This window comes from Rhodococcus sp. D-46, assembly GCF_011290655.1.
In the GTDB taxonomy this organism is placed as follows: domain Bacteria; phylum Actinomycetota; class Actinomycetes; order Mycobacteriales; family Mycobacteriaceae; genus Rhodococcus_F; species Rhodococcus_F qingshengii.
In genome coordinates this window covers 57672-173014 of record NZ_JAANTF010000004.1, presented here as the reverse complement: position 1 = coordinate 173014, position 115343 = coordinate 57672, and the positions used below count along the sequence as shown (strand labels likewise).

Below are 115343 nucleotides of genomic sequence, written 5' to 3'. Positions count from 1 at the left end.
AAATGGTCCACAGATAGTGCTCACCGGCCCAGTAGACGCGGAACTGGGTCGCCACGATGATGACGTGCATCTGGACGAGGACGGCCGCGATCAGCCAGCGGCCGGGAGCGAGCTTCGCCCACGCGAGGTACATGATCTGGCCGAGGAAGACGGCCGGCAGCGTCGCGGCGATCTTGGACAGCATCGGCACGGTGTACGGCAGCGGCGCGTAGACGTTGTAGAGCAGCACCAGCGAGCACAGCGCACCACCGGCGAGCGGCATGACGATCGGTCGCAGCCGCAGTATCGGGCGAGCCGCTACACATGCGAGATAAAAGAGGAATTGAACGGTGAGTGTCCAGGTCACTCCCAGAACTGCTACCTCGGGCTTGAGAAAGAATCCGCCGAGAAAAAAGCTCATCAACGCTTCGGTATCGGAAATACCTTCCTGACCGCTGAACATTCCGTTGATTCCGAGGCGGACCAGAAGAATGGCAATCGCGGTCGCCACCCAGAATGCGGGCAGCAGTCGACTGAATCGGTTGGTCAAGAACTTTCCGGGGCCGTCGCGAATCGCGGATCGCGTCACCAGAGCACCGGTAAGCATCATGAATACTGCGACGCCGACAAAAGAGAGGTGCTGGTTGAGTTCGGCAGGCTCGATCAAAACGCCGTAGACGACGTCGATCACCCACCAACCCGAGCCGAGATCGTCGATGACGTAGAAAGAGATGTGGGAGTAGATCACGGCGGCAACCGCCAGGGCTCGCAGCAGGTCAGCGCCCGGAAGATTCACCCGAGGCGCGGCCGCCTCTGGTGATTCCGGGAGGAAAACTGGTGCGGGCATCGCGCAAGTTTAAGGTTCCGTTCACCTTTACGACGAATTTGCGCATATTAGCTTACCCTTAGGTCGGGGCAAGTTCGGTTTCCCAAACTTTATTCTTTGGTGATTACTACCTGAGCCGGACTGTTGCGGACGGTGTACGAATGTTATTGGGTGGAAACCCGAAGAATGATTTGCACATACGCGAGTGACGTCACGCCGTGACCGGTGATCGACGCACTCTAAAGCACCAGGGCTCACCAGCCCGCAAAGAAGGGACCCTCGTGTCTGTTTACACGCTGCCGGAACTCCCCTACGACTACGCAGCCCTCGAGCCGCACATCTCGGGCAAGATCATGGAGCTGCATCACGACAAGCACCACGCGGCTTACGTTGCCGGTGCCAACGCTGCACTCGAGAAGCTGGCCGAGGCTCGTGAGAACGACACCATCGCAGCGCAGGCCAACCTGCTCGAGAAGAACCTGGCGTTCCACCTCGGTGGCCACACCAACCACACCGTTTTCTGGAACAACCTCAGCGCTGACGGTGGCGACAAGCCCGAAGGTGAACTCGCCGCAGCGATCGACGACAACTTCGGTTCGTTCGATCTCTTCCGCGCTCACTTCTCCGCGAACGCCAACGCCATCCAGGGCTCCGGCTGGTCCATCCTCGCGTGGGACTCGATCGGACAGCGTCTGATCATCGTCCAGCTCTACGATCAGCAGGGCAACATCTCCATCGGCCTCACGCCGCTGCTGCTCCTCGACATGTGGGAGCACGCTTTCTACCTCGACTACCAGAACGTCAAGGGCGACTACGTCAAGGCATTCTGGAACATCGTCAACTGGAACGACGTTTCGGCTCGCTTCGACCGTGCACGTACCCAGACCGCAGGTCTGATCGTCTAGTCACGCTCTTCTTTCGAACGGCGGCGCCTCACCAGGGGCGCCGCCGTTCGTGTCAGCAGAGCACCACCGAGCAGGACCGTCGTGGCTCCGAAGACCAATGCCAGTGTGCGAGTTCCGGAGTCACCGCTGCTCGCGGTGGTCTGATTCACGGCCACCGGATCCGACAGCACCGAGGTCAGCTGAACCTGCTGCGGGGTGGTCATCGCGGGAATACCGGATTTTGCGCCGTCGAGGCCCGTGACCAGTGACTTGGCGATTCCTTGCAGCGTCGTGAATCCCTGGGTGATCTGATCGGTCACGTCACCGAGCATCTGCGGCGCCTGATCAGCGATGGGAATGAGGCCGTCGTTCAATTGTCCGGCAGCACTGCTCAGTTGATCGCTCGCGCCTTGCAGCTGCCCGACAGCGGTGCGGACTAGATCACCGAGCTCCGTATCGGGCCCGACCGAGCCACCCAACAGCGCCGGAACGGTGCCCAATTGCGCATTCAGCGCACCGAGATCCGAACTCACACCGGCCAGTTGCGCTGTCACGTCAGGCGGGATAGGAAGGCCGTTCAGCGCAGTCTGCAGCGTGTCGATTCGTGTCTTCAGTTCCGCGGTCGAGGACGACGCCTCCCCAAGCGTCAGGCCCAGTGAGTCCGCGCGCGTGGCCAGCTCTTCCGTCGACCCCGACGCCTGATCGACAACACCGGACACCTGATCCGCGACGCTCATCAGCTCCAACGCCCCGGACCGTGCGGTCTCGAGGTACGGCAGCAGAGTGCCTGCGCCTGCTTTCACCTGATCGATGGACTTTCCGGCCTCGTTGGTTCCGGCGACCAGAATCTGCGCGGTGGTGAGGTTTTGATCGATCGAGCGTCTGGCGGCCGACGTCTGAGCCAGCAGGCCCTTGATGCCGTCCGCGCCGACCTGCGCCGACACGGCCCGAGTCAACTCGGCCGCCTTCTCCGAATCCGAGCCCTTCACCTCGAGGTCGACGCTCGCCTGCCGTGGATCCATGCCGAACATCGACGCGACGGTTTCGCTGAAGTCCTCCGGCACGGTCAACGTCGCGAAGTAGTTCCCGCCGGGGTTGTCGACCACTTGGAAGTCGAAGTCTTCGTTCTTGCCCAACGTGTCCACCAGCGTGTCGCCGGCCCGAAGTTCCTTGCCGTCGAGCGTGGTTCCCGCGTCGGCGTTCACGATCGCGACGGTGTTCGAGGTGTCGGCACCGCCCGCGAAGATCACGAACCCGATCCCCGCCACCGCAGCCGCGACGATCGCGGCCACACCACCGACTGCCAGCCGTCGACCGAGTCGTGACGGCCGGCGATGGGAGTTTTCTGTGGTGTTCTCGGCGCTCATGGGCGAGACGATAAAGCAACAACTTGTAGAAACACTGAGAGCCCTAGCCTGCGGGCGTGGCCGGCTTCTCAGACTCCTCTGGTTCCTCCTTCGGCATGTCCCGAGGGCCACTGATCAGGATGTCGGCCCAGCGCGTGGCTGGGTCGATATCGAGCAGGACGGCCTTCACCAACAACGAGAGCGGGATCGCCAACAGCGCTCCGAGCGCCCCGAGAACCCACGACCAGAAGACAAGTGAGAGGAACGTCATCGTCACCGACAGTCCGACGGCGTCGCCGACGAACTTGGGTTGGATGATGGACTGGATCACGAAGTTGATGACGGAGTAGACGACGATCACCCACAGCATCAGCCACGGCCCGCCCTGCAACAGTCCCAGGAGCGCCGGTGGAATCACGCCGATGACGAACCCGATGTTGGGGATGTAGTTGGTGATGAAGGACAGCAACGCCCACAGGACGGGCAGCTGAATGCCCATGAGCCACAGCGCGCCACCGTCGAGTACCGCCACGATGAGACCGAAGACCGTCGAGACCACCAGGTATTTGCGAGTTCCGGCGGCAAAGGTGGAGAGCGCGTAGGAGATTTCGGGACGTTGCTCGGACAACACATGCAACCGCGAGCGGATGCTCATGCCGTCGAAGGCCATGAACAGCAACAACGCGAGAATGAACACCAGATCCGACAGGATGCCGAGCTGGCCCTCCAGCCCGCTTTCGAGTACGCCCACAACCTTCGTGAGATCGACACTGCTGAGCGTGCTTTGGATCTGTTCGGTGCTCACTCCGAAGTCGGCCAACTTGTCGCGGCCCTCGTTGAGGAGGTTGGTCATCTCCTCGGAGTACTGCGGCAGGATCGTCGCCAACTGGGCCGTCGACACGACCAACGACGCCGCCAACCCGAGCAGGATCAAGTACACGGTGACCAGTGAGCCGAGCATCCCGACCCACTTGGGCCACCCTCGGCGCTGTGACCAATCCTGAATGGGCTGAACGGCAATCGTCAGCACCAGGGCCAGGAATACCGGTCCGAGGATGCCGCCGAACACCTTCATTCCGCCGACGGCGACCACGGTGGCGGCAATACCGAGCAGGACGATCAAACCGCGCGGGATCGACCAGTTCTCGCTACCGGACAGCGTGGGGATCGGAGTGGGAGCCTCGACGGCCGGCTTTCCCTTCTTAGAGAACACCGGCTTCCTTTGCCCGGCTCCTGATCTGGAATGCTCCCACGATCATGAAGAGGCCGAACAGGATTGCGTACCAACCCAACAACCAGATGAGGCTGATGATGCCTTCGCCGGGCGCGATGAGAAGAATGATGCCGAAGATGACAGCAAGCACCGATGCGGCGAGCAACCATCCCCAACTGGATCCGGGCAGCGCCTTCATCTTGAAGGCGCCGACAATTCCGAAGATTCCGAACATGATGGCGTAGAAGGCAATTATGTACAGCAGCACCAGCGCAGTGATGCCCGGCCAGACCAGCGCGACGATGCCGGCTCCGACCGAGACGACGCCCGTGAACACCCACCAACCCCACGAGCTCAGATGCTCGCGGTCCCGGATGGCGCGAACTATCGTGATCAAACCGTCGGCGATGGAGTAGATACCGAACAGGAAAACCAAGGCCACCACGGTAATTCCCGGCCACACGAGCGCGATGATTCCGAAGATCACGCCGAAGATTCCGCGGATCAGGATCATCCACCAGATCTCTTTGCCGTACTGCACGAACGGATTCTGCGTGACCATCAGTAGCCTCCGAAACAAGCGGGTGTCTCTGACCGATTCAACAGCTCTTCAAACAGGGCAGTACCGACAGATCGTATGACTCTTGTGACCTTTCCGCCCATCGAAACGCGCGGCTGATACCGAGTTGTGCTCTTCGGGTACGAAGCGAGGGGACTTTCAGCCTGCTTCTCGAATACTTGCTTCTCGAATACCGGGCGCAGTCCACGATCCCGACAGCACTGCCGCCTTCGGCCAGTACAGGCGCAGAAAGACGTTGAAGTCGCCGGACGGAGCCGGCAGCCAGTTCCGCTCCTTCTCACCACCAGGGGATTCGTGCTGGAGATAGATGTCGAGGGAACCGTCGTCGGCAAACACCAGATCGCTTCGATCGCCAATCGCGTATCGGTCGATCGGGTTGTCCACGAAGAACTGCCGCTCGTTCATCATCGTGAGCGACCAGAAGCCCTCGACCGGTGGCAGCTCGTCCTTCTCGAAGTGCAGGACGTACTTCTTCGCCCCGGTCAGCGGCTTCCCGTCGACGTCCGTCGTGGCATGCGGGTACACGGCATCAGCGTCGAGATTGGCCCCGAAACCGAGCCAGACGATCAGAGCCCGCTGAGCGTAATGGGTTCCGTAGTGCCCCAAGCCGCGGTGCATCGTCCAGCCGTTCTTCGGACTGCCCTCGGCCTCTTCGGCGATCTCGCTCAGCACGTCCATACCGGTTCGCGCAGCTCTATCGAGGGCATCACGTACCTCCTGCGGACGCGACTTCCAGGGCAAGGAGGAGCCGATTCCTATGTCGGACAGTTGTTTCATCATCTCGGTGTCCTCCGGACGCGGAGGATTGTCGTCGAGAAGTGCGTCGAGTCTGGTGAAGAATGCCTCGCCGTCCATGGCGGCCACCTGGTCCACCGGCGGCGTCCGCGTGTCGACGGCAGGGTTCACCGGCATTTCACCGGGCGTGTAGTCCTGCGGGTCACCCGTCCACTCCGACAGAGGAGTGAGTCGCGTCCGGTCCTGCAGGCTGTGCACTTCTGCCAGGTCCGTTCCCCCCGACGTCGCGTAGCGGGCGACTATCCAGTTCATCGCCGTCGGAGACCGCAGCAGCGTCAAACCCTTGGGCACGTTGCCTTTCCAATTCGGCCCGGCCACCAGGTACGGTCCCCCGGTCCGCCCGACTGTCCGAGATCCCGGAACCGTGAACACGTCGCTCCACGCGTCGAGGATGGGGACCAGCCAGTACCGGGTGCCGAAGTCCGGCAGTGAGAGCACCTGCGGTTCCGTCGACACGTCCAGCCACCCCGACGAGTAGAGAGTGTCCGCGTTGGGCGAGACGACATCGGTGAAGGTCGCATCGGGCGTCGTACGCGCGTAGGCGAACTGGTTGAGCGGGGCTTTCATCGCCACCGGCGAAGGCACCGCCGTCATGACGTCCCGCGATACCGCAGCAATCAACAGGGGATATCCGAAGATCCACGCCTGCGTTGCCAGGTCTTCCAGCCGAGAACGGTTCTTCGACAGAGTCATGCCTGCGCATACCACCGCCCTCACCAGCGCAAACCTGGCTGGCACTCTCCCTCTCTTGTGTGCCAGTACCGAATGGGTGCATATTTCGATTACCCAACGAGGTGTGCCGGACCGACGCATGCGCGTCTGCCCGAGATTTGCCCCAGCACCGAGGGAGGAACAGAAATGAACAGAAACGAAGCAATAGGCATTTCTCCGTTCCAAGCCGCTGGGTCTTTGCAGGGGTTCGTCATTTCCGGTCGTTGGCCGGACACCACCCAGGAGTGGGCGCAGCTTCTCGCATTGGCTGTCCGCGTGGCCTCGATGCCAGGTTTGTTGCCGACCACGACGGTCTTCGGGGTCCGTGAAGACGTTCCCGAAGATCCGCAGCCGGGCACCGTCGGTCTGGTGGTCGCCGAAGGTCCGGTACTCGGCGATTTCGCCTTGACACCCGGCCGTTTCTCCGACCATCAGCCACCGGCGCTGATCATGCTGCACCCACCGTCGGAAACCACGCCCAGCCTGCCGGAATGCGAGGGCAGCGCGTCGGGGTGCGTACTGCTGCCAGGCCTTCCCTATCTGGGTTTGGAGCATCGTGCGGCGTGGGTCGAGGCTGAGCCGGACGGCACAGTCGTCTCCATGATCAGTCGTGTCGGCATCGATCCGATCAGCGATCCCGACACCGCTGTTTTGGCCATGCTCCTCGCCTCGTGACGGCCCCGGTAAGCGATAAGTTCGGACTCCCAAACTTGCTGTGCGCTTTGCCAATTCGTTTCAGGCGCGCTAACGTGGGCAGCAACGAAGGGGAGTAGCCCCCAATCGCCCGTGTCGACATACTGGTTCGACGCGCTCCGCCTGGTGCGGATCGCGAAGCACCCGGCCTGGCGAACCGAAGGTCCTGTGGCCTCGGTGGGCGAGACCTTCGGCCGGACAAGCGCACCCACTGCGCCTGCCCAGGCCGGAGGCTCGCATTTTTCCTCCGACCTACACCGACCGGAGGAGTAAATCTTGCTTGCCGCAATACTTTTGAGTTTCGGCGTCATTTTTGTCGCAGAACTCGGTGACAAGTCCCAACTGATGGCAATGACGTTTGCCTTGCGCTATCGCTGGTGGGTCGTCCTCGGCGGAATCACCGTCGCCACCACCCTTGTTCACCTCGTCTCGGTCGCCGTCGGCCACTACCTGGGCGTCGCCCTCCCCACCGCGGCGATTTCCATCGTCGGCGGTATCGCTTTCCTGATCTTCGGCCTCTGGACCTTGCGCGGTGACGATCTCACCGACGACGAGCAGAACAAGGCCGGTCGCGTCACGCGATCCGCCTTCATCGCCGTCGCCTCGGCCTTCTTCCTGGCAGAACTCGGCGACAAGACCATGCTCGCCACCATCACCCTTGCGACTGACAACGACTGGATCGGCGTCTGGATCGGGTCGACGGTAGGCATGGTGGCGGCCGACGCTCTCGCCATCATCGTCGGCTCGGTGCTGGGCAAGCACCTTCCGGACGGATTCATCAAGATCGGCGCCGCGGTGCTGTTCTTCGTCTTCGGTGTCTGGCTGCTGCTCGAGGGCATCTTCCCCGACTCGTCGGCCGGCATCATCGGCGGTGGCGTTGTCCTGGCAGTGTCCGTACTGGGTGCGCTGGCACGGATGATCTGGAAGCGCTCCCGTGCGACCGACTCCGATACACACCTCGTCGACGACAATCGGACGCCGATCGACTGACGCTCAACGAATAACGTCGCCGGCGCCCCAAATTGCGACCGGGACATGACCTTCCGCCACTCCGCTCGGTCCGAGTAGCTGCCCGAACCGCTTCATCGGGTACAGCGAGACACGTCGATCGAGGATCCGCACACTACCGATTCGGCGGAGTCGATCCTCGACGACAAGACTCTGCGCGAGGCTGCTCAGCCACACGCTGATCAACATGTTCGCTGTTCCGGTAGTCGCCACCAACAATCTGATCTCCGGCCAACTCGACACAAGATTGCCGAGTTCGTCGGTGGAACCGTCCACAGCGACATCGAAGATCACTTCGAACGGTGAACCGACAGCCTGTTGCGAGACATCGCAGCGGAAAATCAACTGTCGCGATGCAGTCAGCTGGGCCAAGCGCCGTCGAATCGCAGTCTCGTTCGTTCCACAAATCGCGGCGAGACGCGCATAGCTGGCACGTCCGTCACGGCCGAGCGCCTCCAACAGGGCACCGTCGGACTCGCGGAACTCTGTCGGATCTGCCGGCACCGCAGCGCCCTTTGTCGATGCCGTTGCCAGCTGAGCCCGACCCGCTTGCCCCAGAGCGCCCGGCTCCCAGCTGAACCCGTCCCGGTACACCTTCACCCCGACCCGGCTTCTGATCGACAGAATTCCAGGATCGGCGGCAAGGTGCTCACACACCAGGGCGTCCAGACTCTTGTGGTCGGCGGCCACGACTCCGACGAAATACTCGTACTCGCCTTCCGTCCTGGCCAACAGATAGGCACAGGAGAGTTGACGTAACAGCTCCCCCACGTCGGCAACGGAATCCTGTGTGGTCCTGATCAGGAGATAGCCGAATATGTGGGTTCGACCGATTGCGACCGCGTTGACCCACGAATGACCGTTCGAGACGAGGCGACGCCACCGGCGGGCGATCGTCGTCGAATCCCTGTCGAGCACTGACGACAACTGCGTCCACGACGCGCGGGGGTTGAGCTGAAGTGCATTGATGATCTCCAGATCAGATTCCGCGATCACGAATGTGTCGGATTCCGGCTTCATTGGGCCAGTATTGCCGGATTACTGCATTCTGGTCGGTGATCCCTGCCTGTTTGCCAAAGATGTGTGAATCACTTCACAGGTTCACCACTTGGAGGCCCAGTGCTTCGCTCCACCAAAGTCACGGTCGCGTTGCTGTTCGTCGCGTACGCGATCGACTACATAGATCGGCTGGCGATCAACCTCGCTCTCCCCTTGCTCGGTGAGGAGTTCGATCTCGACTACTCCCAGCGTGGATTGATCATCTCCACGTTCTTCATTGCATACACGCTGGCCCAACTGCCTGGTGGACTGCTCGCCGATCGATACGGCGCAGTCCGGATGGCTCTGATCGGGTTGGTGGCGTGGAGTGTCTTCACCGGCCTCACTGCCCTTGCCTGGTCGTTCGGGACGCTTCTGATTGTTCGCTTTCTCTTCGGTCTCGCGCAGGGCGTGTTTCCGGCCGCTGCAGTAAAGCTCGTTGCCGAGCGGAGCGTCCCGGAGCAACGTGCCACTGCCACAGGATGGATGAACAGTTCCAACGCCGTCGGTACGCTTCTCGCCATCGTTGTTGCGGCAGCTCTTCTCCCGTTGATCGGCTGGCGTGGGATGTTTCTGGCCGTCGCGGCGCTCGGTGTACTCTCGCTCGTCAGCATCAAGTTGTGGCTCCCGCCGGCACTTCCGGCGGAGAACGACCACGGTCCGGATTCCTCCTGGGACAACATGCGCACCGTACTTCGCTCCCGCGCGATGTGGCTCTTCGCCTTGATGTTCTTCGGATACGACTTCGTGATCTGGGGGATGTCGTCGTGGGTGCCGTCGTACCTCCATGACGAACGTGGAATCGCCCTCTCGAGTGCAAGCCTCCTTCTCATCCCGGCTACCGTGGTGGCCGCCGTGACCACCGTCTTCGGCGGGCGAATCTCCGATCGGCTGGCTGGCAACAGTCGTGTCGTCGTGGTGCCGTCCATGCTCGCGTGCATCGTGATGCTCGTTTCGATTCCTTTCGTCTCCAACACGGCCTTGTTCGTCGTTCTCGTCACCCTCGGATCTGCCGCTGCCTCTTTCGCTTTCATGCCGTGTTTTGCACTGCCCCTGCGGGCTCTGCCTTCTTCGGTGGTCGGGGCCGCGTCGTCGATGATCATTTTCGGCGGCATGGTCGCCGGAATAGTCGCACCGCTTGTATTCGGATTCATCGTGGACCATCTCTCCTGGTCAGCGGCGTTCGTATCGCTCGCACTCGGGCCCGTCGTGGCGATCGTCGCGGTCATGGCAGCACCACAAACCCGGGAAAAGATGCTGAACCTGGTGCAACTGAAAACCGCCAACTGAAAGAAGATCAACCATGAATCAACTGCTTTCGAATCTCGAGTTCGGAGACCCGTCGCGGTTGCGAACCGTCGAGCCGCACTGGTTCGAGCTCTACCGGGACCTACACGCACACCCCGAGTTGTCCGGCGACGAAACTCGCACCGCCGCAATTGTTGCCGAGGAAGTTCGGCGAATCGGTGGCTGGGACGTCACGGTCGGAGTCGGCGGTACGGGTGTCGTCGGTGTTCTCGAAGGGAGCAGCGGTCCGGTGATCCTGCTACGCGCCGACATGGACGCGTTGCCGGTGGCAGAAGACACCGGGCTGTCCTACGCCTCCAGAACTGATGGAGTCATGCATGCGTGTGGCCACGATGTCCACGTAACCGCGCTACTTGCCACGTGCGCAGCACTTTCCGCGGATCCGACATCGATCACCGGGACTGTTGTCGCGGTCTTCCAGCCTGCTGAGGAGACCGGCTCCGGCGCTCGTGCGATGGTCGACGACGGAATCTTCGACCGCTTCCCGCGACCGGACCTCTGCCTGGGACAGCACGTAGGCCCGACTCCGGCGGGGATGTTGGTCAGCAAACCCGACATCTTGATGGCAGCATCCGACACGATACGAGTGGTCTTTCACGGCCGTGGCGGACACGCGTCCTCACCGTACGCATGCATCGACCCTTTGTTGATGGCAGCGTCTTTCGCGCTGCGCATTCAAAGTCTGGTGGCTCATGAAGCGGCAACCCCGACAGCACCGGTGCTCACGGTGGGAGCCTTGCACGCCGGCACAGCTGCGAACATCATTGCCGACGACGCCGAACTGCTACTCAGCCTGCGAACTTTCAGTGCATCGTCGCGAGATCACATGCTCGAATCGGTGGGCCGGATCGCTCGCGCAGAAGCTGACGGGGCAGGCGCCACCGACGCGCCGGACGTTCATGCGTACAACAGCTTTCCAGCCACGGTCAACACTCCGGACGCCACGTCCACGGTGATGTCCGACCTGCGACAGGCCGGCTTGGGAATGCATACTCTGTCACAACCACTTTCGGGTAGCGAGGACTTCGGCATCTTCGGCACTGCCGCCCAATGCCCCTCCGTATTCTGGCATTTCGGCGGAACGGCACTTCAAAGTTTCGACGGAACCGCCCTTGCCGCGCTCGCCGAGGGACGGATACCACCCGGCACGCCGTCGAATCATTCGCCGCGCTTCGCCCCAGATCCCGCCGCGGCCCTACCCGAAGGTGTCACAGCCATGACCGCGGCCGCGCTGGGAGCCCTTGCGCGGAGCGCGTGATTCCCACACATACTGTCCCAGGGAGATAACGTCATGTCAGACGAACTGCACTACCTCAGCGCCACCGAAGCCATTGCTCACTTTCGCGCGCGGGAATTGTCTCCGGTCGAACTGCTACAGGCAATCATCGACCGAACTCAGAAGTTCGAACCTCACATCAATGCCTTCACCGAAGAGATGTTCGACGAGGCACTCGCAGGCGCCCGGGATGCCGAGAGCCGGTATCGCGGCCAAGGACCCGACCCGCGGCCACTGGAGGGAATTCCGGTAGCTGCCAAGGAAAAACACGCTATTGCCGGAAAGTCGCTGACCGAAGGCTCTCTGGCAGGGCGCGGCAACATCGCCCGCGAGAACGCACCGGTGATCGACCGAGTTCTGGCAGCAGGCGGCCTGATTCACGCACGCACGACGACACCGGAATTCTGCGTCGCGGCGTTCACACACTCTCCTTTGTGGGGCGTGACCCGTAATCCCTGGAACCTCGATTACAGCCCCGGAGGTTCATCCGGCGGAGCCGGCGCCGCACTGGCCGCCGGAACTACTACTCTGGCAACAGCATCCGACATCGGCGGGTCGACAAGAGGCCCGGCAGGCTTTACCGGCACCGTCGGTCTCAAGGCCTCGTACGGGCGTATCGCCGGGGTCGCCCCGCTGTCCATGGATTCTTACCGTGGCGACGGTCCCATGGCCCGAACTGTTGACGACGCAATTCTTTTGGCCAACGTTCTGATCGGGCCGGATCCGCGTGACCATTTTTCGCTGAAGCCGGCGATCACGCTGCCACACGAGTACCCGTCGGTCGAGGGAATGCGAATTGCCCTGTGCCTGCGGCTCGGTGACTTCCCCATCGAACCTGACATCGAGGCGAACACCCGGGCTCTCGCACAGTCGTTGGTCGATGCCGGCGCGATCGTCGAGGAGATCGAGTTGCCGTGGACTCGTGATTCGATGGCAGCAGCGGTGAAAGTCCATTTCGGAACGATCATGGGTGCATCCGTCGCGGAAGTTGCTCGCGTCCACGGTGATCTTCTTGCCGACTACACGCTCGACAACGTCGCGATCACGTCGAAGGGCGCTGCGGAAATGTCATTTCTGGACGGCCTTCGCAAGGAAACCCAAATGCAACGAGAGCTCGCCGAGGCGATGGCTCCCTTCGATGCGCTGATCTGCCCGACTTCGGGCACCATCGCCTTCCCGGCAGGCGAGTCTTTGCTCGACGGCCTCACTGTGGCGGGTCAGCACGTGAATAACACCGCCGAAGCACTTCTCACATTGCCGTTCAACGTCGCCAATCGGTGCCCCGTATTGGCGGTGCCGAGTGGACACGCACACAACGGCGTTCCCACGGGCGTCCAGATCGTCGGCCATACGTACGACGAACCGACCGTGTTCCGGATCGGCAAAGCACTGGAGAAGATCCGCCCGTGGGCATACACCGACCAGCATCAACCGAAGCTGAATGTGGTGACGCCGGCGTCCTCTTGATTGCTGAGGAGATCAGAGCTTGGCTCTGATCTCCTCAGCGATCGGCTGGAACTGCTCGAGGAATGTCAGGGCCCAACCGAAGGACGCGACGCCCTCGTAGTCGAACGAGTACACCTGATCATTCTTGACGGCGCGCAGACGCTGGAAGATGGTGTCGTTCGCCAACTTCTCGTTGATGGGGCCCTTGCCACTGTTGGTGATGATGACGTCGGCCTCGTCGAGTAGCTCCAACTGCTCCTTCGGGAACCACTCGTTGCTGCCGGCGGGAATTGCGAGCGAACGGTCGTTGAACTGGAACCCGGCCTCGCTGATGACCGTCGTCTGATACTTGGTCGGCGAGTACAGCGAGAAACCACTCTCCTCGAAGTACGTGGTGTAGACGACCTTCACCTTGCTCAGCACATCAGCGTTGTCGCTGCGGAACTTGGCGATCCGCGCCTCGTACCGATCTGCCAACTCTTGAACCTTCGCGCTCTGGTTCAGCGCGTCCGCGACTCCGAAGGCGCGCTCCTTCCATGCGTACTGCCCGTCTTCGGCAAAAACCGCGGTCGGTGCGATCGACCGGATCTGCTCGTAAAGATCCGGGTTGTTCTCCGACAGCAGGTTGGTCATCACGATCAGGTCGGGAGACAAAGCCGCTATCGCCTCGGCGTTGGGCTCGTACCAGCGTCCCACCTTCGGGAGAGACCGCAGAGCGGACGCATAGGGTTCCGGGACGCCGTCGGCGTTCTCGTAGTCGACCGGCAATCCGACCGGTGTGAACCCGGCGTCGAACATCGCGGGGCCCGTGTAGTAATCGGCGCTGACCACCCGTTGCGGGTTGGTGGGCACTTCCACCTGCCCCAGAGCCGTGTTGATGGTGCGCATCGAACCCTCGGCCGATTCACCGGAGCTGGTTCCACAGGCCGTGAGCAATCCGATCCCCGCCAAGGCACCGGCTCCGAGGAAACCGCGTCGGGTAAGTGCTGCGGTGATGCGAGCGAATTCGGCATCGGTGTCAGCGCTGGGCAATAGAAATGATGTCATGAAAGTGCCTCCAAAGCGCCGGTTTCGAGTTCGTTGAGCCAATTGATTGCAGTGCCGTAGTCGGTGACCTGAGTGCTGATTCCGAATACCCGGCCCGAAGCTGCTGCCGGAATGCGGCTCCACAGCGGGCTGGCGAAGACGGATTTCATTCCTGCAGAATCAGTTCCGTTCGGCTGCTTCGGGTAGATGACGACGGTGACGTCCCGCAGCATTTCGAGTTGTTCGAGCGGGAAGGCTTCGAAGCCGGTGGCTGGGCGCAGGTCCGGGATGAATTCGCCGCGGGTCACGTTCAGGTCGGCGAGCATCGCGCCGGTCACTCCGGTTGGATACAAGATGGAGAAGTGCCCTTCCGAACCACCGATAGCAACCTGGGCCCACCGATTCTCGCCAAGCTGCGCGGCGTATTCGGTGCGGATTCGCTCTTGCATCGCCTGATACTTCTCACGATTCGACGTCAGTGCCGAACCCTTGTTGACCGCGTCTGCGACACCCTCGGCGACAGCGCGCCAATCCGATCGGTTCGTGCCCGAATACACCGCTGTCGGAGCAATTTTCGAGAGCTCGCGGAACATGTCCTCGTCGATCTCGTACGCATCGCCGACAATGAGATCAGGCGCGGCAGCCACGACGGCTTCGCGGTTGACCTCGAGGAAAACCCCCACCGTGGACAAGCCGTCGATGAACTTCTGCTGTGTTGGGGTGAACTGGTCGATGTACGCGCTGTAGTCGAGCGTCGCGACGGGTCGGGCGCCGACGGCTTGCAACTGCCACGGGGTGTTGTAGGAGACGGCGACGATGCGCTGCGGATCAACGGGAACATCCACGGGTCCGTAATGCGTCTGCACCGTCCGAGTTTCGCCTTCCGCACCGCCACCGCCGTCCTCACTGCTGCATCCGGCAAGGGCGAGCATGGACAGTGCGGCGGCACTTCCGCCCAGAAAGCCGCGTCGGGTCAAGGCCGCGGTGATGCGAGCGAACTCTGCGTCGGTGTCTAGCGTCGGTAACAGGAGAGGTGTCATGGGCTTCCTGACGGTATTCCGAATTAGGGTCGCCTAAAATTACTCTCACCTGCGCCGTTACGGTGAAGCTTGTTGGCCAAGGGGTATCTCTTTCACGCCAGTGCGCAACTGGTAATACCACTTGACCTCTCACCAGCAAGCGCTTAAGGTCGGTACATGTTCCAACCCGTTGCACGTACCTCGGCCTCCGGCGCAGTCTTCGATCAGATATCGGTGAAAGTGCTGGCCGGAGAGCTGGCTGCGGGTGAGGCACTACCCAGCGAGCGCAAGCTCGCCGAGGCATTCGGCGTCTCGCGGCCCGCAGTCCGCGAGGCAATTCAGAAGCTCGCCCAGGCCGGACTCGTCGAGGTCCGCCAGGGCGAGTCCACGTCGGTGCGCGATTTTCGACGCCAGGCCGGACCCGAACTTCTCCCCCAGCTGCTGGTGCGCGACGGCGTCCCCGACCTGAGCGTGGTGCGCAGCGTGCTGGAAACTCGCGAGTTGATGGGACCGCAGATCGCTGTGCTGGCCGCCCGTCGCATCTCCGCGGAATCCGCCCGAGAACTCGACACGGCCGTTGATCAACTAGGCGCCACCGAAGATCCAGTGGAGTTGCAAGACCGCGCTCTGGCGTTCTGGGACGTCGTCGTCGACAGCGCAGATTCCATTGCCTTCCGTTTAATCTTCAACAGCCTTCGGGCTGCATACGAGCCGGCTATGACTGCACTTGCATCCGTCATGGTCGCCGAAGTCGGCCAGACCGACCTGTATCGAAAACTGGCCTCCGCCATCACTTCACACGACGAGCCAACTGCCGAGGCGTCAGCCGCACAGCTCCTTCACACCGGCACGACGGCAATCGGCGACGCTCTCACCTTCCTGGAAGGACTGAAACCATGAGCAAGCCTCTTACTCTCGCCGATGCGGCACGGACGTTCCGCAAGTCACCGACGCCGTGGATGATCGGCACCATGCTGCTGGCCGCCGCGGCGGCGCGCATCGCAGTGGGCAACTGGCAGATCACCGACGCCCTCGTTCCGCTCGTGATGCTTGCCGCATTCCCCTTCGTGGAGTGGATCATTCACGTCTTCGTTCTCCATTGGAAGCCGCGAAACATTGCCGGCGTCACACTCGATTCACGGCTGGCGCGCAGCCATCGGGAACACCACTTTGCGCCGCGAACCGTCTCACTCATCTTCATCCCGTGGCAGACGCTCCTGATCGTGATTCCCGTTCTGACAGCCGTCGCCCTCCTGGCATTTCCCCGCGTCGAACTCGGTCTGACGTTCCTGACCTGCATTTCCCTGCTCGGCCTCGGTTACGAGTGGACACATTTCCTCATCCACAGTGACTACAAGCCGAAAACTGCTCTCTACCGGTCGGTTTGGCGCAATCACCGCAACCACCACTTCAAGAACGAGCACTACTGGTTCACCGTCACCACCGCGGGAACTGCCGATCGCGTACTGGGCACGTACCCCGATCCCAAATCCGTCGAGACCTCCCCGACAGCCAAGAACCTGCACGGCGCAGCGTCCAAGCTGTGAAGGAAGACCGGTTCCTGGCCCCCAGCTGGCAATGAACTTGAACTTGACTGTGTATCAGCAATTTTCGTTGAAACTCGTCAGAACCGTGCTTAGTGTCGATGGAGTCAGAAGTTCGAAAAACGCTGTAACCGAAGGACACAACACATGTTCAACGATGTATTCAACAACGTGATCCACCCGATGGTCACGAACTTCCAGCAGTTGGGCCCCCAGCAGTTCATTCCGCAGCAGTTCATCCCCCAGGGAGTGTTCCAGCAGGCGCCGCAGGCGGCCGAGCAGGCAGTGACGATCTTCGGTAGCTGATACCGCAATCCACAGATAGCGCCACTCAGGGGTCGTCCGTCCAATATGCTGGACGGACGACCTGAGTGCCTCCGCCTGACAAGGATCCCCATGACCGCGAACACCCCCATCCACGCTTTCACCGACGACGCCCTGGGCGACCTCGACGCCACCGGCGTCGCCGCCCGGATCGAATCGGGTGAGGTGACCGCACGGGAAGTCATGGAGGCATCGATCGCCCGCGCCGAGGCAGTGCAGGGGCAATTGAACGGTCTGGCCTGCACTGATTTCGATCGTGCCCTCGCCAGGAGCAACCGGCCCGCCAAGGGCGTCTTTGCCGGTGTCCCCACCGCGATCAAGGACAACACCGACAGCGCCGGCCTTCCCACCCAGCAGGGCAGTACCGCCTTCACCGCGATCCCCGCCAAAGCCGACAGCGATTTCGCGAAGCAGTTCCTCTCCACCGGGGCCATTTCGATCGGCAAGACCCGACTGCCCGAGTTCGGATTCAGTGCGTCCACCGAATACATGACGGAAGAACCCGTGCACAACCCGTGGAATCCGGCGTACTCGTCGGGCGCTTCCTCGGGAGGCGCAGCCGCGCTTGTTGCTGCCGGCGTACTCCCGATCGCGCACGCCAACGACGGCGGTGGATCGATTCGCATTCCCGCCGCTGCCTGCGGACTCGTCGGACTCAAACCCACTCGCGGACGCACCATCGCCGATCCGGCCGACAAGTCGATGCCGATCCGGTTGATCGCCCAGGGCGCCGTTACTCGCACTGTTCGCGACACTGCACGATGGATGTCTGCGGCTGAGAACTACTACCGCAATCCGCGACTCGCACCGGTTCGCTTGATCGAAGGACCCAGCTCAACCCGCCTGCGCGTCGGCGTGATCGCCGATTCCGTCACCGTCACCAAGACGGACGACGAGACGCGCAAGTCCGTCGAAGCTACGGCCGAACTCCTTGCAAGCCTTGGCCATCATGTCGAGGACGCAGCACTGCCCGTCGGCCCCGAATTCATCGACGACTTCAGCATTTACTGGGGCTTTCTGTCGTTTGCCATCTCCACCGGTGGCAAACAAATGCTCGGACCCGACTTCGACAAGTCCGGCACCGACAATCTCACCAAGGGCCTCTACACGCTGTACCGGAAGAACCTGGTGAAGACGCCGCGCGTGCTCTACCGTCTGCGACGGCTCCAGCAGCAATACAGCGCCATGTTCTTGAAGTACGACGTCGTGCTCTCGCCGGCCCTGGGGCACACCACCCCCGAGCTGGGATACCTCTCTCCCGCTCAGCCTTTCGAGGAACTCTTCGACAAGCTGATCGCGTACACATCGTTCACGCCACTGAACAACATCTCCGGAGGTCCCGCGATTTCGCTACCGATGCATCAGACCAGCAACGGTTTGCCGTTGGCTGCGCATTTCTCCGCCGATCTCGGCGACGAGCGCACGCTCCTCGAATTGGCCTTCGAACTGGAAGAGGCTCAGCCCTGGAGAAGAATCCAGGACTGAGCCTCGCCGGTAAATACCCTCAGTCTCGCGGCAATCCGAGCATGCGCTCACCGATCACGTTGAGTTGCACCTCGGTTGTGCCACCGTAGATCGTGGTGGCACGGCCCGAAATGAGTTGCTCCATCGCCTTGTCGCTTGGCTGACCTGGGATGCTGACCGCTCCGGCAGCACCCAGTTCGGCGACGACGAACTCGGCGATCGACTGGCTGATCTTCATCGCCAACAGCTTGCCGACGCTCGACGTCGTACTCACGTCGATTCCCGAAAGTTGCTTGAGCACAACGCGGGAACCGATGAGATCGATCGCCTGACTCTCCGCAACCAGCTCGCCGACACGGTAGCGTCCGATCGGGCTCAGGTCTGCCGACTTCGCGAACTTCAGCAGATCGGAGTCCGAGGCGTACGCCTCCATCTTCTGGCTGAGCGCGACGCGCTCGCCGGCCAGCGTCGTCCGGGCGACGTTCCACCCGTCGTTGACCTCACCGACCACGTTCTCGTCGGGGATGAACACGTCGTCGAGGAACACCTCGTTGAACAACGCCGAGCCCGTCATCTCACGCAGCGGGCGGACGGTGATGCCCGGTGTCGACATATCGAGCACGAAGTAGGTGATGCCCTGATGCTTCGGCTTGGTGGCGTCCGTGCGGGCGATCAGCATTGCCCAGTCGGAGAACTGCGCAACCGTGGTCCAGATCTTCTGACCGGTGATCTTCCAACCGCCGTCGACCTTTTCGGCCTTCGTGGACAATGACGCAAGGTCGGAACCAGCACCGGGCTCGCTGAAGAGCTGGCACCACACCAGCTCACCCTGCAGGGTAGGCACGGCCAGCTCTTGCTTCTGCTTGTCCGAACCATGTGCCACGACGGCCTGCACTGCCCACGTTCCCATCAGAAGCTGCGGCATCGAGATACCGGCAGCCTTGATTTCCTGGGAGATGACGATCTGCTCGAGCGGAGCGGCGCCGCGCCCGTACGGCTTCGGCAGGTGAGGCTGAACCCAGCCGCCGTCGCCGAGCGCGATCAGCTGGTCGTCCTCGTCGAGCTCGACCAACTTGGCAAGCTCGGCCGCGATGCCGCCGCGGATCTCCTCTGCCTCCGGCGGCAGTTCGAGAACCGAAGCCCGGCTGACACCGTCAAGTGCCTGCTGCGCAACACGGTTGGCACGATCCTCGCGGGTACCGAGAATGCCGCGGATCGAGAGCGCGCGCCGGTAGTACAGGTGGGCGTCGTGCTCCCACGTGAAGCCGATGCCGCCGTGGACCTGCACACAATCCTGCGCTACCTGCACTGCGGCGTCCGGCACGATGACTGCTGCGATATCGGCGGCAAAATCTGCCGTGTCGTCGCCCTTGTCCAATGCGCTTGCCGCATCCCACACAACGGCGCGTGCCTGCTCGAGCGCAATGCCCATCTGCGCACACTTGTGCTTGACGCCCTGGAACTGGCCGATGGGTCGCCCGAACTGCACGCGTGTCTTGGCGTACTCCGACGCAGTGGAAACGCACCAGGACATGACGCCGACGTCTTCGGCGCCGAGAACGACTGCGGCAATGGACCGTACCCGCGCCTCGGTGAGACCGTCGAGTATCCGTTCGGCGCTGATCTGAGCATTGTCAGCTTCGATCCGCGCACTACCGCGCAGCACGTCGATGCTGTCCTGAACGGTGATCGCGACTGCGCTGCTCTCGAGCACCGCGTAGCGAACGCCCTCGGGCAACTGGATCGGAACCAGCAGTACGTCGGCGTGCTCACCACCGAGCACACCGTCGAGTGCGCCCGTGATCTTGTACCCACCGTCCGACGACTCGGCCGCCAACGGTGCACCCAAGGCGACTGCTGCCGTACGACTTCCGTCGATCAGACCGGGCAGGAACTCGGGTCCCGCCTTGGAATCGGCGACACCGAGAACGGCACTTGCCAATACCGTCGGAACGAACGGGCCGGGAGAGACTGTGCGGCCCAATGCTTCCAGTGCCACCGCCAAGGTCAGCAGGCCGGCGCCGTGACCACCTTGCTCTTCCGGAACCGCGAGCCCGAGAAGGTCCTGCCCGACGAGTGCCGTCCAGAACTGGGGGAACTTGTCCTCGGTCCGCGACTCCACGGCCGCGCGCACCTGCTCGGTGGTGATGGTGCGCTCGGCGAAGGAGCGCACCGAATCTGCAAGCGCGGTGTGCTCCTCACTCAGCCCGAGACCGAGTTCGTATGCGTTGCGTGCCATACGCTTACAGTCGTTCTGCGAGGTCGGCGGTGGTCCAGGGACCCTCGCTCTCGATGGTGTTCACACCGTGCCAGCCGGCGAGTTCCGTGATGGCCCCACCCTGAACGGCATACACCTTGCCGGTGAGCTTGCAGTCCGCCGCCGCGAGATAAGCCACGAGCGGCGAGATGTTTGACGGCGCAAACGCATCGAACTCACCCTCGGGGACCTCGGCCGCGAAGAGCGCACCCATACCGGGTGTCGCCAGCGTCAGTCGAGTACGCGCGATCGGCGCAATTGCGTTGACGCGCACGCCGTATCGATCGAGCTCGTCAGCGGCCACCAAAGTCAGAGCTGCGATGCCCGCCTTGGCGGCACCGTAGTTGCCCTGGCCCGCATTGGGCATGAAAGTACCCGAAGCCGAAGCAGTGTTGATGACCGAAGCGTTGACGGTCTCGCCTGCCTTGCTCTGGTCCTTCCAGTATGCGGCAGCGTGGTGCAGTGTCGCGGCGTGCCCTTTGAGGTGCACGGCAATGACTGCGTCCCACTGGCTCTCGTCCATACCCGCGATGAAGGCGTCACGAAGAATGCCGGCGTTGTTGACCAGGACGTCGAGTCGGCCGAACTCACTGACGGCCTGCTTGACGAGGCCCTCGGCACCGTCCCAGGTGGCGATGTTGTCGGTGTTGGCAACGGCCTTGCCGCCTGCGGCAACGATCTCGTCGACTACCTGCTGCGCGGGGCCGGCATCTGCACCGGAACCGTCGTTTGCGCCGCCGAGGTCGTTGACCACGACGCTCGCACCCTCACGAGCGAAGAGCAGCGCATGCTCACGGCCGATGCCGCGTCCTGCTCCGGTGATGATCGCTACGCGACCGTCGAGACTTCCCATCAGTTCAGATTCCCATCAGTTCAGTTGTCGGACATGAAGACTCATTTGTCGGCGATGACCGCGAGGCCGTCCTTGATCACGAGGTCGCCGACCGCACTGGTTTCGTACGAGTACGACGTGGCTCCGTCTGCCGAACTCGACTTGTAGAACACCGTCTCGATGTCCTGGGTCGGGAGTACGGGTTTCGCGAATCGCACTGCGAGACGACGCAACCGCTCGGTCTCGCCGCCTGCCAGTTCGGTCAGGGCTCCCCACGACGTGAACGCCATCGTGCACAGTCCGTGGTTGATGATTCCGGGGAGCCCGGACATCCTAGCGATCTCCTCGTCAAGGTGGATCGGCATCGGATCGCCGGAAGCCGGTGAGTACCGGAACGTCTGGTCCTCGTCGATATGCTGGTTCACCACCGCTGCGGGTCTACCAGCGCGAAGAGCGTCGTCGAATCGGTGTTCGGGAGCCTTCTCGCCCAGTCCGGGGCCCGCGTCGACCTTGCGGAAGAACGCTGTCATCCATTGCTCGTTGACCAATTCACCCTTGTCGGTTTTGGTTTCGACGTAGATGACGACGGTGGACCCGTTGTCCCGGCCCTCGAATCCGATGGGCTTGGCGCGAGCGACCAGATGGTCGCCAGGGTAGATCGGACGGTGGAACAGGAAGTCCTGCTCACCGTGAACGAGCTTCATCAGCAGTTCGACCGGCGCCACCGACAGCGCAGCGGGTGCCATCGACATGAAGACGGGTACCACCGCGAAGACCGGCGGAGCGATCTCGCCTTTCAGGTGTCGCTCGATGGGGTCGTTGGTGGCAGCGGCATATTCGGCGATGCGCTCGGCTGTCACCTCGAAGTGCTCCGGATCGGTCCATACGTCCAGCCCGGACGTATCGAATTCGACCGCGTTGGTCTTCGGTGTCGTCATCGAGCCGTTACCCGACCAGCTCGGCGAACTTGGCCAGCGAGGCCTCGAGATCAGCCTTGGCGTTCTTGGCAACTGCCTTGCCGATCGGCCCGACGATCATGGTGCCCTTGAAGCTGGCGTCGACGGTTGCCTTCGAGCCCGCACCGTCGGCCTCGACCGAGAGGATGAATTCGACGGTGACGCCGGCCATTCCGGTTCCGGCGATCTTGACCATCTTCGGAACCTCGACCTCTTCGACGGTCCACTCGATCTTGTTGGCCATACCCATCACCGAGACGACCTCGGTGAACTTGGCGCCCAAAGCCACCTCGGTGGGGAGTTCACTCTTCCAGCCCTGGTGAATGGTGAGCCACTCTTCCCAGCGAGACAGATCGGAGAGCGCATCCCAGGTCTTCTCGGGGGATGCGGGCAGTACGGCGGAGACGGAAACGGAAGCCATGATGAAACTCCTAGTGGGTAGCTAGCGGGTTGAGGGTGTGATTCAGCGTGCGTAGGGCTTGTATGCGGTCACGACAACTGCACCGCCGAGTCCGATGTTGTGCTGGAGGGCGACCTTCGCGCCGTCGACCTGACGCTTGTCCGCGGTTCCGCGGAGCTGCCAGGTGAGTTCGGCGCACTGCGCGAGGCCTGTTGCTCCGAGGGGGTGGCCCTTCGAGATGAGGCCGCCGGACGGGTTGACCACCCAGCGTCCGCCGTAGGTGGTGTCGTCGGCGTCGACGAGCTTGCCGCCGTCACCTTCGGCGCACAGTCCAAGTGCCTCGTAGGTCAGCAACTCGTTAGTGGAGAAGCAGTCGTGGAGTTCGATGACGTCGACGTCGTCGGCGGTGATCCCGGCCTGGGCGTATACCTTCTCGGCGGCCTTGCGGGTCATGTCTGCGCCGACGAGGCTGATGGCGCTCTTGTCCTCGAAAGTGCTGTTCATGTCGGTGACCATGGCCTGCCCGACGATCTCGATCGCCTGAGCAGCGAGGCCGTGCTTCTCGACGAATGCTTCGCTGGCGATGATCGCCGCGCCGGATCCGTCCGAGGTAGGCGAGCACTGGAGCTTGGTGAGCGGCCCGTGGATCTGGCGTGCTTCGAGGATCTGCTCGAGGGTGTACTCGTCCTGGAACTGGGCATACGGGTTGTTCAGCGAGTGCTTGTGGTTCTTGACGGCGATCTTCGCGAACTGCTCGGCAGTGGTTCCGAAGCGTTCCATGTGCTCGACGCCGGCCGCGCCGAACATGTACGGAGCGGGCGGCATCGCGAACTCCTGCAGTTCGGCGAGAGCGAGGAGGTGGCGCATGAGTGGCTGTTCACGGTCGTCGTAGGTGGATCCGAGGGACCCGGACTGCATCTTCTCGAAGCCCAGCGCCAGTGCGCAGTCGGCCTGGCCACTCTTGACTGCCTGCGTGGCGAGGTAGAGCGCGGTCGATCCCGTCGAACAGTTGTTGTTCACGTTGACGATGGGGATACCTGTCAGACCGAGCTCGTAGACAGCGCGCTGACCTGCGGTGGACTCGCCGTAGACGTAGCCGACGTATGCCTGCTCGACCTCGGTGTAGTCGATACCCGCGTCTTCGAGCGCCTTGGTACCCGACTCGCGTGCCATGTCGGGGTAGTCCCACTCGCGGGCTCCCGGCTTCTCGAACTTCGTCATGCCGACGCCGACGACAAAAACCCTGTTACTCATTGCCACTCCTGAAGAGAACGGTATCTGTGTGTGACACGCTGTCCCACCAAAGTATGTGAGACATCTTGTCCAGTCAATGGCGGGGTGAGTATCGTTCGATTTATGACAAAAACAGCCGAGTCGGCGCAGCCCGACGGGCGCAGCACTCGCTGGAACGATCACAAGGAGCAGCGCAAAGCGCGGATCCTCGACGCAGCACTCGATGCAGTCAACGAAGGTGGCGCCGACGTCGGCGTCCAGCAGATCGCCGAGCGCGCCGACGTCCCCCGTTCCGTTGTCTACCGGATCTTCAAGGATCGAGCCGACCTCGACGAGCAGCTGCGAGTCCGCATCCTCGAGATGATGATGACCGACCTGACCCCCACCCTCACGCCACAAGGCACCGTCGGCGAGGCCATCTCACGGGCCGTCGAGACCTACCTCCAGTGGATTGTGAAATATCCACGACTGCACCACTTTTTAGGCAAGGGCTCGCCGAGTACGCGGGCCACCGGTTCGAAAGTGGTGACCGGAACCAAGACGGCGATCGCCGTCCAATTGGGAAATTTGTTGGGCACGATCCTCACCAGCCGTGGCAAACCGCCGAAGATGGCTGAGCCCTTGGCTTTCGGCGTCATCGGATTGGTCGACGTCAGCGTCAACCGTTGGCTCAGCCAGCCGGGTTCCGATGTGACCAGTGCGGAATTGGCCGAATTCCTCGAACGCTCCATCTGGCAAGTCCTCGACGGCAATCTCCGGAGCATCGGTGTCGACATAACGCTGTCGACGCCGATCGCCGACCTGTGACAGTCACCGAACTACCCTGGACACTCGACGGACGTGGACTTCAACTGGTCCAGGTTCCATCACTCGCCCTCCACGCACTGGGTGAAGACAACGCTAATCTTGCAATGGAACTCGCACCCGACCTCCTGACCCCGTATCTCCTCGGCGAAGAATGCCAGGGCTTGTGGCGCTACCGGAGCAAGCAGATAGCCGGGAACCCACTCGACAGCGCGTGGATCACCCGCATCGCCGTCGATGCCCGCACCTCGACGCCGGTGGGGTTGGCCGGATTCCATGGTCGCCCCGATGCGCGCGGGATGATGGAGGTCGGATATCGCATCGACCCGGCGTTCCGGCGCCAGGGATACGCACGGGCCGCCCTCGAGATACTTCTCGACGTCGCGAGTCGCGAATCCGAAGTACACATCGTTCGCGCGACCATCAGCCCGGACAATGCCGCATCTCGAAACCTGATCAGCCAGTACAATTTTTGCGAAGTCGGTGAGCAGTGGGACGAAGAAGACGGTCTGGAGACCATCTTCGAAGTCAGTGCCTCTCGATCGGCTTCGGCCGCCAACGGTTGATCACACCGAATACCGACAAGGCAAGAATGTCTGGAGTCAACCGCACAACGACGTCACGCACCGCCGCTAACGATCGATTGTCCGGCATCACGACGGTCGACATCTGCCGCGAAATCCATTGAACAGTTCGAACTCTATGACGTCGAGCCTTTGTGTAGCCGGCGAGATCGTCCGCATAGGAAGCAAGAGTAACGGCGTCCTCGATCGCCAAAGCCGCACCTAGCCCGAGGTGAGGGCGCATGGCATGAGCGGCGTCGCCAATCAACGCAACTTTGCCGCGTGTCAACAACTTCGGGGTCCGAATCTCGAGCAGTTCGTTCTCGATGATGCGGGCCGGGTCAGCGTTCGCGACGAGCTGCGACACAGGTTCGGGCCAGTCCGCAAAATGCGCAAGACTCTCGCCGCGTTGCGCACCCGCGAAAGCGTAGGTGCGGTTGCCCGCCAACGGGAGAATCCCGAACTCCCCTCGAATCCCCCATACCTGTCCGACAAAATCCGGCGGTGGACCATCGACGATCCAGCGCCAAGCGGACACGCCAGTCCGTTCCACGGTTCCCTCGCCGGCCCAGATCTGCTGTCGCACAGCACTGTGCACACCGTCCGCAGCAACGACAAGGTCGTATCGAGCGGTATCACCATCGGTGACGATCTCGCCGCGGCCATGATCTCCGCAGCCCACACCCGTCACCCTGGTTCCGGTGCGTAGGCACTCAGCGGGGATTGCGCGAACCAACACGTCGATCAGATCGGCGCGGTGGATTGTCACCAGATCGCGACCGCCGGCGAGGTCACCAATTTTGCGCGTCACCAGATTTTGCCCGCGCAGATTCCTGATCGCGCCCGAGCTGTACGGAAGGGAATTCGCCCTGACCTGTTCGCCTACACCGATTTCGTCCAACGCTGCCAGAGCGTTGGGAAACAACACGACGGCGGCGCCTACCTCCGTGAACTCGGACGAACGCTCGTACACGGTGACATCCCAGCCTGCTTTGCGGAGCGCGATGGCAGCCGTCAGCCCGCCAATTCCCCCGCCGACGATTCCCGCGCACTGTCCTTCCGGCACAGGTCAGATCCTCTCCGGAACCGTGACAGCCGTCAACCCGCTGGTTTTATCGGTCCAGTGAATGGCACGGTCCTCCAGCATCACCGGCGTCCACAACCTGTATGTCTTCACCTGATGGTGATGACGACACAGGCATTGGAGGTTGCTCGCAATGGTCCACCCACCGCGTCTCGGATCGGAAGGATCGAACTCGGTGATGTGGTCGAGTTGGCACCTGTTCGCGGGCACCGAACAACCAGGGAACCGGCAGTGACCGTCGACGGCCCGCACCAATGCGGCCAGAGCCGCTCCCGGAGCATAGGTCAGCGCGCCGGGAGGCGGATCGGGTTGGGTGCCATGCCCATCCGATCTTCGAACGATGTCCGGGGATCGCGCGACCAACCGTTGCATCGCCCGAATCCGATCCCCGCAGCCGTTCGGATCGCGACTTGGGCGATCACGTCGGGTGACAAGCGGCAGGACAGTCGGAGCATGCTGCCGACGCGGTCGGTTCCCCGCGGCCTGGGCGCGGAAATCGACGAACAAGGCCTGCCAGGTGGAATCAGCGGCGAGCTCGCGAGCAAAATCAGGATCGATCGGCCCGTATCCGTCGATGCTCGCGGGATCTGACATCAATCCGAGGAGCGTCGCCAGATCACACACGATGTGCAACAACGGCTTCCGACGTGAGGGCGCAGTCAATCGAGCTACTGGGGATACTGCCTCGCACGTTTCGCTGCCACACTGGCACGTCAGCCCCTGTTCGCCGTGCAGCAGAGCGACCAGTGCGTCGGCCCTACGGGTCGAGACATTTCGTGGATCGTGGTTGCAGACGCTTCCGGCGGCCTCGTTGATCAGGCCAAGCGCTTCGACGGCCTCGGTCGCGCTGAGTGTTGCCTGCAACTGGGCGAGTCCGTGACGGTCTGCACGCGTGCGAACATCGCGGTGTTCCAGCATCTTCCGGCGACGTTCGGCGGCAGCATCCGGATCGTAGGCAAAGAGCTGGCGCTCGATGTCGCGCTCGAGTTGCCCGGGCGGAAGACGGTGCGCGGAGGCAAGTACCCGGCGCTCGAGTGCTGCGATCGTATCGGGGTCCGCCCCGGTGAGCCCGTCGACAATCTTGCGCACGCGCGCATAGTCCAGCTCGCCGGCAGCGAAGGCGGCCTTTGTGAACGGAAGGAACTCCCGCAGGGCATCACCGATCTCGATGTGGACTTCGGCAGTACGACGCGAGCACGTGAGCATGACCGCGATCTCGTTGCATGCGATCCGCCACGCCTTGTCGACATCACCGGACACGTCGAGTTCGGCGTTGAATCTCGACTCCGACAACATGGATGCACCGAGCACCTTTTGCGCGGCAAGCATGTTCTCGCTCTGCGCCGTCGCAAAGAGCATGTCCGGCAACACGAGTGGGTCGACGACAGGACAGCCGTCATCGACGGATGTCCCCACACCGCTCGTCAATCCCTTATCGAACATACATTCGACAATAGACCTGCCCACCGACAAGAAAGCTAGAGTGCCGGTTTGTATCCCTTACCCTGCATCCACGCCAGCACGTCCAACACCCTGATGACCGGAACGGATTCGTCGAGACCTGCTCGTGCACGTAGATCGAGGAGTCGACTCTGCAACTCGTCTTCCCGCATGGCTACGCGAACGGGTTCCAGGTGGGCCGACTTCGTTCCCAACTCCCGCCCGACGACGTCGTCGTAGATCGGGAAGAGTCGCGGACGCTTGCGCGCGATCAGTTTGGACGCCATGGTTCGCCCGACGCCGTGAATCTCTCGAAGCGCCGTCTCCAACCGCCACACCGGGGATTCCGGAGTGAAGGGATCGGGTTCGTTCGACAGATCGCGATCCGGGCCCACGTCCGCCAGGAGTCGGTTCAGTTCGGCATTGTTCTCCCCGAGCAGGAAGAAGGCTCCTTGCGCCGGAACCTGAACCGACAGAAGAGTCACCGCAACAAGATCTTCCGCGGTGAAGATGTTCGCATCACGATCGCGATTGCCACTGGGATCCCAGGAATCCCACAACGCACCGGTTCGGAGATAACCGGTCTTTCGGAGCGGCCTCGTGAAATATTCCTGCAGCACGTCGACCGCGCCGTCATCGTCCCCGTCTCGCAGCACACGCGGGAGTCGGATGGGCAACTGATCAAGCATGGTCGAGCGACCTTTCCAGTACATATTTGGCGAACCCGGCGTTGTGATACTGCCGAAATGGGCCCTTGCCCTTGGCAACAAGATGCTCCGCGAGCGGACGAACCGTCGTCATGTCGACGGGCAGTTGAGCAAACTGTTCCAACGCATCCGAGTCCTCGAGACTGCAGTCGATCACGGTCCCGTCGCCGTCGGCGGACGCCAACTCGGTGCGTCTGATGGCGACCAGATCGTGCTTGGCGTCGAGTTCTTCGATGCTGCAGCCGGTTCGCGATTCCAGTGCCGAACTGGATACGTAGACGGACATGACGTGCTCGATCGGCTTACCGCCGACCAGATGGCACTCGACGCTCAGAATCTCCATCGGACCGATATTGAGCGTGAACAAGCGATGGCGCTCCGCCGATCGGTTGGTCGACGGCAGGCAACTGATCGTCCACTGTTCGATCTCGACGGCGGCCGGAGCGTCGAACGCGTAGGAGAGAACCTCGGCAATCAGTTCGGCGAGATCTTCGAAGAGAGGGTCGCGCTGCAACCGCTCGAAATTCTCGACAGAAGCGGCGGGACGCACAGGCGCCTTGCTCACGCAGGTCCCCTCTCGTCCGGTGCTTTGCTCTCAGACCTCGCGTCCAAGGTACCCAGCCCTACGTGGGTCTCGCGCGTTCGCCCTCACATACACCCTCGCGTTATGGTTCTCGACACGTACCACCGCCTTACCGATCGCTAACTCGAGGAGCACACGAAGTGGAAATCAAGGGAACCGCAGCACTGGTCACCGGAGCGGCATCAGGCCTCGGCGCCGCAACAGCCAAGCGCCTCGCCGACGCCGGCGCTACCGTCTTCGGCCTGGATCTGCCCGCGTCGATCGAGCGCGCAGGCGACAACGTCCCCGCCGGCGTCACCCTCATCCCCACCGACGTGACCAGCGGCGAAGAGGTCGAAGCAGCGATCAACCAGATCGTCGAGTCGGGCTCCCCGCTGCGCATCGTCGTCAACTGTGCCGGTGTCGGCTGGGCCGGACGCATCCTGTCCAAGAAGGGTCCGCACGACCTCGAGCTGTTCCGCACGGTCATCACCGTCAATCTGCTCGGCACCTTCAACGTCATGCGCCTGGCCGCCGACGCCATCGCCAAGACCGAGGCCGTCGACGAGTCGGGTCAGCGCGGCGTCGTCATCAACACCGCTTCCGTTGCTGCCTTCGAAGGCCAGATCGGCCAGATCGCGTACTCCGCCTCCAAGGGCGGCGTGCACGGCATGACGGTTCCGGCTGCCCGTGACCTTGCGCAGTTCGGCATCCGCGTCAACACGATCGCTCCCGGCATCATCGACACCCCGATGCTCGCAGGCGTCACCGACGAGTACCGCAAGGGCCTCGAGGCCGGCGTTCCGTTCCCGTCGCGCCTGGGCCAGCCGTCCGAGTACGCGCAGCTCGCGCAGATGATCGTCGAGCACGACTACCTCAACGGCGAGACCATCCGCATGGACGGCGCACTGCGCATGGCGCCGCGCTAACCTCCCTGCTGTGCGCCTTTATTAACCGCCCGCGGTTAATAAAGGCGCACAGTTGTCAGAACGAATGAAAATACCCACCGTTAGAGTGGGCAGTTGCGCTGAGGTACTCGGCCACTTCCTTCGCCGGCATCGGTCGGCTGATGTAGTAACCCTGAACCAATTCGCAACCGGCGGTAAGCAAGAGCCTCAGCTGGTCGGCCGTCTCCACGCCTTCCGCCAATGACTGCATACCGAGCGCCTTCGCCACCTCGACCACCGAAGTGACAACTGCCGAATCACCCTCGCTCAGTTCGGTGATGAACGACCGGTCGATCTTGAGGATGTCCAACGGCAGTTTCTTCAAACTCTCGAAAGACGAATAGCCGGTTCCGAAGTCGTCCAGGGCAATCGCAATTCCGGTGGCACGCAGGCGATCCAACTCGGCGACGGCAAGCTCCTCCACTGCTCCCGTCTCTGTGATTTCCAGCTGAAGCCGTTTGCCGGAAAGACCGCTTGCCTCCAGCGCATCGTTCACGGCCGATCCGAACCCGGACGACATCAGTTGCACCGGAGAGACGTTCACCGTCACGTAAGTGTCGTCGGGCCACGTCGCGGCTTCGGCGCACGCCATGTTCAGTACCTGAAGCCCCAGAGGGACTATCAGGCCGGTCTCCTCCGCGACATCGATGAAAATGTGCGGTGCAAGCACGCCCCGCACCGGGTGATTCCAGCGAAGCAGTGCCTCGAAACCCTCGACGCGGCCGGTGTCCGCACGAACCTGCGGTTGGTAGTACAGCTCGAACTGCCGAGACTCGATCGCAAGCCCAAGTTCTTGCAGGGCCGATGCTCGCTCCCTGGCCCGCGCCCGCAGCACCGGTGAGTATCTTCCTACCCGGTTCTTGCCGGCGGATTTTGCCGCATACAGCGCCAGGTCGGCGGACATGACAAGCGTGTCCGCGTCTTCGGAATCTGCGGGTGCGCCGGCATAGCCGATCGATGCACGAACCTCGATGCGATTCCCCCGCACGTAAAACGGCTCGCGCAATGTATCCAGATAGCGAGCGAACACCTCTCCGCCGTCCCCTGTTCCCCGCAAGACGACGCCGAATTCGTCACCACCGATTCGCGCACACATGGCGCCGTCGACCACCCGATTGAGCCGTGCAGCAACGGAAATCAACAATTTGTCACCGACAGGGTGCCCTAACGTGTCGTTCACCGACTTGAAATTGTCCAGGTCGAGGATTCCGACAAGGACTTCCTCGCCGGTTCGGACGGTGCCGAGCGCGTCGGACAGCTCCGAGCCGAACGTCCGGCGATTCGGGAGCCCGGTCAGTCCGTCGGTTGCAGCAAGCCACAGAATTCGCCGCTCGTAGTTGTACTTCTCGGTGATGTCCGAGCCCACGCCTCGCCAACCCACGAACTCCGTGGCCTCGGATAGCCTGGGATGACCCGACAGAGACCACCATCGGTCGACGCCGTCGACACGAACGGGAATGACGACCTCTCGAAACGGCATGAGGCGGTCGAGGTGATCTCCGATGACCTGGACCGCGGCTCGGCCACTCTTCGTCGAACCCACGTCGAGCCGATCCAACAATCCGCGCAGCGACAGGGTTCGCAAGTCGGAGACGGGAACTCCCGAGATCTGCGACAGCCGAGCGGAGGTGTGCGACAACGTCCCGGTGGTGTCGACTTCCCACAGCCAGTCGCGTGACCCACCCTCGAAATCGTCGAGAAGCAAACTGACCGTCTGGCGCTCGGCAGCAGCCTCGAACTCGGCAAGACAACGACTTCGGAACGACGCCCAGAGGTACACGACGCCGATAATCAGTGTCACCGAGTACACGACCAACTGGAACGAGAGGACAGCGTATTCCGTGGTTCTCTTGGGCAGGATAACGACGAGCAATCCGATGCTGTGCACCAGAATCCACGCTACCGCTATCGACCGAACCGTCGACAATGCTACGGCGCCGGCGCCCATGACTCCGGCGAATGTCGCTAGAAGCACAAGCTTTCGCGAGTTGTCCGTCACGGGAAGCATCGCGGCGGCGAGAACGACAAGCAGAAGCCCGAGCAGGATCACCTCGAGCATGAGCGCCCAGTAGTCGTACTTCGTCGTATGTTTGGGCGTGTACCGGCCCTTCAGGACGACTCGCGGTATCCAGACGCGCACCGAATTGAGGACGACCAAGAAGGCCGCAGAACCCCAGATCACCCGAAACTCGTTGTGACCGGGGGGTACGACATACACAAGCAAAGCGCACACGCTGAGTACATTGACCATGTTGGCCAGTGGCGCGACCGTCGTCACCTGCAGTATCTGGCGTGCGAAGAGGTCGCGCCGCTCGACGTCAGACAGTTCGGCGTCGCTCGCACTCGAAGTCAGCCTGCTCAGCATGCAACACCCTCCATCGTGGAGCCGACCAGATGAAGGTAGCGCGGATGCGGGTTCCGGACACACGATGACGAGAAACTACGAGTTGAAACATACTGTTAAATAGGATGTTTCAGACAATCGCGACAGAACGGATCAGCGCTACAACTCGGAAGCCAGCGGAATTTCCTTCTCCGCGCGGTCCGTCATCCACTCACGGAGGACCTTGGTGGCAATGACGTCGTCCTCGTTGTACTGCAGGATGCGTGTCCGCTGCGTCTCGTCCGGCTCACCGTCGTAGCCGACCGCCTCGCGGTACCACGCCATCGACGCTTCACCCCCGGCCTCGGCGTCACGCCAGTTGAAGCCGGCGACGGGCGCAATCTTCTTGAGCCCCTTTCCGTTCGGGCAGATGAACTGATCACTCACTGCTTGATAGATGTCGACCCACTGCGGACTGTCGATGAACTCGCGGATCTCGTCCTTACTCGGAATCCCGGGTTCACCGGCAAACCTGCGCGCCGAGTCCAACAACCACTTGTCCTCGGCCGAACGCGAATAGCAGTACGCGGCAAAGGTTTTACCCGAAGCGGCGGCCGCGTCACGTTCCGCCATCAGCCAGCCCCAGAACTCTGCGAACGACCGCGCCTCGTCACGTGTCGGCAACGGATCCCACGTCGCAAATCCTCGATACATCGAGAAGCCGCCGACATTGAGCAACGTCCCCCACAGGTAGGCGCCGTGCTCCTGATAGCTCTCCATGTCGACGTCGATCTCGATGTCCGCCCGAGTCACCGAGATCTTCTCGAACCGCCGCACCAACGGAGCATCTGCCAACCACGCCTTGGCGATCACGACTGCGTCGTCGAAATTTCCGTGCGGCCAATCCTCGAGCGGCTCACCGTCCCAGGCGGCCAGCTGATCGATCGTGTTGCAGCCCACGTCGCGCAGAAGCTCGGCCCGCGATCCGACAGCGACGAGGCTGACGTCGCGGTTGCGAACCAACTCCTGCTTGCATTCGGTCCACCACGGGCACGACTTGCACTCGCTCACCTGTGACGGAGACGTCAGCACCTCACCGCGGGCCACAGCGATACGGTCGGCGAAACGCTCGTCGTAATCGTCGAGAATCGCGCTGAGGTCGTGGACGAGGATGCAGTCTCCGTTGTATCCGATCGCGCCTGCCGTCAGCGACGGGCTCGCCAGCCCACGACGCTCGAGCATCCGATAGACCTGCGCGACGCGCATCTGATCGCGGACCTGACTGCGGACCTTGCGTTTGGGATCGGCCGCGGGCTCCCATTCGAAGAGCCCCGAGGTGATCGCGCCCTGGCCGGGATCGGTCACCTTGTGATTGACGACAATGACGGGGATGTACCCGCCGCCCTCGTCGTCACGGATGAGCATTTCGCAGCGACCCTTGCGTCCGGTGTCGCGCTCGACCGGCAAGACCGCGCCCCAGATCCGGTCCGCGCCGGCCTCACAGGCAGCCAAGGTGTCGCGAGCCTGAGCCGACGCCGATTGATCAGGGTTGATCTTCACCCAACGCTCGGGAGCAGCGCCGATCACGAGTTCGGCGATCTCCGCGCGCTTCGCGATCGCGGCGTCCTGGCGCTGCTTGACGCCGGTGTCGACGGGTTCCGAAGCCGATTTCCCGGGAAACAACCCGTCCAGACGCACCCGATGACGGCATCGGGTCAACGCCCCCGAATCGATGATCGGGAGCTGGGGCGCGGGGTTGTTAACGGAACACACGATGACGAAGATTATGTGCTCCCCTAGGCTGAAGCCGAAGCGCAGGTACCTGGCAACACACAAACACCTGGAAACGGGGTCCTTTTCGATGGGGTTGTTCAAGAAGCGAAAGTCTCGTGCCACCCGCAAGGCGGAGGCAAAGGCTCTCAAGCACAAGGCTGAGGTCGAGGCGAAGCTCAACGCCAAGAGCCAGCGTAAGCGCGACAAGGTCGAGACCAAGTCGCTCAAGAAGCTGGAGAAAGCCGAGATCGAGTCACAGCACAAGATCGAAAAGGCGCAGATCGCGACCCTGAAGGCGCAGGAGAAGGCCGCTGCGAATCAGGGCCTGACCGTCGCCAAGGTGCGTAAGTACCTGGGAGTGGCACGTCTGCTTGCCCCCGTTCTCCTGCCGATCGCCTACCGCGCAGCCACGGCGGTGCGCGCCCAGCTCGACACCACGCGTGCACAGAAGATGGGCATCGCCGTCGACCAGCTCGGTGACTACACCGGTCACGGCGCGAAGTTGAGCGCTCGTATCGCCGGCGCCGAGAGCTCGGTCACCGAGATCCTCAGCCGCAAGCCCGACGACGCGGAGACGCAGCGTTTCGCCGCCGCCATCCGTGAGCGCCTCGGCGACCTCAGCACGGCAGTTCGCGCTGCCGAGCAGATGCCGCAGGCTCGCCGTAAAGCAGCTCACCAGGCGATTTCTTCCGAACTCGACGGCGTCGAAGCAGATCTGCTCGCACGTCTCGGCGTGCGCTAGACCTGAGAACGCCAGTGAGAGCAGCCGAGCAGACCGCGACCCTCCGGGGGACAGCTGTCGGTTCCGCTTCGGCTGCTCTCGCTGTCGCCGCGCACGGGATCGGCGGAGGCGAGCTGCCACAGTCGTCGTCGCTGACCCTGTTGCTCGCCGTCTGCGCAACCGTCGGCGCCGTGACGGCCACCCTTCCCGCCCTCTCACGGGGGCCCGCTGCCTTGATCGTTGCTCTGGGTCTGGGTCAGTTGGCCGCGCACACCACCATGACGCTCTCCGAGCACGCTCATTCGCCCGCTCCGGGGTTGGTGATGCTCGGTGCTCACGCCGGTGCCACCGTCGCTTGTGCGGTGGCGGTCCTGGCCGCCGAGCGCCTCTACCGCGTTGTCACCCACGCTCTCCACGTCGTCCTGGCGTCTCTGGCTCCCGCCGCTGTCACTTCCCGCGGCCACACCGTCTCGACCGGAATCCATCACGGACCTGTCGACGCTCTACTTCGCGCCAGCATCTCGCGGCGCGGTCCTCCTGCCCTGGTCTGAAGATTCGTAGAACGCCCCACCCCTTCACCAGACCAAGAGGACACTTCACGACATGAAGAACACCCTGATTTCGCGCGCGGTTGTCACGACCGTCGCTACCGGCAGCGCCGTGCTGCTGGCCGCCGGAATTGCTTCAGCACACGTCAGCGTCGTCGCACCAGGAGCTGCGCAGGGCGGATACTCCGTTCTCACGTTCCGCGTGCCCACCGAATCCGACACCGCTTCGACCACCAAACTGACGGTGGCGCTCCCCGACCTCAAGTCGGCACGCACCGAACCGATGCCCGGCTGGACCGCCGTCGTGGAGAAGGACCCCACCTCGTTGGTCGCCAAGTCCGTGACGTGGACCGCCGACCCCGGCGTCGGAATCGCCCCCGGCCAGTTCCAGCAGTTCGTCCTTTCTGCCGGCCCGCTGCCCGAGCAGGAAGAGGTCGAGTTCAAGGCCGTCCAGACGTACAGCGACGGCAACGTCGTCAACTGGGATCAGGAAGAACTTGCCGACGGCAGCGAGCCGGACAAGCCCGCGCCGACGCTGACTCTCGCCGCATCCACCGGCGATGCTCACGGAGCGCCTGCTGCCGATAACACTGCCGAGACGTCCGCTGCTTCCGAATCTTCTTCGTCAGACAACACCGCGCGCTGGCTCGGCGGCGTCGGCCTGGTGCTCGGCGCGTTGGGCGCTGCACTCGGCCTCGGCGCACTGGTCAGGAGCAAGCGCTGATGAGTACCCGGATCAAGGTCATCGCCGTCGGCATGCTCGCGATGCTGGCCACGATGCTCGGAATGGGCACGGCCAGTGCACACTCCGCGGTCGTCGGCTCCAACCCGGAAAACGGTGCGTCCATTCAAGTTGCGCCTGACACGGTTTCGGTCACGTTCAACGAGGCTCTGCAGGCACAGTTCGCGGCGCTGACCGTCACCGGCCCGGACGGCAACCTCTGGACCAAGAGCGATCCGTCCGTCGAAGGACCCACTGTCAGTGCAGACCTCGGCGATCTCGGGCCGACCGGCGTCTACACCATCGCGTACCGCGTCACCTCCGCTGACGGTCACCCCGTCAACGGAACCCTGACGTTCACCCTCACCGAGGCGGGGTCGGGCACTCCCGGCGCTGCCGCCGCGTCGAGTACGGGTGAGTCGGAGTCCGGCAGCATGCCGGTGTGGATCTTCATCGTCGCCGGCGTCGTCGTGTTCGGCGGTGCGCTGTTCTTCGTGCTCCGTAAGCCGAAGTCGAGCTGATCGCGTGACGGGTACGGCAAACAGGTGGTGGTTGCTGTTTGCCGTACCCACAGCTCTGCTGGGAGTCCTGATCGCCTGGGGCCTCGCCAGCCCGTCGGGACCCGAATCGTCGAGCACGGTCCGCGTTCTCGCGATCGGATGTGGTTCGTTGACGCTCGGCATCGCGACGCTCGCCTGGATGGGCCGCAGTGAACGCCGCCCGGCAACAACCCCCGCCGTCATGTGGACTCAGCTCACCGCGGTGGCAGCAGTGTGGCTCGTCGCCGAGATCACGCTCCTCGTGCTCAATGCCGCAGCGGCCGACGGCGCCCCGGTCACCTCGCTGACCATCGGGCACTTCGGCGCATTCGTCTCCGAGGTCAACGTCGGCCGCGTCGGCGTCGCGATCATCGCGTGCGCGTTTGCCGTCGTCTGTTACGGCATCTACGGATTCACCAATCCCGAGACGGTGCCCGTCGCACCGGCATTGGTCGTCTCCGCGTTGGCGCTCGCTGCCCGCCCGATCACCGGGCACATGGCGCAGCAGAGCTTCGGATCGATCCTCGACGCCGTTCACGTCCTCGCTGCGGCCTTGTGGTTCGGCGTGCTCGCCGCACTCGCGCTTGCCGTACCGTCGCGCGGTGCCTGGGCGATCTGGTTGCCCAAGTACTCCGCTCTCGCCTGGCGATGCGTCCTCGCGCTGGTCGTCACCGGTATCGTCAACGCCGTCGTGCGACTCGACTCACTCTCCGCCTTCTACGACACCGCATACGGCCGGGTGATCCTCGCCAAGATCGTGGCGATCGGACTGCTCGTCGCCCTGGGATGGTGGTGGCGCCGGACATGGGTGGTCGCGAGCGCTGCACACCGCATGAGTTCGGACGGATCCCTGCGTCGCGCCATCGGTGAAGTTGTCTTCATGGCCATCGCATTCGGGCTTGCCGCGGCCCTTGCGACAACTGCGTAAGACGTGCCTCAGCGCGACATTTCGTGACCCGCACATTTAACGTTTCACGTCGAGATTTAACCTCTACGTGAGTTTATTTTCCCAGCTTGCGGCGGTTTCCGGCCCCCCTTAGCGTTGCTCGCATGACGGAGGCCCAACGCTCGTTTCTCGTCTGCGCTTCGCAGCGCAGCGGCAGTACTTTGCTGGTCGAATCCCTGCGAGCAACCGGGGTCGCGGGTGAGCCGGAAGAGTTCTTCCAGTACCTCCCCGAGACCTCGCGATCGCCGCAACCGAGGCAGTGGTTCGAAGACGTCACGGACGAGTCCGTCCTGGGTCTGCTAGCCCCGTTCCACCCGGGCACGCCGGACACTCGCACCTCCGAACAGTGGCGCACACAACTTCTCGAACTCGGCCGAACCCCCAACGGAGTCTGGGGCGGCAAGCTGATGTGGAACCAGACGCCGCTCCTACTCGATCGCGCGGCCGGATTGCCCTGGCGCAGTGGGACGGACCTACGTTCCGCACTCCACGACACCCTCGATCACGACCTGCAATTCATCCACGTCTATCGAGAAGATGTCGTCGCTCAAGCTGTGTCGATGTGGCGCGCCGTGCAGACACAGGTTTGGCGCGACGACGCGACTCCACCGAATCTCTCGGACGGTGCGCAGTACAACGCAGTCGGAATCGCGCACCTGGTGACGATTCTCGGTGAGCAGGAACGCCAATGGAAGCGCTGGTTCGAGGAAGAGGACATCTCTCCCATCGAAGTCGGGTTCCGCGATCTCACCGAAGACCCGCAGTCCGTGGTCGCAAAAACCCTTATCTCCCTCGGCCTCGACGGACAACTGGCCCCGCCACCGCCGCTGCGTCGTCAGAGCGACGGACGATCCCGCGAATGGGTGCAGCGTTATCGCATCGACGCCGAACAGAACGGATATCCCGTCACATGAGCACCGTCACCGATGTCGTCGACGAACTCCGAGTTCTCGAATCCGAAGCGGTTCACATCATTCGAGAGGTGGTGGCAGAACTCGAGAGACCGGTACTGCTCTTCTCGGCCGGCAAGGACTCGATAGTCCTGCTTCGGCTGGCCGAGAAGGCGTTTCGGCCCTCCCCACTCCCTTTCCCGGTCCTGCACGTCGACACCGGTCACAATTTCGAGGAGGTCATCGAATTTCGCGACCGTCGAATCAAGGAGGGCTGGCACACACTTCTGGTTGCTTCCGTTCAGGATTCGATCGACCAGGGCAGAGTGCAGGAGTCGACCGAGACCGGCGGATCGCGAAACCGCCTGCAGACCAGAACCCTGCTCGACGCTCTCGAAGCTGGAAGGTTCGACGCCGCGTTCGGTGGCGCCCGCCGGGACGAGGAACGTGCGCGCGCCAAGGAAAGAGTCCTCAGCTTCCGTGACGAGTTCGGCCAGTGGGACCCGCGAGCGCAACGGGCCGAACCGTGGTCGCTCTACAACGGTCGGATCAGACGCGGCGAGTCCGTTCGTGTCTTCCCGCTGAGCAACTGGACCGAGCTCGACATCTGGCGCTACATAGCCCAGGAGGAACTGGAACTGCCGTCCATCTATTTCGCGCACCAGCGGAGGGTATTCGAGCGCGACGGAATGCTCCTCGCTGCTTCCGAATTCAGCACCGACGCCGAGAACGCCGCGGCAACGACCGAGTGGGTGCGATATCGAACCGTCGGCGATCTGACCATCACCGGCGCCGTTCGATCGCACGCCACCACTATCGACGACGTCGTCACCGAAATCTCGGCCGCGACGGTTTCCGAACGAGGCGAGACTCGCGCAGACGACCGAACGTCGGTCGCCGCGATGGAAGACCGAAAGCGTGAGGGCTACTTCTGATGACGACCACCATCACTCGCCAACTCCTGCGACTGGCCACGGCGGGTAGCGTCGACGACGGCAAGAGCACGCTGATCGGCCGACTGTTGCATGACACCGACAGTCTGCCAACCGATCACCTCGATTCCGTGACCGACGAGCACGGTGTCGCCGACCTGGCTGCACTCTCCGACGGACTACGTGCCGAGCGTGAACAGGGCATCACGATCGACGTCGCGTACCGATTCTTCTCCACTCCGACCAGAAGTTACGTACTCGCCGACACCCCGGGGCACGAACGCTACACGCGCAACATGTTCACCGGAGCATCCAATGCTCACGTAGCGGTCCTGCTGGTCGACGCGAGGACCGGCGTGCTGCGTCAGACCCGTCGGCACGCCAGAATCGCCGCACTGCTCGGTGTTCCGAACCTTGTAGCCGTGGCGAACAAGATCGATCTGGTGGACTTCGACGAAGCGAGATTCGCTCAGGTGCAGGAAGAATTGCGGGCCTTGGCACGGCAAGTCGGACGCGAGGACGTACTCGCCATACCGGTCTCCGCGAAAGCCGGCGACAATGTCGTGACGCGGTCCGAGAACACCGCGTGGTACGAGGGGCCGACGCTCCTCGAGTACCTCGAAGGCGTCGAACTCCATGCGCCCGCGACGCACATCGAGGAGCTTCGGCTTCCCGTGCAATGGGTTTCGCGCCCCGATCCGCAGAATCGTCGCCGGTACACCGGCCGGATCTCGGCAGGCACACTGAGCGTCGGAGACGAGGTAGTGGTCCTGCCGTCCGGATCGAAGAGCACCGTGATCAGTCTGGACACTCTCGACGACAACCGCAGTACTGCCGTTGCACCACTGTCGGTTTCGGTGGAACTGGCCGACGACATCGACGTCGGACGTGGCGACGTTCTGGTCAGCGGCGGTGCGCAGGCTCATTTGCCGGTTCTGGCCCGAGAACTCGAAGCCACGATCTGCTGGTTGTCCAACACACCGTTGCGCGCGGGCGATCGGATAGCGCTCAAACACACGTCCCGGACCGTGCGAGCGACCGTCCAAGAACTGCACACCCGTCTCGATCCTGAAACGCTCGACGAGCAGGACAGCCCTGTCGAACTGGGACTCAACGATATCGGAACGGTCACGCTCCGAACCAGTTCCGTGGTGGTCGCCGACACCTACGACCACAATCGGGACTCTGGCGCCTTCATCCTGATCGACGAGCAGAGCAACGACACCGTCGGCGCAGGCACCATTCTCGAACCACGCGTCGTCGTTCCCGGCGAGCAGACCCGCAACGACATCAAGTGGCATCCGTCCTCACTCGAACGTCAACGGCGGTGGGCGTCTACCACCCAGAAGGGCGCGACGATCTGGCTGACCGGCCTGCCTGCCTCCGGAAAATCCACCGTCGCAGTCGCTGTCGAACGTGCGCTCGTCGACGCGGGACGCACCGCGTATCTCCTGGACGGTGACAACGTCCGCCACGGTATCTCCGACGATCTCGGGTTCTCGCCGGGAGACCGAGCCGAGAACATCCGACGCGTCGGGCATCTCACTCGACTGTTCGCCGACGCCGGCGTGGTGGCGATCGCGTCGATGGTTTCGCCGCTGCGTTCGGATCGAGCGATTGCGCGCGCTCTCAACGAAGCTGCCGGGCTCACTTTCCTCGAAGTTGCCGTCACCACTCCCGTCGAAGAATGCGAACGTCGAGATCCCAAGGGCCTGTACGCACGTGCGCGGGCGGGTGAACTGAAGGGGCTCACCGGAATCGACGCGCCTTACGAGACGCCGGAGGACCCGGACCTGGCATTCGACACAACCGGCGCTGACATCAACGAACTGGTCGAGCGGGTCATCGCATTGTTGGAGGAGCGCGAGACCGCAAGGCCCTAGGGGTTTTCGGTGTCCGACTCGAGGTAACCGCGGTCCGCACTGTAGGCGGACCGCACGTTGGGTCGGACACCGATCTTCTCGAGGTACGCCGCCATGCGGTGCACCGCCATCGCGCTTCCCAATGCCTCGTCCGGGAGACGATCATCGGTTTCGGCGCGCCACGTGTGAAGCTGCGAGGACAATTCCGCCTGAATTGCCGAGACTTCCGGTCGATCGATCAGATTGATCTTCTCGTCCGGGTCGGCACGGAGGTCGTACAGCTCCCGGGGTGCGCGTACCGCAAGATGCTCGGTGCCGAGCGCCTTTCCGGAAAGACTGTCCTCGATGTCGAGCGGTAGATCCAGAGCGGGGCGGACGGCGTAGTTCTCGATGTAGCTGTAGTCCTTGGTGCGCACCGCACGAATGGGATCGAAGCTGTCGTGAAAGGTCTTCTCCGTGAACAAGGAGGTACGAACGGGCTCGGACGGTTCGGTTCCGCGGTCGACGAGGGCATCGGCGTGCGAGCGCCCTTCCACCTCGGTGGGGACGTCGATTCCAAGCAGATCGAGAATGGTCGGAACAAGGTCCACACCGCTGAACAGTGTCTCGTATTCCTTTCCGCCACTGCGATACCGCGCGGGAGGCCGAGCGATCAAGGCAATACCGGTACCCGGGGCGTAGAGCGTCGACTTGGCACGCGGGAACGCCGCGCCGTGATCAGTGAGGAAGAAGACCCAGGTGTTCTCGTCGAGCCCCTCTTCCTCGAGGGTCGCGAGCAGTTCCCCCACCGCGGCGTCGGCCACCTCTACGCTGCCGTGGAATTCGGCCAGATCCTCGCGCACCTGTGGCACGTCCGGAAGGTATCCGGGGACCTCCAGGGCTGCGGTGTCCGCCGGGGTATAGCGATCGGCGGGGTACGGGCGATGCGTTTCGAAGAATCCCGTGGTGAGCAGGAACGGCTCGGGCGGGAAGCGTCGTAGCCAGTTCTGGGCACGCGGAACCACGTAGTCGCAGAACGAGTTGGTGACGTCGTACTCGTGGTAGCCCAGTCGCTTCGGATACGCAGTCTCGTGCTGCATGCCGAAGAGCGAGGTGTACCAACCGTTGTCGGAGAGGATCTGCGGGAGCGTCTGCACCTCAGCGTGGTACTCCCAGCCGTGGTGCGCCAACCCGATCAGACCGTTGTTGTGCGGATACCTGCCCGAGAAGAGCGATCCGCGCGAAGGCGAGCACAGCGGCGCCGTCGCGTGTGCGTCGGTGAACCGGATGCCTTCTGCCGCCAGCCGGTCGAGATGGGGGCTGTTGACCCCGGCGACACCGTAACTCGCGAGGTGCCGCCCCAGGTCGTGCCAATGAATGATCAGGACGTTATCTCGCGCAGCCGACACGTGGGCAAGGCTAGTTGCCCCGCCCACGTGCGGCAACAGCTCGAATCAGCAGGATCTCAACTGTTTCTGCAGAGTTGTCTGATCCATCCGCGGGTATCGGCCGGATCGATGACGTCGTCCAGTTCGAACGTGGTCGCCGCCATCAGCGCCTTGCCCTGTGCGTAGGCCAGTTCCACGAACTGACCGAACAGCGTTTCCCGAGCCACCGGATCTTCGACGGACTCGAGTTCCTTGCGGAAACCGAGACGCACAGCACCTTCCAGACCCATCGGCCCGATCTCGCCCGTCGGCCACGCGACCGTGAACTCGGGGGCGTGGAAGGAACCACCGGCCATTGCCATGGCGCCCAACCCGTAACCCTTGCGCAGGATGATCGTTCCGAACGGCACGGTGAGGCGAGCACCGGCAACGAAGAACCTGCCGAACCTTCGAACCGTCGCCTCCTCCTCCGAATCCGGGCCCACCATGAATCCCGGTGTGTCGCACAGCGTCACCAGAGGGATGCGGTGCGCTTCGAGCAGTTCCAGGAAATCCGAAGCCTTGTCCGAGGCTTCCGCGTCGATCGCGCCGCCGAGATGCTCGCTGCTGTTCGCCAGCACACCGTACGGAACTCCTTCGACACGAACGAGTGCGGTTACTACACCGCGTCCGTAGTCTCGACGCAGTTCCAGGACGCTGTCGACGTCCGCGATTGCGTCGATCGCTCCACGAACGTCGTACGAGCGCAGGCGATTCTCCGGCACCACATGCCGCGAGAGCCGCGGATCCGGAGCGGTCCACTCTCCGCTCGCACCCTGGAAGTAGCCGAGGTACTGCTTGGCCAGCGCCACCGCATGAGCGTCGTCGTCAGCGACCAGGTGTACGACGCCGTTGCGGCGCTGCACGTCGATGGGGCCGATGTCCTCGGGGCGAAAGTTTCCGAGCCCGCCGCCCTCGACCATGGCAGGACCACCCATCCCGATGTTGGCGTCCGGTGTCGCGATCAGGACGTCGCACGCGCCGGCCAGGGCCGCGTTGCCTGCGAAACAGCGCCCGGACACGACGGCGACCATGGGCACCCGCCCGCTCAGCGCCGCCATGGCGCGGAAGGTTCCCAGCTCGAGGCCCGCCCCGGCGCCGGCGTCGGTGTCACCGGGGCGACCGCCGCCACCTTCCGCGAACAGCACCACCGGAACTCGCTTGCGATCGGCGATCTCGAGCAGGCGGTCGGTCTTGGCGTGATTGCGCATGCCCTGGGTACCGGCGAGCACCGAGTAGTCGTACGAGATCACGACGCTCTCGCCGCCGCTGATGGTCGCCACTCCGCCGATCAACCCGTCGGCAGGAGTGTTGGCGATCAGGTCTTCCTCGCTTCGCCGACTCCGCTGCGCCGCCAGCGCGAGAGCGCCGTACTCGACCAGGCTGTCGTCGTCGACCAGGTCGTAGACGTTCTCGCGAGCAGTCCGGCGTCCCAGCTTGTGACGCTTCGCCACGGCTGCGGGCCGGGCCGGGTCCAGGGTCACCTCGTGGCGAGCGATGATCTCCGCGAGATCGGGACGCACGTCGTCGAGGTCCACCTCGTCGACCTCGGCGAGCTTCGATCCCGCGCTTGCACTACGGACGACGAGCAACGGTTCGCCCGCACCCACCGACCTCCCCGGTGACGACAGGACCCGGACCACTTCGAGATCACCGGGCGCCGAGAGAACATGCTGCATCTTCATCGCCTCGAGGACGGCAACCTGGCCACCCGCATGGACGCCGTCACCGACTGCCGCGAGTTCGACGACGATGCCCGCCATCTGTGCACGGACCACATCCTCGTCCGGTGCCACGTCCACAGACGAGGAGGGCGTTTGTGGGCCAACGTCGGGGACGAGGTCCGCCAATCGAGAACCCAACCAGTCGACGTCGACCAGGCCGTCGCGGAAGTCCTTGTCCGACAGTATTGCCTGCAGGAACTCGATGTTGGTCGCTACGCCGCCGATGGCGAACTCACTCAAAGCGGCAATCGACTTGCGCACCGCGGCAGGGAAATCCGATCGACGCGTGTGGGTGATCACCTTTGCCAAGAGCGAATCGTAACGCGCACTCGGCGAGAGTCCGACCGTACCGAAGGTGTCCACTCGCACGCCGGGCCCGCCCGGAGGAGTGAAGTTGTCGAGCGTGCCCGACGAGGGCAACGCATTGCCGTCCGGCGTCATGGTTTCCATGTTGACGCGGGTCTGGATCGCGATTCCCGAAGCGTTTGCCACGGATCCGACTGTCTCCGAGCCCTTCTCGACAGCGATGATCCCTGTTGGCAAGTCCAAGTTCTCGAACGGAACTCCGTCCGCGATCGCGAGCTGCACGGAGACGAGGTCGACTCCGGTGACCTCCTCGGTCACCGTGTGCTCCACCTGAATTCGGGGATTGACCTCGAGGAAGACGAAGCCGCGTTCCTCGACGAGGAACTCGACCGTCGCGATGCCGCGGTAGCCGACCTCGGCGCACAGCCTCGCCGCCGCAGCGTGAAGACGATCGCGCAGGGCCCCCGACAGCCCCTGCGCGGGCGCAACCTCGATCAACTTCTGATGGCGACGTTGGACGCTGCAATCGCGGTCACCCAGAGCGAGCGCGTGGGTTCCACCTTGCCCCGGTGCCGCCACGATCTGCACTTCGATGTGCCGAGCGTGCTCACTGAGTACCTCGGCGAACAGTGCCGAACTGCCGAATCCCGACTGGGCTTCGGCCGCACACACACGGTACGCGTCGTCGAGTGCTTTCGGGTCACGCACCGCGCGCATGCCGCGGCCACCGCCGCCGCTGAGCGCCTTGATCATGATCCCGCGGGAATTGCGCTCGAAGAATTCACGCACCTCGTCGAGGTCGGCGTTCGCCGATGTCGACGGCAGGACCGGCACTCCTGAGTCGACAGCCGCGGTGCGGGCACTGGCCTTGTCGCCGAAAGTCCGGAGAACCTGGGCGTCCGGGCCGACGAAGACGATGCCCGCCTCGGTACACGCCTGCGCGAATTCGGCGTTCTCACTGAGGAACCCGTAACCTGGGTGCACGTGCGTGGCGCCTGTTTCGGCCGCGATCTTCAGCAAAGCCCCCTGATCGAGATACGCGGATGCGCCCGACGCTCCGAGCGGCACCGACTCCGTGGCCGCCGCGACGTGCGGACTGGACGCGTCGTCCTCGGCGTACACCGACACCGTCTCGATCCCGAGTTCACGGGCAGTTCGAATGATCCGCAGCGCAATTTCGCCGCGGTTCGCAATCAGCAGTCTCACTTGTCCCCCTGAGTGCGCTCGAACAGATCGCCCTTGCGCACCTTTCCTGTCGCTGTCATCGGAAGCGCCTCGAGCACTTCCACTTCGGGCACCTTGTACGTGGCCATGTTCTCCTTCGCCCACGAGACGATCTCGTCGGCCACAGTGTCGGAACCCTCGACCAGTTGGACAAACGCAAAAGCCACCTGCCCCTTGTCCGGGTCCGGTTTCGGCACCACCGCAGCCTTTTCGATCGCCGGGTGCAGCATGAGCAGCGCTTCCACCTCGGAGGGAAAGACACTCATGCCGTTGGTCTTGATCATTTCCTTGTTCCGCGCCAAATAGTGCAAACCGCCACGCTCACTGAACTTTCCGACGTCACCGGTCTGCAGCCAGCCGTCACGGATGGCGTCGGCGGTGGCCCCCTCGTTGCGGTAGTACGCGGAAAGGATGGATGGGCTGCGCACGATGATCTGCCCGTGCTCGCCGACGGGAACCGGCCTGCCGTCGTGATCGACGATCAGAACGTCGGTGCCGGGCACCGGAATTCCGCAGAACACCGGCTCGCTTTTCAGGTCGTAGTCGCCGTCCTGGAAGCCGAGGGTGATCGTGTCCGCGGTGTGGGTTTCGGTCATGCCGTAGCTCGCTTCGCGCAGAACGCCGCCGGTAGCCTCGCGCCACCGCTGGCGCGTGGCCGGATCGAGTTTGAGAACGAACGAAACTGCCATGACGTTCTGGAGTGTCGAGAGATTTCGCTCCGCGAATCCTGGCGTGTCCATCAGTTCGACGTAATTGTCGACAGTTCCGACCAGCGAGGTCACGCCGTAAGCCTCGACAGCGTCGAGCGTGGTCTCCGCATCCCAACGATTCAGCAGGACCACGGTTCCGCCGTTGACGAGCGGAACCAGGATGCCGAAGTCCTCACCTGCGATCCAGAAGATCGGCAGAAACACCAGGGACACCGGCGGATTGGCACCCACCTGGTCACCGCCCGCAAGCGTCGCGGTGGCCGCGGTGTAAACCATGTGGCGCTGAGTGTGCTCACAGCCCTTGGGCATTCCCGTCGTTCCGCCCGTGTAGTTCAGGGCGGCGAGGGAATCGAGTTCGGTGGCGACAGGAGTCGCCCGCTCACTGGTGATGATCGACTGCCAGTCGCTCAGGCGCGGATCGTCGACCTCGAAGGGCAGTTCGACGGTCGGGATCGCCGTCAGCATGTCCGACACTGCAGTCTTCGCGACGTGTTCGAGTGGAGTCTGTGAGCGAACCTTCTTCACCAACTTCGAGAAGGTGTTCTGCGTCAGTAGGACCTTGACGCCGGCATCGTTGAGTTCGTGAATCAATTCATGTTCACGGAAGAGTGGATTGATCGGCACGTGAACCGCACCGACCTTGAGAATGCCGAGCATCGCGATATGGAACTGAGGGCAATTGACCAGGTGAACGCCGACGCGATCGCCGCGTTCGACTCCGAGTGACAGCAGCCATCCGGCAAAACGATCCGAAAGCTCGTCGTATTCGGAATACGTGATGACCCGGCCGTAGAAGACGATGGCAGGAGTATCCGGCCGCTCGATCGCCCAATGCCGCAAGTAATCGACAAGTCCCCCACCTTCGAGCGGATACTCGACGGCGCGGGGAATGCCGGCGGGCCAATGCGCGTGTTGCAGCGCAGAGATCTCCGCCAGAGCCGCTTCGAGCACGTCTTGTTCTGCCACCGATCACTCCATTCGTAAAAGAAATCTATTTCGACTCTTCGAACCCGATCAACCGCTCGGACATCGTCGTCATATCTGCAATGAACTGGTTCTGCTCTTCGACACTCGCCTTACTCAGTCGTGCTCCACCGGCCATCTGTGCGTCCGAGATCATCTGAACGAGCACCGGGGGCGAAACACAGGGATCTACGTCGTGAACCCGTCGAATCCGTTCGACAAACCGGACGTAGCGGCTCACGAGCTTTTCGCGAACCGCCGACCAACTGCGCTCGACCTCGGAATCCACCCGCGCCCGATGCTCGATCACCGCGAGCAGGTCACCGTAGGTGTACACGGCCGTGATGAACGCCGACGTGGTCGTTCGGAGAACTTCGCGTAGATCCTCGGCCGCCGGGCCCTCCATGTGCTGAGCGTCGAGGAAGCGTCGGCACATCATTTCGGCGACGGCGCGGAAGACCTCGTCCTTCGACGAGAAGTACGCGTAGAAGGTCGCCCGGGACACATCAGCCCTGGTCGTGATCGTCTCGACCGTCACGGCGTCGTATCCGAGTTCGCCGAAGCAGAGGGCAGCGGTGTCGAGCAGTCCGGCACGGCGTGGACCGTCGCCGAGTTTGCGGGCTGTCCGCGCTCGCTCCTGCGTTTCACTGGTGGTCACCGTCACAGTGTGTGTTGACGTTGACGTCAATGTCAAGAATCGCGAGCCCGGCGCCCCACTTCGGCTTTTTGTTCGGGTCACCCTTTCACACCCCGCATATCGGGTGTAAGACTCTGCCTCTAATGTTTTTCGCCTTTCCCAGAAGGAGTCAATTCCGTGCCGGAAGAATCCGCCTCGCCCTCCTATTCCACAATCAAGGAAACAGTTGCAGCTTTGATGCCGGCACTGGAGTCGGAACTCGTCGAACTTGTTCGTATTCCGTCGATAGCAACAGAAGGTTTCCCCAGCGAGCCCCTGTTCGAGGCTCACGACCTGATCGTTTCTCTATTGGAGAAGTCCGGAGTCACGAAGATAGAGAAACTCGAAATAACAGGTAAAACTGCGCCGGTCATCATTGCAACAGTTCCCGGTCCAGAGGGAGCCCCGACCGTATTGATGTATTCGCATTACGACGTCGTTCCCGCCGACGACGTCGAACTCTGGGATTCACCGCCTTTCGAACCGAGCAAGCGTGACGGCGCGATTTACGGCCGCGGTACGGCAGATTCGAAGGCAAACGTCATCGGCATGATCGGCGCGCTTCGCGTCTTCGACGGAAAGCCGCCAGTGACGGTCAAGCTCGTCATCGAAGGCCAGGAAGAATTCGGCAGCCCCTTCGACAACTATCCGCCGGAAGCCCCCGAATTGTTTGCGGCCGACGCAATGGTCATCGCCGACGTCGGGAGCGTTCGACCCGGATCACCGACCCTGACCGTCGCACTGCGCGGATCGGCCCAGGTGATCGTCGAACTCACCACTCTCGGAGCCGACAAGCACAACGGCCTCTACGGCGGCGCCGCACCGGACGCCCGCCTCGCGCTCATCCGCGCACTGGCGTCGCTGCACGACGACAACGGTGACGTGGCGGTCGACGGCCTCATGCGCGAACCGTGGACCGGCAGTTCATACACCGAGGACGAGTTCCGCACCCTCGCCGAGATCCGTGACGGGCTTCCGCTGCTCGGAACCGGCGGCATCGGCGAACGCATCTGGTCGGGCCCGGCCATCACCGTGACGGGAATCGACGCTCCCCCTGTGGACGGTGCGGTCAACGCCGTCGCAAGCACGGCCCGCGCCGTGATCAATCTGCGCGTACACCCGCGCCAACCTGCCACCGAGGCGCAGGCTGCTCTGGTCCGGCACCTGGAAGCCCTGCGCCCCTTCGGTTTGCAACTGACCGTCACCGCGGGAGAAACCGGCGACGGGTTTGCGGCAGCCGAAGGTGGACCGGCCTTCGACGCGGCATTGTCTGCACTATCGCAGTCGTGGGGTGAGCCGGCCGGGCTGATGGCAGGCGGCGGCTCGATCCCCCTCGTGATGGCCTTGGATACAGCAGTGCCCACCGCCGAGAAGCTGTTGTTCGGCGCCACCGACGGTTACGCGAACATCCACGGCCCCAACGAACGCGTCCTGCTCGACGAGCTCGAGAAGGCCGTCGTCGCCAAAGCACTGTTCTTCCAGGAGTACGCCGACACCTTCGAGGGGAAGAAATGAGCACCGAAACCGACACGGGGTCCGCACCTACTCCGGCCAAGAAGAAATTCGAGTTCCCCGGCGCGGTCACGATGCTCGCGATCGTCACCGTCCTGGTATGGATTGCGGCACTGTTCATTCCGGCCGGACGCTTCGGCGTCGACGTGGACGGCTCACCCGTTCCCGGCAGCTTCGAAACCGTCACGTCTCCGCTGTCGTTCTGGGAACGAATCCAGCAACTGATCCTCTCCCCCGTCAACGGCCTCTACGGCGTACAGGATTCGATCACCGGGTTCGTCGACACCGACAACATCGGACGGCTCTTCGGTTCCGTCGGCGTAGTCCTCTTCATCATGGCGCTCGGTGCGTTCATCTCGGTCAGCTTTGCCACCCGCAGTCTCGAAACCGCTGTCTCCCAGCTGGCTACCAAGCTCAGCGACAAGGGCTGGTTGCTCATCACCGTCATCATGGTGCTGTTCTCACTGCTCGGTTCGACAATGGGCTTCTCGGTCGAGACGTTCGGCTTCTACGCCCTGCTCATACCGCTGATGACGGCACTGGGCTACGACCGCATGGTCGCGGCCACCATGATCATCCTCGGCGCTCTGGTCGGAAACATGGCGTCGACCGTCAATCCGTTCTCGATCGGCGTCGCCTCCGGTGAGGCAGGCGTCTCCATCGGTGACGGCATCGTGCTGCGCGTGATCCTGTGGATCATATTGACCGCTGTGGCAGTGGTATTCGTTCTCCGCTACGCCGCAAAGGTGAAGAAGGATCCGTCCAAGTCGCTTGTCGGTTTCGACATCGCGGACGACGAAGACGAAGAGCCGGCCGAGCCGGTGGACATCGACGGCAAGCTCACCGGAACTCAGAAGCTGGTACTGCTCATCACCGGACTCACCTTCGGACTGATGATCTTCTCCGTCATCCCGTGGTCGAGCATCTTCGGCGCCACCACCGGTCCGGCCGAGTACGACGCGTACCACGTCACGGCAACCGAGCCCTACTGGTTCGAGTTGAACTGGTGGTTCCCGCAATTGGCGATGCTGTTCATCCTCGCCGCCGTTCTCGTCGGCATAGTCGCGAAGATGGGTGAGAAGAAGATCGTCTCCCTGATCACGCGTGGAGCCGGCGACATGGTCGGACCGGCGATCGTCATCCTGCTCGCTCGCGGCGTCTCGGTGATCATGACCAACACCGAAACCCTCGACACCATCCTCAACGCGATGGAGCAATTGGTCAGCGGCGCTTCGGCGGGGGTCTTCGCGATCCTGGTGATGCTCGTCAACATCCCGCTGGCGTTCCTGATCCCGTCCAGTTCCGGTCACGCCACCCTGGCGATGCCGCTGCTCGCACCGCTGGGCGACTTTGCCGGAGTCAGCCGAGCACTCGTCATCACCGCCTTCCAGATGGGCCACGGCCTGATGCTGATGGTTGCCCCGACCAACGTCGTCGTTGTCGGCGGGTTGGCCATGGCGAAGGTCGGCTACGACAAGTTCCTGCGCTTCGTCTGGCCACTGCTACTGATCAACTTCGTGATCGTTGTCGTGGTGATCGGCGCAGCAGCGGTATTCGAGTAGTTCAGGCGTGGTGGGCCTCGCGTGCCGCCGTCTCCAGACGGTCGGTGTACTCGGCCCACCACGCCTCATCGCCGGGAGCCAGATTGTTGTCGCCCGCCTTCATCCCAGCGGCGCCGTCGATCAGCTCCCGCACGATGTCCGCGTGGCCGGCGTGCCGATGGATCTCGGTGACAACGTGAACGAGTATCCGGTGCAGTGTGACGTCGCGACGATCCTCCGGCCAGTGCTTCACGAAGCCGGGGGCGTCCAGATCGTGCTCCTCGATCGTGGCGTCGGCGAAAGCCCAGGTGCGGCGATAGGTTTCGACGATGTCGGCAGTGGACTCGTCGGCGCGGGCCCACATGTCGACGTTGAGTTCCTCCGAACGCAACCACGCGGGGAGATCGGGAACCCGACGGCCGAACGTAGGACCGAAATACCCGAGCTCGACGCCGATCATGTGTTTGACCAGACCCAACAAGTTGGTCCCTGTCCGGGTCATCGGGCGCCGAATGTCATACTCCGACAGCCCGTCGAGCTTCCAGACGAGCGCATCACGTGCTGCCTGCAGGTACCGCTGGAGATCTTCCTTTTCCGAGTTGGTGGTCATGAAACCAACCTAAACCGAGTGGAGCAGACATTGACAGCGGTCGAGGATCTGACCGAGGTTGCCTCCCGGGCCGTCGCCGCCGAGCGTGACGCCCGGTCGGTGCGCTGGCACAACCCGGCAGCCGTCCGCAAGGCTGCCGCGGCCGTCCGTGATTCGCTCGACGACGAACGATCAGCGCTGAGCCGACCGTCGTACAGCGGGTTGTCACCGTCGCCGCACATGGCGCGTCAACTCGAACTGATCACGACGTTGCAGCCGCCACTGCCCGCCGACGCCGGCATCGGCACCGCCGCGCAGGCCGAGGCCGACGCCGTCGCCGCGGTGACCACCGCACGGATAGCCTTGCGCGCCGCCCACCTTGCGGTTCTCGAAGCACGCGTCGCCGCGCTCGATGCCGGTGACACCGATACCGTCGCCGCCGCGATCCGCGGTTACGTCCCGCTGAACTCGGGCAACCCCGTCGTCCGGCACGTGCAGGATCTCGGCTCCCGGATCCGTGAGGAAGCACGGCACGTGGTGAGTGGTAAGCCTCGGTCGATCGCATTTCGGCTGGGGCTGAGCCTCGGAATGGGCTTGGCGTACCTGGCATTCATTCGCCTCTTCCAGTGGGACGCCAAGGAAGATCGACTGCCTTATCTTGCGCTGTACGCACTCTCGGGTGTGGTCGGAAGCGTCGTGTGCACCAATGCGCTCAGCTTCGACGCCGGCCGCGTGCGCGCTGCGTTGTCCGGTGGAACGAGGCTCTGGCACGTGCTCGTCGCGAAAAACGCGGTGATGCTGCTCCTCGTCGGCAGCGCCGGGTTCCTGCTCAGCGCCGTCCTCGCGTGGCGCTCCGGAAGCAGTGCCGACCTGGTGAAGGCGTGCGGCCAGGTGCTGACCATGATCCTGCTCTGGTTGGGGGTCGCGAACGTGATGTCGGTGAGCTTGCCGCTGCGGGCAGAACCGATGACGGCGCGGCGCCACGACGGCACGTGGAAGCAGTTCCTGCTGTCCTTCGTCATCTCGTACGGTGTCGGACTGATCGTCAATCTGATGCTCTACTGGCGCGTCTGGGCAAAGACGACGCTGCTCGAGCAGATGGGCGGTCCGTGGATTCCGGTCCTGCTGCTCCTCGCGAGCGCGGCCGCGACGTGGCTGTTGCTGACCGTGCTGGCGGTACTGCTGGCCGAGCAACCGCGCTTCCGGCGCGCCTTGCACCGGGAGATGGTGGTCTACCGCGAAGAAACCAACCACTTGCAGGCGACCATTCAGCACAATTCCGGCTAATGTAGCCGTGCGTGGCTGATCCGGGCACGTCGCGAGTACACGCAGTGTCGAGGAAGGCGTGACCCATCATGTCCGTAAAGCCTGGCGCGGCCGCCACAACGGCCGCCGTGAGCACCGCCTCCTGGCTACCACTCATCGTGGTGGTCCTCACCCAGATTCAGGCGTCGTTCGCCGTCAACGCCCTGACCGTCTCGATGGCCGGCATCACCACCGATCTCGACACGCCCGCAACAAGTGTCGGCACCGCGATCACCGCGGGCACCTTCGCCATGGCTGCCTTCATTCTGTTGGGGGCCAAGATCGGCGCCCGTTACGGAACGCGTCTGGTCTTCCAGATTGCCGTCGCGATTCACGGCCTCGCAATGGCCGCGGTCGCCCTGAGTCAGAGCCCGGCAATGCTGTTCGTGGCCCAAGCTGCATCCGGCGCCGTGATCGCCCTCATCGCTCCTGCGTTGACGGTCTTCATCGCCACGAACTTCAGTGGCGATCAGCAGGCAAAGGCCATCGGTTACCTGGCAGCAGCAATCCCGGCGGCCGGTGTGCTGGCGCTGCTCATCGCCGGTTCCTTCGCGACGACGATCGGGTGGCGATACTCGTTCGCCCTCGTCGTGGCTCTCGCGGTGGTCAACCTGATCCTGAGCTTCCGGGTCAAACCTGTTCCCCCGCAGAAGGACATCACCATCGACTGGGCCGGCGCCGCCATTGCTGCCGTTGCCGTCATCCTGCTCAGCTTCGGTTTCAGCGGCCTGAACTCGTGGGGCGTCATCCTGGCCACCGACGCTGCGCCGTTCTCGGTCATCGGTGTTTCACCCGCGGCCATCCTGATCGTCCTCGGCACCATCTGCGCGCAGGGATTCTTCCAGTGGACGCGAAGCCGCAAGGCGCAAAACAAGCCTCAGCTCTTCAACCTCGACGTCCTCAAGACCGGCGCCGAGCGCGCCACCACGATTTGCATGGCGACGATGATGTTCGTGGGAACCGCGGCCAACTTCCTCATTCCGCTGTACATGCAGATCATCCAGGGCCGCAGCAGCTTGCAGACGTCGTTCTCGATCATCCCGTACACACTTTCGATCTTCATCGCGAGCACCGTCGTCGCGCGTCTGTACAAGACGTACTCCCCGCGTCTGATCGCACGAGCCGGGTTCGTCGTCGTTGCCGCTGGACTCATCTTGTTGGCCTTCACCATTCGTGGCGACTGGCATCAGATCTTTGTCGTCATCGGACTGATCACCCTCGGCCTCGGGCAGGGCGCCATCGTTGCGCTGGTGTTCAACACCCTCCTCACCGCAGCTCCCAAGGAACTGGCCGGCGACGTCGGTGCCTGGCGGGGACTGGTACACAACATGTCCGGCAGCGTCGGCATCGCGGTGGCCAGCGTCTTCGCCGTCGGAATCCTCGGTTCCCTCGTCAGCTCGCAGCTGATCGACAACCCCACCATCCCGGCATCACTCAAGGTCGAGTCCGGGATCAATCTCGACCAGGTCAACTTCGTCCCCAACGATCAACTCGTCGTGACGCTCGAAAACACCTCGGCGACACAAGCACAGATCGACGAAGCCATCCGGATCAACACCGAAGCGCGCTTGCGCGCCCTGCGAACCTCGCTACTCGTCCTCGCCGGACTCTCCCTGCTCGCCATCATTCCGGCCGGCCGCATGCCCGACGAAGTACCTGCTCTGGAAGAACCGCAACCCACGAAGGGCAAGAAGTAACCGATGTCCAACCAAGACCAATTCGGTCCGATCGAATACGTTGCCGTCGAGTTTCCCGGCGGTGCACCGACCTCCGCAGGATTCGAGCAGCTGCTCACTCTCGTCGACTCCGGCGTGATCCGCATCCTCGACCTCGAGTTCGTCACCAAAGCCGCCGATGGATCAGTGGCCGTCGTACCGGCATCGACCTTCGAACTCGCAGATTTCGATCTGGCGCAGTTCGACGGCGCAGCCTCCGGACTGCTCGACGCCGGCGACATCGCCGCCGTTGGTGACGAGTTGGCCACCGGTAGTGTTGCCGCCGTGCTCGTTTACGAGGAACTGGCCATACTGCCGGTGATCGACGCGTGGACACGCAGCGGCGCAAAGATTGTCACCGAAGGTCACCTGAGCTTGGACGAACTTGCCACCGCACTCGACAACACCGCACCAGGCAATACGGAGAAGGACGCATGAGTTTCTTGAGGCGAGCCGGCCGGGTAGCCGTCGCAAGCTCCATTCACGGCAATGTTCAGCGCCGTCAGCGGACCCGTTGGGCCGCCGAAGATCAGGCTCGCGCAGCGCAGGCCCAGCCGGTGCCGCCGATTCCCGATCTACCACCCCTGCCACCGCAGGCAGCTCCGGCAGCATCGATGGACTTGAAGCTCGAACAGCTCACCAAGCTGGGCGAACTCAAGAATGCGGGAGTATTGACCGAGGCCGAGTTCGAGACCCAGAAGGCACGTATTCTCGCCTGACCTAGCTGCGCCTCCCGAGTGCAAAAGCCATGACGGGAAGCTGCGTCGTCGCGAGATTCAACAGAGATGCCACTCGCGCATCCGTGAATCCTGCGATGGCGCAGCCCGCAAGTCCCATCGCCTCGGTCACGAGGTACAGATTCTGAACCAGCACACCGGCATCCACGTGCATCGTGCGGTAGTGCCGCATCGCGTACTTCTCGAGCGGAGCTTCGACGTCGGCGACCACAAACAGAAGAACCGGGAACACGTCGACGAACTCGGGTTGGAGAAGGCTCGCTCGAAGGTGCTCTCGCACGTCGCCTGGCCGGACAGCTTCGGCACGGCCTCGGGCATATCGGTATACCCCGGCTCCGAGCTCGTCTCCGGGTCGGCTGAGAACAAACGACAGCGTCAGTTCGCGCATCCCGCCCGCCGTCGGGCTGCTGACAACACTGTGGTGCAACACGTTTGACAGCTCGCCTGCTCGGAGTGCCGTCTGTGCGGGGTCGTAGCGGCTCCGCCGTGCCTGCAAGACGTCCGCGAACCCGCAGGCCGGCAGTGGCGTCGCGGCCGGCAGTTCCACGGATTCACACGTCACCGGCGGCAGTGCATGCTCGTCGAACGGTAGCTCCGACGGACTCACCGTCCGGTCCAACACTGCATGCAGCGATACGACGGCCTCGATTCGCTCGAGTGCGGTCACGAACCCGGGTGCAGCAGGCGAGACACCTCGCCGGCCCCGTCGATCGAGACCAACTCGCCGGCGAACCACGCCTCCGGAACGGCAAAGATCGCATTCGACGCCGCGGCGGGGGTTCCGGCAAATGCCGTCCGCGCAGCATCCAGGGTGGATTCCCGAGCCGACTCGGTGGAGTAGACGACGAGGACAGCCTTCGGCGACTTCGCGAGCACCGATTCCGTGGCTACCTGGCCGAAGTACTTTCCGTCGGGAAGGTCGTTCTCGAAAAGATTGCTTCCCCCGGCGGCCTCGAGCACACTGCTGTAGAGGCCCCTGGCCAGAGCATAGGACTGTCCCTCCGAAACCTGAACCATCACAGTGGGAACCGGCTCCTGCCCGGCGACAGATGCCTCGGTTGCTGCGAGGGACTTCTTGCCGTCGGTCAGGAGGGTTGCTGCCGCGTCACTTGTTCCGGTCAAGGCGCCGAGACCGTCGAGGTCGGACCAGACGTCGTCGATCCGCCCTTCGGTGACGGCCTTGTGGCAGTAGCCGCTGTTCACGAAGATCGGGATGCCGAGGTCACGCAATTCGTCCATGGTCTGCAATCGGTCACCGTCGAACCAGTATTCCCCGTCGGAGACGATCAGATCCGGACGGGCGTCGAGCAATGCTTCTTTCGCGGGAACTCCGGTGCTCAGTACCGGCACGGCCGCGAACTGATCAGCGAGTTCGGGGCTGGGAGGAGAGAGGTCGGTATTCGATTGTCCGACAATGCGGTCGGCGGCGCCGAGCTGAATGAGAAGTTCCGTCATCGACGGATACAGCGAGACAATCCGCTCCGCCGTCTTGGGCACCGTGACCTCGCGATCACAATTGGTGACGGTGATCTTCTCGGACGCCGACGCCGCCGAATCCGCCATGGAGTTTCCGCATGCGGTCAGTACTGCAGTGGCGGTAACGGCCGAGCACATCAGCGCGGCAGTACGTATCGAGGATTTCAAGACACTGCTTCTTTCGTGTGTAGGAGCGGAGGTGCGAACGAGAGCAGGGGGCGCCCGGTCAACGGATGAGTGCCGAGATGCACCTGAACCCCGAATACTTCGGACAGCAGGTCCTCGGTGAGGACCTCGGCCGTTGGTCCTGTCGCGACAACTACCCCGCCGGAGAGCAGACAGACGTAGTCGCAATACGCTGCGGCCAAAGCGAGTTCATGGATCGCGACAATCGTCGTGGTACCGAGTTCGGCGACCAATTCCATCAATTCGAGTTGAGCACGGATGTCGAGGTGGTTGGTGGGCTCGTCCAGGACCAGCACCGACGGTTGTTGAGCGATCGCCCGGGCCAACATCACACGCTGTTTTTCTCCGCCGGACAGTTCGGCGAAGAGACGTGATCCAAAGCCCTGCATGCCGGTTCGCACCAGTGCGGCGCTGACGATGTCTCGGTCGATCTCGCCGAGTCGAGAGAACGCGCTGTGATGCGGCGTCCGACCCGTTGCAACCACCTCGCGGACACTGAACGAGAAATCGGATGAATGCTCCTGCCCCACAACACCGATGATGCATGCCGCCGATCGAGGCGAGAGATCGTCCCAAACATTCACCTCGTCCACCTTCACGATTCCGCTTCGAGGCTTCATCGAGCGATACAACGCGCGCAGGAGGGAGGACTTTCCACTGCCGTTCGGTCCGACGAGTCCGACCACGCTTCCCTCGGGCGCTTCGAGGTCTACACCCGAAACCACGAGGCGTCCGCCCCGAACGACGTGAATTCCGCTGGCCGACAATCTCATGACTGCGCACCGCCGTCCCGTCGAAGCAACCAGAGGAAGAACGGTGCACCCAATCCGGCGGTGATGATCCCGAGTGGTAATTCGTTGGGCGCATCCAACATCCGAGCCGCAAGATCGACGATCACCAGGAAGGTGGCACCAACCAACGCGGTCGCGGGGAGCAGCTTGCCGTGATCGGAACCGACCAGAAGTCGTACGGCGTGCGGCACGAGCAGCCCCACGAAACCGATTCCCCCGGCGACGGATACGACAACCGCGGTCAGCAACGACGCGATCACCAGTAGTAGCAACCTGGTACGGCGCACGTCCACGCCGACCGATTGCGCGCTCTCGTCTCCCATGGCCAACGCGTTGAGTTGGCGCGATTGTGTCAACAGAATTGCCGCACAGACGGTGATCACCGCGGCGGGCACACCGAGATCCGACCAACTGGCCCCGCTCACCGAGCCCAGCAACCAGAAGAGCACTCCCGAAAGCTGACTCGGATCGGCGCGCAACTGCACAAAACTTGTTGCAGCCGAGAGCAGATAGCCGATGGCAACTCCGGCCAGGACCATGCGCAGCGGGACGAGCATTCCCTCTCGCCGACCCAGTACGAGAACCGCGATCAGGGAGATCATGGCCCCCAGGAAGGCTGCCACCGGGACACCGATCGACAGGCCGGTGCCGATGCCGGTCGTCATGATCAGTACTGCACCGAAGGATGCTCCGGAACCCACGCCCAGAATGTACGGATCGGCAATCGGGTTGCGCACCAACGCTTGCAGCACGGCGCCGGCCAACGACAATCCGGCGCCCGCCAATGCCGCAATCAGAATGCGCGGTACCCGCAATCCCCACACGATCCGATCGAGCAGCGGGTCGACCGGCGGACCGCCGACGTGTGCGTACAACACCGCGAACACGTCGGCAAAGGACACCGACGCGGCACCCGACCACACCGCGACGGTGGAGACCGCGACAAGCACAACCGCCGTGGCCAACAGAAACGGGACGTACCCGCGCTCACCGACGGGATGTGGACACGACGGCACTCGTGGTGCTGCCTCGCTGGTCAGCGTCATCGCACTCCTGAGTCGGTGGGGTTCGCAGTCATGAACAGGTGGATCTAACCATAACGACAGTCGTTTTCATTAATAGTCACATGCTCATTTGTGCGGATAAGGGTCGGTCCGCAGCGCGCTCGCCCACGCGAAGAGCGCCCCGACCAGCGCAAAGATGCACGCAACGAGGTAGGCGGTGCCGATGTCCCAGCGTCCTGCGATTGCCCCGGCAATCAAGGCGCCGACCGGCGAACCACCCCAGGCGACCATCCTCGCCGTGGTGTTCACGCGCCCCTGCAGACGATCTGGAGTCAGGCGCTGACGTGCACCGATGCCATTGAGGATGGTGACGGTCGCACAGCCGGAGTAGACGACGAGCGCCGTGATCGCGGCGCCGGTATTGCCGGTTGTCGCAACGACGAACAGCACCACCGGGCCGATGGTCAGCGCCCCGACCGTGATCGCCCCGACCGGCCACTGCGCCGGTAGGCGTGGGAGCAAGACTGCCCCGACCACTCCACCCACGGAGACGGCCGTCCACACGGCGCCGATCATCGGACTCGACGTCGAAATCCCAAGCCTCTCGGATGCGTACACCACCAGGAGCGCCGTAACCGCACCCTGCGTCAGCGAATTGACGAAGCCGACGCCGGTCAAGGCCCGCAGAAGCGGCGACTGCCAGAGGAAGTTGAGGCCTTCGCGTATGTCACGCGCAATTCCGGTTCCCGACTTCTTCGGCGCCGCAGGAGTCATCGAAAACGAGGCTCCGATCGAGGCCATGGCCAGCCCGGCCAGTACGTAAGCCAGTGCATCAGCACCCAATGCGTAGGCCGGGCCGATCGAGGCCACAAGCACGCCGGCTATCGCCGGAAAGACAACATCGATCAGCGTGCTGGACGTCCACAGCGCGCTGTTGGCCGCCGGTATCCTCTGCCGACCGACCAGAGCAGGCAGCGCTCCGAAAGCAGCGGCGTCGAACCACACGAAACACGTTCCGATGCACATCGATACGCCGACGGCATGCCACGCCGTCAATACGCCGAGTGCCTGCGCTGCCGGAATACTCGCCAACGCAAGTGCAGCTAGGGCCTGCGCACACAGGATGACCGTCCGCCGGTTGACTCGGTCTGCCACGGCGCCGGCGAACAAGCCGAACACGAGATACGGCAGAACCGTCCCCGCAGCCGCGAGCGAGGTGAGAAACGGAGACCGGCTGATGTCGAACACCAGGATCGGCATGGCCACTCCGGTGACCGCCGCACCGGCTACGGCAATCGTACGAGCCGTGAAGAACAATCGAAACGATCTGTCCCGAAAGACATGTGGTTGCGCTTCGACGGATCCCGTCGTCGGGGTCTCGCTCATGTATGCACTCTCTTGTACCTGTTGCTCTCCGTGGCGATCTTTCGTACGGTGGCATCGTAATGGAAATGGTTTCCATTACGGAAGGGATGACAATGAGCAACATTTCGTTCGACAGCATCTCCAACTCGGCTCCGGCCAATGCACTCCAGGGCGTCGGCACCAACGCTCTCGTCGACAACCCGTTCACCTTCGAGCCGGTTGCCGAGGCAACGTCCGCACACGCCCTGCAGGGTGTGGGCACCAACGCCCTCGTCGACAACCCGTTCAGCTTCCAGAGCTGAAACCTCCCCTGATCCAGACTGTTTCGACAGTCTGATCTGCCGATGACCCCGCCCGCATCCGACTCGTCGGGTGCGGGCACCGACAAGGAGATCCGTGTACGCCCTCGCCGACGGACACCAGCTGTATCCGACCACGGACGGCACTTGGCATTACCTGACACCGGACGAGAACGCGGTCACGATCGGCGCGCCGGCCGAAGACCTCGCGGAACTCGACAACTTTCTCAGGCGCTCTGGTTCGGTGCTCGGCCCGGGAGCTATCGAGATCGCCGACGCCCTCGTCTCTCGCGGCGTGCTGGCTGTTCCAGGTCAAGTGCCAGAGATTCCGCGCCCACAGCGTGTGCTGATGGACGGGATCGGGCCCGTTGCCGATGCTTGCATCGCCCTGCTCTCCAAGGCTCTTCCGCATCTCGAGGTCGTATCCACTACTGCGCCAATCGAAGACGACGTTGCGTCGTCGGACCTCGTACTGTCGGTTGCCGGGGCTCCTCCTCACGACGAGTGGTCGGAACTCGATACCTGGTGCCGCCGAAACCAAACACCGTGGCAAACCGTCCACGCGGAGCTGGGTGAGATCTGCATCGGACCCTTCTTCGACGGTATCGGCAGCGCAAGCTACCGGGACGTCTGCGGTCGACGGCTTGCCGCGTCGCGCGTCCCGAATCATCTGCAGGCACTGTGGAATCACCTCGCCGGCAGCGAACCTCGCCCGCTCGAACTTGAACCCACCGCAGCCGCAATGGCCAGTGCGCTTGCATGTTCGGACGTCGTGGCTGGTGTACATGGCGCACCGCCATCACACCTTCACCACCAGATCCGGATGAATCCGCGAACCCTCATGATGACTCGCCATCCCGTGCTACCACTGCCCGGCGGCGTTCTCGAACCCGCGCCGACGCTCCGGTGATCTCACTCGGAGTGAAGATCCCGGCGGCAGACGGTTCTTCGTTGGCTACGGATGTGCTTCTCCCACCGGATTCTTCACCGCGGGGACTGATCGTGATCCGCACCCCGTACGGGCGTGGATGGCATCTGGCGGAGGGGCTCGAATGGCGATCACGAGGAATTGCCTTCATCTGTCAGGACGTACGTGGACGGCACGATTCCACCGGATCTTGGGTACCGTACGTCCACGAGCGCGAGGACAGCGCCGCCCTTGCCGAGTGGCTGCAGGATCAGCCGTGGACACCGGAGTGCGTCATCGCAAGCGGGGCTTCGTATGCGGCCGGAACCGCCTGGGCATTTGCTGCCGAGACCAACAGCGCCGATCGGTCATTTCGTGTAGACGGCGTCGTCTCCAAGGTGCCGACCATCGGAAGCGACCGCGTCAAACGTGATCCCTCGGGGATACTTCTCCTCGCCGAGCATCTGGCGTGGTGGGGCGAGCACGGAGATTCGTCTTCCTCTCGTGAGGGTTTCATCCCTGAACTGATGCGTTCGGATTCGTCTTTGCTGGAACATCTCCCGGTGCAGTCGATGATCGAGGAGGTCGGCCTGACCTCCGATTCACCGGGCTGGTTGACGCCGATCCTTCGCGCTCGTAAACGCGAAGACTTCGGTGGCGATGATCTGGTGTCCGCGGACGAACTCTCCGAACTCGACATCGCCGGGCTGCACATCGGCGGTTGGGACGATGCGATGATTCGGGAGACACTGCGGCACTTCACGTCCGTGGGGCGCGGGCCGCAGAGTTTGATCGTGGGCCCCTGGGCGCACGACCTCCGCCCTGGAATGGTCGGCGAGACAAGTTTCGGCCGCCTTCAGGTCGAGTGGATGGAATCGGTATTCGCTGCGCGGCCCCTGACCATCAATCGGGTATTCGACCGGGGTGTCGGCGAATGGTCGACCGAACCGTATGTCACGGGTGCGAATCGCGTTCATCTCGAACCAGATCGCAAGGATGCGGCCTACAGCTTCCTGTATGACGCCTCACGGGACCGAAACAACTGTGTTGTCTTGACTTTCGATATCAAGCACGACTCCGCACTCTCCGGAACACCATCGGTGGAGCTGAAAGTGCACTCGCCCGAGGGCGAAGCCGATTGGATCGCCGAACTGAGCGTCGTCGATCCCGCTGGAGTCACCAGATCGATCGCACGTGGCGCGGGTGTCAGCCTGCAGCCGACGATGGTGACAATCGATCTGGATCCCGTGTTGCACACAGTGCGCGCGGGTGATGTCTTGTCGCTGCGGATCGCCGGATCGGACTTCCCCCGCCTCGCACGCAATCTCGGAGACGGTGATCGCTATCGAGGAACACGCAGTACCGCACTGCACCAATCATTTTCCGGGTCGTTGACCCTGCCGATACTCGGAGGAACTGACGGTGGATGACTTGCTGGTCGACGCCCGGAGCGGCGTGCTGACCTCACTGGAACCACACATTCGCTCGGACATGCCGACGGGCTGGGTCGGTTGGGCCGCGAGGGTGGCCGACACCAGAAACTTCGGCGGCAGCGGTTCACTGTTTCGCGCGGACCCTTACGGATTCGGGGCTTCGATACGCAACGATGCAGCGGCCCGCGGGGCGGCAACCGGTGAGGCCGTCGAAAGATATTGCGGCAACGTGGTCCCCGAAGATCTGGTCCGCAGCAGTGCATCAGCGCTGGAACTGGCCGGCTCACGGGTCGTCGATCCGGCGAAATTTGCGTTGTACAGCGAGGATCAGTACCGCCTTCCCGGATTCCCCTTTGTTCCCTTCACCTCTGATCTGAACATTCGCTGGGCATTGGGTCACACCATGGACGAAAAGGTGCCCACCTACGTGCCTGCGGCCCTGACTTATCTCGGGTACTACACAGGCACCCGTCGCTGCGAGCCACCGATCGCGTCGTTGCAGTACGCCGGAATCGCAGCGGGACGCTCACGCGACGAGGCCGAGATGTCAGCTCTGCTGGAACTTCTCGAACGCGATGCCACCGCGCTGTGGTGGTGCGGGGACCGGTCACAGCCGGCGATCGAGCTTTCCGACTGGGAGCGGTTGCCTGCGCACCGCCAACTCGGGGATCTGGAGAGCCAGACCCGGAGCGTTCGAGTGCTGCTGCTTCCCTCCCCCTTCGGCATTCCCGTCGCCGCAGCGTGGATCCGCGATGACCGACGTGGACTGGTCGCGCTGGGCACAGCTTGTCGACCGACGGTGGAGGCGGCAGTCTCGAAGGCGCTTGTCGAGGCGTATGCCGTACTTGCCATCACGATCGACCTCGCCGACCCCGACGGGCCGACCTGGCGCAGCGTGGCGGACGGAACGCTGCCGGCGCACCTGTACAAACCCTTTCGGGCCGACCGTCGTTACCGGGACGAGTTCGATCCGCAATGGAAAGACATCGTCGATCTGCCGACCGTCGCCCAACTCTATCTCGATCCCGTGATGGCCCTGGCCGCAGAGGAACATCTCTTCGACTACACCGAAACACTCTCGGTATCAGAGATTCCCGACGAAGCGCCGTTGGATCTGGCTTCTCTCGTAGCGCTTCTGATGTCACGGGGACACCAGCCGATTTCCGTCGATCTCACCACCGGCGACATCTCGATTGCCGGGTTGCACGTCGTCCGCATCCTGACTCCGGGCCTGTACAACAACGCCCCAGCAGCTTTTCCCCTTCTTGGAGGTAGCAGATTGACCAGCGCATCGACCACCCATCTGCATCTGCCGGTCCCCCTCGCATGACATCTTCGCTCGTCGACCGCCGAACTGGGATCATTCGAGAGTTGGTCGACGCCGTTGTTCCCCAGCACTTTCCGCCCGAGTTCAAGCTGATTCACTCGTATGTCAGTGATTCAGCACGCTTTTCACCCTGGTCCAGTGACTCGGCCGGCGCCGGATATTGCTTCGATCTGGGTGACCGTGCGCGGCCTACCGCAGCTGCGATAGGCGAAGCGGTGGAACGGTATTGCGGCAACATCGTCGCCAAACCGATCGTCCGCGAGTCCGCCGAAGCGTTGATCGGAGCAAGCATCGACCTGTCACAACTCGCGCGTTTCGACACTGCCCAGTACGCGCGGCCACAGTTCCCGTTCGTCGAACCAACCGACGATCTGGAGATGGACTGGACTCGCGGAGCCGACCTGATCACGGGTTCGGATATCTGGGTACCGGCCGAACTCGTCTGGGGTTCGTATCCTCATTTCGTCGCCCGGACGGGTCCGGCGATCTCTCCGGTGGCTCAGGCGGGTCTCGCCGCCGGACCCTCGGTGAAGTTCGCAATCGACAATGCCTTGCGCGAGATAGTCGAACGAGACGCGATGACGTTGTCCTGGAACGGAAGACGCGGCGTTCGGATCGTCACCGGCATTCCCGAGGTGCTTCGGCGACTGGGGAATCACGGCACCCTCTCGACCAGGTGGTTGTCATTCGACAGCGATTTCGGGATCCCGGTGCTCGGCGCCCTCGTCCACGACGGACTCACCGGATACTCGACCATCGGTACCGCCTGCCACGAAGAAGCGCAGACGGCTGCGTTCAAGTCACTCGGCGAAGCGCTTCAGCTGCAGCTGCTTTCCGCCGACTACGACAACCCGGAGAGCGGCATCGGTCGAGCCGCGGCCTCCCCGACCAGTCCGCTTGCGCCTTGGCGAGCTGACCGAAGCTATGCAGGCGCCTACCGATCGGATTTTGCCGACGTGATGGACTACGGATGCCACCTGCAACTTCACCTGGACCCGGAGATCCAAGCACGATTCGAGAGTGAGCTGGTCGGTGCCGTCGTCGGCGAGGTGGGACTCGACTCTCTGACATCAGCCGCCGGCACCGAAAGCGCTCTGACGGCAGCCGGTTTCCGGCCGGCATGGGTCGATCTCACCACAACTGATGTTCTCCACGCCGGCCTGCACGTCGTCCGCGTCGTCGTACTCGGTTGTCTCACCAATGCGGCCGCCGGATTGCCGTTTCTCGGCTCGCCCCGACTAGTGGACAGTCTTGCCGGACGATCGGCTCGCACCATCCCATTGCCGCACTGACAGTTCGGGAACCGCCGCTTGCAACGACTCGGTGGTTTCCACCGCGTGGAACCACGTCGGCTTCGAGATCGCGGCATCCCGAATCACCTGCACGGCGCGCGCGGCGATAGCTGCCGTCGCGACCGACTGGCTACGCCCCGAAACCCACAGCGCCGGGCCGGTATCCGCTCGGGCCATCGCTACCCAACGATCCGAGCCCCACAGCTTCTTCGGCACGACCTTCTGTAGCGCGGGTGCCCACGTCATGGCCGCAAGTCCGAGCGTCGCGGTGGACGTGTCCAATCGCAGGTACGTCCTGACCGGAACACCGAGGTCTCGCGTCAACGCATGCTGGTCCGAAAAGTCGGCCCGCACAGCAGGACCGGTGCGGTAGCCGGTCGCATCGGCCGGTATTCGAAACGTCTTCATCCCGGTGTAGTTGCGAATCGATCGTCCGTCGGGATCAGGAAACCTCGTGCCCAACATCCCGTACGTCCACGCCGTTGCGGCCGGCCCGTGTAGTTCTCCACCGCCGAGGCCGATCAGGATGTCCACGGGTCCGTCGCCGAGTCGATGCGCCTCGGTTGCAAGGACACTGGTCAATCCCGGCGCCAACCCGACGCCCATCAGAACGGGTCCGTCGACCGCTTCCAATTCTTCGCAGTAGCTCGAGGTCGCCGTGATGTCGACGAATGCCGCCCCACCGCGTACCGCTTCGTCGGCCAGGCGAACATCCTCGAAACCCGACGCATTCACCACGACATCGAAGTCTCGAACCACAGTCGAATACGCGCCTGGTTCTTTAAGATCAACGACGACGTCCGCGCGGGCAGGGTCACGGCCGGCGGAGTACGCGGAGATTTCGGGGACCTTCGCGAGTTGTTTCATCAGGGGAATCCCGACGGCACCGTAGCCACCGAGTACAAGAACCTTCGTCATTACTTCGCCTCCCGAGTCGCTAGAGTTCGACTCTAGAGTTAAACTCTAATCATGACTGAGGTTCTTCGGGAAGACACGTCGGCGCGGCGCAAGATCATCGAGGCAGCGCGTGAGGTTTTTGTCGATCCCGGCTACGCGGCCGCCACGATCAAGCAGCTTGCCGCGGCGGCGGGCGTGTCGGTGCAGAGTGTCTATTTTGTGTTCGGCAACAAGCCGAGCGTGCTGTCAGCACTACTCGACGTGGCCGTTGCGGGCGACGAGGAAAAGACGGCAACTCTCGACCGTCCGTGGGTGGCGGCAGCACTCGGCGCCCCACATCCACTCGGACAACTCCGGATTCAGGTTCACCACGGACGGCTCATTCTGGAACGCACCGCAGACATCCTGCTGGCACTGCGGGCCGCAGCTTCCGCCGACGAGGACGCCGCCCGTCTGTGGCAAATCAACCGCACTCAGAGACGCACGGTGCAGGAACATCTGATGGTCGGCATCGTCGAAAAAGCGCCAACCGTCGACCTCGAAACAGCTGTGAACGTCGCACTCACGCTGCTCAGTCCCGAGACCTACACAGACCTCGTGGTCGGCGCGGGTTGGACCGGCCAACAGTACGAAGAATGGGTGGTCAACACCCTTGCCGCCACCCTCGGCCTGGACCGAACCGTCAAATCCCGGAAGTAGCTGGGATTACTTGGTGGGCTTGTCGTCGATGTGCCGTGGGTTGTTCCACAGGCGCTCCGTCAGATCGTGGAGGACGGCAAGGGTGATCGTGTCGTCGTCCCGTCGGAGCAGAGACTGGCTGACCGTCGCGCGCACCAACGTGGAGTCGGAGTGCACGAACTCCTTGACCGAGCCCGGCTCGGAACTCAGTTCACGATGGGCCTGCTCTGCACTGACGTCGTCGGCATCCTTGTCGTAGAGGATGTCCTGCAAACGCAACGCCGAGACGGCCTTCTTGGGATATCCCAGCATGTCAGCGAAAGACGGGTTGGCAAAAACGATGCTGCCATCGCGGTGAACGGCCATGACCGGCACCGGAAGCCTGTCGAGGAGAATCAGGGCAGGCATCTGCTCCAGATCCGCAATCGGCGATTGTGGCGGCTGCGCAACGTTGCGGCGGCGTTCCATAACACGTCCTCTCAAGTTGCCCGAGTCGACAACAGTCTAACTGCCCAGCAAATCGCGGGTTGACTTCCCGCCCGGATGCAGTGACGAATGCCCGAATCGTGCCCGCCTGAGTCACGCCGCGAGCGCCTCCTGATCCTCCGCCAAGGAACCGTCAACAACACGATAGACAGTATCCATCCGAGACAGGTGACTTCGGTCGTGTGTCACGAGAAGGGTTGCCGCCTCGCGTTCCCGCACCACCCCGATGATCAGATCCATGACAGCGGCACCGCGCTCCTGATCGAGCGCACTCGTGGGCTCGTCGACCACGAGAAGCTGCGGATCGTTCATCAATGCTCGCGCGAGATTGACGCGCTGTCGCTGCCCTCCCGACAGCTGGGACGGCCGTTTTCCGCTCTGATCCGCGAGCCCGACAGCGTCCAGCAAATCCATCGCTTTTGATTTCACGGCCTTGCGACGGGCCCGCGACGTGAACACGGACTGCCCCAGATGCGCCATCACCTCGAGCTGCTCCAGTGCAGTCAGCGAAGACACGAGGTTCGACTGTTGGAAGACGATGCCGATCGACGAGCGTCGCAGCTCCGACGCCGCCCGCCGACTCAGCGCAGCGATGTCGGTGCTGCCTTCCGGCGTCCGGAGATAGACGTGCCCGGAATCCGGACGGATCAGCGTCGACGCCACCGCCAACAGGCTGGACTTGCCCGAACCCGAGGGCCCGGTGATCGCGGCGATCTCGCCGCGGTGCAGTCGCAGAGACACGTCGTCCAGCGCCGTCACCCGCGATTGCCCATCGGGAAACGTCAGATCGACGTTCTGGATGTCGAGAACTGTGGTGCCGGTTGTCATGGTCATCGTGCGCTCCCCAATGCTGTGAGTGGATCGGTGGTCGAGAGGAATCGAAGTGCAAAGGCCGCGCCGAGCAGACCGAGCCCGATCAATGCCACGGCAGGTACGACGGTGGTGGATGCGTCCAGGACGAACGGCATGGCGTCACCGATCAGCGATCCGGCCACGGCCGTCAGCCCGATTCCGACGGTGACGCCGGCGATCAGAACGATGAGCGCCTGACCCAGTGCGTCGCGCACCAGCGAACCGGTAGTCGCACCGAGCGCTTTCAGCGTCGCGATGTCCGGAGTTCGCTGGATCGTCCACACCGTGAAGAACGCACCGATCACCAGGGCTGAGATCGCGAACAACATGAGCGTCATCAACGTCAACGACCCGTTCTCCGACTTGTACGAACCGATCGCGTCGAGCGAACCGCTGACCGTCGTCGACGTCGTCGCAGCCGCCTTGTCCGTTGCGGAAGCGTCGGAGGCTCCGGTGACAGCCAGTACTGTCGCAACTCCGCCGCGTGGATTGGCCGCCTGCCAGTCGTCGAGCGTCATCCAGACGACGGGCGAATGGCTGTACCAGTCGTCACCGCGAACGGCGCTGACGGTGAACTGCTGCGTACCGACACTCACCTGATCGCCGGCGCCCGCCCCCAGATCGCGGGCGGCACCTTCGCTCAACACCACCGTGCCTGACGCCGACGGCGTCACGTCACCGAAACCGCCATCAGCGCCGAACAGGGCCACCGACTTCTGATTTCCGTCGGCCAATCCCGCTTTCCCGCGACCGATTCCGATGGGATCGACGTCCTTCGACGTGGAGGTCCAAGCGTTGACCTGGTCCTGCGTGAGCGCCGACTCGTCGAACGACGCCCCGGCTCCGGTGTCGGCGAACACCACCGTGTCGGCATTCATGGCCTCGATGGCTGACACGTTCTGATGGCGAAGTCCTGCAGTCAACCCGCTGAGAAAACTGACCAGAAGTGCAACCAACAGAACCACGACGGAGATCAGCGCGAAACGACCTCGCGCTGCCCGTAAGTCCCTCATTGCGACAAACACTGTGAATTCCTTTCCTGTGCTTGCCTCTACGCTCTCGCGGATGCAGACTCTTTCCATCGCACCTCGGATCGACATTCCAGCGCTCGAAAGAACCATCCCGGTTTACAACTTTTGATGGATGAACCAGGCCCGAACCTCGCTAAGCTGGGCGAGATGCACCGATCTCCGCTCACGCCTGTCTTCGCCGGCCTACAACTGGGCCTGCATGTCCTTGTCATGGCGCTGGCCGGTGTGGTGTTTCTTCGAGCGCTGATCGACGAATCCGACCTGACCGCAACAATCATCGCGTTGGCCGTGATCTTTGTTGCCGTCTATCTTTTCGGGGTCGCCAAAAGGCTGCGCGGCAACGCTGCCCGCTGGTGGCTGGCCGTGCTGACCCTCGTCTGGATCGCGACGATGGCGGTATCCGCCGACGCCGCCTACCTCGCGTTCGGACTCTTCTTCCTCTATCTCCATATTCTGCGACGCCCCTGGAGTCTTCTCGCCGTCACCGCGGCAACGGCTGTCGCCGTGGTCGGCACCGGCCTGCATCGTGGATGGACGATTGCCGGCGCCGTCGGCCCGATCATCGGCGCTGCCGTAGCGGTTGCAATCGGCCTCGGATATCAAGCGCTGTACCGCGAGGCAGCCGAGCGCGGTCGTCTCATCGACGAGTTGATGAATACTCGTGAAGAATTGGCGTCGACGTCTCGCGATGCCGGAAAATTCGCGGAACGTGAAAGACTCGCCGCCGAGATTCACGACACCGTGGCCCAAGGACTTTCGAGCATCCAGATGCTCCTTCACGCTGCCGAACGCGCCGATCCGGACAGCCCGGCCATCCGTCAGATCAGCCTCGCACGGGAAACTGCCGCGGACAGTCTTGCCGAAACCCGCCAACTCATAGCCGAATTGACGCCCGCGGCCTTGGACGGTCAGTCGCTCGCCGACGCGCTTCGTCGAATCTGCGAACGCGCGAGCAGTCCTGAACTGGAAGCGCGCTCCGTGGTCGAAGGCGAGGCAGTGCGGCTGCCGATGCCCCTCGAAGCAACATTGGTACGCATCGCTCAGGGCGCGGTGTCCAATGTTCTCCGCCATGCCGATGCAACCAGAATGGCTGTGACACTGACCTATTCCGATGACACCGTCAGCCTCGACGTGGTCGACAACGGTCGCGGTTTCGACGTGGCAGTTCTCGAACGTGGCCCGGCGGAATCTTTTGGCCTCAACGCAATTCGCCGGCGCGTCGAACTGCAGGGCGGGACTTTCTCCATCGAGTCCGAGCCGGGACACACGGCCGTCGCAGTGACGTTTCCTCTCGAAGTCGGCGAACCGTGATCCGCCTGCTGCTCGCCGACGATCACGCGATCGTGCGCGCCGGGTTACGAGCGCTGCTCGAAAGCGAAGCCGACATCGAGGTAGTCGGCGAAGCGGGCACCGCCGAGGAAGCCATAGCCTTCTGCGCCACCACGCCGGTCGACCTCGTGCTCATGGACCTGCGATTCGGCCCCGGGAAGACGGGCGTCGACGCCACCCGCGCGGTGTGCGCGCTTCCGAATCCGCCGCACGTACTCGTTGTGACCAACTACGACACGGATGCAGACATCTTGAGCGCTGTCGAGGCCGGGGCCAGCGGGTACCTACTCAAGGACACACCACCGGTCGAGTTGCTGTCAGCCGTCCGCGCCGCTGCGAGCGGGGACAGCGTTCTCTCCCCCGCCATCGCGTCGAAGCTCATGACTCGGGTACGCAAACCCGAAACCAGCCTCAGCCCAAGGGAAATCGAAGTTCTGAAGTTGGTGGCGGCGGGTCGCTCCAACCGAGAGATCGGCAAAGAACTGTTCCTGAGTGAGACCACGGTCAAGTCGCACCTGGTTCACATCTTCGGCAAGTTGGGAGTGAAGTCGCGGACGTCGGCGGTAGCTCGTGCGCGGGAGCTGGGTTCGATCTGACATTTGCCCGAATTGTCGAAAGTAGCTGGACAGCAGCAATTTTCGCCTGCGATTCTCTTGTGTTCGAAACTTTGTTCGATTAGACTTTGAGCATGGACAGTCGGGAAGCGTGGCAGCTGGATGGCGAGGACCTCAAGGGTGAGGTTCTGGATCTGGCGCGCGCCCGGCACGAGTTGCAGTCGCGGATGGTGTTGTTGATCGTGGAGATGTTTTCCCGTGAGGTTCTCGGCGGGAAGGGTTTTCGGGCGATCGCGCAGTGGTTGCATGGTTCGACGAATTTGGAGATCGGTGAGTGCAGTCTGCTCGTCGGGTTGGCGCGGTTGTTGATGCTCGAACCTGTTGTCGGCGATGCGTTTCATCGCGGTGACGTGGATGCGTTGAAAGCCCGTCAGGTGGCGTCGTTTTGTCAGCATCCACCCAAGAACATGACGCCGGCGGATGTGGACAAGGCCCGCGGGATCCTGCTTGGCCTGGCGTCGCAGAACATTGCCGATTGTGATGCGGTGCGGGCGGCGATCCGGCGGATCGAGAAGCAGTACGGCAAGCGTGAGGACGGCGTTCCGGTGGGTGAGGATTCGGAGCGTAACGAGTTCTACGCCTCGAAAGGCTTGTACGGGCGTGTGTCGGTGAAGGGTGATTTGGATGCCGTGAACGGGGCGCGTCTGCTCACGTTGTTGTCGAGTCTGTCGGCTCCGACGCCGGAGAAGGACGGCGTGAAGGACACGCGTACTCCGGCGCTACGGCGGGCGGACGGGTTCTGCGAGTTGTTGCGTCGGTACGAGCGGGCGGGGTTGGGTCCGATCGAGGGCGGGGTGAAACCGCACATCACGGTGACTGCGTCGGCAAAAGATATGACGGACCTTAAAGTTCTGAAAGACCTGTTGCCGTCCACTGAGGAGTTGGGGTTCGCGTGGACGGATTGGATAGGTCCGATCAGTATCGACACCGCACGGATGTTGGCCTGCGACTGCACCGTCACCCGGATTTTGTTGGACGAGAATGGTGTTCCGCTCGACTGCGGTAAGGAAGCGAGAACAGCAACGGTGCCGCAGAGGCGGGCGTTGGCGGTTCGTGATGGTGGGTGCGCGTTTCCGGGGTGCGGGACACCGTCGGGGTGGTGCGATGCTCATCATATTGTTCACTGGAACGATGGTGGCCCAACAGATCTCGACAATCTGATCTTGTTGTGCGGTCATCACCACCGGACGATGCACCACACGGAGTGGCGGGTGGAGATCGGCCCGGATCGGAAATCGGTGTTCTATCCGCCGATGTCTGTTGATCCGTATCAACAGCCGATCGGCGGGAACAGCCCACCCACAGCGGCGTGAACCGACATAACTGAAAAGGCCAGCGTGTGCACCGGGGAAGAATCATGCCCCGGGGCATACGCTGGCGTTTTCAGCTGCGCTCGATGTCCGTCTTGCGACAGCATCTGTCTCCACTTCGACACGCAGGACCAATAGGGTCGAGGCATGTCTTTCTGCGAACCCGCCCGCGTTGTCACCGTCACGTCCCTGACCCCGCACATGCGGCGAATCAGCATCGAGGCAGAAGGCAACTGGCACTGGCCGACCGGCGGACAAGGCGACGAGCGCATCGACATCGCGTTCCCGAAACCCGGTGAAACAGAAGCAGAATACGACTACTTCAACAATCCCGACTACGGCAAGGCCGATCTCGGAACCGAGCCACCGTGGCGGCACTACACCGTGCGCAAGGTGCACGACGGCGGCCGACGTCTGGACATCGACTTCGTCGTGCACCCTGGCGGTATTGCAGCGGATTGGGCCCTGCGGGCCGAACCAGGTCACCTACTAGGCGTCTTCTGGTCGGACAGTTCGCGGTCCCACTACCAAGCACCGGCGGGTCCTCGCTGGCAGCTGCTGGTCGCAGACGCCACGGGTCTCCCCGGACTGGGCAGGATTGTCGAAGAACTTCGAGAGGGCGATGTCGCACAGGCGATCATCGAGGTCGAAACCGAAGAGGATCGACAGGAATTTGTCACTCGCGGCGACGTCACGTACACGTGGCTCGTGGGGAGTGGCCTCGGAAAGGCGCCGAGCGCGCTGTTCGAGGCTGTGGAGAAGGTCGAGTTTCCCGAATCCGAATCGGCCGACGTCTACGCGTGGGTGGCGTGCGAAAGCGCAACCAGCCGTCGTATTCGTAAGCATCTGAGGGAAGTTCGAGGAATTGCTCGCGACAAGCACAATGTTGTCGGGTACTGGCGAGAGGGCGCCGACGGCCACGTTTCCGGCATGAACAGCGAGGAAGTCACCGTCGGCGCCTGAGCGCCGTGATCACTCTGCCGGCAGCGTGTCGGTAGATTCTGTGTGAGCCTGCTGCGCGTCAGCCGACTTTTCCGCCAGCATCTCGAACAGTGCTCGGCGTGCCTCGGCGAGAATTGCCTCGGCCTTGGCTACCTGCTCAGCGGTCCCACCTGCGGCTACCGCGACAGCGGCACCTCGGAGTAGGCCCATCGCGGGACGGAGCGCTGCGCCGGCTTCACCGAAACCCGGCCGACCGTGTCCGCGCTGGTCAGGTCGACCGAATCCGCGCTGGTCGGGCCGACCGCGTCGGCCTTCGGGGCGTCCTTCTGCTCGGTCTTCGAAGCGACCCTCGGGGCGCTCGCCCTCGAATCCTCGACGGAAACCGTGTCCACGATGCGGGCCTCGGCGGCCATGCTCGCGCCGTTCTTGCATTTCTGGGTTGTTGTGTGGGGCGTACATGTTGTCCTCCTGGACTGTCTGTGTTTGTTTGACGTATCGACGATATATCGACAATATATCGAACGCAAGGGTCTGGAGAATAATTCCCGCACCCTCGTCCGGATACGCTGAAGCCGTGAACACGGATCTACAAGCCCAGGCCGCAGACGTCCTACGCCGCCTCGCACTCGACGAATCCCTGAAAGAACGCACCATGGCGAACGCTGCGACTGCAGCACTCGCACGGAAAGTCGCCGCTCGCTACATCGGCGGCGAAACCATCGACGACGCTTTCGACCGCCTCCCCTCGATCTTCGCGCGAGGACACAAGGCGAGCATCGAATACACCGGGGAAAGCGTCCGGGATCCCGAGCTCGCGAACGCCGAAACCGATGTTTTCGTGGAACTCGCGGAACGAATCGGCACGTCGGGTGTCGAGAGCACCGTGTCGTTCGACCTCTCGCACATCGGCTTGGTGATCGATCCGGAGCAGTGCTTTCGCAATGTCGTGCGCCTGGCCGAGGCCACGGAACGCGCCGGTGCCGAGCTGATCATCTCCGCCGAAGCGTCCGATCGCACCGACCTGGTCCTCGACATGCACGCGCGACTGGCCGAGCGCTTCACTCACGTGGGGATCACCGTTCAGGCCCGACTGCACCGCACGGCAAAGGATCTCGCCGCTCTGCTGGACCGACCCGGCCGCATCCGTCTCGTGAAGGGCGCCTTCCTCGAAGCCGAGTCCGTCGCCTACCCACGCGGTAGTGCCGAACTGCGCAGCGCGTATCTCGACTACGCAGCCCGAATCGTCGACTCGGGTCACCAGGTCTCCATCGCGACACATGACCGCGACATCCTCGAAGCACTACGCGCCGAACATGATTCGAAGCTCAGAGGCGAGCACGTCGAGTTCGAGATGCTGCTCGGCCTCGGCACCGAGCAACTGGACGCACTCCGAGGAGCGGGCTTCACCACACGCGAATACGTCATCTTCGGAACACAGTGGTGGCTGTACGTACTCAATCGCATCGCCGAAGAACCGGAGCGTGTCTACACCGCGCTCATCGACGCTGCGCTCATCAGCACTGCAAACTAGATCTCCAACAACAGAAGTGGGGCCGCACTCGAATCGAGTGCAGCCCCACTTGTGTCAGTTTCTAGCTCTCCAGAAACGCCTTGATGCGCGCCAGGGTGGTTTCCATTCCGGTCTGCATCAGCTGATCTCGACCCCGACCGAGTAGGCCGCTACCCGACATCATGCGCACGTAAAGCGCTGGCGTCGCATAGATCTCACGAGTCTCGGTAAGCACGGTGCCCGTTCCCGAAGGCTCGAGCACATAGGTCCACCGCGCTTTCGGCTCGTCCGATTCGAAGGAGAACCTCCGGCAGTCGACCACGTCGACCACCGTGCAGTGCGTGCTCCACCGAATCAGACCATGCTTGTTGGTGCCCTTGAACTTTGCACCCACAGTGCCCGGAGTTCCGGAAGTCCATGTTCCACCGGTATTTTCAGGACTGAAGCGACCCATACCTTCGATGTCGCTGACAACCTTCCACACCGATACTGGCGTTGCCTCGATGTACGCGCTGGCGGTTTCCACCCGTTACCGGCCCGGAACCCAGGACATGATCTTGATGGCGTGAGGCATGAGCTTTGCCCACACCTTGGCCGGAAGTCCGCGCGGTCCACCGAGATTCATGACGCGAGTGGTGGCAACGGTCTGCGGTTCGGTGTACTTGATCAGCCCCTCGGCGCCGTGACGACGACCGACGCCCGAGACACCCATACCGCCCATCGGTGCTGCGGTGCTGCCCCAGGTCGGTGCGTAACCCTCGTCGACGTTGACGGTGCCGGCGTGGATGCGCGCTGCGATGGCTTCACCGGCAGCCTTGCTTCCCGCCCACACACTGGCGTTGAGGCCGTACTCGGTGTCGTTGGCCGCAGCGATGGCCTCTTCGACGTCCTTGACGGGGTAGATCGAGACGAGCGGCCCGAAGGTCTCGTCGCGGTAGCACTCGGCGTCTTCGGGAACCCCGGTGAGCAGGGTGGGCTCGTAGAACAGCGGTCCGATGTCCGGCCGAGCCTTGCCACCGGCAATGACGGTGGCGCCCTTGACCACTGCGTCATCGACATGAGCGGAGATTGCCTTGACCTGCGCCTCGGAGACGAGGCTGCCCATCTCGATTCCGAATTCGTATCCGGCGGCGAGGTTCATCTTCTTGACGCGGTCACCGAACATGCGGATGAACTCGGGTGCGATGGACTCTTCGACGTAGATGCGCTCGATGGAGATGCACAGCTGACCGGAGTTGGAGAAGCACGCACGCACAGCGGCGTCGGTGACCTCGCGCAGGTCTGCGCCGGCGGCGACGATCATCGGGTTCTTGCCACCGAGTTCGGCGGAGAAGCCGATCAGTCGACGGCCGGCCTGCTCGGCGAGGAGCTGACCGGTCGCGGTGGAACCGGTGAACATGAGGTAGTCGGTGTTCTCAACCAGGGCGGTGCCGACGACGGAGCCCGGCCCGGGAACCACGGCGAAGAGGTCGCGAGGCAGACCCGCCTTGTAGAGCAGTTCGACGCAGGCGAGCGCGCAGTACGGCGTCTGGCTGTCCGGCTTGAGGACAACGGCGTTACCGGCGAGCAGCGCGGCGATGGCGTCGGACACGGCCAGCGTCATCGGGTAGTTCCACGGCGAGATGACGCCGACGACACCCTTGGGCTGGTAGCGGACGACGGTCTTCGTCAGGCCCGGGAGCATGCCGGAGACGCGACGCGGACGCAGCAGCTTCGGAGCCACACGTGCGTAGTGCCGCGACGTCATCGAGATGTCGAGGACTTCTTCCTGAGCTGCGGTACGCGACTTTCCGGTCTCGGCCTGAGCCATGTCCATGAGGGCGTCGCGGTTCTCGAGGATGAGATCGCGGTAGCGGTGGAAAACGGCAGCGCGATCGAGGACGGAGCGCTTGGCCCATTCCTTCTGGGCGACGCGGGCACGGGCGATGGCCGCAAGTGCGTCGTCGGCGGTGCCGACAGGGATGGTCGCCAGCTCCTTGCCGGTGAACACCTCGGTGATGGACTTCGTCGGGCGATCGGCAACATTGTCGATGGCGATCAGATCGGCGAGCCGCGAGAAGGTCGCAGCGGACGGAGCAGGCATTTCAGTACCCCTACTGGTGAGTAGTTCTTGGAGTTACACACAACTTACCCCGTCGGTGGTACCGATCACAGTGCCGAATCAGACAGAGTCAACCAATACTGCCTCTTTCGGACGTTTTGCGATCAACAACGACATGACTGCGGCGATCGCGCAGAGCGCGCCGGCCACCAAGAAGGCAGCGTCGTACGAGCCGATCTGATCACGAACGAGGCCGGCCAAGAAGGCCACCAGACCCGCACCGATCTGGTGCGATGCCAGCACCCAACCGAACACGATGGGAGCGTCGGCGCCGAAGTGTTGACGGCACAGCGCGACGGTCGGCGGAACCGTCGCCACCCAATCGAGCCCGTAGAAGATGACAAACGCGATCATCGGTGGATTCACAGTGTTCGCGAGCAACAACGGCAGAAAGAGCAGCGAGATTCCGCGGAACAGGTAATAGATGCCGAGAAGTTTTCGCGAGTCCATCCGGTCGGTGAACCAACCCGAAGCAATGGTGCCGACCATGTCGAGGATTCCGATCAACGCCAACAGGGACGCGGCAGTCGTGATCGGCATTCCGTGGTCGTGCGACGCCGGGACGAAGTGCGTGCCGATCAGGCCGTTGGTGCTCGCGCCGCAGATCGCGAAGGTACCGGCGAGAAGCCAGAACACCTTGGTCTTCGACGCCATCACCAGCACCGAGATCGCCCGGCCTCCGGCACCGCCGCGCTGGTAGACAGGCTTGGCTGGTGGGGCGTAATCGGCGGGCGCTCCGTAAGGCGTCGTACCCACGTCTGACGGATAGTTACGCAGGAACAGCAGAACGAACGGCACAACGGCCAGTGCGGCAAACGAAACTGTGAAGGCGACGCTCTTCCAGTCGTACGTTTCCGCGATCTTCGCCAGGACCGGAAGGAACACCAGCTGACCGGCAGCACCACCGGCCGTCAGGATGCCGGTCACGAGACCACGCTTCTCGACGAACCAGCGATCGACGACGGTGGCGACAAACGCCAGTGCCATCGAACCGGTACCGAGACCGACGAAGACACCCCACAGCAGAATGAGCTGCCAACTCGAGGTCATGAAGATGGTGAGACCACTGCCGAGCGAGATGAGCGCCAACGCCGAGGTGACGACCGCCCGGATACCGAACCTCTCCATCAAGGCAGCAGCGAACGGCGAGGTCAACCCGTACAGAATCAGGTTGACCGAGACGGCCGCCGAGATGCTGGCGCGCGACCACCCGAAATCTTCGTGCAGCGGATCGATCAGCACCGATGGGGCAGCGCGGAAGCTCGCCGCACCGACCAACGCCAGGAACGCCACGATCGCGACGGACCAGGCGCGGTGAAAGCGCGGCGGGCTCACCTGCTGTTGGCCTGATTCGGGGAGAGCGGTCTCAGAAGTCACAGAGAGAATTCTGCAGTTCGGATTCGATCGAGAACAGTGGCCAGATTGCCAATATATGAAAGAATCAAGCCATGTCTGGTCCGCATCGCGTCGTCGTACTGGCTCTGAATGGAGTCATTCCCTTCGAACTCGGCATCCCGGCGCGCATCTTCGGACGTGCCCTCGACGTCGAGGATCGGCCGCTGTACGAGATCCTGACGTGCACCGTCGACGGCAATCCCGTGCAGACCGACGCAGACTTCAGCATCTCGGTCGACCACGGGAGCGAGTTGCTCGCCACCGCCGACACCGTCGTCATCCCCGCGTCGTACGAGTTGGGTCCGGCCTACGAAGACGGCTACCTCTCCCCCGAGTTGGCCGCAGCTTTCCAACACATCCGGCCGGGCACTCGGCTGGTCTCGATCTGCACCGGGTCGTACATCCTCGCCGCGGCGGGTCTGCTCGACGGACTCCGCGCCACGACGCACTGGCGCAACACCGACCATTTCCAGCGTGTCTATCCCAAGGTGAACGTGGATCCGGACGTGCTGTTCGTCGACGAAGGCCACATCCTGACCTCGGCCGGGGTGGCGTCGGGAGTCGACCTCTGCCTGCATATCGTCAGGCGTGACCACGGCATGGAAGTGGCGAACACCGTCGCGAGGCGTTGCGTCGTACCGCCGTGGCGCGACGGTGGCCAAGCTCAGTACATCCGACGCCCCCTGGCCGACAAGCCTTCGGAATCGACTGCCGACGCTCGGCACTGGGCCCTCGAACATCTCGACGACCCGATCACCCTGGCGGACCTGGCGACGCGCGCCAACATGAGCGTCCGCACGTTCAGCCGTCGATTCCGCGACGAAGTCGGAACCACACCGAACCGCTGGTTGACCAGCAGACGCGTCGATCGGGCGCGGGAACTACTGGAGGAATCCGATCTGTCGATCGATGCGATTGCTGCTCGAACCGGCTTCGGGACTGCGACATCCATGCGTCAACACATGAACGAGGCCCTCGGCGTTTCACCGAGCGCCTACCGACGCACGTTCAAGGCACCGGTGTAAGCGGCAGTACCAGGCACTATCCTGGATGCCATGGCCGAACAGACTCGCCCGAACTTTCCTCAGTACTGCGGATACCTCCTGGGGAAGACGCTCCCCGACCGGTATCAGGACTGGGTACGGAACGATCTCGTCGGCCCGGGCGCCCAGGCCCGCTACATCATCCGCTTCACCGTGCCGGCGACGCTGATCCTTCTGCTGTTCCTCTTGATCCCGGGACCGATCTGGATTCCCTTGGCCATGATGGCCTTGTTGCTCATCCCGCTCGCGTACTTCGTCGTGGCGCTCGGGACGATCTACCGCCGTCACCGCCTGCTGAGCCACGGACTCGATCCCGAACTGCTCGACGAGAAGGCCCAGCGCCGTGCCGATCGCACTCGCGAGGACTACGAGAAGCGGCACGGTCGCTGAGCACCCCTCAGCGGAACATCGTCACTGCGGCCTTGGCGAGGACCTTCGGATCCTTCTCGTAGTGATGCATCTTGGTGAGCTTGTCTTCCGGAATCCCCAGGAACTTGTAGACGGCTACCTGAGCGCAGCGCACCGAGTACTGCTCGGTGAACACCATGTCGAACGGCAGCTCCGCGAACTGACTGATGAACGCCAGGTTCTTGGAGTGCTTCGGCACCACCAGCGGCCGGTCGCCGACGGCGCGCCGATTGAACAGCGCACTGGCGTAAGGCATATGGCTGGGTATCGAATTCACGACGCTGTCCATAATCTCTTGTCGACGCGCGGCGAGCGCACCGCTCTCGTCGAGCGCCTCGAGGTGTCCGAGCGTCTCTTCCAGCATTTCCCGCCCGGTCATCTCGATGAACGGCTTCTTCACGTAGTCGCCGTCCTTGCGCGGGAACAGACAGTAACCCCAGAAGACTCCTTCGTTCTCCTTCTGCGCGTGGTAGTGCGGCTGATGGTGGACCACGATCGACAGAAGCACGTTCGAGTCCACGAATGTGTTGAGCGCATTTCCGGGGAGTTGCTTGGTGATTCGGGAAATCTCGTTGATGAGCTCGTGTGACGAAGTGGTGACGGTGAAGCTGGTCCACTCACTCTGCGCCCGGTCCCCGAAGAACTTGTCGGGATTCCCGAGATCGTAGAAATGCTCGGTGGCCTGCTTCCACAGCAGCGCACTCGGTGCGTATCTCATGTCTTCGACGATCGGGGTGTCGAGATCGCCGATCGAAGAACTGTCGGTGATGCTGCCGTTGGTGTCGAAGACGAAATCGCCCTCTGCCACGTCGATTCGGCCCTTCTCACCGGTGCGGACGTTTTCGTAATCGAGTCCCGTCACGATGATCTCGTCTCGTAGCGGGGTGTCCTTGAACACGAACTCCGTGATCTTCAGTTCGTTGACGAACTTCACGCCCTTGCCTTCGAGGAAGGCCCGCATCGGCAAGATGATGCTCTCGTACTGGTTGTACGGGGATCTGGTGACACCGGCAAGAGTTTGAATGCGACTGAACTCGAGAATCATTCGGTTCATGTACCGGCGCAGCTCCATCGCCGAACTCACCCGCTTGAAAGCAAATGTGGTCTCCCACATGTACCAGAAGTTGGTGGTGAAGAAGTGCGGAGTGTCCTCGAACCACTGCTCGATACTGATGTCGTCGAGTTTTGCCTCGTCCGACTCCGGCATCGTCATCAGCTTCGTCAACAAGTACCGATCCTTGTTGTCGAATTGCATGTGCTTGTAGTCGTTTTCACCCTTGTTGCGAATGCCGTCGCGATCGATCAATCGTGCGACGTCGTGCGTTGGATGCGCGTGGTCGAAATCGAGAATGTCATCCGTCACCGATTTTCCCGGGTTGTCCAGCGACGGAACCACACTCAGCACGTCCCAGAGGTTCTCATAGGTCTCCTCGTTGAGCATGCGACCGCCACGATTGATGAAGCCCGCGTCGTTGCCCAGCTCGCGATGACCGTACTGGTGCTGGAAGGTAGCGGCAGATTCGCCGTCGTTCGCTCCATGCATGTCCAGCCCCATGATGGTGATGTCCTCACCGCTCCACTCACCGTCTCGAATCAAATAGACGGCAGCCGAGAGGTTTCCGATGCCGGCACCGATCATGTAGGCCTTGTGAGACAGCTTGGAAGACATTGGGTTTCGTTCCTTACTCGAGTCGCGGTACGGATACCTTCCAAGCATGGACCCCTTTGCCCGCTGGCGCATCACCCGAACCGGATGACGTCCGTCACGGTCGCTGAAGGCGCACCAGATCCAGTGCAAAACGCGCGTAGTCGCGTGCAATTTCCTCGGGCGTTTGTGGTCCGCTCGGCCGATACCATTGCGCGACAGAGACACACATCACGACTATTGCACGCGCGGCCTGTCGCGGCCGATCCGTCCCGAACACACCGGCAGCGATTCCGTCGTCGACCTGCTTCGTCATCAACCATTGCTGGTAGTTGCGTGATTCCGTGATGCGCAACCTGTTCTCGGCTGTGAGACTGCGCATTTCGCTGGCACCGAGAAATCCTTGATCACGCCGATAGATATGGAACAAGGTCACACATTCGACGAGGAAAGCCAGCCTTTCGGAGGGACTTTCGCCCTCGTCGATAGCCGCCAACGATCTCGTGTTCAGTTCAGCCATGGTGAGGTCGAGAATTTCGGCCAACATCTGTTGCTTGCTGGAATAGTGGTGATACAGACCCGGAACACCCATCCGCGCACGTTTGGCGATCTCACGCATCGCAGCGCCGTGATATCCGGTCTTCACCATCTCCGCGAGCGCTGCAGCCAACACCGGATCGAACGAACTCGGACCGAACCTTCGCCACTCGTTCGGGCGAAAATGTGCGTCCGGGTCGGCGTCGTCGCCTCCCCATCGCGGCTGTTCCGGCGGACGCACTATCGCAGCCGGGAGCAGAGCGTCGAAACGCACTCCGAGAATCCCGCCGATTGCGGCCAACCTGTCGACGCTGACTCTGGTCTTTCCGGTCTCGACGGCGCTGAGGGTAGCCGGGCTGACATCGAGACGCCTGGCCAATTCGCGCAGCGAGAGCCCGCCGCGACGCCGGGCTTGCCGGATCGACGCTCCGATCAGGACGGCATTCTCGAATTCGGTCACAGTGTTCAGTATTCCCGAACATTGGATTTCCAACAATGCGATGACCACGGCAATCGGTGAACCTGTTGACTACTGATTATCGGCCTGAACATGATGTGGATCACAAAGACCCAGGTCCGCCCGAGCGATCGTTCGGTGTCGGTAGCGAGAGGATCGAATCACCATGACCGAGGCGCCATATCTTGGAGAACTCCTGCGCGACGCACCCAGCAACTGGGGCAAGTGGGGAGAGTCCGACGAGGTCGGTTCACTGAACTACCTCGACGCCGGACAGGTGCTTCGTGGCGTCGGAACCATCAAGCAGGGTTCCGTGTTCACACTCCAACGTCTAATCGGCGATCCCAAGGGTGATCCGGTGTGGCCGGGACGCAGCCCTGCCGAGCGCACACAGATCTTCGACGAGAGCAGCTGGGACGGCGACGACGCCCCCAACTTCCCCGGTGGCCTGCATTACGCGGACGACAAGATCGACGCGTTCCTGCAGGGCTCGACGCAGTACGACGCACTCGGCCATGTCTGGTACGACGGCGCCCTGTGGAACGGATACTCCGCTGACACCACTGTCGGCGGCCTCGAGAAGGCCAGCGTCGAACCGATTGCCGACCGTGGCGTCGTCGGACGCGCAGTACTTCTCGACATGGCGAAGTTCCGCGGCAAGGAAAACCTCGACAAGGCCGAAACCTTCACGCACCATGATCTTTTGGCCTGTGCCGAAGCGCAGGGCGTCACCATCGAGAAGCGTGACATTCTCGTCATCCGCACCAACTTCCTCAAGCTGTTCTTCGACCAGGGCGAAGCCTTCTACGAGAGCTTCTGCGAGCCCGGCCTGATCTACAGCCCCGAACTCGTCCAGTGGTTCCAGGACATGGAGATTCCGAACCTCGTCACCGACACCATTGCCAACGAGGTCACCACCGACCCCGAAAACGGTGTGGCACTGGTTCTCCACAACGCATTGATGCGCAACCTCGGAGTGGTATTCACCGAGATCTGCGATCTGGAGAAGCTGGCCGCGGACTGCGCGTCCGACGGCCAGTACACGTTCTTGTACGTCGCCGCACCGCTCAAGGTTGCCAAGGCCAGCGGCTCTCCCGTGAATCCGGTTGCCATCAAATGACATACGAAGATCGCCCTTGGTTGGCGTTGTACCGCAACGACGTTCCCCCCGACATCGACGTCGAACAGCCCACAATGCTCGAAATGTTGGCAGCGGCGGTCCGCTCTGATCCGGACGCCACGGCTGTGAAGTACTTCGACGGTCAACTCAGTTTCGCTGAAGTGGATCAGCAGAGTGACGCCCTGGCCCGCGCACTACGAGCAGGTGGTCTGGCGAAGGGAGACCGTGTCGCACTCTTCCTGCAGAACGTTCCGCAATTCGTGCTCGCCCTCGCCGGAATCTGGAAAGCCGGCGGCGTCGCAGTCTCGATCAATCCGATGAGCCGTGAACGAGAACTGGGATACCAACTCGAAGATTCCGGAGCAGCGGTTCTGATCGCTCTCGAGGGGCTCTACGAGTCCGCCGGCCGCAACGTCGTCTCCGACTCGCCGGTCAGGCGAGTCATCACCACCTCGGAACTCGAGTACCAAAGCCGCAACGATCCGAGGATTTTCGACGGAATCGTGAAGAAGGACCTCGGTACCGACGATCTCGCGACGCTGATCGACCAGCATCGTCTCGGCGATCCGATCACTACCGACGCTGCACCGGAAGACATTGCGGTACTGACCTATACGTCGGGAACCACAGGTCCGCCGAAGGGAGCGATGACCTCTCACGCGAACATGACCTTCAACGCCCAGGTGTACCGGGACTGGTTGGGGCTCACCCCGAAAGACACGGTTCTCGGAGTTGCACCGCTCTTCCACATCACGGGGTTGATCGGTCACATCGCGGTGTCCGTCCTGGCGAGAATGCCGCTGGTGCTTGCCTATCGCTTCCAGCCCGAGGTGATGCTCGACGCGATTCGTGAGCACCAACCGACATTCACAGTCGGCGCCATCACTGCTTTTACGGCACTGCTCAACACTCCGGGTTGCGCGCCGGAAGACTTCTCCTCCATGCGGTTGCTGTATTCCGGCGGCGCACCCATCTCGCCGACTGCCGCCGAGGCCGTCCGCGCCATGACCGGTGCTGCGCTGCACAACATCTACGGGCTGACCGAGACCACGTCGCCGACCCATGCCGTTCCCGTTGGTGCGGATACGCCGGTCGACCCCACATCCGGAGCACTGTCTGTCGGCGTTCCCGTACCCAACACCGTGGTCCGCATCGAAGACGAGGGCGGTGCGGTCCTGCCGATCGGAGAGATCGGCGAACTGGTCGTCCGAGGTCCACAGGTGGTGCGCGGTTACTGGAACAAGCCGGAGGAGAGTGCGTCGGCCATTCGCGACGGGTGGTTCCACACCGGCGACGTGGGGTTCATGGACGAAGCCGGCTGGTTCTACGTCGTCGACCGTAAGAAGGACATGATCATCGCGTCCGGCTACAAGGTGTGGCCACGCGAGGTCGAGGACGTTCTTGCCGAGCACCCCGCAGTCCGTGAGGCGGCAGTCGTCGGGATCGCCGACGAATACCGCGGTGAGACGGTGAAGGCGTTTGTCAGCCTCGTCGCGGGGGCGTCGGTCACCCCGGAAGATCTGATCGATCACTGCAAGCAGCGGATGGCGGCGTACAAGTACCCACGCTCCGTGGTGCTGGTGGAGGAACTGCCCAAGACCGTCACGGGCAAGATCTTGCGACGGGAGCTGCGCACGACCTCCTGATCACAGGGCAGCGGGCGGACTTCACGGTCCGCCTGCTGTCTGATCGCGCACAGTTTTAGGTCGACCACGCAATCGGGGTAATGGAACAGTAATATGTGCTGAGTACCCACGGACAAACGGGAGACTTCAGTGAGCAAGTTCGGACGTAAGAAGCAGCCCACGCCCAAGAGTTACCAGTGGCTGGCCATGACCCTCATCGCGTTGTCGCTCTCCGTGTCGATCGGGATTGCCGCCAAACCCTCCTGAGCTCCGCGAATCCGAAACTTGTAACCCCGCGTCCATCTGCACATGGGCAAATAGGAGCAATTCGGACGCTTAGCTGTTCTAACTTTCCTTCCGTCGTGTCACCTCGGCACCGACGGAGAGGATCAACTCACCATGCGAAGCTCACGCTTCGGCGTGCTGGCCGCTGCCGGCGCTGTCGGACTAGTGCTTGTCACCAGCAGCGTCCAGTCCATCGCCACGGCGTCACCGTTCGGTTCGCTCGACGCCGGTTCGAGCTCCGGTTCGACAGAGATACCAACCGTCAGCGACGGCGGCTTCACGTCCAAGACGCCCTACACTCCCGGCCAGCGCATCGCCGACTATCAGGCGCCGCCGACGGGATACTCCCCCGTGTACACGGAAAGTGTTGCGCGCCATGGTTCCAGAGCACTGTCGAGCCTGAAGTACGACGACCTGAGCCTGCAGCTGTGGGAAATCGCCGAAGCCGAGAACGCATTGACTCCCGTCGGCAAGGAATTCGGCCCGGCCCTCCGTGATCTCATGGCCGCCAACAAGAAGCTGGGGTACGGCAACCTCAGCGGACGCGGGATCACCGAACACAGACAGCTCGGCGCGCGGGTCACTGAACGCCTCCCCCAACTGTTCGACGCCATCGCAGCGCAACAGGGCACCATCACCTTGACCTCGTCGGGTGTGGACCGTGCCGTGGACAGCGCCGAGAACTTCGCGCAAGGGCTGACCGGTGCGTTTCCAGCCGTCGCCGGCGATGTTGCACCGGTGACCACGGATGCCGACCTTCTCTACTTCCACGACTCGGATGCAAACGCCGACTACAAGGACTACGAAGAGTCCGATCCTCGACTGAAAGCCGTCGACGACCAGATCGCCGATCTTCCCCGCACCCGCGAGGTCTCACGGCACATGATGCTCAGGCTCTACTCGGAGGACTTCGTGAACCGGCTGAGTGCGGGCGAGTTCTCACTCGTCGACCGCGGCAAGGGTTCCAGCACGATCGACAACGAAGTCGACGCCGCGTACATGCTGTACAACACGTACATCATCACTCCGGGCATGGCCGAAGAAGGCAAGTGGAATTTCGAGCGGTTCATCGAACCTGCTGACGCGCAGTGGCTCGCATACACGAACGATGCCGAGGACTTCTACGCCAAGGGCCCGGGCTTCACCGGTGAAGACGTCACCTACCGGATGGCAACTGTCCTGCGCGACGAGTTCCTGCGCGGCCTGCAGAAACATACCGGCGACGACGCCGTCCCGGGAGCGGATTTCCGGTTTGCACACGCAGAAACGATCATCCCCTTCGCAGCACTCTTGAAACTGCCGGGAAGCACCGTCTCGCAGGCGGAGGGCGACCTCTACACCTATGCGAACAACCCCTGGCGCGGATCACAGGTCAGCCCGATGGCTGCGAACGTGCAGTGGGACGTCTACGCCGGACCGGAGGGTAAGCGTCTGGTCCGAATGCTCTACAACGAGCGCGAGACAGCATTTGCTGCCCCGTGCGCTCCGGTGAGCGCCGGGAGTTTCTTCTACACGCCGGACGAACTGGCCCGCTGCCTGCCGGAGATTTCACCGGCAGCCTGAGATCCGGCAACTCGGGATCCAGCGAGCGGTCGACGAGGGCGCGCCCATACCTGGTGCAATGCCAGCATGCGCGCCTTCTCGTCGTCTTCCATCAACAAGGCGTCGCAGATCCTCACGATAACCGGAGCCGAAACACCAACGGACGTACCCTGTTCCAGCCGCTGATAGTGATTGAAGCTGATGTCGGCAATCTGCGCGACATCGCGCCGACTGAGGCCGTGCATTCGGCGAGCACCCTCGCAGCGCATGCCGACCTTTTCGGGCGCAAGACTGTTTCGTTTTTCGACGAGCATCTGGCTCATCAACTGACGCGCGCTCGACCCGTTCACGTCGCCACCTTTTCCATCCCTGAAATATGCTTTCACCTAACATGTTTCAGAATATGGGATGGGGCGGACCCGGCGGTATCTCCGAGATGACAGATAATCACGCGATACCGCCAACCCTGTGCCCGTCCAGGCCGCGACGATGAGGCTCAAGATCAGGCTATGAACCTGCCGATCGTCGGATTCGACTGGCAGATGGGACTACTGCCCCAGTTGATCGAACCGAACGCCGTCGCAACGACATTGCCGACGCCGGTGTTCACCGTCGCGGACAGGTACGGATAAGTACCGACCAGGTCGACGATTCCGGACTTGCCCGTGTCGGTGTTGACCCACGCAACGGTCACCTGACCCGCCGCCGGGATGGGTGCAGCGGCCGGGAACGAATCGAAGCGAATGTCACCCTTGGCGATGGGCGGATTGGATTCTGGCCCGGACTGGCCGGTGAGTCCGGTCAACGAGGCCAGCGACCCCTGATTCGGACACCCGATAGTGACGGCGGCGCCGCCGAAAGGGTGGGGCGGATCAGCCGAGGCGACTCCGGCGAACATGACGCTCGCGGCAATCGGTAGTCCGATGGCCGCAAAAACCCCGGCCGTGCGTGTGACGCTCATAGCTGCTCCTCGGGTCGACAACACTTTCCGGATACCCCTGGTACAACGCCCGAAACGAAGGAAAGACGACTATTCACACCCCCTAGACAACGCGTGTTGTCAGAACTACAGTCGGTGGTGCAGCTCACACCTATCTCTGCCGCGTGCAGACCAGTCCCAGGGAGTGTTCAGATGAAGCGCTACGACCTCCGCAGTCGCACGGATCAACTCGATCCCGAAACCGATTACGAAGAGATGTCGCGCATTCTCGCGGCGCAAGAGTTTCCCTGGGACATCAATCAGGCGCTCAGCTTCGCACTGTTTCGTACATACGCTGTCCCCTCGATCGGCAAGCTCCTCTTCTCCACGGGCGAGTTCACCGACAAGGTTCAGAAGCGCTACGACGACACCAGCCTGATCCTCGACGCCATCCTCGAGCACGGCCTCAGCAGCACCGAAGGCCGCAAGAGCGTGCGTCGAATGAATCAGATGCACGGCTCGTACGACATCTCCAACGACGACATGCTCTATGTCCTGGCCACCTTCGTCGTCACGCCGGTCAGATGGCTCGACGAGTACGGCTGGCGGAAGATGACCGACAACGAGATCGTCGGGTCGACGAACTATTACCGCCACCTGGGTCGGTACATGAACATCAAAGACACTCCTGACACCTACGAGGGCTTCGTCAAACTTCTCGATGACTATGAGCGCGAACACTTTTCATTCGATCCCGGCGCCCGAGCCGTCGCTGATTCCACCCTCGACCTGATGTGCACCTTCCCGCCCAACAACCTGGCACCGAAGGCTCTGGTCAAGGGATTCGCCTTCGCGCTCATGGACGATCACCTACTCGACGCCTTCCACTACAGGCACCCGAGCACTGCGATGCGCGTCGTCTCACGCGGTGCGCTGAAGGTCCGCGCGCGCCTGCTGCGGTTCTTCCCCGTGCGTACGAAGCGGAAATTCGCCCGCGAGCTGCCCAACATCCGCAGCTACCCGAACGGTTACAAGGTCGAAGACCTCGGCACCTTCCCCACGGGATGCCCGGTCAAGCACCTGCAGGCAGACCAGCAGGCCCAAGCGTAAGCACGCTGGAACGCATCGGATTCACTGACGAGTTTGTCCGCGGAACGTTCAGGAGACGATGGTCATGATTCCGATACCGCCGTACGGACTCGGCGACAGTTGGAAGATCTGGACTCCCTGGCTGGTCCCCATCGTGGAGTGGTGGAACTCCTGGCACCCGGGCTGATTCGCGTTTCTCATGCCTAGATGAGGGAGGAGTCGCGACCAGTACGACGAAGGGTGATCAATTCATGGTTCGTCTCGGCGTCGTGTCGACGCCCCTCTTCTTCGAACTCCATCAGCGCATAGAACCTGCGGGCGCGATCGTTGAGGGTGTAGACCTCGAGTGTCACCTCGCCGTGCATGGTTGTGGCGTGTTCGACCAACGCCCGCCCGACGCCCAACCCTTGTGACGCCGGCGCGACGAACAGTCCCCCGATTTCGGAGCCGATCATTCCCAACAGTCCAACGACAGCGGAGTTGTGCTCAGCGACCCAATTGTCGGCCTGAATCAGATAAACCTCTCGCATCTTCTGCTCCCGTTCGCCCGTTCCCTCACCCGCAAGGAACGGGTGGGCTTCACGGGCAGCGCGCGACCACAAGTCGACGACCACATCCTCATCCGAGGATACGTAGCGGCGAATGATCAGATCCTGGTTCACAATCCGACCCTACCCTCTGCCATCACAACGCTCACCAATACCAAAGTGATTCATTCCAAGACCTCTCGATCACGGGCCCGGACCGGTAAGATTCAAACGGAAAATGTCTACGCACAATAGATTTCGAAACATTGGGCACCATTCATGCACTCCGACTCCTCCATGCACTCTGACTGCGAACCACCACTCACTGTTGATGAGCGAGGCGACACACCGCTAATTGATTCGACGCAAGCTGAATACGCCTTGCTACAGCGTGAGCAAGGCGGCACGCATGAGGCATATCCGCAGTCGCGCCGATCGGCATTTTCACCAATGGTGTAGATAGTGCGCAGTCTATTCAGAGGAAAATTGAACTTCTCTTATCAAGATCGATTTCGTAGTCTTTGAATCATCCGGCAACATCACCCTCTTGCAATGCCCCGTCTTACCCCTTTCTTACAGCTATGTCAGAGGGATCGTGCATAGTGCATTGAGAACTCACTGAGCGCATATCCAGAACAGAGGACACAGCATGCCCGCAACAACAGATGATCGGGTTGACCTTCTTGCAAAGCGCTGCGATCTCGATCTCGGCGACCCCGATCTCTGGTTCCGACCCGACGGCTATCCGCACAGTCTGGCCCTTTGCATCATCGATTCGATCGCATCCACTGGCGCGCACTACAACTCTGTCAAGAACGTGCTGCGTCACTACATCGAATACCGGCAGTCGCAAGGCGGCAATGCAGACACCGACAATGCAGAAGCCCTACTGGGCACCTTCGCAGAACTCGGCGGTCCCCAGCAATGGGCTGAGATGACGAACAATCGCAAACCAACGTCGACGAGCATAGGTGCTCCGCTCAAAGCTGCGGCTATTCACGAGGCTGCTGTTCAGCTGCGTGAGCAGGGAATCAACAGTACCCATGACCTCCTCAACGCCGCCCCAAGCAAAATTGAGGAGACAAAGAAGGCGTGGATCAGAGTGCCAGGACAGCGCTCCGGGATCACCTGGAACTACTTCCTGATGCTCGCAGGCATTGGGGGCGTGAAAGCTGATCGCATGGTCATCCGCTATGTGGCGGGTGCGATCGGATCTGCGCCCGAGAATGTCAGCCCCACTGATGCCGCAACCCTGGTGAAGGCTGTAGCCGAGAAGTCGGGCCGCAATGTCACACATCTTGATCATGCGATCTGGCGATTCGAATCCGGCCGACCCGTGAACCAGCACCACTGAGCAGAAAATCGAGGGTTCGATCCAGAATTCCCTAAAGCACGGGAAAGATACCTACACCGCGACGGTCACACGGGACGGAGCGCTCGAGGTGAACGGGAAACGCTACCGTTCCCCCTCAGCGCCACTGACAGAACTCATGGGGCAACAGAGGCAGGCTGGAGAGACTGGCAGCTCGCCGACGGACGACAGCTTGCCCAACTGCGACGCGAGGCCCGCACCGAAATGGCCTGGTAAGCGCAAATGGCTTCCTCGGTGCGTCAGCGGGAACAATTCCACTTTCCACTCCGCGGTTACTGCGTTGTGCAAGGGTTATCCGATGACTAGCGGCGATCCGATGACCGACGGTGGAGGCCCGGCATCTTGGTGGAAGGTGACAGCGATTGTCGCCGCAGTGCTTGTCGCCCTCACGTGCGGCGTCATCGTCTGGTCCTTCATGCCGCCGGTTGTGTACTTTCCGTTCTTTGCGCTCGCAGCCTCAGTACTGCTCGGTTTGGGCGGAGTGTGGTTGATACTCAGCCTGATTGGCTGGATGAAGTACAAAACTCTGCGTTTGAGCACGATCGCGCCGGTGATCGTGCTCGTCACCGGTGCGCTCGTGACCTTGTCCGTCCCTTCGCGTGCTGCGTTTGCATTGTCGAAAGATTCGCTCGAAGCAGTGGCCGCGGATTGCCAGAAGTCGATGGACAACCAAACAATTGGCGTCTACCGGGTCCTGCAGGTCTGGCCCGTCGGCAACGGGTGCCGCTTCCACATCGAGGGCGGTCTGATCGATTCGATCGGATTGGCGTACTTACCCGACGGCGCACCATATCTCGGCAAGCCACGCCGCGACGGCGAGATCGGATACCAGGAGTTCGACGGCGACTGGTACTCGTTCGTTCAAGCGTTTTAGCGGCGCGCAACTAGTCGACGAGCTTGGCCTTCAGAAGCGCGATCGTGTCCGGAGTGAGTCCGAGACCTTCGGTGAGATAACCGTCGACGGTTCCGTAATCGCTGGCTATCTGCGCGAGTCCAGCTTCCAGGTACGAAGCGTCGACACCGAGGGCCGGTTCGAGATTGGTCGCCACCTGCGGGCTCAGGGCCTGAGAGATCTGCGCAAGGATCTTCTCGTTGGTCGCCTGAAGGTAGGTGTTGCTCAACAGATAGTCGTCCATGATCGTCTGGGCGGGGACACCGGCGATGGACTGCAGCAACATCGCGGTCCAACCCGTGCGGTCCTTGCCTGAGGTGCAATGGAACAACTGCACCCCGTCACTCGCAGCGATGTCCGAGAGGACCTGCTTGAAGCCGGCACGACGAACGGGATCGGTGACAAAACTGCGGTTGGTGTCGACCAAGAACTGCTTGGCCTCCTCCGGCGACTTGATCGTCGTCGCGAGCTGGGTGAGATCCTTGAACTCGATGGGGATGTTCGTGTACGTCACACCGTCCGGGAGTTTGTCCGCGCCACCGATGAACGGGTTGGAGATCTCGGTTGCGCCGCGCAGGTCATAGGCGTCGGCAAGTCCGAGGCCGGTGAGCGTCGCCTTGTCTGCATCGCTGGTCGCGGTCAGCGCATTGGACCGGTAGATGACGCCGCGCTTGAGGTGCGAGCCGTCGACGGTGGCGTATCCCCTACCATCATTGCCGGCGACGTCGCGAAAGTTGGCCACGGAGGCCAAGTTCGGTGTCGGCTCGAGCACAGGATCGAGCGAGCCGAGATCGACCGCTCCAAGCGAGCCTGTGTTGAGAGAGCCCAGGTCGAGCGGGATTGCCGTGGCGGGAGCAGCAAACATCAGACCACCTGTAACGACTAATGCGGCGGCCTTTGCAGTGCGAGCGAACAACATTCGTGTGCGTGTGGACATGTGGCAGTGCCTCTCTCTGCAGTTTGGGATTTGTGGTGTGGTGATCTGGAGTTACGGAGCGACATCACCGATGCCGGTAAATCCGTATCGCTGGTGAGGTCCGATGACTGCTACCTCGAACAGGCCTGTCCCGGTGCGGGTTACGCCGTCCTCGACGAGGGTGAACCGAGCCAAGTTGTCGACCGGGCACAGCATCTTCTTCCACGGTTCGATGTCCGAAACCTTTTCCCGCAGGCCTTGAACCACCAGTTCGCCCTGCCACATCCCGTGGCGCCAATCCTGCTCGAGTCCGTAGCCCGTGCCGACACCGATGTAGTTGGGCAGTATCGGTTCGCAGGTGATCTCCAGGATGTGGTCGGATTCGCCGGGTGCACCGGGGCGCCGGAAATACAGAGTTCCGCTCTTCACCTCGCGAGTACCGGAAATGAAGGTGAGCTGGTGGTCCGGTCGACCCAACCACTCCGGCTCGCGCGAGCGGTCTGCCCAGACGCGAGTCGCATCTTCGAGGATTCGGCGTCCCTGCTGATCTTCTTGAACGATCGTGACGATGGTGAAGTCGCCGAATTGCATGATCGAGTAAATCCAGAAGAAGTTCTGACTGCCGGCTATCGCCGGATCTGCCTTGCGTCCAGGCGGTTCCGCTTCGCCGACCGGTCGCACACCCCAGGACCGATCGCGATTACCCCGCCACGTCTCCGGGGTAACCGGGATGGCGTCGCCGTCGACGGTCAAGGATCCGGACCATGTTCCGGTCTGCACGAATCGTTGCGTGTCGAAGGTGACTCGTTCGAGCTGGCGATGGAAATGTCTGGCCTCGAGATTAGCCGGACCGTCGGATTCGAAGGTGAGGTCGAAGCTCAGATCCGGTGCCTCGGGGCTCGGTTCCAACACCACACGTAGGCGGTGCAGGCCCTCGATGATCTCGATTCGCAGCGGGCCTACTGACAGGTCCATACGATCGTCACCCAAGGCGCGAGATGCCCGGAAGACTATGTGGTCATCGCCGCGCCGAAGAACCGCAAAGCCGTCGCATACACCAAGATTGGGGTACTGACCGAGACCGATGATGAGAAACAGTGGCTCGGTGTCGCCGTCGACGCCGGCATGGCAGTTGAAGTAGTAGCGGTCGTAGAAGTTTCGATCCGAGGTGCCCACGTGGCGGATGGTCTCGGCGATCTGATGTACCGGGTAGTCGTCGAGCGGGGACAGTGTCATCGTGCATCTCCTGTTGTGAGCGGGGATGTTGCGAGCGACTCCCAATAGGTGCCGTCGAGCATGGCTTCGAGTGTCTTGTGGTGCAGGATCATCTCGTCCGGGTTGTCGGGGAATTCGGCCTGACCGAAAGCCACTGCGCGGCTTTGGACTCGGAACATGATCACCGCGTGCCGCAGCGCGGCGTAAAGGATGTAGAAATCTAGATCCGCAACCTGGTGGCCGGAAAGCGAGCCGTAGGCATCTGCCACGTCCTCGCGACGAAGGAAGTCCGGCATTCCGGGGAGTCCGGCCATGGCAGCGAGATCCTCGAAGAACCTGTGCTGGAAGATCATCCAGCCGAGGTCCAGCTCACGCGGCCCCAGTGTGGCCATCTCCCAGTCGAGGACCGCCGCCGGCTCGAAGTCGCGGTAGATGACATTTCCGATCCGCGAGTCACCCCAGCAGAGCACTGCGCAACCGGCATCGGCGGGAAAGTTCGCTTCGATCCAGTCGAAACCGCGCTCGATCAACGGAGATCCTGGTCCGTCGGCTGTTGCCCACTCGTAATAGCGTCGCTGGTCCTCGAGGTGCGCGCGAAGTGCTTCTGCCCCAGTCGGTTCGGCACCCTCGCGGCACAACTCGGGGAGTGCGAGGTGGGGATCGGCCATAGCGTGCAACTCCGCCAGCACCTGGACCGATGACTGCTGGAGTCGAGAGCAGTCGTCGGCCGAAGCTTCCGAGAGCCACGAGCCGAACGTGTACGGCATGACGTCTGGCGGGATTTCGCCCTCGCGCCGTTCCATCACGAAGAACTCGCCGCCGAGCGCGTCCGGGTTGCTCTCGGACCAGTACACCCGCGGGATCGGCACCGACGTGTGAGCGGCGACGGCGCTCATGACCCGAAACTGCTGGTCCAGGTTGTAAGACGGAAAGATCGGTACCGCACTGTCCCGCGGGGCGATACGGGCGACCAGGCGATGCTCGCCTCGAATCCCGTCCTCGATCCACGTCGCATCGAAAAGCACAGTCTCGTTGGACATGCCGTTCGCGGCCGGCACCTCGACCGAAGTCACGGAAGGTTTCGAGCCTCGCCACAGCACGGTTGCGAGCCAGCCTTCGAGGCTGCGCCGCATCTCTGCCGGGTCGTTGCGGGATTCGCCGGGCCTGGCAAATTCGGCGTAGTCGGGATCTTCGCCGGAGTTTTCTGTTTCGGTTCGAAGGTTCATCACCACTCCTCGTGGTTCGGTGGCGCCGATGCGCACGTGCCGATTGTCGATACAATATGTATCGACTAAAGCCGTGACAGAATGTAACGGCCATCACAGCGATACCGCAAGGGATTTGCCCAAAATGTCCAAAGATTCCGAAACTCAGCACCGCCTGGGCCCGCAACGAAACCCTGCAATCGACGACGCAGTACTGGACGCGACCAGGCAACTGTTGGAAGAAAAGGGGTATGCGGGCACGTCCATCGACGCCATAGCCACGCGTGCCGGAGTGGGGCGTCCTGCCATCTACCGTCGGTGGCCGTCGAAGGCACACATCGTCAACGACGCGATCTATCCCGTACTCGACGTCGAACAGGGCGCGGATATCGACACCGAACTCGGCACCGAGGGCACGATCACGGATCAGATCCGCGCGCTGGTGCACGGCGCGGTTGCTCTGTTCGCAGCTCCCGCCACACGAGCCGCTGCTCCCGGATTGATGAGCGAAGTGCGAACAAACGCGGAATTACGCGACGTTCTCGTGGTGCGGCAACTGGCCGGAGTCCGCGTCGAGCTGAACCGTCGACTCGAGGCGGCGAGAGAGCGCGGCGACATCCGAAGCGGCGTCGACGCCGACGCTCTTCTCGACATCATGGCGGGCGCGGCCATCTTCGCGCTGTCGGTTCGTGACGTCTCGGACCCGGGACCGTTTGCCGATTCTCTTGCCGACATAGTGCTGAACGGCATACTTCCCAGCACCTAACCTGCTGTCGCCGTGCAGGTTTGGTCTATCCAGTCGAGGAACTGCCCATGTCCACCGGCCAGCCCGTGAGGTGTGCCGTCAAGAGAAACAACAAACTTCCCACGGCGCACCTCTGGTGATGCCGTCAACTTGGCATCGACTTCGGGCAAAACCCCGAGACCTTCGTTCGCTATCCAGCGACATGGCAAAGCGTGAACAGCTTCTGCGAATTCATCTCTGGCAGTCGGGATCAGATAGTTGAGTACCGCACTGTGAAAGACCACGATCGTTGTTTCCCGTGGCGCACGTTCGACGAGATCGGCAACAGCCGACGTGAGATCTCCGCGAACCAGATGAGGCGGATCCACACGAGCGAGTGCCGCTGCGTCGCGCAATCGCCGCCGGCGGTGGTCCTGTTCCGGCCACACAAGACTCTCCAACCATCTCATGTCGTCGGTGTCGCCTACATCGAGTGGGTTCAGGTCGATGCCCGCCCGGTACACCACGTCTGGGACTCTCTCCGGAATCGGCGGACTGCCAGTCGTCGCACACTCCAGCAGAACGGTGGACGGACCATCGACTGGATGCAGATACTTTGTGCCGTCGTAGAGAAAGCTGTAGCGGTCAGGGTAAAGGCACAGGCCCGCCGAAGCACCGACTTCGATGAGGGAGAGCGGGCCCTTCAACAACCCGAGGACGGGAAGCAACACGGCAGAGCGGCCAGCTTCATTCGTCTGTGTAGTCCTGGTCTGCGCGAGTTGTTCCACCTCGGACCAGTTGTCGCTCAGCCACCGGCGAAACAACGCATACGGCGCGACCGGGGCACCGAGGTGACGGCACGCCCCGAATATCAGGTTGGGTTGCCTGCGGGGTTCTGGAAGCCGATCTATCAGAGCGAGGACTGCTGGATCCTCCGATACGCCGGTGCCCCATTCCTCGTAGATCGCGGAGTTCCCTCGAGCCTCCACTTCTGCGAATGATCGGTACCAACGCGAAGTGTCCACCGTCGATGTTTACCGGATGGCGCGTGGTGCTGAAAGGTTTTCGATCAGGCCGTCGCGTAACTCGCAGACGTCCCCCACGTCAGGCGTACTCGCCTGAGAACCCTCCCCGAGGCCCACTAGGCCCGAGCCCCGCCGACTATCCTGTGGGGCATGACCGAGCCTGTAGCGACCGCTGACCTTGCCGACGAGATCGGACCCGACATCCGTAGCTGCGACACGCAGTTCACCCAGTTCGGTGGACGTGAAGTCTTTGCCGGCCCCATCACCACCATCAAGTGCTTCCAGGACAACCTGCTCGTGAAGCAGACCCTCAGCGAACCGGGCAACGGCGGAGTCCTCGTCGTCGACGGTGACGCGAGCATCCACACCGCCCTGGTCGGCGACATCATTGCCGGCCGCGGCGTCGACAACGGTTGGGCCGGTGTCATCGTCAACGGAGCCGTCCGCGACTCCGCGATCCTGCGCACCCTCGACATCGGCGTCAAGGCTTTGGGCACCAACCCGCGCAAGAGCACGCAAACCGGTTCGGGCGAGAAGAACGTGCCGATCGAAATCGGCGGAGTCACCTTCAACCCCGGCGAGATCGTTTACAGCGACCAGGACGGCGTCGTCGTTCGCGAGAGCTAGTCAGAAGTCGCGGGATCAGGCGGGGGCTTCCACTTTGGCGGCCATCCCGCCGATCTCGACGACATCGCCGTCACGAAGCTGGCGGCCCCGACGATCTTCGACCTCACCGTTGACCGAAACCATGCCGTCGGCGATCACTTCCTTGGCCTCCGCGCCCGATTCGATGAGGTTCGCGAGCTTGAGAAACTGACCGAGCCGAATCATTTCGTCGCGGATGGGTACTGCTGGAATGTTGTCGGTCATGTCAATCATCTTCCTCCTCCCACAAAACTGGACACGACAGACCACACTTAGCGTGAGGATCTGATCGACCGGTAGGAGAGGAAGCTCGATGGCACCATTGACCGAGGTATCGGACACCACTGCAGAGTTGGTGGAATCGCCACCCGAAAATCCGCGCCAGGCGCGTCGATTCCGCAAAGGGCGGTTCAGCCAGGTTCCCCATATCTCGGGACTGATCCTCGGAGTCTTCTCCGTACTGGTGTTCCTGTGGAGCATCTCGCCGGTACTGCGGCACATCCTCCGCGTCCCACGCGAATACATCGACAGCTACTACTTCGACGCACCGGATACGAGCCTGTCGTGGGCGCTCGTCGTCGCCCTGCTCGCCGCCGCCCTCGCGAGCCGCAAGCGCATCGCCTGGTGGCTGTTGACGATCTACCTGTCACTGATCACCCTCACCAACATCGCCTCCGCGATCGTCGACAAGAACCCGAACAACGCCGTGGCCGTTGTCGTTCTGCTTGTCGTGATCGGAATCCTCATCGCGGCGAGGCCCGAGTTCTACACACGCGTACGGCGCGGCGCCGGCTGGAAAGCACTCGGCGTGCTGATCGGCGGCATGGCTGTCGCGACCGTGATCGGTTGGGGCCTTGTCGAACTCTTCCCAGGTGACCTACCGCAGAACCAGCGATTCCTGTGGGCCCTGAACCGCGTCACCGCGGCGGCTTCGGTCGACAACGAGGTGTTCGACGGCCACCCGCGCGTCTTCGTCAACACGGTCCTCGGTCTCCTCGGTGCCATCGCGCTACTCGCAGCCGTCATGACGCTCTTCCGCGCGCAACGCTCCAACAACGCGCTCACCGGAAACGACGAGTCCGCGATCCGCGGGTTGATCCAGAACTTCGGTGCCGACGACTCTCTCGCTTACTTCGCCACCCGCCGCGACAAGGCGGTCATCTTCGCGCCGAGCGGCAAGGCCGCGATCACGTACCGCGTCGAGATCGGCGTCTGCCTCGCCAGTGGTGATCCCATCGGTGATCCCGAAGCGTGGCCGCACGCCATCGAAGCGTGGCAGGGGCTCGCGTCGCAGTACGGCTGGGCGACGGCCGTCATGGGCGCCAGCGAAACCGGGGCGACGGCGTACAAGAAGGCGGGCCTGAGCGTCCTGCAGCTCGGCGACGAAGCGATCCTGCGCACCCGCGAGTTCAATCTCAACGGACGCGACATGCGCCCGGTGCGCCAGGCGGTCACCCGAGTGAGGCGTCACGGCGTCACCGTGCGGATGCGACGCCATCGCGACATCCCGCCGGAGGACATGGCGGCCGTCATCATCCGCGCCGACGACTGGCGCGACACCGACACCGAGCGCGGCTTCTCCATGGCGCTCGGCCGACTGGGCGATCACCTCGACGGCGATTGCCTCCTCGTCGAAGCCGTCATGGGTGAAGGCACCGAGGACGAAAGCGTCGTCGGCATGCTCTCGCTCGTGCCGTGGGGACCGAACGGTGTTTCGCTCGACCTGATGCGCCGTAAGCCGACGGCGCCCAACGGTGTCGTCGAATTGATGGTCTCGGAGTTGGCCACACGTTCGGACGAGATCGGCGTCGTGCGAGTCTCGCTCAACTTCGCCGTGTTCCGCTCGGTGTTCGAGGAAGGTTCGCGCATCGGCGCGGGCCCGATCCTCCGCATCTGGCGCTCGGTGCTCGTCTTCTTCTCCCGCTGGTGGCAGCTCGAAGCGCTGTACCGCTCGAACGTGAAATACCAGCCGGATTGGGCGCCGCGCTTCCTCTGCTTCGAGGACAACCGCGAACTGCCGCGCGTCGGATTCGCGTCGGCCATCGCCGAAGGCTTTGTGGTGCTGCCCAGTTTCGGGCGCAAGTCCAGCCAGGTCGTCAAGCACACCGGTACGCATGCGGCAGTGCCCGCAGCTCTGGTGACTTCCGAAGGACTGCACGCCGACGGCAGCCCGCCGGACTCGGCGCCGACGGTCACGACCAACGGTCCGCGTCGACCCGAGCAGGTCCGCGTGCGCATGAACAAGCTCGCGCAACTGGCCGAGGAAGGGATCGCCGCCTACCCCGTCGCCTATCCACCGACGCACACGATCGCGGCCGCAGCGAAGTCACCGGAGGGCACCCGCGTGCGAATCGCGGGACGCCTGCTGAGGGTCCGCGACTACGGCGGAGTGGTGTTCACGGACGTGCGCGACTGGTCCGGCGACATACAGGTCCTGGTCGACCAGGACAACGTCGGCCGCGAGAAGCTGGCGGAGTTCGCTGCCGAGTTCGATCTCGGTGACCTGATCGAAGTCAGCGGAACCATCGGGCGCAGCCGCAAGGGCGAGCTGTCGCTCATCGCCGTCGAGTGGCGCATGAACGGCAAGTGCCTGCACCCGCTGCCGGACAAGTGGAAGGGCCTCTCGGATCCCGAGACCCGCGTCCGCCAGCGGTACCTCGACATCGCCCTCAACCCGAAGGCCCGCGAACTTCTCGAGGCTAGAAGCGCCGTCGTGAAGTCGCTGCGCGATTCACTCGGTGGTCGCGGATACCTCGAAGTCGAGACCCCGATTCTGCAGCAGGTGCACGGCGGCGCGAATGCCGCTCCGTTCCTGACACACATCAACGCGTACAACCTCGACCTCTATCTCCGCATCGCACCCGAGCTGTACCTGAAGCGGTTGTGCGTCGCCGGTATGGAGAAGGTGTTCGAGATCGGCCGCGTGTTCCGCAACGAGGGCGTCGACTTCAAACACAATCCCGAGTTCACGATCCTCGAGGCCTACGAAGCCCACAGCGACTACGAGGGCATGATGCGGATGTGCCGCGAGCTGATCCAGGCGGCGGCCGTCGCAGCATTCGGTCGCGAGATCATCATGCGTCCCGGCCCGGACGGCGAACTGGTCGAGGTCGACATCTCCGGTGAGTGGCCGGTGAAGACGATGCACGGCGCCGTCGCCGAAAAACTTGGTGTCGACGTCTCCCCCGAGACAAGTCTCGAAGACCTGCAGAAGTTGTGCGACGCCAACGAGATCCCGTACCAGTCCAGCTGGGATACCGGCGCCATCGCGCAGGAAATGTACGAGCATCTGGTCGAGGACTACACGGAGTTCCCGACGTTCTACACCAACTTCCCCACCTCGATGTCGCCGCTCACCCGGCCGCACCGCAGCATCCCCGGCGTCGCCGAGAAGTGGGACCTGGTGGCGTGGGGCGTCGAACTCGGAACCGCATACAGCGAGCTGACCGACCCTGTGGATCAGCGCAACCGGCTCACCGAGCAGTCGATGCTCGCGGCCGGCGGCGACCCGGAAGCGATGGAATTGGACGAAGACTTCCTCCAAGCCCTCGAACACGCGATGCCGCCGACGGGTGGTCTCGGGATGGGCGTCGACCGAATCGTCATGCTGATCACGGGTGGCAGCATCCGCGAGACGCTGGCCTTCCCCCTCGCGAAACCGCGTCAGTAGTCCGGATTCTCGCGTGCCGGAATTGTTCCACGTGAAACCACCGGGCGAGATATTGCAGGTCGGCGAGAGCCGACTGCATGTTCTTGCCGAGGGCGACGGCCCCGTCGTCGTCCTGTGCGGCGGGCTGGCGGGCAACTGGTTCGACTGGGATGACTGCGCGCGTCATCTTCAGTCGGACCACACCGTCGTCCGCTTCGATCGCCCGGGCTTCGGGCTCAGCGAGCCGTCTTCCGAAGTTCCGACCGTCCGCGGCGAAGCTGAGCGGATCCGCGACGTGCTCGACACTCTGGGACTGAGTGGTCCGGCCGTGGTGGTCGGCCACTCCATCGCCGGCTTCTACGTCGAAGGCTTCGCGCGCCTGTTCCCCGACCGGGCGGCGGGGATGCTCCTCCTCGATTCCAGTGCCGAGAAGGAGCCGAAACGTCTTTTCCCCCGCGACCTGCTGCTGATCGCCTCCCGAGCCGCCGCGGCTTCGTTCAGCACCACCGGGCTCCAACGACTCCTCGGTACGACGACGCGCAAGATCCTCAACCAGTCCGTGCCGCCGAGCGGGTCGTCCGAAGCCACTCTCGAATGGGTGCGGAAGATCTACCGCGAGCCTCATTATCTGGAAGCGGCGATGATCGAATACGTCGCGTACACCGATATGGCGCTGGAGCTCACCGCTTTACGACGCTCGAGCAAGCATCCACTGCCCGACATCGACCTCAGCGTCGTTGCCGCACACACTGGCCACACCACTCCCTGGTCCATCGCCTGGATGGCAAAGCAGCAGAAACTCGCCACCTACCTCGGCGGGAGTTTTCACGTCCTGCGCCCGGCGCATCACCACGCGATGATCGATCAGCCCGAGGAGTTGGCGAACTTGATTCGGCGCCTCACGCAGCCGAACCGTCGGGGATGACACTTAAAGTTACAACTCGGACAGTAGCCGGATCATTGCTAGTCTCGGACAGCTTCTGCTTTCTACGACAGGCTGACCATGGACCGTTCGACACGTCGGGTGCGCTCGTGCCTGATTTTCGTGGCGATCCTCGTTGTCGCCCTGGCGGGCATCGCCGCCCGTCCGCCCGGTTTTCTGTCGACCTTCTGGCCCGCCAACGCGATCCTTCTGGGCATTCTCCTCCGTAACCCGCGCTCGTTTGCGCCGATCGGACTCGCTGTCGGCGGCGCAGCGCTGCTGACTGCGGATCTTGCGACCGGAAGCCCCGTGCAGAGGGCCTTCGAACTGAATGCGATCAATCTGGTCGGCGTCACGACAGGATTGATCGCCGCGAACTTGCTCGGCTGCTTTCCACGGCGAATCTCCGAGACGAAGTACACGGCCAGAATCTTCCTCATCTCGGTTCTGGCATCGTTCACGGCCGGGTCCGCCAGCGCACTTCGCACTCAACTCCACGAAGGAAGCGGTGCGGCAACGGAATTGGTGGGGTGGTTCTTCGCCGACCTGTGTACGTATCTGATCGTGCTGCCGATCGTTCTGTCGGCACCGACGCTCGAACACATTCGAAGAACCTGCGGGCCGTCCGTGCGGCAGAGTCTGCGCTTGAGGCGGCTCGCACAGATCCTGGCACCTCTGGCCGCTCTCCTGGCCTGTCTGCCACTCGCCCTGGAGGTCCAGGGAGCCCTTGCGCTGCTGCTGCCGATGCCGGCGCTCCTGTGGTGCGCAATGCGTGTCTCACTGTTCAGCACTTCGCTCCTGGCAGCCGGATGGAGCGCGTGGGCACTGGTCATGGCGGGTAAGGGACGCCTGGCACTGGCAGATCCGGTGCACCTACTCAGTGAGGGGGTGACCACCCGGATCTCCGTCATCTTGATGGCACTCTCCCCCATCGCCGTAGCCGTCGCCACTGGCGCACAGCGGCGCGCTGAGCGAGAACTCCAACGCATCGCCGAATGCGACGCCCTCACCGGAACGCTGAGTCGCCACGCGTTCTGGACCCAATCGCAGGAACTCCTCGACGCCCAGCACGCGGCACAACGACCGATCGCCGTCATGATGCTCGATCTCGACCACTTCAAATCGATCAACGACAACCTCGGCCACCTCACCGGCGATTCGGTCCTCGAACAGTTCGGAAACACCCTCCTCGCCGCTACCGAAGGGCTGGGACTCTCCGGCCGACTGGGTGGTGAGGAATTTGCCGTCGCCGCCGCCGACTGCACCTTCGAAGAAGCCATCCAGCTCGCGGAGCGCATCAGAGAGGCGCAAGAGGCCCACGCGCGATCCATTCGCGGTTTCGCGGGAACGGTCAGTATCGGCGTCGCCTGGGCCGATCGCGCGATGCCGGGCATGGAGACCCTGCTCGATATCGCCGACAACGCGATGTACCAGGCAAAACGCGACGGCCGAAACCTCGTGGTGGCGTTCGATCTCTACATGGCAAGGTGACGTAGGTGCAACTACTCCTGATCCGACACGCGCTCCCCGAACTGGCCGAGGTCACCGAAGGCCGCGCAGATCCCTCGCTGACCGACGAAGGTCGTGCCCAGGCACTACGGCTGCCCGCAGCCCTGGCGCCGTACCGGATCACCGGACTCTTCAGCAGCCCGCAGAAGCGCGCACTCGAGACCGCAGCCCCGGTAGCGCAGATATTGGGCCTTCCGGTCACCCAGCGCGAGGGTCTGGCGGAATACGACTACGAGCAGCCGCACTACATCCCGATGCACGAGGTCCTGGAGCGGGCGCCGGAAACCTATGCGCGCATCAAAGCCGGCTGGCTCCCCGAGTCGGTGGACGGCGACGCCTTTCGTGCGCGAGTCCTCGGTGCGATCGACGAGATAGTCGCGGCAACGGACAACGACGCCACCGTGGCGATCTTCTGCCACGGCGGCGTCGTCAACATCGTTCTGCAGGAACTGCTCGGACTGGAGCGCCCGTTGACCTTCCCGATCGAGTACGTGTCCGTCACGCGCATTCTCGTGTCACGAAACGGAAGCCGCAGGGTCGGGTCGATCAACGAAACCGGTCACGTACGCAACATGCTTCGCGTGTAGTCACACGTTGTGGCACGCCACCTGATGGCCGCCCTCGACGAGACGCAGCTCGGGAACTTCCTCGGCGCAGAGATCAGTAGCCAGCGGGCACCGCGTGCGGAAGCGGCAGCCACTGGGCGGATTGAGCGGCGAGGGCAGTTCGATGACCTTCTGCTCGACGTTCTGCGCCGCAGTGACGGTGGCGTCGGGATCGGGAATCGACGCCAGCAGTAGCTGCGTGTACGGGTGCAGCGCGCGGTTCTGCATGTCTTCTGCGGGAACGATTTCGCAGACGCGGCCCAAGTACATGATCATCACGCGGTCACTGATGTTCTTCACGACGGCCATGTTGTGCGCAATGAACAGCAGCGACAGCCCGTGACGCTTCTTCGCGTCCTCGAGCAGGTTCAGAATCTGCGCCTGCACGGAGACGTCGAGACTCGAGACCGGCTCGTCACAGATCAGGACCTTGGGGTCAAGCATCAATGCGCGGGCGATGCACACGCGCTGACACTGACCACCCGAGAGTTCGCGTGGGGTTCGATCCCACACCATGTCCGGGTCCAGCCCGACCTCGGCAAGAACCTCGCGCGCCCGAGCTTCGATGGCAGCCTTGTCTTTTCCACCCCAGATCGACGGACCTTCGGTGATGAGAGCCTTGACCTTGCGACGGGGATTCAGGGAGGAGATGGGATCCTGAAAGATCATCTGCAACTGAGTGCGGCTGCGACGCAATTCTTCCGCGCCCAGTGCCGTCATTTCCGTCTCTCCGAGGCGGATCGAGCCCGACGTCGGTGAGGGCAACTGCATGATCGCCCGGCCCGCCGTGGACTTGCCACAGCCGGATTCACCGACCACGCCCAAGGTTTCGCCCGGAGCGACGGTGAAACTGATTCCGGACACGGCGTGAACGGTCTGGCCCTTGCCGACGTTGAATTCGACGACCAAGTCCTCGACCGTCAGGGCCGCGTCCACCGTCTCGGGCTTCCTGGTATCGGTTGCTGCAGTCATCAGACCATCTCCTTCACCGCGAGCGTCAGGCCCGCTGCGGTAGTGCCGGCCTTCTCGTTGGCGACCAATGCCGTTGTGCCTTCAGGGGTGTCGACCGGGTAGTGGCACGCGAACGTGTGGCTTTCGGTTGTGTTGTCCCCCGGGCCGCCGGGAGCCAGGGCCGGGTCGCCGGTCAGGCAGTCGTCCTGGGCGTACCGGCAGCGAGCGGCGAAGCGGCAACCGGTGATCGGCTTCGTCATGTCCGGGAGCCCACCCGGAATTGTTTGCAGCACTGTGTGCGTCGGTGATTCGAGTCGCGGAATCGCAGCCATCAACGCTTCGGTGTACGGGTGGCGAGGACGAGTGAACAACTCTTCGGTCGCCGACGTTTCCACGACGGAACCGGCGTACATGACAGCGACGCGATCCGATCGACCCGAGACCACACCGAGGTCGTGGCTGATCAGGATGACGGCCATGTTGAGCTTGTCGTTGAGTGAGGCGAGCAGATCGAGAATCTGCTTCTGCACCGTCACGTCGAGAGCGGTGGTCGGCTCGTCCGCGATCAGCAGTTTCGGCTCGCAGGCCAGGGCCATCGCGATGACCACGCGCTGTCGCATACCGCCCGAAAGTTCGTGGGGGTACTGGTCGAGCCGACGCTTGGGCTCGGGGATACCCACCATCGACAAGAGTTCCGCTGCGCGATCGCGGGCCGCGTCCTTCTTCAGACCCAGGTGGAACTTCAAGGATTCGGTGATGTGGGTACCGATGCGCTTGAACGGATTGAGCGAGGTCATCGGATCCTGGAAGACCATGGCGATCTCGGGTCCCCAGAAGTGCTTCATCTCCGACTTCTTCATCGTCGACATGTCGCGGCCGGCAAACGTCACCGTCCCGCTGATGTCGAGAGCCGGACCCTTCTGGAGCAGTCCCATGATGGTGCGCCCGAGAACCGACTTGCCGGAACCGGATTCACCCACGATGCCGAGAGTTTCGCCGGCGGAGACGTGGATCGAGACACCGTCGACTGCTCGCAACTGGCCACGGGGAGTGGCGAATACGGTTCTGATGTTGTCCGCCTGCAGCAGCGGAACGCCGTGCTGAGCTGAAGTGGTCACAGCTTACTCCGATACTTCTCGCCGATGAGGTTGAAGGAGAACACCGTCAGGAAGAGGAAGACGCCTGGTACCAGGACGATGAACGGATGCTTCTCCACGATCCCGCCCTGACCTTCCGCAATCATGTTGCCCCAGGTCGGATCAGGTTGTGCGATACCGAGTCCGAGGAAGCTCAGTGATGCTTCCGCGACGATCAGGCCGGAGACGGCCACCAGTCCGAGCGCGGCGACGGGAACGAGGACGTTGGGAACCAGCTCGCGCCAGATGACGCGCCATTTGGTGGCGCCCATGGCTCTCGCGGCAAGCACGAACTCGCGTTGGGCGACGACGATGGTGTTTGCCCTGGCGATTCGAACCATGCTGGGAATGCAGAGAATCGACAGTGCGAGGGTGATGTTGCGCAGGTTCGACGTGAGCACCGCGGCCAGTGCGATGAGCAGCACCAGAGAAGGAATGGCCAGCAGCGAGTTGGTCAGGATTCCGACGACTGCGTCGACCTTGCCGCGGAAGTAACCGGCCATGACGCCGATGGTGCCACCGATGATCATGCCGATCAGCACGGCGCAGATGGCGACAGTCAAGGAAGCGCGCGCACCGAACAGGGCGCGGGCGAGGAGGTCGAGACCGAAGTTGTTGGTACCCAACGGATGATCGGAGAGCAGGCTCGGCGAGGCGAAGCCCGGCTCGGCCAAGGTCTTGACCGTGTCCTTGTACTCACCGAGCGGCAGCAGCGGCGCGAAGATCGCGGCCAGGATCAGCGCGACCAGCCAGATGCACGCCAACCAGTACGAGAGATCGAACTGACTGCCCCACTTGGACGTACCGAGTTTGCCGAGACCCTTGAAGAGGAAAACCAGGGCAACGAGCGCGAGCACGATGCGGACGGTCATCATGATCGCTGAACCGAAGAGTGCGGTGCCGAGCAGCGCAACGCCGACCACTGTGAGAATCGATCCGATCAGGACCAGATTCTTGGGCTGTTCCAGCGTTTCGACGGGACCGGGAGCCAGCAGGACTGTCTGCTGCCGGTATGTCATCACCTCGGACGGGGCCGGCGACGGGGCCGCTCCGTCTGGCGTCACTTCAGACATGGACACGACGACTCCTCGGGTCAAGATAGGTGTACAGAACATCGATCGCACTGTTGACGAGGACGTAGATGACCGCGATCACGACCACCGCGCCGAGCAGCATCGGCGAATCACCCTGCTGCGCTGCGCGGACGATGAGCGTGCCCATTCCGGGCAGCGAGAACAGCGTCTCGACGATCACGGTGCTGCCGATCATGCCGCCGAGAGCCAGACCCATCATCGTGATGAGCGAGAACGACGACGGGCGGAGCGCGTCACTGAAAAGCACTCGCAGCGTGGGCATTCCCTTGGCCTTCGACGCGAGGATGTAATCCTCACGGAGCGTCGTCACCAGGTCGGATCGGAGAACGCGAGTGAACATCGCCATCTCGAGGAGGCTGATGGTGATCGCGGGAAGTATTGCGTGTGAGAGGTTTCCGGAGAGGCTGTCGCCGATGCGCACCCACTGTGATCGCGGGAACCAGCCGAGCCAGTTGACGGTGACCATGATCAGCAACAGACCGGCGAGGAAGCTCGGGACGGAAAGAACACCGAACGTCGCGGCGCTGATGACGCGGTCGATGACGCCGCCTTCGTGGTGCGCCGACCAGAGTGCGAGCGGAACTGCGACGACGAGTGCGATGACCAGACCCATCACTGCCAACTGAACGCTGACGGGGAGAGCGGAACTGATCGCGGTGAGGACGTCCTGCTGCGGGGGAACGAGCGAGTTGCCGAGGTCGCCCTGGAGAGCGCTGGTCAGCCAGTCCCAATAGCGAACCAGGAGTGGATCGTTGAGTCCGAGCTGCTGCCGAACTTCCTCGTACTCGGCAGGCGTTCGGCCTTCACCGAGAACGGAGACAGCGGGATCGCCGGGGATCAGTGATGCCAGCACGAAGGTTCCGAAGCTGACGATCAGGATCACAATGACGAGCTGGCCCAATTTCCTACCTATTGCGCCGATGTTCATCGATTTCGTCTCCTTCGGACAGCGAGCTCGCAATACACAGCAGTTCCTCTGATTTCATTTCTTCGTTCGCAGCCGGCCCCGATCCGCTGCAATACGGGCGCGGGGCCGGCTGTGAACTTCAGGCTCTCTAGGACTTCCAAGCTCCGTCGAAGAGCACGATTCCGTCGAGGCTCTGCTCGAGTCCGTGAACGTTCTGGTTCCACACGTCGAGTGCGGCGACGTTGCCCCACACCTGCCACGGGACGGTCTCGTTGGCGCGTTCCTGGATCTGTGCCAGGACTGCCTTCTTGTCCTCGTCGGTGGTTGCGACGCCCAACTTGTCCAGGAGAGCATCCATTTCGGCGTCGGAGTAGCCGGTCGCGTTGTTACGGCCACCGGACTTGATGCCCGTGTACAGACGCTCGTAGGGATCGGCCTCGGCGAGGCTCAGTGCTGCGGTGCTCATGTCGTAGTCGTGATCGGCGTACATCCGCTTGACCAGATCACCTGCACCGGTGACGTATTCGATCTGAGCGTCGAAGCCGACTGCGTTGAGCATCGCCTGGATGGCCAGAGCCGTTGCCTGTGCGGACGGTTCCTGAATGGAGAGGAAGGTGATCTTTCCGTCGTAGCCGTCGGCCTTGGCCTGATCGAGCAGTTCCTTCGCCTTGGCGGGATCGACGCCGATCGGTGCGACGTCGTTGTGCCAGCGCGAGGTGTCCTGGAAGATCTCCTGGCCGGGCAGTCCCTTGCCGTTGTTGACGCGGGTGTTGAGCGTCTCCGGATCGACGGCCAGCGCCATCGCCTGGCGGACACGGACATCCGAGCCCGGGCGGCCCGGGGCCATGTTCACGTTGGCGATGTAACCGAGCGACGGGATGTCGACGAAGCCGGGGTAACCCGACTCGATCAGATCCAGGATCGGGGTGAGCGTACGCATGTACGCGGCGTCGATGCCGCCCGTCTTGAGTGCTTCGGCGGTGGGCTGAGCTCCGACGATGCTGATCAGCTTGAGCTTGTCGATGTTCGGTGCGCCGTCGTAGTAGTCGGGGCGAGCAGCCAACAGCAGTTCCTCGTTGGGAGCGAACTTCTCGAGGGTGAAGGCGCCGGCGCCGATCGGGGTGAACTGGTCACCCTGCTGGGCGCTCGGGGCGACGATCATGCCGGGTCCGGTGGCGAGCATCGACTGGATGCCTGTCCACGGATCAACGAGGTTGAAGACTACGGTCGTCGCGTCGGGGGTGTCGATCGAGGCAACCTTGGAAGCCCACAGGCTCGACTGAGGTCCCTTGTTGGTGACGTAGCGGTTGATGCTGTCGGCGACGGCCTTCGAGTCGAGAGCTGTACCATCGCTGAACTTCACACCGTCGCGGAGCTTCAGCGTCCAGGTCTTGCTGTCCGAACTCGCTTCGAGCGACTGAGCGAGCTTGGGCTCGAACTTCTGCCCGATGGGGTCGTAACGCATGAGCACGTCGTAGATGGCGCTGAGCTCGCTGCCACCGGTGGCGCCGGCAACCTGAGCCTTCGCGGGATCGAGAGTCGTGACCGCCGAGTAACCGCTGAACGTCAGCGTGCCGCCCTTGGTGGGAGTGCCGGGATCGGCCTGCTCGTTGACCATGCCGATCTTCAGCGAGGAACCGGAATCAGCGGATTCGCCGCCGCCATTGCTCGAGCCGTTGTCGGCGCACGACGCCAGGAACATACTTGCGGTGATCGCCAGCGCAGCCGCAGCCAATCTGCGACTTCCGCGGCGGGAACTACGACTCATTCGAATGCCTCCAAGGCGGGGTAAGACCGTGACGTGATGTTGAACACGAAACAGTCTGTGATGGGAGGCACAGAAAATTGGATCGAGTCTCGCTCAGTGGAATCGGTTAAGTTGCAGGCCTCAACAGTCAGGTAAACCGACCCTGGCCAGCGGTTACCTTCGTGGACAGCAGACCAGCCGGTCTAGTCCCGGTCGAGCGTCGCTTCCTCGAGATCGAGCTCGCGAAGTACCTTCCGGAGGACCTCGTCGTCGATCCGGCCGGCATCGCGTTCGGCGATGAAGACGTCTCGCTCGGCATCGATCATCTCGAGGCGCAGCGAGCGGAAGGCGTTCGACGGGCTCTCCCCCAGATCCTCGTCGCTGCGTCCCAGTCGCTCCCACGCCGAGTTCGCGCGGTGGGTGTTCCAGCTTCGCAAGATGTCCGCGGCACGATTGCGGACCTGAGGGACGTCGTCGGCGTCGGCTCCGACCAACTCGTCCAGCCGCGCCGCAGCGGCCCGTGCAGCCTTGTCCTGAGCGGCCGCCTCGGCGCGGGCGTCGGACTGCTCTTCGTCCCCCTGCACGCCGAGGACACGGATCACCCACGGCAACGTCAGGCCGTGCAGCAACAGCGTGCCGACCACGACGACAAACGTCAGGAACAGGATCAGCGACCGCCCCGGGAAGTCCTCCCCACTGTTGACCGTCAGCGGAATGGCGAAGGCAGCTGCCAGCGACACGACCCCTCGCATACCGGCCCACGACACGACGAACACCGCCCGCGCCGAAATCTCCGGCTCCCTCGCTCGAATACGCGGCGACAGCCAGCGCGGTACGTACGTGAACGGGAACACCCAGGCGATTCGGACCACCACGACGGTCACGAGAACGGCAACCGACGCCCAGACGACGATCGAAGTGCTGTACCCCTGCAATCCGTTGACGACACTGGGCAATTGGAGACCGATCAACAGGAAGACGAACGACTCCAGGATCAGGTCGACGGCCCTCCACACTGCCGTGTCCTGCAAACGCGTCGCATAACTCGCGCGAGTGGAGCGCTGGCCGAGGAACAATCCGGCTACGACGACCGCGATGACGCCCGACGCGTGGACCTCTTCCGCAGCGAGGTAGGTAAAGAACGGCACCACCAATCCGATTCCGCTCTCCATCACCGGATCCTGGAGCTTGCCGCGAACCTTCGAGATGACGAACCCCACCGCGAGGCCGATCACCGTTCCACCGACCGCCGCGACGAGGAAGGTCTCGAAGCCGCCGATCAGCGTCGCACCCGTACCGACGGCAGCCGCGAGAGCGACCTTGTACGCCGTCAGAGCGGTGGCGTCGTTGAGCAGGCTCTCCCCGCCCAGCAGGGTCATGATTCGGCGCGGCAGGCCGAGCTTGCGTCCGATTGCGCTCGCGGACACCGCGTCCGGCGGCGCCACGATCGCGCCGAGAACCAGAGCAGCCGCTATCGAGAACTCCGGCACGATCAGGTAGGCGACAAAGCCCACCGCAGCCGTCGTCGCCAGGGGAAGCCCCACCGCGAGAAATCCGATCGGACGCAGATTCGAGCGCAAAGCCAGGTATGAACTGTCCAGTGCTGCCGAGTACAGAAGTGGAGGCAACACGACGAACAGGACGAGGTCGGGATCGAGTTCCAATTCCGGAACACCCGGTATCTGACAGGCGATCAAACCGACCAGGACGAGGATCAGCGGCGAAGACAGCCCGAACCTTCGCGCGACCGCCGCCACCAGCAACGCCGCTACTACAACCCCCAGTAATATGCCGTTCACCCTGGCAGCATGCAGTATGGAAGGCGATGAAGAAAATCCTGAAGCGAGCAGCAGCTCGCACACAGCAGCCCGCACCCGCTCCCACCGGTTGCGAGGAACTAACCAATGCGCCCGAAACGGACCCGGCGGCGCTTACGCCCGGCGTCTGCCAGGAGTGCGCCGAGTTGGGCGAGGATAACTGGTCTCACCTGCGCATGTGCCTGTCCTGCGGCCACGTCGGATGCTGCGATTCCAGCCCTCATCAGCACGCCACCAACCACTACCGCGAAACCGGGCACCCGGTCATGCGCTCACACGAGCCCGGCGAATCCTGGCGCTGGTGCTACGTCCACGACCTGATGGACTGACCGCGCGCGACTGGCGGTGCACTGCGCATAGTGCCCACCTGTCACGGCGCACAGCCCTCGGTGTTGCGCACATTGCTCAATCCACCGGGTAGCTATTGCTCAATCTGTATGCCGATGATGGACTTTGACGCAGAATCTGCACAACAGATCGACAGGTGCGGCTGGACTTTGCCGCACCGAACGGTTCGGCCTCAGGAAGTCCTGCCAAACATCACAACCACATCGTCGGCCCCACGATCTGGGGTACAGGCGGTGCGGTGATCGATGTCCACTACTGAAGGCAGGACCGGCCGTGAACAGCCCCAACATCGACCAGAACGCTCCCGAGTCACTGGCGGAGATCGAGAAGCGCGTTCTGTGGTTGTCGACCGCGATGATCCATCACGCCAACCGTGTCCGTCCGAATCCCAGCGGGCTCAAGGTCGGCGGCCATCAGGCCTCGTGCGCGTCGATGGTCTCGATCATGACGTCCCTGTGGTTCGGCCAACTTCGTTCCGGCGACCGGGTTTCCGTCAAGCCGCATGCGGCGCCGGTGCTCCACGGCATCAACTATCTGCTCGGCGAACTCGACGAGTCCTACCTGACGACTCTGCGCGAATTCGGGGGCCTGCAGAGCTACCCGAGTCGATCGAAAGATCCTGATCCGGTGGATTATTCGACCGGTTCGGTGGGTATCGGCGCGACGGCTCCCATCTGGGGCGCCATCGCTCGCCGATACGTCGACGCCTCCCTCGGCGGCGCCGGAACCGGGCGTCAGTACTCCCTGGTCGGTGACGCCGAACTCGACGAGGGCGCGGTGTGGGAAGCAGTTCTCGATCATTCGGTTGCCGAACTGGGTGAGATCGTGTGGATAGTCGACCTCAACCGCCAATCACTCGACCGGGTGGTGCCGAACATCGCGGCAACCCGCCTGGAGCGCATGTTCTCGGGTGCCGGCTGGCAGGTCATCACCGTGAAGTTCGGTGCGCTGCTGGAATCACTGTTCACCCGGCCGGGCGGCACCGCGTTGCGCGAACGAATCCTGGACATGCCGAATCCGGAGTACCAGCGCCTGCTGCGATGCACGGCCGACGAGGTACGTCTGAGACTGCCCGGCGACGCGGCGGACGCCGACGCGATCACGGCGCTGATCGACGACCTCGACGACGCCACGGTGCTCGAGGCCATCCGCAATCTCGGTGGCCACGACCTCGACGCTCTGCGAGAGGCGTACGCACAGATCGACGACACCCGTCCCACCGTGATCATCGCGTACACGATCAAGGGTCGGGGTCTGCCGACGCAGGGTCATCCGCAGAACCACTCGTCGCTGCTCACCGCCGAGCAGTTCGAGCACCTGGCGGCGGAACTCGGCATGGATCCGTCGAAGCCCTGGGAACGGTTCGAGACCGACAGCCCGTCCGGCCGCATCTGCGCCGAAACCGCTGGGCGCCTGACTCGCCCGAAGGTGGAGCATCTGGTGCCCCCGGCAGTTCCGAAAGACATCGGCCGTACGCCCTCCGGCACGTCCACCACTCAGGCAGCTCTCGGCCGGGTACTACTCGACCTCAGCCGCGAAGCGCCGGACGCCGCGAAACGTGTTGTCACACTGAGCCCGGACGTCAGTTCCACCACCAACCTCGCAGGCTGGCTGAACAAGGTCGGGGTCTGGTCCCCCGACGAGCGGCACAACTGGTTTGCCGACGACGCCGAAACGATCATGCACTGGCGTGAGAAGCCCACCGGTCAGCACATGGAACTCGGTATCGCCGAGACCAACCTGGTCGGACTGATGGGCGAACTCGGTGCAACCTGGAGTCGTTGGGGCCAGCCACTCTTCCCTATCGGCGTGATGTACGACCCCTTCATCGAGCGGGCTCTCGAACCGTGGTCGTACGGCATCTACGCCGGTGGACAGTCGATCATGGTCGGCACTCCGTCGGGCGTCACCTTGGCCGCCGAAGGTGGTGCGCACCAGTCGATCAAGACCCCGTCCATCGGACTGGAACAGCCGGGTTGCACCAGTTTCGAACCGGCATTCGCCGTCGACGTGGAGTGGACGCTCCTCGACAGCATCGGACGCCTGGGCCGACCAGACGGCAGCTCGTCGTACCTGCGCCTGTCGACCCGTCCGGTCGATCAGGCCCTGGCCGCGGTACCGACCGATCCGGCTGCGCGAGAACGCCGTCGACGTCAGGTGGTGGCCGGCGCGTACACACTGCGGCACAACCCTGATCCGGCCGTCACCCTGGTCGGCATGGGTGCCACTGTCACCGAAACACTGGTCGCAGCCGAAAGACTGGGCGAGCAGGGCATTTCCGCCGACGTCGTCTGCGTGACCAGCCCCGGCTTGC

At 62.8% G+C, this 115343-nt stretch carries 108 protein-coding genes (2 of these 108 cut by a window edge); 54 read left to right on the top strand and 54 right to left on the bottom strand.

Features of this window, described 5'->3' with window-relative positions; translation table 11 throughout:
* Positions 1-826, bottom strand: the 5' portion of a protein-coding gene (locus G9U53_RS11530; protein WP_165638703.1) for an acyltransferase. Its footprint begins 353 nt before the window's first position; the window shows 826 of its 1179 coding nt (coding positions 1-826); it begins with the start codon at positions 824-826; the stop codon falls past the left edge of the window.
* A 260-nt stretch (positions 827-1086) separates the two neighbouring features.
* On the opposite strand from G9U53_RS11530, the gene G9U53_RS11525 reads away from it, so the two are divergent.
* A complete protein-coding gene (locus G9U53_RS11525; RefSeq protein WP_003944189.1) occupies positions 1087-1710 on the top strand; it encodes a superoxide dismutase in 624 nt (207 codons plus the stop codon).
* Here G9U53_RS11525 and G9U53_RS11520 read toward each other — a convergent pair.
* The 4 genes from G9U53_RS11520 to G9U53_RS11505 all read right to left on the bottom strand — a co-directional run bounded on the left by G9U53_RS11520 (position 1707) and on the right by G9U53_RS11505 (position 6316).
* Positions 1707-3056, bottom strand: a complete 1350-nt coding sequence (locus G9U53_RS11520; protein WP_081557192.1) for a hypothetical protein — start codon at positions 3054-3056, stop codon at positions 1707-1709. The two genes, G9U53_RS11525 and G9U53_RS11520, sit on opposite strands and share 4 nt — an antisense overlap.
* Before the next feature lie 43 nt (positions 3057-3099).
* Positions 3100-4248 carry an AI-2E family transporter gene (locus G9U53_RS11515; protein ID WP_165638702.1) on the bottom strand — a complete coding sequence of 383 codons (1149 nt, stop codon included), beginning with the start codon at positions 4246-4248 and terminating at the stop codon, positions 3100-3102.
* Positions 4238-4810: an HdeD family acid-resistance protein gene (locus tag G9U53_RS11510; protein ID WP_003944155.1), complete on the bottom strand. Its 573-nt coding sequence runs from the start codon at positions 4808-4810 to the stop codon at positions 4238-4240. Before G9U53_RS11510 ends, G9U53_RS11515 begins: the two co-directional genes overlap by 11 nt.
* A 156-nt stretch (positions 4811-4966) precedes the next feature.
* Positions 4967-6316 (bottom strand): DUF1254 domain-containing protein, encoded by a 1350-nt coding sequence (locus G9U53_RS11505; RefSeq protein ID WP_073513201.1) that lies wholly within the window; start codon positions 6314-6316, stop codon positions 4967-4969.
* 165 nt (positions 6317-6481) lie between these two features.
* Here G9U53_RS11505 and G9U53_RS11500 point away from each other — a divergent pair, with 165 nt between their 5' ends.
* Together G9U53_RS11500 and G9U53_RS11495 are read left to right on the top strand one after the other, a co-directional pair.
* Positions 6482-7009: a hypothetical protein gene (locus G9U53_RS11500; RefSeq protein WP_003944138.1), complete on the top strand. Its 528-nt coding sequence runs from the start codon at positions 6482-6484 to the stop codon at positions 7007-7009.
* 294 nt (positions 7010-7303) lie between these two features.
* Positions 7304-8017, top strand: coding sequence for a TMEM165/GDT1 family protein (locus G9U53_RS11495; protein ID WP_019746358.1), 714 nt, complete (start codon positions 7304-7306; stop codon positions 8015-8017).
* A gap of 3 nt (positions 8018-8020) precedes the next feature.
* Here the strand turns inward: G9U53_RS11495 and G9U53_RS11490 are convergent, their stop codons facing one another.
* The gene (locus G9U53_RS11490) at positions 8021-9055 is read right to left on the bottom strand and encodes an Lrp/AsnC family transcriptional regulator (protein WP_081557189.1); all 1035 of its coding nucleotides are present in this window, start codon (positions 9053-9055) and stop codon (positions 8021-8023) included.
* Positions 9056-9154: 99 nt separating this feature from the next.
* Here G9U53_RS11490 and G9U53_RS11485 point away from each other — a divergent pair, with 99 nt between their 5' ends.
* The 3 genes from G9U53_RS11485 to G9U53_RS11475 are packed head-to-tail and all read left to right on the top strand — an operon-like array spanning position 9155 to position 13124.
* Positions 9155-10363, top strand: coding sequence for an MFS transporter (locus tag G9U53_RS11485; RefSeq protein ID WP_081557188.1), 1209 nt, complete (start codon positions 9155-9157; stop codon positions 10361-10363).
* Positions 10364-10376: 13 nt separating this feature from the next.
* Complete coding sequence (locus G9U53_RS11480) at positions 10377-11639, top strand: amidohydrolase (protein WP_081557187.1); 1263 nt, start codon at positions 10377-10379, stop codon at positions 11637-11639.
* 33 nt (positions 11640-11672) lie between these two features.
* The gene (locus tag G9U53_RS11475) at positions 11673-13124 is read left to right on the top strand and encodes an amidase (protein WP_165638701.1); all 1452 of its coding nucleotides are present in this window, start codon (positions 11673-11675) and stop codon (positions 13122-13124) included.
* Between the two features lie 12 nt (positions 13125-13136).
* On the opposite strand, the gene G9U53_RS11470 is transcribed toward G9U53_RS11475, so the two are convergent.
* A complete protein-coding gene (locus G9U53_RS11470) occupies positions 13137-14150 on the bottom strand; it encodes an ABC transporter substrate-binding protein (protein WP_081557185.1) in 1014 nt (337 codons plus the stop codon).
* A complete protein-coding gene (locus G9U53_RS11465) occupies positions 14147-15169 on the bottom strand; it encodes an ABC transporter substrate-binding protein (RefSeq protein ID WP_081557184.1) in 1023 nt (340 codons plus the stop codon). The genes G9U53_RS11470 and G9U53_RS11465 overlap by 4 nt, the downstream gene beginning before the upstream one ends.
* 156 nt (positions 15170-15325) lie before the next feature.
* Between G9U53_RS11465 and G9U53_RS11460 the strand changes: the two genes are divergently transcribed.
* From G9U53_RS11460 to G9U53_RS11445, 4 genes are all read left to right on the top strand, one after another.
* Positions 15326-16048, top strand: a complete 723-nt coding sequence (locus tag G9U53_RS11460; protein ID WP_007735969.1) for a GntR family transcriptional regulator — start codon at positions 15326-15328, stop codon at positions 16046-16048.
* Positions 16045-16695, top strand: coding sequence for a sterol desaturase family protein (locus tag G9U53_RS11455; RefSeq protein WP_081557183.1), 651 nt, complete (start codon positions 16045-16047; stop codon positions 16693-16695). The genes G9U53_RS11460 and G9U53_RS11455 overlap by 4 nt, the downstream gene beginning before the upstream one ends.
* A 144-nt stretch (positions 16696-16839) precedes the next feature.
* Positions 16840-16998: a hypothetical protein gene (locus G9U53_RS11450; RefSeq protein WP_003944172.1), complete on the top strand. Its 159-nt coding sequence runs from the start codon at positions 16840-16842 to the stop codon at positions 16996-16998.
* A gap of 90 nt (positions 16999-17088) precedes the next feature.
* Positions 17089-18501: an amidase gene (locus G9U53_RS11445; RefSeq protein ID WP_042453230.1), complete on the top strand. Its 1413-nt coding sequence runs from the start codon at positions 17089-17091 to the stop codon at positions 18499-18501.
* A 19-nt stretch (positions 18502-18520) separates the two neighbouring features.
* On the opposite strand, the gene G9U53_RS11440 is transcribed toward G9U53_RS11445, so the two are convergent.
* Genes G9U53_RS11440 through G9U53_RS11420 form a run of 5 tightly spaced genes read right to left on the bottom strand, consistent with a single transcriptional unit; the run spans position 18521 to position 24179 of the window.
* Entirely contained in the window at positions 18521-20719 is a 2199-nt protein-coding gene (locus G9U53_RS11440) for an acyl-CoA dehydrogenase (protein WP_054781282.1), read from the bottom strand.
* A gap of 4 nt (positions 20720-20723) precedes the next feature.
* On the bottom strand, positions 20724-21590 hold the full coding sequence (locus G9U53_RS11435) for an SDR family oxidoreductase (protein WP_007735961.1): 867 nt from the start codon (positions 21588-21590) through the stop codon (positions 20724-20726).
* Between the two features lie 41 nt (positions 21591-21631).
* On the bottom strand, positions 21632-22507 hold the full coding sequence (locus G9U53_RS11430; protein WP_058038075.1) for a MaoC/PaaZ C-terminal domain-containing protein: 876 nt from the start codon (positions 22505-22507) through the stop codon (positions 21632-21634).
* Positions 22508-22514: 7 nt separating this feature from the next.
* On the bottom strand, positions 22515-22946 hold the full coding sequence (locus G9U53_RS11425; protein ID WP_030535858.1) for an SRPBCC family protein: 432 nt from the start codon (positions 22944-22946) through the stop codon (positions 22515-22517).
* A 42-nt stretch (positions 22947-22988) separates the two neighbouring features.
* A complete protein-coding gene (locus G9U53_RS11420; protein ID WP_007735955.1) occupies positions 22989-24179 on the bottom strand; it encodes a lipid-transfer protein in 1191 nt (396 codons plus the stop codon).
* Positions 24180-24281: 102 nt separating this feature from the next.
* On the opposite strand from G9U53_RS11420, the gene G9U53_RS11415 reads away from it, so the two are divergent.
* Together G9U53_RS11415 and G9U53_RS11410 are read left to right on the top strand one after the other, a co-directional pair.
* On the top strand, positions 24282-24965 hold the full coding sequence (locus tag G9U53_RS11415; protein ID WP_118604936.1) for a TetR/AcrR family transcriptional regulator: 684 nt from the start codon (positions 24282-24284) through the stop codon (positions 24963-24965).
* Positions 24962-25528, top strand: a complete 567-nt coding sequence (locus G9U53_RS11410; RefSeq protein ID WP_165638700.1) for a GNAT family N-acetyltransferase — start codon at positions 24962-24964, stop codon at positions 25526-25528. Before G9U53_RS11415 ends, G9U53_RS11410 begins: the two co-directional genes overlap by 4 nt.
* On the opposite strand, the gene G9U53_RS11405 is transcribed toward G9U53_RS11410, so the two are convergent.
* The 4 genes from G9U53_RS11405 to G9U53_RS11390 are packed head-to-tail and all read right to left on the bottom strand — an operon-like array spanning position 25491 to position 29321.
* Positions 25491-26591 carry an FAD-dependent monooxygenase gene (locus G9U53_RS11405; protein ID WP_165638699.1) on the bottom strand — a complete coding sequence of 367 codons (1101 nt, stop codon included), beginning with the start codon at positions 26589-26591 and terminating at the stop codon, positions 25491-25493. The two genes, G9U53_RS11410 and G9U53_RS11405, sit on opposite strands and share 38 nt — an antisense overlap.
* Before the next feature lie 3 nt (positions 26592-26594).
* Positions 26595-28052, bottom strand: coding sequence for an HNH endonuclease signature motif containing protein (locus G9U53_RS11400; protein ID WP_165638698.1), 1458 nt, complete (start codon positions 28050-28052; stop codon positions 26595-26597).
* A gap of 35 nt (positions 28053-28087) precedes the next feature.
* Positions 28088-28738 (bottom strand): DUF6308 family protein, encoded by a 651-nt coding sequence (locus G9U53_RS11395; protein ID WP_054188682.1) that lies wholly within the window; start codon positions 28736-28738, stop codon positions 28088-28090.
* A complete protein-coding gene (locus G9U53_RS11390; RefSeq protein WP_054188683.1) occupies positions 28731-29321 on the bottom strand; it encodes a hypothetical protein in 591 nt (196 codons plus the stop codon). Before G9U53_RS11390 ends, G9U53_RS11395 begins: the two co-directional genes overlap by 8 nt.
* 158 nt (positions 29322-29479) lie before the next feature.
* On the opposite strand from G9U53_RS11390, the gene G9U53_RS11385 reads away from it, so the two are divergent.
* Complete coding sequence (locus G9U53_RS11385) at positions 29480-30247, top strand: SDR family NAD(P)-dependent oxidoreductase (protein ID WP_003944195.1); 768 nt, start codon at positions 29480-29482, stop codon at positions 30245-30247.
* A gap of 55 nt (positions 30248-30302) precedes the next feature.
* On the opposite strand, the gene G9U53_RS11380 is transcribed toward G9U53_RS11385, so the two are convergent.
* Positions 30303-32630: a bifunctional diguanylate cyclase/phosphodiesterase gene (locus tag G9U53_RS11380; protein ID WP_081557179.1), complete on the bottom strand. Its 2328-nt coding sequence runs from the start codon at positions 32628-32630 to the stop codon at positions 30303-30305.
* A 138-nt stretch (positions 32631-32768) separates the two neighbouring features.
* Positions 32769-34325: a TM0106 family RecB-like putative nuclease gene (locus G9U53_RS11375; protein ID WP_042453625.1), complete on the bottom strand. Its 1557-nt coding sequence runs from the start codon at positions 34323-34325 to the stop codon at positions 32769-32771.
* A 124-nt stretch (positions 34326-34449) separates the two neighbouring features.
* Between G9U53_RS11375 and G9U53_RS11370 the strand changes: the two genes are divergently transcribed.
* The 8 genes from G9U53_RS11370 (at position 34450) to cysC (ending at position 41541) form a co-directional block, all read left to right on the top strand.
* Complete coding sequence (locus tag G9U53_RS11370) at positions 34450-35103, top strand: DUF6474 family protein (RefSeq protein WP_003944178.1); 654 nt, start codon at positions 34450-34452, stop codon at positions 35101-35103.
* 14 nt (positions 35104-35117) lie between these two features.
* Positions 35118-35633 carry a hypothetical protein gene (locus G9U53_RS11365; RefSeq protein WP_003944165.1) on the top strand — a complete coding sequence of 172 codons (516 nt, stop codon included), beginning with the start codon at positions 35118-35120 and terminating at the stop codon, positions 35631-35633.
* 52 nt (positions 35634-35685) lie between these two features.
* Positions 35686-36354 (top strand): YcnI family protein, encoded by a 669-nt coding sequence (locus G9U53_RS11360; protein ID WP_058038085.1) that lies wholly within the window; start codon positions 35686-35688, stop codon positions 36352-36354.
* The gene (locus G9U53_RS11355) at positions 36354-36872 is read left to right on the top strand and encodes a copper resistance CopC family protein (protein ID WP_003944137.1); all 519 of its coding nucleotides are present in this window, start codon (positions 36354-36356) and stop codon (positions 36870-36872) included. Before G9U53_RS11360 ends, G9U53_RS11355 begins: the two co-directional genes overlap by 1 nt.
* A gap of 4 nt (positions 36873-36876) precedes the next feature.
* The gene (locus G9U53_RS11350; protein WP_003944164.1) at positions 36877-37818 is read left to right on the top strand and encodes a CopD family protein; all 942 of its coding nucleotides are present in this window, start codon (positions 36877-36879) and stop codon (positions 37816-37818) included.
* 122 nt (positions 37819-37940) lie between these two features.
* Positions 37941-38750: a Stf0 family sulfotransferase gene (locus G9U53_RS11345; protein ID WP_007735934.1), complete on the top strand. Its 810-nt coding sequence runs from the start codon at positions 37941-37943 to the stop codon at positions 38748-38750.
* A complete protein-coding gene (cysD, locus tag G9U53_RS11340) occupies positions 38747-39661 on the top strand; it encodes a sulfate adenylyltransferase subunit CysD (protein ID WP_081557178.1) in 915 nt (304 codons plus the stop codon). Before G9U53_RS11345 ends, cysD begins: the two co-directional genes overlap by 4 nt.
* Positions 39661-41541, top strand: a complete 1881-nt coding sequence (cysC, locus tag G9U53_RS11335; RefSeq protein ID WP_165638697.1) for an adenylyl-sulfate kinase — start codon at positions 39661-39663, stop codon at positions 41539-41541. The genes cysD and cysC overlap by 1 nt, the downstream gene beginning before the upstream one ends.
* Here the strand turns inward: cysC and G9U53_RS11330 are convergent.
* From G9U53_RS11330 to G9U53_RS11315, 4 genes are read right to left on the bottom strand one after another with little or no spacing between them, the layout of a single operon-like run.
* The gene (locus tag G9U53_RS11330; protein ID WP_003944134.1) at positions 41538-42908 is read right to left on the bottom strand and encodes a sulfatase; all 1371 of its coding nucleotides are present in this window, start codon (positions 42906-42908) and stop codon (positions 41538-41540) included. The genes cysC and G9U53_RS11330 overlap by 4 nt on opposite strands.
* 56 nt (positions 42909-42964) lie before the next feature.
* Complete coding sequence (locus tag G9U53_RS11325) at positions 42965-46162, bottom strand: carboxyl transferase domain-containing protein (protein WP_081557177.1); 3198 nt, start codon at positions 46160-46162, stop codon at positions 42965-42967.
* Positions 46159-47856 (bottom strand): AMP-binding protein, encoded by a 1698-nt coding sequence (locus G9U53_RS11320; protein WP_081557176.1) that lies wholly within the window; start codon positions 47854-47856, stop codon positions 46159-46161. The genes G9U53_RS11325 and G9U53_RS11320 overlap by 4 nt, the downstream gene beginning before the upstream one ends.
* Before the next feature lie 25 nt (positions 47857-47881).
* Complete coding sequence (locus G9U53_RS11315) at positions 47882-48517, bottom strand: TetR/AcrR family transcriptional regulator (protein WP_054828442.1); 636 nt, start codon at positions 48515-48517, stop codon at positions 47882-47884.
* 150 nt (positions 48518-48667) lie between these two features.
* Here G9U53_RS11315 and G9U53_RS11310 point away from each other — a divergent pair, with 150 nt between their 5' ends.
* Positions 48668-50044 carry a M20/M25/M40 family metallo-hydrolase gene (locus tag G9U53_RS11310; protein ID WP_080726737.1) on the top strand — a complete coding sequence of 459 codons (1377 nt, stop codon included), beginning with the start codon at positions 48668-48670 and terminating at the stop codon, positions 50042-50044.
* Complete coding sequence (locus G9U53_RS11305; protein WP_064688019.1) at positions 50041-51603, top strand: TRAP transporter large permease subunit; 1563 nt, start codon at positions 50041-50043, stop codon at positions 51601-51603. Before G9U53_RS11310 ends, G9U53_RS11305 begins: the two co-directional genes overlap by 4 nt.
* 1 nt (position 51604) lies before the next feature.
* Here the strand turns inward: G9U53_RS11305 and G9U53_RS11300 are convergent, their stop codons facing one another.
* Entirely contained in the window at positions 51605-52192 is a 588-nt protein-coding gene (locus G9U53_RS11300) for a DinB family protein (RefSeq protein ID WP_003944177.1), read from the bottom strand.
* Positions 52193-52210: 18 nt separating this feature from the next.
* Between G9U53_RS11300 and G9U53_RS11295 the strand changes: the two genes are divergently transcribed.
* From G9U53_RS11295 to G9U53_RS11280, 4 genes are all read left to right on the top strand, one after another.
* Positions 52211-53458: a hypothetical protein gene (locus tag G9U53_RS11295; protein ID WP_042453265.1), complete on the top strand. Its 1248-nt coding sequence runs from the start codon at positions 52211-52213 to the stop codon at positions 53456-53458.
* 68 nt (positions 53459-53526) lie between these two features.
* A complete protein-coding gene (locus G9U53_RS11290; protein WP_050657053.1) occupies positions 53527-55173 on the top strand; it encodes an MFS transporter in 1647 nt (548 codons plus the stop codon).
* Positions 55174-55176: 3 nt separating this feature from the next.
* Positions 55177-55629 (top strand): DUF6325 family protein, encoded by a 453-nt coding sequence (locus G9U53_RS11285; RefSeq protein WP_007735911.1) that lies wholly within the window; start codon positions 55177-55179, stop codon positions 55627-55629.
* Positions 55626-55910 (top strand): SHOCT domain-containing protein, encoded by a 285-nt coding sequence (locus G9U53_RS11280; RefSeq protein WP_007735909.1) that lies wholly within the window; start codon positions 55626-55628, stop codon positions 55908-55910. Before G9U53_RS11285 ends, G9U53_RS11280 begins: the two co-directional genes overlap by 4 nt.
* A gap of 1 nt (position 55911) precedes the next feature.
* Here G9U53_RS11280 and G9U53_RS11275 read toward each other — a convergent pair whose 3' ends face one another.
* The 5 genes from G9U53_RS11275 to G9U53_RS11255 form a co-directional block, all read right to left on the bottom strand.
* Entirely contained in the window at positions 55912-56595 is a 684-nt protein-coding gene (locus G9U53_RS11275; RefSeq protein ID WP_165638696.1) for a SagB family peptide dehydrogenase, read from the bottom strand.
* Positions 56592-57572, bottom strand: a complete 981-nt coding sequence (locus G9U53_RS11270; protein WP_081557174.1) for an ABC transporter substrate-binding protein — start codon at positions 57570-57572, stop codon at positions 56592-56594. Before G9U53_RS11270 ends, G9U53_RS11275 begins: the two co-directional genes overlap by 4 nt.
* Positions 57569-58363 (bottom strand): ABC transporter ATP-binding protein, encoded by a 795-nt coding sequence (locus tag G9U53_RS11265; protein WP_064688022.1) that lies wholly within the window; start codon positions 58361-58363, stop codon positions 57569-57571. The genes G9U53_RS11270 and G9U53_RS11265 overlap by 4 nt, the downstream gene beginning before the upstream one ends.
* On the bottom strand, positions 58360-59427 hold the full coding sequence (locus tag G9U53_RS11260) for an iron ABC transporter permease (RefSeq protein WP_047272720.1): 1068 nt from the start codon (positions 59425-59427) through the stop codon (positions 58360-58362). Before G9U53_RS11260 ends, G9U53_RS11265 begins: the two co-directional genes overlap by 4 nt.
* An 84-nt stretch (positions 59428-59511) precedes the next feature.
* Positions 59512-60771, bottom strand: coding sequence for an MFS transporter (locus G9U53_RS11255; RefSeq protein WP_054827487.1), 1260 nt, complete (start codon positions 60769-60771; stop codon positions 59512-59514).
* 92 nt (positions 60772-60863) lie between these two features.
* Between G9U53_RS11255 and G9U53_RS11250 the strand changes: the two genes are divergently transcribed.
* The 5 genes from G9U53_RS11250 to G9U53_RS11230 all read left to right on the top strand — a co-directional run bounded on the left by G9U53_RS11250 (position 60864) and on the right by G9U53_RS11230 (position 66008).
* Entirely contained in the window at positions 60864-61052 is a 189-nt protein-coding gene (locus tag G9U53_RS11250; protein WP_047272767.1) for a streptamidine-related RiPP repeat protein, read from the top strand.
* A gap of 94 nt (positions 61053-61146) precedes the next feature.
* Complete coding sequence (locus tag G9U53_RS11245) at positions 61147-61959, top strand: hypothetical protein (protein WP_165638695.1); 813 nt, start codon at positions 61147-61149, stop codon at positions 61957-61959.
* Positions 61956-63386: a CocE/NonD family hydrolase gene (locus G9U53_RS11240; RefSeq protein WP_165638694.1), complete on the top strand. Its 1431-nt coding sequence runs from the start codon at positions 61956-61958 to the stop codon at positions 63384-63386. Before G9U53_RS11245 ends, G9U53_RS11240 begins: the two co-directional genes overlap by 4 nt.
* Positions 63379-64719: a YcaO-like family protein gene (locus G9U53_RS11235; protein ID WP_075831737.1), complete on the top strand. Its 1341-nt coding sequence runs from the start codon at positions 63379-63381 to the stop codon at positions 64717-64719. The genes G9U53_RS11240 and G9U53_RS11235 overlap by 8 nt, the downstream gene beginning before the upstream one ends.
* Positions 64716-66008: a YcaO-like family protein gene (locus G9U53_RS11230; protein WP_165638693.1), complete on the top strand. Its 1293-nt coding sequence runs from the start codon at positions 64716-64718 to the stop codon at positions 66006-66008. Before G9U53_RS11235 ends, G9U53_RS11230 begins: the two co-directional genes overlap by 4 nt.
* Here the strand turns inward: G9U53_RS11230 and G9U53_RS11225 are convergent.
* Complete coding sequence (locus tag G9U53_RS11225; protein ID WP_042453287.1) at positions 65955-66926, bottom strand: hypothetical protein; 972 nt, start codon at positions 66924-66926, stop codon at positions 65955-65957. The genes G9U53_RS11230 and G9U53_RS11225 overlap by 54 nt on opposite strands.
* A 51-nt stretch (positions 66927-66977) precedes the next feature.
* Between G9U53_RS11225 and G9U53_RS11220 the strand changes: the two genes are divergently transcribed.
* Entirely contained in the window at positions 66978-67604 is a 627-nt protein-coding gene (locus tag G9U53_RS11220; RefSeq protein WP_003943606.1) for a TetR/AcrR family transcriptional regulator, read from the top strand.
* 6 nt (positions 67605-67610) lie between these two features.
* Here the strand turns inward: G9U53_RS11220 and G9U53_RS11215 are convergent, their stop codons facing one another.
* From G9U53_RS11215 to G9U53_RS11205, 3 genes are all read right to left on the bottom strand, one after another.
* Positions 67611-68051, bottom strand: coding sequence for a PAS domain-containing protein (locus G9U53_RS11215; RefSeq protein ID WP_003943598.1), 441 nt, complete (start codon positions 68049-68051; stop codon positions 67611-67613).
* Between the two features lie 111 nt (positions 68052-68162).
* Positions 68163-68903 (bottom strand): ABC transporter ATP-binding protein, encoded by a 741-nt coding sequence (locus G9U53_RS11210; RefSeq protein ID WP_003943539.1) that lies wholly within the window; start codon positions 68901-68903, stop codon positions 68163-68165.
* A complete protein-coding gene (locus tag G9U53_RS11205; RefSeq protein ID WP_039973533.1) occupies positions 68900-69946 on the bottom strand; it encodes an ABC transporter permease in 1047 nt (348 codons plus the stop codon). Before G9U53_RS11205 ends, G9U53_RS11210 begins: the two co-directional genes overlap by 4 nt.
* Before the next feature lie 114 nt (positions 69947-70060).
* On the opposite strand from G9U53_RS11205, the gene G9U53_RS11200 reads away from it, so the two are divergent.
* The 4 genes from G9U53_RS11200 (at position 70061) to G9U53_RS11185 (ending at position 74168) form a co-directional block, all read left to right on the top strand.
* The gene (locus G9U53_RS11200; protein ID WP_003943587.1) at positions 70061-71263 is read left to right on the top strand and encodes a sensor histidine kinase; all 1203 of its coding nucleotides are present in this window, start codon (positions 70061-70063) and stop codon (positions 71261-71263) included.
* Positions 71260-71877 carry a response regulator transcription factor gene (locus G9U53_RS11195; RefSeq protein ID WP_003943536.1) on the top strand — a complete coding sequence of 206 codons (618 nt, stop codon included), beginning with the start codon at positions 71260-71262 and terminating at the stop codon, positions 71875-71877. Before G9U53_RS11200 ends, G9U53_RS11195 begins: the two co-directional genes overlap by 4 nt.
* 92 nt (positions 71878-71969) lie before the next feature.
* Complete coding sequence (locus tag G9U53_RS11190; protein ID WP_165638692.1) at positions 71970-73208, top strand: HNH endonuclease signature motif containing protein; 1239 nt, start codon at positions 71970-71972, stop codon at positions 73206-73208.
* Positions 73209-73352: 144 nt separating this feature from the next.
* Positions 73353-74168 (top strand): siderophore-interacting protein, encoded by an 816-nt coding sequence (locus G9U53_RS11185; protein ID WP_165638691.1) that lies wholly within the window; start codon positions 73353-73355, stop codon positions 74166-74168.
* Positions 74169-74177: 9 nt separating this feature from the next.
* Here the strand turns inward: G9U53_RS11185 and G9U53_RS33510 are convergent, their stop codons facing one another.
* The gene (locus tag G9U53_RS33510; RefSeq protein ID WP_241064889.1) at positions 74178-74606 is read right to left on the bottom strand and encodes a hypothetical protein; all 429 of its coding nucleotides are present in this window, start codon (positions 74604-74606) and stop codon (positions 74178-74180) included.
* 115 nt (positions 74607-74721) lie between these two features.
* On the opposite strand from G9U53_RS33510, the gene G9U53_RS11170 reads away from it, so the two are divergent.
* The gene (locus G9U53_RS11170; protein ID WP_042920644.1) at positions 74722-75678 is read left to right on the top strand and encodes a proline dehydrogenase family protein; all 957 of its coding nucleotides are present in this window, start codon (positions 74722-74724) and stop codon (positions 75676-75678) included.
* A 61-nt stretch (positions 75679-75739) separates the two neighbouring features.
* Here G9U53_RS11170 and G9U53_RS11165 read toward each other — a convergent pair whose 3' ends face one another.
* The 3 genes from G9U53_RS11165 to G9U53_RS11155 all read right to left on the bottom strand — a co-directional run bounded on the left by G9U53_RS11165 (position 75740) and on the right by G9U53_RS11155 (position 79135).
* A complete protein-coding gene (locus G9U53_RS11165; RefSeq protein WP_030536658.1) occupies positions 75740-76183 on the bottom strand; it encodes an SRPBCC family protein in 444 nt (147 codons plus the stop codon).
* Between the two features lie 3 nt (positions 76184-76186).
* Positions 76187-77740, bottom strand: a complete 1554-nt coding sequence (locus G9U53_RS11160; RefSeq protein WP_003943578.1) for a succinic semialdehyde dehydrogenase — start codon at positions 77738-77740, stop codon at positions 76187-76189.
* Between the two features lie 78 nt (positions 77741-77818).
* Complete coding sequence (locus tag G9U53_RS11155; protein WP_030536659.1) at positions 77819-79135, bottom strand: MFS transporter; 1317 nt, start codon at positions 79133-79135, stop codon at positions 77819-77821.
* 71 nt (positions 79136-79206) lie between these two features.
* Between G9U53_RS11155 and G9U53_RS11150 the strand changes: the two genes are divergently transcribed.
* Together G9U53_RS11150 and G9U53_RS11145 are read left to right on the top strand one after the other, a co-directional pair.
* Complete coding sequence (locus G9U53_RS11150) at positions 79207-80178, top strand: helix-turn-helix domain-containing protein (protein ID WP_007735863.1); 972 nt, start codon at positions 79207-79209, stop codon at positions 80176-80178.
* Between the two features lie 30 nt (positions 80179-80208).
* Complete coding sequence (locus G9U53_RS11145; RefSeq protein WP_003943558.1) at positions 80209-80586, top strand: DUF5313 family protein; 378 nt, start codon at positions 80209-80211, stop codon at positions 80584-80586.
* 7 nt (positions 80587-80593) lie between these two features.
* On the opposite strand, the gene G9U53_RS11140 is transcribed toward G9U53_RS11145, so the two are convergent.
* Positions 80594-82321, bottom strand: coding sequence for an oleate hydratase (locus tag G9U53_RS11140; RefSeq protein WP_073512952.1), 1728 nt, complete (start codon positions 82319-82321; stop codon positions 80594-80596).
* A gap of 46 nt (positions 82322-82367) precedes the next feature.
* Positions 82368-83246, bottom strand: coding sequence for a TetR family transcriptional regulator (locus G9U53_RS11135; protein ID WP_347570810.1), 879 nt, complete (start codon positions 83244-83246; stop codon positions 82368-82370).
* Between the two features lie 163 nt (positions 83247-83409).
* Here G9U53_RS11135 and G9U53_RS11130 point away from each other — a divergent pair, with 163 nt between their 5' ends.
* From G9U53_RS11130 to G9U53_RS11120, 3 genes are all read left to right on the top strand, one after another.
* Positions 83410-84363 carry a cyclase family protein gene (locus G9U53_RS11130; protein ID WP_073512953.1) on the top strand — a complete coding sequence of 318 codons (954 nt, stop codon included), beginning with the start codon at positions 83410-83412 and terminating at the stop codon, positions 84361-84363.
* On the top strand, positions 84360-86009 hold the full coding sequence (locus G9U53_RS11125) for a long-chain fatty acid--CoA ligase (RefSeq protein WP_073512954.1): 1650 nt from the start codon (positions 84360-84362) through the stop codon (positions 86007-86009). Before G9U53_RS11130 ends, G9U53_RS11125 begins: the two co-directional genes overlap by 4 nt.
* A gap of 378 nt (positions 86010-86387) precedes the next feature.
* Positions 86388-87836, top strand: coding sequence for a histidine-type phosphatase (locus G9U53_RS11120; protein WP_003943593.1), 1449 nt, complete (start codon positions 86388-86390; stop codon positions 87834-87836).
* Here G9U53_RS11120 and G9U53_RS11115 read toward each other — a convergent pair.
* Positions 87782-88165 (bottom strand): helix-turn-helix transcriptional regulator, encoded by a 384-nt coding sequence (locus G9U53_RS11115; RefSeq protein ID WP_058227381.1) that lies wholly within the window; start codon positions 88163-88165, stop codon positions 87782-87784. The two genes, G9U53_RS11120 and G9U53_RS11115, sit on opposite strands and share 55 nt — an antisense overlap.
* Before the next feature lie 152 nt (positions 88166-88317).
* The gene (locus G9U53_RS11110; protein ID WP_003943607.1) at positions 88318-88776 is read right to left on the bottom strand and encodes a hypothetical protein; all 459 of its coding nucleotides are present in this window, start codon (positions 88774-88776) and stop codon (positions 88318-88320) included.
* A 171-nt stretch (positions 88777-88947) separates the two neighbouring features.
* Between G9U53_RS11110 and G9U53_RS11105 the strand changes: the two genes are divergently transcribed.
* Complete coding sequence (locus tag G9U53_RS11105) at positions 88948-89844, top strand: oxygenase MpaB family protein (protein WP_003943533.1); 897 nt, start codon at positions 88948-88950, stop codon at positions 89842-89844.
* 48 nt (positions 89845-89892) lie between these two features.
* Here the strand turns inward: G9U53_RS11105 and G9U53_RS33910 are convergent, their stop codons facing one another.
* Both G9U53_RS33910 and G9U53_RS11100 read right to left on the bottom strand, forming a co-directional pair.
* Positions 89893-90024 carry a hypothetical protein gene (locus G9U53_RS33910; protein WP_256718246.1) on the bottom strand — a complete coding sequence of 44 codons (132 nt, stop codon included), beginning with the start codon at positions 90022-90024 and terminating at the stop codon, positions 89893-89895.
* 2 nt (positions 90025-90026) lie between these two features.
* Positions 90027-90485 carry a GNAT family N-acetyltransferase gene (locus G9U53_RS11100; RefSeq protein ID WP_042920782.1) on the bottom strand — a complete coding sequence of 153 codons (459 nt, stop codon included), beginning with the start codon at positions 90483-90485 and terminating at the stop codon, positions 90027-90029.
* A gap of 514 nt (positions 90486-90999) precedes the next feature.
* Between G9U53_RS11100 and G9U53_RS11095 the strand changes: the two genes are divergently transcribed.
* Positions 91000-91704, top strand: a complete 705-nt coding sequence (locus tag G9U53_RS11095; RefSeq protein WP_165638689.1) for a heme peroxidase — start codon at positions 91000-91002, stop codon at positions 91702-91704.
* Positions 91705-92020: 316 nt separating this feature from the next.
* The gene (locus tag G9U53_RS11090) at positions 92021-92596 is read left to right on the top strand and encodes a hypothetical protein (protein WP_207624199.1); all 576 of its coding nucleotides are present in this window, start codon (positions 92021-92023) and stop codon (positions 92594-92596) included.
* 10 nt (positions 92597-92606) lie between these two features.
* Here G9U53_RS11090 and G9U53_RS11085 read toward each other — a convergent pair whose 3' ends face one another.
* Genes G9U53_RS11085 through G9U53_RS11075 form a run of 3 tightly spaced genes read right to left on the bottom strand, consistent with a single transcriptional unit; the run spans position 92607 to position 95971 of the window.
* On the bottom strand, positions 92607-93551 hold the full coding sequence (locus tag G9U53_RS11085) for a tyrosine-protein phosphatase (protein WP_165638688.1): 945 nt from the start codon (positions 93549-93551) through the stop codon (positions 92607-92609).
* A gap of 51 nt (positions 93552-93602) precedes the next feature.
* On the bottom strand, positions 93603-94766 hold the full coding sequence (locus G9U53_RS11080; RefSeq protein WP_165638687.1) for a hypothetical protein: 1164 nt from the start codon (positions 94764-94766) through the stop codon (positions 93603-93605).
* The gene (locus G9U53_RS11075; RefSeq protein ID WP_165638686.1) at positions 94763-95971 is read right to left on the bottom strand and encodes a phosphotransferase family protein; all 1209 of its coding nucleotides are present in this window, start codon (positions 95969-95971) and stop codon (positions 94763-94765) included. The genes G9U53_RS11080 and G9U53_RS11075 overlap by 4 nt, the downstream gene beginning before the upstream one ends.
* A gap of 124 nt (positions 95972-96095) precedes the next feature.
* On the opposite strand from G9U53_RS11075, the gene G9U53_RS11070 reads away from it, so the two are divergent.
* Entirely contained in the window at positions 96096-96716 is a 621-nt protein-coding gene (locus tag G9U53_RS11070; RefSeq protein WP_165638685.1) for a TetR/AcrR family transcriptional regulator, read from the top strand.
* Here G9U53_RS11070 and G9U53_RS11065 read toward each other — a convergent pair.
* Entirely contained in the window at positions 96713-97699 is a 987-nt protein-coding gene (locus G9U53_RS11065) for a DUF2332 domain-containing protein (RefSeq protein WP_165638684.1), read from the bottom strand. The genes G9U53_RS11070 and G9U53_RS11065 overlap by 4 nt on opposite strands.
* Positions 97700-97849: 150 nt before the next feature.
* Here G9U53_RS11065 and rraA point away from each other — a divergent pair, with 150 nt between their 5' ends.
* Entirely contained in the window at positions 97850-98326 is a 477-nt protein-coding gene (gene rraA / locus G9U53_RS11060) for a ribonuclease E activity regulator RraA (protein ID WP_003943552.1), read from the top strand.
* A 15-nt stretch (positions 98327-98341) separates the two neighbouring features.
* Here the strand turns inward: rraA and G9U53_RS11055 are convergent, their stop codons facing one another.
* The gene (locus G9U53_RS11055) at positions 98342-98569 is read right to left on the bottom strand and encodes an RNA-binding S4 domain-containing protein (RefSeq protein WP_003943569.1); all 228 of its coding nucleotides are present in this window, start codon (positions 98567-98569) and stop codon (positions 98342-98344) included.
* A gap of 88 nt (positions 98570-98657) precedes the next feature.
* Between G9U53_RS11055 and lysX the strand changes: the two genes are divergently transcribed.
* The 4 genes from lysX (at position 98658) to G9U53_RS11035 (ending at position 105011) form a co-directional block, all read left to right on the top strand.
* The gene (gene lysX / locus G9U53_RS11050; RefSeq protein ID WP_165638683.1) at positions 98658-102014 is read left to right on the top strand and encodes a bifunctional lysylphosphatidylglycerol synthetase/lysine--tRNA ligase LysX; all 3357 of its coding nucleotides are present in this window, start codon (positions 98658-98660) and stop codon (positions 102012-102014) included.
* 13 nt (positions 102015-102027) lie between these two features.
* Positions 102028-102918: an alpha/beta hydrolase gene (locus G9U53_RS11045; RefSeq protein WP_082239123.1), complete on the top strand. Its 891-nt coding sequence runs from the start codon at positions 102028-102030 to the stop codon at positions 102916-102918.
* Positions 102919-102996: 78 nt separating this feature from the next.
* On the top strand, positions 102997-104406 hold the full coding sequence (locus G9U53_RS11040; protein ID WP_003943555.1) for a diguanylate cyclase: 1410 nt from the start codon (positions 102997-102999) through the stop codon (positions 104404-104406).
* 5 nt (positions 104407-104411) lie between these two features.
* The gene (locus G9U53_RS11035) at positions 104412-105011 is read left to right on the top strand and encodes a histidine phosphatase family protein (protein WP_003943544.1); all 600 of its coding nucleotides are present in this window, start codon (positions 104412-104414) and stop codon (positions 105009-105011) included.
* Here the strand turns inward: G9U53_RS11035 and G9U53_RS11030 are convergent, their stop codons facing one another.
* The 6 genes from G9U53_RS11030 to G9U53_RS11005 form a co-directional block, all read right to left on the bottom strand.
* Complete coding sequence (locus tag G9U53_RS11030) at positions 105012-106001, bottom strand: oligopeptide/dipeptide ABC transporter ATP-binding protein (RefSeq protein WP_003943592.1); 990 nt, start codon at positions 105999-106001, stop codon at positions 105012-105014.
* Positions 106001-107098, bottom strand: a complete 1098-nt coding sequence (locus G9U53_RS11025; RefSeq protein WP_021342346.1) for an ABC transporter ATP-binding protein — start codon at positions 107096-107098, stop codon at positions 106001-106003. Before G9U53_RS11025 ends, G9U53_RS11030 begins: the two co-directional genes overlap by 1 nt.
* Positions 107095-108189: an ABC transporter permease gene (locus G9U53_RS11020; protein ID WP_007735813.1), complete on the bottom strand. Its 1095-nt coding sequence runs from the start codon at positions 108187-108189 to the stop codon at positions 107095-107097. The genes G9U53_RS11025 and G9U53_RS11020 overlap by 4 nt, the downstream gene beginning before the upstream one ends.
* Positions 108182-109138 carry an ABC transporter permease gene (locus tag G9U53_RS11015; protein ID WP_165638682.1) on the bottom strand — a complete coding sequence of 319 codons (957 nt, stop codon included), beginning with the start codon at positions 109136-109138 and terminating at the stop codon, positions 108182-108184. The genes G9U53_RS11020 and G9U53_RS11015 overlap by 8 nt, the downstream gene beginning before the upstream one ends.
* Before the next feature lie 127 nt (positions 109139-109265).
* A complete protein-coding gene (locus G9U53_RS11010; protein ID WP_003943605.1) occupies positions 109266-110885 on the bottom strand; it encodes an ABC transporter substrate-binding protein in 1620 nt (539 codons plus the stop codon).
* A gap of 182 nt (positions 110886-111067) precedes the next feature.
* The gene (locus G9U53_RS11005) at positions 111068-112663 is read right to left on the bottom strand and encodes a Na+/H+ antiporter (RefSeq protein WP_116057485.1); all 1596 of its coding nucleotides are present in this window, start codon (positions 112661-112663) and stop codon (positions 111068-111070) included.
* A gap of 26 nt (positions 112664-112689) precedes the next feature.
* On the opposite strand from G9U53_RS11005, the gene G9U53_RS11000 reads away from it, so the two are divergent.
* Positions 112690-113010, top strand: a complete 321-nt coding sequence (locus G9U53_RS11000; RefSeq protein ID WP_003943615.1) for a UBP-type zinc finger domain-containing protein — start codon at positions 112690-112692, stop codon at positions 113008-113010.
* Positions 113011-113302: 292 nt separating this feature from the next.
* Positions 113303-115343, top strand: the 5' portion of a protein-coding gene (locus G9U53_RS10995; RefSeq protein WP_165638681.1) for a pyruvate dehydrogenase. Its footprint extends 272 nt past the window's final position; 2041 of the gene's 2313 nt are visible here — the first part of the coding sequence; its start codon is at positions 113303-113305; its stop codon lies beyond the right edge, outside the window.

What these genes read in the sequence shown, in the direction of transcription:
- G9U53_RS11520 (WP_081557192.1), bottom strand. Translation starts at nt 3,056, where the DNA reads ATGAGCGCCGAGAACACCACAGAAAACTCCCATCGCCGGCCGTCACGA.
- G9U53_RS11510 (WP_003944155.1), bottom strand. Translation starts at nt 4,810, where the DNA reads ATGGTCACGCAGAATCCGTTCGTGCAGTACGGCAAAGAGATCTGGTGG.
- G9U53_RS11505 (WP_073513201.1), bottom strand. Translation starts at nt 6,316, where the DNA reads ATGACTCTGTCGAAGAACCGTTCTCGGCTGGAAGACCTGGCAACGCAG.
- G9U53_RS11500 (WP_003944138.1), top strand. Translation starts at nt 6,482, where the DNA reads ATGAACAGAAACGAAGCAATAGGCATTTCTCCGTTCCAAGCCGCTGGG.
- G9U53_RS11490 (WP_081557189.1), bottom strand. Translation starts at nt 9,055, where the DNA reads ATGAAGCCGGAATCCGACACATTCGTGATCGCGGAATCTGATCTGGAG.
- G9U53_RS11480 (WP_081557187.1), top strand. Translation starts at nt 10,377, where the DNA reads ATGAATCAACTGCTTTCGAATCTCGAGTTCGGAGACCCGTCGCGGTTG.
- G9U53_RS11475 (WP_165638701.1), top strand. Translation starts at nt 11,673, where the DNA reads ATGTCAGACGAACTGCACTACCTCAGCGCCACCGAAGCCATTGCTCAC.
- G9U53_RS11470 (WP_081557185.1), bottom strand. Translation starts at nt 14,150, where the DNA reads ATGACATCATTTCTATTGCCCAGCGCTGACACCGATGCCGAATTCGCT.
- G9U53_RS11465 (WP_081557184.1), bottom strand. Translation starts at nt 15,169, where the DNA reads ATGACACCTCTCCTGTTACCGACGCTAGACACCGACGCAGAGTTCGCT.
- G9U53_RS11460 (WP_007735969.1), top strand. Translation starts at nt 15,326, where the DNA reads ATGTTCCAACCCGTTGCACGTACCTCGGCCTCCGGCGCAGTCTTCGAT.
- G9U53_RS11455 (WP_081557183.1), top strand. Translation starts at nt 16,045, where the DNA reads ATGAGCAAGCCTCTTACTCTCGCCGATGCGGCACGGACGTTCCGCAAG.
- G9U53_RS11450 (WP_003944172.1), top strand. Translation starts at nt 16,840, where the DNA reads ATGTTCAACGATGTATTCAACAACGTGATCCACCCGATGGTCACGAAC.
- G9U53_RS11445 (WP_042453230.1), top strand. Translation starts at nt 17,089, where the DNA reads ATGACCGCGAACACCCCCATCCACGCTTTCACCGACGACGCCCTGGGC.
- G9U53_RS11440 (WP_054781282.1), bottom strand. Translation starts at nt 20,719, where the DNA reads ATGGCACGCAACGCATACGAACTCGGTCTCGGGCTGAGTGAGGAGCAC.
- G9U53_RS11435 (WP_007735961.1), bottom strand. Translation starts at nt 21,590, where the DNA reads ATGGGAAGTCTCGACGGTCGCGTAGCGATCATCACCGGAGCAGGACGC.
- G9U53_RS11430 (WP_058038075.1), bottom strand. Translation starts at nt 22,507, where the DNA reads ATGACGACACCGAAGACCAACGCGGTCGAATTCGATACGTCCGGGCTG.
- G9U53_RS11425 (WP_030535858.1), bottom strand. Translation starts at nt 22,946, where the DNA reads ATGGCTTCCGTTTCCGTCTCCGCCGTACTGCCCGCATCCCCCGAGAAG.
- G9U53_RS11420 (WP_007735955.1), bottom strand. Translation starts at nt 24,179, where the DNA reads ATGAGTAACAGGGTTTTTGTCGTCGGCGTCGGCATGACGAAGTTCGAG.
- G9U53_RS11415 (WP_118604936.1), top strand. Translation starts at nt 24,282, where the DNA reads ATGACAAAAACAGCCGAGTCGGCGCAGCCCGACGGGCGCAGCACTCGC.
- G9U53_RS11400 (WP_165638698.1), bottom strand. Translation starts at nt 28,052, where the DNA reads ATGTTCGATAAGGGATTGACGAGCGGTGTGGGGACATCCGTCGATGAC.
- G9U53_RS11395 (WP_054188682.1), bottom strand. Translation starts at nt 28,738, where the DNA reads ATGCTTGATCAGTTGCCCATCCGACTCCCGCGTGTGCTGCGAGACGGG.
- G9U53_RS11380 (WP_081557179.1), bottom strand. Translation starts at nt 32,630, where the DNA reads ATGCTGAGCAGGCTGACTTCGAGTGCGAGCGACGCCGAACTGTCTGAC.
- G9U53_RS11370 (WP_003944178.1), top strand. Translation starts at nt 34,450, where the DNA reads ATGGGGTTGTTCAAGAAGCGAAAGTCTCGTGCCACCCGCAAGGCGGAG.
- G9U53_RS11360 (WP_058038085.1), top strand. Translation starts at nt 35,686, where the DNA reads ATGAAGAACACCCTGATTTCGCGCGCGGTTGTCACGACCGTCGCTACC.
- G9U53_RS11355 (WP_003944137.1), top strand. Translation starts at nt 36,354, where the DNA reads ATGAGTACCCGGATCAAGGTCATCGCCGTCGGCATGCTCGCGATGCTG.
- G9U53_RS11345 (WP_007735934.1), top strand. Translation starts at nt 37,941, where the DNA reads ATGACGGAGGCCCAACGCTCGTTTCTCGTCTGCGCTTCGCAGCGCAGC.
- cysD (WP_081557178.1), top strand. Translation starts at nt 38,747, where the DNA reads ATGAGCACCGTCACCGATGTCGTCGACGAACTCCGAGTTCTCGAATCC.
- cysC (WP_165638697.1), top strand. Translation starts at nt 39,661, where the DNA reads ATGACGACCACCATCACTCGCCAACTCCTGCGACTGGCCACGGCGGGT.
- G9U53_RS11305 (WP_064688019.1), top strand. Translation starts at nt 50,041, where the DNA reads ATGAGCACCGAAACCGACACGGGGTCCGCACCTACTCCGGCCAAGAAG.
- G9U53_RS11300 (WP_003944177.1), bottom strand. Translation starts at nt 52,192, where the DNA reads ATGACCACCAACTCGGAAAAGGAAGATCTCCAGCGGTACCTGCAGGCA.
- G9U53_RS11290 (WP_050657053.1), top strand. Translation starts at nt 53,527, where the DNA reads ATGTCCGTAAAGCCTGGCGCGGCCGCCACAACGGCCGCCGTGAGCACC.
- G9U53_RS11285 (WP_007735911.1), top strand. Translation starts at nt 55,177, where the DNA reads ATGTCCAACCAAGACCAATTCGGTCCGATCGAATACGTTGCCGTCGAG.
- G9U53_RS11280 (WP_007735909.1), top strand. Translation starts at nt 55,626, where the DNA reads ATGAGTTTCTTGAGGCGAGCCGGCCGGGTAGCCGTCGCAAGCTCCATT.
- G9U53_RS11265 (WP_064688022.1), bottom strand. Translation starts at nt 58,363, where the DNA reads ATGAGATTGTCGGCCAGCGGAATTCACGTCGTTCGGGGCGGACGCCTC.
- G9U53_RS11260 (WP_047272720.1), bottom strand. Translation starts at nt 59,427, where the DNA reads ATGACGCTGACCAGCGAGGCAGCACCACGAGTGCCGTCGTGTCCACAT.
- G9U53_RS11255 (WP_054827487.1), bottom strand. Translation starts at nt 60,771, where the DNA reads ATGAGCGAGACCCCGACGACGGGATCCGTCGAAGCGCAACCACATGTC.
- G9U53_RS11250 (WP_047272767.1), top strand. Translation starts at nt 60,864, where the DNA reads ATGAGCAACATTTCGTTCGACAGCATCTCCAACTCGGCTCCGGCCAAT.
- G9U53_RS11230 (WP_165638693.1), top strand. Translation starts at nt 64,716, where the DNA reads ATGACATCTTCGCTCGTCGACCGCCGAACTGGGATCATTCGAGAGTTG.
- G9U53_RS11225 (WP_042453287.1), bottom strand. Translation starts at nt 66,926, where the DNA reads ATGACGAAGGTTCTTGTACTCGGTGGCTACGGTGCCGTCGGGATTCCC.
- G9U53_RS11220 (WP_003943606.1), top strand. Translation starts at nt 66,978, where the DNA reads ATGACTGAGGTTCTTCGGGAAGACACGTCGGCGCGGCGCAAGATCATC.
- G9U53_RS11215 (WP_003943598.1), bottom strand. Translation starts at nt 68,051, where the DNA reads ATGGAACGCCGCCGCAACGTTGCGCAGCCGCCACAATCGCCGATTGCG.
- G9U53_RS11210 (WP_003943539.1), bottom strand. Translation starts at nt 68,903, where the DNA reads ATGACCATGACAACCGGCACCACAGTTCTCGACATCCAGAACGTCGAT.
- G9U53_RS11200 (WP_003943587.1), top strand. Translation starts at nt 70,061, where the DNA reads ATGGATGAACCAGGCCCGAACCTCGCTAAGCTGGGCGAGATGCACCGA.
- G9U53_RS11190 (WP_165638692.1), top strand. Translation starts at nt 71,970, where the DNA reads ATGGACAGTCGGGAAGCGTGGCAGCTGGATGGCGAGGACCTCAAGGGT.
- G9U53_RS11185 (WP_165638691.1), top strand. Translation starts at nt 73,353, where the DNA reads ATGTCTTTCTGCGAACCCGCCCGCGTTGTCACCGTCACGTCCCTGACC.
- G9U53_RS33510 (WP_241064889.1), bottom strand. Translation starts at nt 74,606, where the DNA reads ATGTACGCCCCACACAACAACCCAGAAATGCAAGAACGGCGCGAGCAT.
- G9U53_RS11160 (WP_003943578.1), bottom strand. Translation starts at nt 77,740, where the DNA reads ATGCCTGCTCCGTCCGCTGCGACCTTCTCGCGGCTCGCCGATCTGATC.
- G9U53_RS11150 (WP_007735863.1), top strand. Translation starts at nt 79,207, where the DNA reads ATGTCTGGTCCGCATCGCGTCGTCGTACTGGCTCTGAATGGAGTCATT.
- G9U53_RS11145 (WP_003943558.1), top strand. Translation starts at nt 80,209, where the DNA reads ATGGCCGAACAGACTCGCCCGAACTTTCCTCAGTACTGCGGATACCTC.
- G9U53_RS11140 (WP_073512952.1), bottom strand. Translation starts at nt 82,321, where the DNA reads ATGCTTGGAAGGTATCCGTACCGCGACTCGAGTAAGGAACGAAACCCA.
- G9U53_RS11130 (WP_073512953.1), top strand. Translation starts at nt 83,410, where the DNA reads ATGACCGAGGCGCCATATCTTGGAGAACTCCTGCGCGACGCACCCAGC.
- G9U53_RS11125 (WP_073512954.1), top strand. Translation starts at nt 84,360, where the DNA reads ATGACATACGAAGATCGCCCTTGGTTGGCGTTGTACCGCAACGACGTT.
- G9U53_RS11120 (WP_003943593.1), top strand. Translation starts at nt 86,388, where the DNA reads ATGCGAAGCTCACGCTTCGGCGTGCTGGCCGCTGCCGGCGCTGTCGGA.
- G9U53_RS11110 (WP_003943607.1), bottom strand. Translation starts at nt 88,776, where the DNA reads ATGAGCGTCACACGCACGGCCGGGGTTTTTGCGGCCATCGGACTACCG.
- G9U53_RS11105 (WP_003943533.1), top strand. Translation starts at nt 88,948, where the DNA reads ATGAAGCGCTACGACCTCCGCAGTCGCACGGATCAACTCGATCCCGAA.
- G9U53_RS33910 (WP_256718246.1), bottom strand. Translation starts at nt 90,024, where the DNA reads ATGAGAAACGCGAATCAGCCCGGGTGCCAGGAGTTCCACCACTCCACG.
- G9U53_RS11095 (WP_165638689.1), top strand. Translation starts at nt 91,000, where the DNA reads ATGCCCGCAACAACAGATGATCGGGTTGACCTTCTTGCAAAGCGCTGC.
- G9U53_RS11090 (WP_207624199.1), top strand. Translation starts at nt 92,021, where the DNA reads ATGACTAGCGGCGATCCGATGACCGACGGTGGAGGCCCGGCATCTTGG.
- G9U53_RS11085 (WP_165638688.1), bottom strand. Translation starts at nt 93,551, where the DNA reads ATGTCCACACGCACACGAATGTTGTTCGCTCGCACTGCAAAGGCCGCC.
- G9U53_RS11080 (WP_165638687.1), bottom strand. Translation starts at nt 94,766, where the DNA reads ATGACACTGTCCCCGCTCGACGACTACCCGGTACATCAGATCGCCGAG.
- G9U53_RS11075 (WP_165638686.1), bottom strand. Translation starts at nt 95,971, where the DNA reads ATGAACCTTCGAACCGAAACAGAAAACTCCGGCGAAGATCCCGACTAC.
- G9U53_RS11070 (WP_165638685.1), top strand. Translation starts at nt 96,096, where the DNA reads ATGTCCAAAGATTCCGAAACTCAGCACCGCCTGGGCCCGCAACGAAAC.
- rraA (WP_003943552.1), top strand. Translation starts at nt 97,850, where the DNA reads ATGACCGAGCCTGTAGCGACCGCTGACCTTGCCGACGAGATCGGACCC.
- G9U53_RS11055 (WP_003943569.1), bottom strand. Translation starts at nt 98,569, where the DNA reads ATGACCGACAACATTCCAGCAGTACCCATCCGCGACGAAATGATTCGG.
- lysX (WP_165638683.1), top strand. Translation starts at nt 98,658, where the DNA reads ATGGCACCATTGACCGAGGTATCGGACACCACTGCAGAGTTGGTGGAA.
- G9U53_RS11040 (WP_003943555.1), top strand. Translation starts at nt 102,997, where the DNA reads ATGGACCGTTCGACACGTCGGGTGCGCTCGTGCCTGATTTTCGTGGCG.
- G9U53_RS11030 (WP_003943592.1), bottom strand. Translation starts at nt 106,001, where the DNA reads ATGACTGCAGCAACCGATACCAGGAAGCCCGAGACGGTGGACGCGGCC.
- G9U53_RS11020 (WP_007735813.1), bottom strand. Translation starts at nt 108,189, where the DNA reads ATGTCTGAAGTGACGCCAGACGGAGCGGCCCCGTCGCCGGCCCCGTCC.
- G9U53_RS11015 (WP_165638682.1), bottom strand. Translation starts at nt 109,138, where the DNA reads ATGAACATCGGCGCAATAGGTAGGAAATTGGGCCAGCTCGTCATTGTG.
- G9U53_RS11010 (WP_003943605.1), bottom strand. Translation starts at nt 110,885, where the DNA reads ATGAGTCGTAGTTCCCGCCGCGGAAGTCGCAGATTGGCTGCGGCTGCG.
- G9U53_RS11000 (WP_003943615.1), top strand. Translation starts at nt 112,690, where the DNA reads ATGAAGAAAATCCTGAAGCGAGCAGCAGCTCGCACACAGCAGCCCGCA.